The sequence below is a fragment of the Stenotrophomonas sp. YJH_SMC_80 genome, from assembly GCF_059372495.1.
The window spans coordinates 111231-202632 of record NZ_JCAFVP010000008.1 but is presented as its reverse complement, the minus strand read 5'-3'; the positions used below and the strand labels follow the sequence as shown (position 1 = coordinate 202632).

The 91402-nt window shown below is 66.6% G+C and carries 73 protein-coding genes (1 of these 73 running past the window's edge); 27 read left to right on the top strand and 46 right to left on the bottom strand.

Features of this window, described 5'->3' with window-relative positions; genetic code table 11:
* Positions 1 to 534: 534 nt before the first annotated feature.
* The 14 genes from gspD to purL form a co-directional block, all read right to left on the bottom strand.
* The gene (gene gspD / locus AC5P99_RS14650) at positions 535 to 2736 is read right to left on the bottom strand and encodes a type II secretion system secretin GspD (RefSeq protein WP_495213269.1); all 2202 of its coding nucleotides are present in this window, start codon (positions 2734 to 2736) and stop codon (positions 535 to 537) included.
* Positions 2737 to 2745: 9 nt separating this feature from the next.
* Positions 2746 to 3540 carry a type II secretion system protein, XpsN-like gene (locus AC5P99_RS14645; RefSeq protein ID WP_005408032.1) on the bottom strand — a complete coding sequence of 265 codons (795 nt, stop codon included), beginning with the start codon at positions 3538 to 3540 and terminating at the stop codon, positions 2746 to 2748.
* The gene (gene gspM, locus AC5P99_RS14640) at positions 3530 to 4243 is read right to left on the bottom strand and encodes a type II secretion system protein GspM (RefSeq protein WP_088436099.1); all 714 of its coding nucleotides are present in this window, start codon (positions 4241 to 4243) and stop codon (positions 3530 to 3532) included. Before gspM ends, AC5P99_RS14645 begins: the two co-directional genes overlap by 11 nt.
* Complete coding sequence (locus AC5P99_RS14635) at positions 4218 to 5363, bottom strand: PilN domain-containing protein (protein WP_012479115.1); 1146 nt, start codon at positions 5361 to 5363, stop codon at positions 4218 to 4220. Before AC5P99_RS14635 ends, gspM begins: the two co-directional genes overlap by 26 nt.
* Positions 5360 to 6223: a type II secretion system minor pseudopilin gene (locus AC5P99_RS14630; RefSeq protein WP_005408029.1), complete on the bottom strand. Its 864-nt coding sequence runs from the start codon at positions 6221 to 6223 to the stop codon at positions 5360 to 5362. The genes AC5P99_RS14635 and AC5P99_RS14630 overlap by 4 nt, the downstream gene beginning before the upstream one ends.
* Positions 6220 to 6852 (bottom strand): type II secretion system protein J, encoded by a 633-nt coding sequence (locus AC5P99_RS14625; RefSeq protein WP_005412204.1) that lies wholly within the window; start codon positions 6850 to 6852, stop codon positions 6220 to 6222. Before AC5P99_RS14625 ends, AC5P99_RS14630 begins: the two co-directional genes overlap by 4 nt.
* The gene (xpsI, locus tag AC5P99_RS14620) at positions 6849 to 7274 is read right to left on the bottom strand and encodes a type II secretion system protein XpsI (protein WP_049451369.1); all 426 of its coding nucleotides are present in this window, start codon (positions 7272 to 7274) and stop codon (positions 6849 to 6851) included. Before xpsI ends, AC5P99_RS14625 begins: the two co-directional genes overlap by 4 nt.
* Entirely contained in the window at positions 7271 to 7765 is a 495-nt protein-coding gene (gene xpsH, locus AC5P99_RS14615) for a type II secretion system protein XpsH (protein WP_005412202.1), read from the bottom strand. The genes xpsI and xpsH overlap by 4 nt, the downstream gene beginning before the upstream one ends.
* Before the next feature lie 6 nt (positions 7766 to 7771).
* The gene (gspG, locus tag AC5P99_RS14610) at positions 7772 to 8215 is read right to left on the bottom strand and encodes a type II secretion system major pseudopilin GspG (RefSeq protein ID WP_004142831.1); all 444 of its coding nucleotides are present in this window, start codon (positions 8213 to 8215) and stop codon (positions 7772 to 7774) included.
* 50 nt (positions 8216 to 8265) lie between these two features.
* Complete coding sequence (xpsF, locus tag AC5P99_RS14605) at positions 8266 to 9486, bottom strand: type II secretion system protein XpsF (RefSeq protein WP_049451368.1); 1221 nt, start codon at positions 9484 to 9486, stop codon at positions 8266 to 8268.
* A 24-nt stretch (positions 9487 to 9510) separates the two neighbouring features.
* On the bottom strand, positions 9511 to 11232 hold the full coding sequence (gene gspE, locus AC5P99_RS14600; RefSeq protein WP_005408024.1) for a type II secretion system ATPase GspE: 1722 nt from the start codon (positions 11230 to 11232) through the stop codon (positions 9511 to 9513).
* A gap of 137 nt (positions 11233 to 11369) precedes the next feature.
* A complete protein-coding gene (locus AC5P99_RS14595) occupies positions 11370 to 13262 on the bottom strand; it encodes a S8 family serine peptidase (protein WP_169448107.1) in 1893 nt (630 codons plus the stop codon).
* A 157-nt stretch (positions 13263 to 13419) separates the two neighbouring features.
* Positions 13420 to 20601, bottom strand: coding sequence for an ESPR-type extended signal peptide-containing protein (locus AC5P99_RS14590; RefSeq protein WP_285311649.1), 7182 nt, complete (start codon positions 20599 to 20601; stop codon positions 13420 to 13422).
* Between the two features lie 439 nt (positions 20602 to 21040).
* Positions 21041 to 24925 (bottom strand): phosphoribosylformylglycinamidine synthase, encoded by a 3885-nt coding sequence (gene purL, locus AC5P99_RS14585; RefSeq protein ID WP_495213268.1) that lies wholly within the window; start codon positions 24923 to 24925, stop codon positions 21041 to 21043.
* A gap of 828 nt (positions 24926 to 25753) precedes the next feature.
* On the opposite strand from purL, the gene AC5P99_RS14580 reads away from it, so the two are divergent.
* A complete protein-coding gene (locus AC5P99_RS14580; protein WP_495213267.1) occupies positions 25754 to 27853 on the top strand; it encodes a glycosyl hydrolase family 18 protein in 2100 nt (699 codons plus the stop codon).
* A gap of 58 nt (positions 27854 to 27911) precedes the next feature.
* Here the strand turns inward: AC5P99_RS14580 and AC5P99_RS14575 are convergent, their stop codons facing one another.
* Together AC5P99_RS14575 and xerD are read right to left on the bottom strand one after the other, a co-directional pair.
* Complete coding sequence (locus AC5P99_RS14575) at positions 27912 to 28694, bottom strand: DsbC family protein (protein ID WP_005408019.1); 783 nt, start codon at positions 28692 to 28694, stop codon at positions 27912 to 27914.
* Positions 28695 to 28794: 100 nt separating this feature from the next.
* Positions 28795 to 29772 (bottom strand): site-specific tyrosine recombinase XerD, encoded by a 978-nt coding sequence (xerD, locus tag AC5P99_RS14570; RefSeq protein WP_024958537.1) that lies wholly within the window; start codon positions 29770 to 29772, stop codon positions 28795 to 28797.
* Between the two features lie 56 nt (positions 29773 to 29828).
* Here xerD and AC5P99_RS14565 point away from each other — a divergent pair, with 56 nt between their 5' ends.
* Positions 29829 to 30320, top strand: a complete 492-nt coding sequence (locus AC5P99_RS14565; protein ID WP_033834373.1) for an RDD family protein — start codon at positions 29829 to 29831, stop codon at positions 30318 to 30320.
* Between the two features lie 189 nt (positions 30321 to 30509).
* Here the strand turns inward: AC5P99_RS14565 and lptG are convergent, their stop codons facing one another.
* Complete coding sequence (gene lptG, locus AC5P99_RS14560) at positions 30510 to 31616, bottom strand: LPS export ABC transporter permease LptG (RefSeq protein ID WP_329753918.1); 1107 nt, start codon at positions 31614 to 31616, stop codon at positions 30510 to 30512.
* A complete protein-coding gene (lptF, locus tag AC5P99_RS14555) occupies positions 31613 to 32695 on the bottom strand; it encodes an LPS export ABC transporter permease LptF (protein ID WP_005408014.1) in 1083 nt (360 codons plus the stop codon). Before lptF ends, lptG begins: the two co-directional genes overlap by 4 nt.
* A 104-nt stretch (positions 32696 to 32799) precedes the next feature.
* Here lptF and AC5P99_RS14550 point away from each other — a divergent pair, with 104 nt between their 5' ends.
* The 4 genes from AC5P99_RS14550 (at position 32800) to AC5P99_RS14535 (ending at position 38659) form a co-directional block, all read left to right on the top strand.
* The gene (locus AC5P99_RS14550) at positions 32800 to 34278 is read left to right on the top strand and encodes a leucyl aminopeptidase (protein WP_049450010.1); all 1479 of its coding nucleotides are present in this window, start codon (positions 32800 to 32802) and stop codon (positions 34276 to 34278) included.
* A gap of 82 nt (positions 34279 to 34360) precedes the next feature.
* Positions 34361 to 34786: a DNA polymerase III subunit chi gene (locus tag AC5P99_RS14545; protein WP_005408012.1), complete on the top strand. Its 426-nt coding sequence runs from the start codon at positions 34361 to 34363 to the stop codon at positions 34784 to 34786.
* A gap of 72 nt (positions 34787 to 34858) precedes the next feature.
* The gene (locus tag AC5P99_RS14540; protein ID WP_043033867.1) at positions 34859 to 37687 is read left to right on the top strand and encodes a valine--tRNA ligase; all 2829 of its coding nucleotides are present in this window, start codon (positions 34859 to 34861) and stop codon (positions 37685 to 37687) included.
* A 150-nt stretch (positions 37688 to 37837) separates the two neighbouring features.
* Entirely contained in the window at positions 37838 to 38659 is an 822-nt protein-coding gene (locus AC5P99_RS14535; protein WP_088437028.1) for an EamA family transporter, read from the top strand.
* A 104-nt stretch (positions 38660 to 38763) separates the two neighbouring features.
* Here AC5P99_RS14535 and rimI read toward each other — a convergent pair whose 3' ends face one another.
* From rimI to pssA, 3 genes are read right to left on the bottom strand one after another with little or no spacing between them, the layout of a single operon-like run.
* Positions 38764 to 39261 (bottom strand): ribosomal protein S18-alanine N-acetyltransferase, encoded by a 498-nt coding sequence (gene rimI / locus AC5P99_RS14530; RefSeq protein WP_032964690.1) that lies wholly within the window; start codon positions 39259 to 39261, stop codon positions 38764 to 38766.
* Positions 39258 to 39767, bottom strand: a complete 510-nt coding sequence (locus AC5P99_RS14525) for a hypothetical protein (RefSeq protein WP_088437029.1) — start codon at positions 39765 to 39767, stop codon at positions 39258 to 39260. Before AC5P99_RS14525 ends, rimI begins: the two co-directional genes overlap by 4 nt.
* A complete protein-coding gene (gene pssA, locus AC5P99_RS14520) occupies positions 39764 to 40540 on the bottom strand; it encodes a CDP-diacylglycerol--serine O-phosphatidyltransferase (RefSeq protein ID WP_005408007.1) in 777 nt (258 codons plus the stop codon). The genes AC5P99_RS14525 and pssA overlap by 4 nt, the downstream gene beginning before the upstream one ends.
* Positions 40541 to 40620: 80 nt before the next feature.
* On the opposite strand from pssA, the gene AC5P99_RS14515 reads away from it, so the two are divergent.
* From AC5P99_RS14515 to AC5P99_RS14505, 3 genes are all read left to right on the top strand, one after another.
* Positions 40621 to 40995, top strand: coding sequence for a DUF4124 domain-containing protein (locus AC5P99_RS14515; protein WP_005408006.1), 375 nt, complete (start codon positions 40621 to 40623; stop codon positions 40993 to 40995).
* Positions 40996 to 41568: 573 nt separating this feature from the next.
* Positions 41569 to 43272: a proline--tRNA ligase gene (locus AC5P99_RS14510; protein WP_088436266.1), complete on the top strand. Its 1704-nt coding sequence runs from the start codon at positions 41569 to 41571 to the stop codon at positions 43270 to 43272.
* A gap of 224 nt (positions 43273 to 43496) precedes the next feature.
* Positions 43497 to 43880: an H-NS histone family protein gene (locus AC5P99_RS14505; RefSeq protein ID WP_005408004.1), complete on the top strand. Its 384-nt coding sequence runs from the start codon at positions 43497 to 43499 to the stop codon at positions 43878 to 43880.
* 80 nt (positions 43881 to 43960) lie between these two features.
* On the opposite strand, the gene AC5P99_RS14500 is transcribed toward AC5P99_RS14505, so the two are convergent.
* On the bottom strand, positions 43961 to 45220 hold the full coding sequence (locus tag AC5P99_RS14500) for a threonine/serine exporter family protein (RefSeq protein WP_005408003.1): 1260 nt from the start codon (positions 45218 to 45220) through the stop codon (positions 43961 to 43963).
* Positions 45221 to 45313: 93 nt separating this feature from the next.
* Between AC5P99_RS14500 and AC5P99_RS14495 the strand changes: the two genes are divergently transcribed.
* Genes AC5P99_RS14495 through AC5P99_RS14480 form a run of 4 tightly spaced genes read left to right on the top strand, consistent with a single transcriptional unit; the run spans position 45314 to position 48832 of the window.
* On the top strand, positions 45314 to 46435 hold the full coding sequence (locus AC5P99_RS14495; RefSeq protein ID WP_005408002.1) for an ABC transporter permease: 1122 nt from the start codon (positions 45314 to 45316) through the stop codon (positions 46433 to 46435).
* A gap of 1 nt (position 46436) precedes the next feature.
* On the top strand, positions 46437 to 47264 hold the full coding sequence (locus AC5P99_RS14490; protein WP_005408001.1) for an ABC transporter ATP-binding protein: 828 nt from the start codon (positions 46437 to 46439) through the stop codon (positions 47262 to 47264).
* A gap of 3 nt (positions 47265 to 47267) precedes the next feature.
* Positions 47268 to 48194 (top strand): MlaD family protein, encoded by a 927-nt coding sequence (locus AC5P99_RS14485; RefSeq protein ID WP_005408000.1) that lies wholly within the window; start codon positions 47268 to 47270, stop codon positions 48192 to 48194.
* The gene (locus tag AC5P99_RS14480; protein ID WP_005407999.1) at positions 48191 to 48832 is read left to right on the top strand and encodes an ABC-type transport auxiliary lipoprotein family protein; all 642 of its coding nucleotides are present in this window, start codon (positions 48191 to 48193) and stop codon (positions 48830 to 48832) included. Before AC5P99_RS14485 ends, AC5P99_RS14480 begins: the two co-directional genes overlap by 4 nt.
* A 4-nt stretch (positions 48833 to 48836) precedes the next feature.
* Here the strand turns inward: AC5P99_RS14480 and AC5P99_RS14475 are convergent, their stop codons facing one another.
* The 3 genes from AC5P99_RS14475 to AC5P99_RS14465 are packed head-to-tail and all read right to left on the bottom strand — an operon-like array spanning position 48837 to position 50837.
* Positions 48837 to 49424: an alpha-ketoglutarate-dependent dioxygenase AlkB family protein gene (locus AC5P99_RS14475; protein ID WP_049450003.1), complete on the bottom strand. Its 588-nt coding sequence runs from the start codon at positions 49422 to 49424 to the stop codon at positions 48837 to 48839.
* A 47-nt stretch (positions 49425 to 49471) separates the two neighbouring features.
* Positions 49472 to 50104, bottom strand: a complete 633-nt coding sequence (locus AC5P99_RS14470; RefSeq protein WP_049402799.1) for a CoA transferase subunit B — start codon at positions 50102 to 50104, stop codon at positions 49472 to 49474.
* A gap of 1 nt (position 50105) precedes the next feature.
* Positions 50106 to 50837, bottom strand: a complete 732-nt coding sequence (locus tag AC5P99_RS14465) for a CoA transferase subunit A (protein ID WP_049402800.1) — start codon at positions 50835 to 50837, stop codon at positions 50106 to 50108.
* Between the two features lie 157 nt (positions 50838 to 50994).
* On the opposite strand from AC5P99_RS14465, the gene AC5P99_RS14460 reads away from it, so the two are divergent.
* Positions 50995 to 54321 carry a DEAD/DEAH box helicase gene (locus AC5P99_RS14460; RefSeq protein ID WP_495213270.1) on the top strand — a complete coding sequence of 1109 codons (3327 nt, stop codon included), beginning with the start codon at positions 50995 to 50997 and terminating at the stop codon, positions 54319 to 54321.
* Between the two features lie 168 nt (positions 54322 to 54489).
* Here AC5P99_RS14460 and rfbD read toward each other — a convergent pair whose 3' ends face one another.
* From rfbD to rfbB, 4 genes are read right to left on the bottom strand one after another with little or no spacing between them, the layout of a single operon-like run.
* Positions 54490 to 55395: a dTDP-4-dehydrorhamnose reductase gene (rfbD, locus tag AC5P99_RS14455; protein ID WP_049450001.1), complete on the bottom strand. Its 906-nt coding sequence runs from the start codon at positions 55393 to 55395 to the stop codon at positions 54490 to 54492.
* Entirely contained in the window at positions 55392 to 55949 is a 558-nt protein-coding gene (gene rfbC, locus AC5P99_RS14450) for a dTDP-4-dehydrorhamnose 3,5-epimerase (RefSeq protein WP_049450000.1), read from the bottom strand. Before rfbC ends, rfbD begins: the two co-directional genes overlap by 4 nt.
* Positions 55946 to 56833: a glucose-1-phosphate thymidylyltransferase RfbA gene (gene rfbA, locus AC5P99_RS14445; protein ID WP_049449999.1), complete on the bottom strand. Its 888-nt coding sequence runs from the start codon at positions 56831 to 56833 to the stop codon at positions 55946 to 55948. Before rfbA ends, rfbC begins: the two co-directional genes overlap by 4 nt.
* Before the next feature lie 14 nt (positions 56834 to 56847).
* Entirely contained in the window at positions 56848 to 57903 is a 1056-nt protein-coding gene (rfbB, locus tag AC5P99_RS14440) for a dTDP-glucose 4,6-dehydratase (protein ID WP_495213266.1), read from the bottom strand.
* Positions 57904 to 58167: 264 nt separating this feature from the next.
* On the opposite strand from rfbB, the gene AC5P99_RS14435 reads away from it, so the two are divergent.
* The 10 genes from AC5P99_RS14435 to AC5P99_RS14390 all read left to right on the top strand — a co-directional run bounded on the left by AC5P99_RS14435 (position 58168) and on the right by AC5P99_RS14390 (position 69184).
* On the top strand, positions 58168 to 58914 hold the full coding sequence (locus tag AC5P99_RS14435; RefSeq protein WP_049449997.1) for an electron transfer flavoprotein subunit beta/FixA family protein: 747 nt from the start codon (positions 58168 to 58170) through the stop codon (positions 58912 to 58914).
* Complete coding sequence (locus AC5P99_RS14430) at positions 58914 to 59855, top strand: electron transfer flavoprotein subunit alpha/FixB family protein (protein WP_049449995.1); 942 nt, start codon at positions 58914 to 58916, stop codon at positions 59853 to 59855. Before AC5P99_RS14435 ends, AC5P99_RS14430 begins: the two co-directional genes overlap by 1 nt.
* 141 nt (positions 59856 to 59996) lie before the next feature.
* Positions 59997 to 61355 carry a phosphohexomutase domain-containing protein gene (locus AC5P99_RS14425; protein ID WP_088436271.1) on the top strand — a complete coding sequence of 453 codons (1359 nt, stop codon included), beginning with the start codon at positions 59997 to 59999 and terminating at the stop codon, positions 61353 to 61355.
* 16 nt (positions 61356 to 61371) lie between these two features.
* On the top strand, positions 61372 to 62778 hold the full coding sequence (locus AC5P99_RS14420) for a mannose-1-phosphate guanylyltransferase/mannose-6-phosphate isomerase (protein ID WP_049449991.1): 1407 nt from the start codon (positions 61372 to 61374) through the stop codon (positions 62776 to 62778).
* A 42-nt stretch (positions 62779 to 62820) separates the two neighbouring features.
* Positions 62821 to 63924: a DegT/DnrJ/EryC1/StrS family aminotransferase gene (locus AC5P99_RS14415; RefSeq protein WP_049449989.1), complete on the top strand. Its 1104-nt coding sequence runs from the start codon at positions 62821 to 62823 to the stop codon at positions 63922 to 63924.
* A 5-nt stretch (positions 63925 to 63929) separates the two neighbouring features.
* Complete coding sequence (locus AC5P99_RS14410; protein ID WP_223017042.1) at positions 63930 to 64877, top strand: glycosyltransferase family 2 protein; 948 nt, start codon at positions 63930 to 63932, stop codon at positions 64875 to 64877.
* Positions 64874 to 65803, top strand: a complete 930-nt coding sequence (locus AC5P99_RS14405) for a WxcM-like domain-containing protein (RefSeq protein WP_049449986.1) — start codon at positions 64874 to 64876, stop codon at positions 65801 to 65803. Before AC5P99_RS14410 ends, AC5P99_RS14405 begins: the two co-directional genes overlap by 4 nt.
* Positions 65790 to 66221, top strand: coding sequence for a GtrA family protein (locus tag AC5P99_RS14400; protein WP_049449984.1), 432 nt, complete (start codon positions 65790 to 65792; stop codon positions 66219 to 66221). The genes AC5P99_RS14405 and AC5P99_RS14400 overlap by 14 nt, the downstream gene beginning before the upstream one ends.
* 51 nt (positions 66222 to 66272) lie before the next feature.
* Positions 66273 to 68468: a hypothetical protein gene (locus AC5P99_RS14395; protein ID WP_049449983.1), complete on the top strand. Its 2196-nt coding sequence runs from the start codon at positions 66273 to 66275 to the stop codon at positions 68466 to 68468.
* A 107-nt stretch (positions 68469 to 68575) separates the two neighbouring features.
* Positions 68576 to 69184: a hypothetical protein gene (locus AC5P99_RS14390; RefSeq protein WP_123958203.1), complete on the top strand. Its 609-nt coding sequence runs from the start codon at positions 68576 to 68578 to the stop codon at positions 69182 to 69184.
* 103 nt (positions 69185 to 69287) lie between these two features.
* Here AC5P99_RS14390 and AC5P99_RS14385 read toward each other — a convergent pair whose 3' ends face one another.
* The 16 genes from AC5P99_RS14385 to AC5P99_RS14310 form a co-directional block, all read right to left on the bottom strand.
* Complete coding sequence (locus AC5P99_RS14385) at positions 69288 to 70172, bottom strand: NAD-dependent epimerase/dehydratase family protein (protein WP_065427938.1); 885 nt, start codon at positions 70170 to 70172, stop codon at positions 69288 to 69290.
* Positions 70173 to 70278: 106 nt separating this feature from the next.
* Positions 70279 to 71313, bottom strand: a complete 1035-nt coding sequence (gene gmd, locus AC5P99_RS14380) for a GDP-mannose 4,6-dehydratase (RefSeq protein ID WP_049449977.1) — start codon at positions 71311 to 71313, stop codon at positions 70279 to 70281.
* A gap of 43 nt (positions 71314 to 71356) precedes the next feature.
* Entirely contained in the window at positions 71357 to 72652 is a 1296-nt protein-coding gene (locus AC5P99_RS14375; RefSeq protein ID WP_049449976.1) for a glycosyltransferase family 4 protein, read from the bottom strand.
* A complete protein-coding gene (locus AC5P99_RS14370) occupies positions 72649 to 73686 on the bottom strand; it encodes a glycosyltransferase family 4 protein (RefSeq protein ID WP_049449975.1) in 1038 nt (345 codons plus the stop codon). The genes AC5P99_RS14375 and AC5P99_RS14370 overlap by 4 nt, the downstream gene beginning before the upstream one ends.
* Complete coding sequence (locus AC5P99_RS14365; protein WP_049449973.1) at positions 73683 to 74720, bottom strand: glycosyltransferase family 4 protein; 1038 nt, start codon at positions 74718 to 74720, stop codon at positions 73683 to 73685. The genes AC5P99_RS14370 and AC5P99_RS14365 overlap by 4 nt, the downstream gene beginning before the upstream one ends.
* 2 nt (positions 74721 to 74722) lie before the next feature.
* Positions 74723 to 75847 (bottom strand): DegT/DnrJ/EryC1/StrS family aminotransferase, encoded by a 1125-nt coding sequence (locus tag AC5P99_RS14360; protein ID WP_049449972.1) that lies wholly within the window; start codon positions 75845 to 75847, stop codon positions 74723 to 74725.
* A 3-nt stretch (positions 75848 to 75850) separates the two neighbouring features.
* Positions 75851 to 76483 (bottom strand): NeuD/PglB/VioB family sugar acetyltransferase, encoded by a 633-nt coding sequence (locus AC5P99_RS14355; RefSeq protein ID WP_049449970.1) that lies wholly within the window; start codon positions 76481 to 76483, stop codon positions 75851 to 75853.
* Complete coding sequence (locus AC5P99_RS14350; RefSeq protein ID WP_495213265.1) at positions 76480 to 79014, bottom strand: FkbM family methyltransferase; 2535 nt, start codon at positions 79012 to 79014, stop codon at positions 76480 to 76482. The genes AC5P99_RS14355 and AC5P99_RS14350 overlap by 4 nt, the downstream gene beginning before the upstream one ends.
* On the bottom strand, positions 78995 to 79753 hold the full coding sequence (locus AC5P99_RS14345) for an ABC transporter ATP-binding protein (RefSeq protein ID WP_049449966.1): 759 nt from the start codon (positions 79751 to 79753) through the stop codon (positions 78995 to 78997). The genes AC5P99_RS14350 and AC5P99_RS14345 overlap by 20 nt, the downstream gene beginning before the upstream one ends.
* A 2-nt stretch (positions 79754 to 79755) precedes the next feature.
* Complete coding sequence (locus AC5P99_RS14340; RefSeq protein WP_049449964.1) at positions 79756 to 80544, bottom strand: ABC transporter permease; 789 nt, start codon at positions 80542 to 80544, stop codon at positions 79756 to 79758.
* Positions 80544 to 81953 (bottom strand): glycosyltransferase family 4 protein, encoded by a 1410-nt coding sequence (locus AC5P99_RS14335; protein WP_049449963.1) that lies wholly within the window; start codon positions 81951 to 81953, stop codon positions 80544 to 80546. The genes AC5P99_RS14340 and AC5P99_RS14335 overlap by 1 nt, the downstream gene beginning before the upstream one ends.
* A 1-nt stretch (position 81954) precedes the next feature.
* Positions 81955 to 83148: a cystathionine gamma-synthase gene (locus tag AC5P99_RS14330; RefSeq protein ID WP_495213264.1), complete on the bottom strand. Its 1194-nt coding sequence runs from the start codon at positions 83146 to 83148 to the stop codon at positions 81955 to 81957.
* 123 nt (positions 83149 to 83271) lie between these two features.
* Positions 83272 to 84642 carry a pyridoxal-phosphate dependent enzyme gene (locus AC5P99_RS14325; protein ID WP_005407965.1) on the bottom strand — a complete coding sequence of 457 codons (1371 nt, stop codon included), beginning with the start codon at positions 84640 to 84642 and terminating at the stop codon, positions 83272 to 83274.
* A 300-nt stretch (positions 84643 to 84942) separates the two neighbouring features.
* Positions 84943 to 85179 carry an HP1242/YdcH family protein gene (locus AC5P99_RS14320; protein WP_005407964.1) on the bottom strand — a complete coding sequence of 79 codons (237 nt, stop codon included), beginning with the start codon at positions 85177 to 85179 and terminating at the stop codon, positions 84943 to 84945.
* A gap of 324 nt (positions 85180 to 85503) precedes the next feature.
* Positions 85504 to 86388, bottom strand: a complete 885-nt coding sequence (locus AC5P99_RS14315) for an OmpA family protein (protein WP_005407962.1) — start codon at positions 86386 to 86388, stop codon at positions 85504 to 85506.
* Positions 86385 to 86750, bottom strand: a complete 366-nt coding sequence (locus AC5P99_RS14310; protein ID WP_005407961.1) for a DUF4398 domain-containing protein — start codon at positions 86748 to 86750, stop codon at positions 86385 to 86387. The genes AC5P99_RS14315 and AC5P99_RS14310 overlap by 4 nt, the downstream gene beginning before the upstream one ends.
* 121 nt (positions 86751 to 86871) lie before the next feature.
* Between AC5P99_RS14310 and AC5P99_RS14305 the strand changes: the two genes are divergently transcribed.
* From AC5P99_RS14305 to AC5P99_RS14295, 3 genes are all read left to right on the top strand, one after another.
* Positions 86872 to 87999: a PilT/PilU family type 4a pilus ATPase gene (locus tag AC5P99_RS14305; protein ID WP_004141526.1), complete on the top strand. Its 1128-nt coding sequence runs from the start codon at positions 86872 to 86874 to the stop codon at positions 87997 to 87999.
* Positions 88000 to 88129: 130 nt separating this feature from the next.
* A complete protein-coding gene (locus AC5P99_RS14300; protein ID WP_049449959.1) occupies positions 88130 to 89413 on the top strand; it encodes a putative DNA modification/repair radical SAM protein in 1284 nt (427 codons plus the stop codon).
* The gene (locus AC5P99_RS14295) at positions 89394 to 90854 is read left to right on the top strand and encodes a UdgX family uracil-DNA binding protein (protein WP_049449958.1); all 1461 of its coding nucleotides are present in this window, start codon (positions 89394 to 89396) and stop codon (positions 90852 to 90854) included. The genes AC5P99_RS14300 and AC5P99_RS14295 overlap by 20 nt, the downstream gene beginning before the upstream one ends.
* Positions 90855 to 90898: 44 nt before the next feature.
* On the opposite strand, the gene maiA is transcribed toward AC5P99_RS14295, so the two are convergent.
* Positions 90899 to 91402, bottom strand: partial view of a maleylacetoacetate isomerase gene (maiA, locus tag AC5P99_RS14290; RefSeq protein WP_005412156.1) — the 3' portion only. It continues 165 nt past the right edge of the window; only the last 504 of its 669 coding nucleotides appear in the window; the start codon falls outside the window, past its right edge — the gene reads right to left on this strand; its stop codon occupies positions 90899 to 90901.

The window sequence follows — 91402 nt, the reverse complement described above, 5'->3', positions numbered from 1 at the left end:
GTGGGTCCGGTTGCGGGGGACGCTGCAAGTCCCCCTTCCGGGGCCCGGCCCAGCCGCTGGCGGCTGTGCGTTCGGGCGCTTGCGAAGCAGTGCTTCGCAAGCAAAGCGCCCTCACCCATGTAAGCTCGGTCGCCGCATCCATGCGGCTCACGCCCCCACAACCGGACTCACCCCGCCTTCGACAGTTTTCCGCGACCTCTCGGCCTTAACTTCTGTAGAGCCGAGCCATGCTCGGCTCAGATCTCACAGATATCGAAATATTCGGGAGAGTCATCCACGCATGGCGTGGATCGTGTCGACCAAGGTCGACACCTGCCAACAGCAGCAGGAAACTGTCGAAGGCGGGGCATTGTGGGTTTTGCGGGGTGTGAGCCGCATGGATGCGGCGACCAAGCCTACATGGACGTATTTACGGCGTCCCCGCAAACCCACAGTGCCCCGCCACCCCTCAGTAAACCCGCTGTTGCCGTTGCTCTGGCTCTTGCTCCGGCTCTGGCCTCTGCGGGTGCCGGGCGCAGCCCGGCCGTAAACCCCTTACTTCTTTGCGCGCGGCTGGTTCAGCGGCTCCATCGCACGGAAGCGCTGGCTGTACTCGTCGGTCAGATTCCGCGCTTCCTGCCCGTTGCGCACGATGCTCGGGGTCAGCAGCACGATCACCTCCGAACGGCGGCTGGTGCGGCTCTTCTGCCCGAACAGCGCGCCGACCACCGGAATCCGGCTCAGGCCGGGAATGCCGCTGCTGCCATCGGTGGCCGAATCGGTGATCAGGCCGGCCAGCATGATGGTGTCGCCGCTCTGCACCGCCGCTTCGGTCGACAGCTTCTTGGTGGAAATCCGCGGGTTGCAGTTGCGCTCGGTCGGATTGCAGTTGTCGGGCACGTTCGAGGCGCTGCTCACTTCCTGCACGATATCGAGGAACACCGTGCCATCGCGGGTTACGCGCGGGCGCACCTTCAGGATCACGCCGGTGTCGATGTACTGCACCGAACTGTAGGTGCCGGTGCCGATACCGGTGTTGACCGTGGTGGTGTTGATCGGCACCTTGTCGCCCACGTTGAGCGTGGCCTCGGCGTTGTTGCGCACGAACACCGAGGGGGTCTGCAGCAGGCGTACATCGGTGACCTTGTCCAGCGCGCTCACCACCGCCGCACCATTGTGCCCGGTGAATGCCCAGCCCAGGCCTTCGCCACCGGTCGCGGCACCGGCGAAGCTGCTCCAGGAGCCACCCGCTGCTGCCGGCAGGGTCACGCCGCCCAATGCTCCCGTCAGTGCACGCCCGGCCACGGCATTGTCGAAGAACCAGTTCACGCCGTACTTCAGGTCACCATCCAGCGACACCTCGGCCACCTGGGCTTCGATGTGCACCTGCAGCGGCATCACGTCCAGCTTCTCGATCACCTCGCGGATCGAGCGCCAGGCCTGCGGGGTCGAACGCACCAGCAGGGTATTGGTCTCCTCCACCGCCGACACGCCCACGCGATCGCCTTCCACTTCCAGGCTGACGCTGACGTTGCCGGACTGGCGCTGCGGCAGGTTCATGCTGCCGTTGCCGGCACCGCTGGAACCACTGCCCGGGGTCGAACCGAAACTGCTGCTGTTGTTGCTGTCCATGCCGCGCTCGCCGTCGCTGCCCAGCTGCGATGGAAGCGCGCCGGGTGCCAGCGATGCCGGGCTGGAGCCGCCGCGGTTGCCGCTGCTGGCGAAGGCTTCACTGAGGCGTTCGGCCAGGTCGCGCGCCTTGATGTAGCGCAGCTCGTAGGAGAACAGGCGGGCGCTGCCACCGGCGGTATCGATACGGTCCAGCCACTGCTGGATCTGGTCCAGGTAACGTACCTGCGGGGTGATCACCAGCACGGCGTTGGCGTTTTCCAGCGGCAGGAAACGGAACATGCCGGCGCTGGGGGTCTTGCTCTCCTCGCCGAACACCTTCTCCAGGTCGGCAGCGACCTGCTCGGCCTTGCCCGACTGGATCGGGAACACGCCCACCGACATGCCCGACAGCCAGTCGACGTCGAAGATCTCGACGGTGCGCATGTAGTTTTCCAGCTCGGCGCGGGTACCGCCCAGGGTGATCACGTTGCGGCCGCTGTCGACGCTGACGATGGCATTGGGCCGCGCATAGGGCTCCAGCACCTTCTTCATCTCGGTGGCGGAGATGAACTGCAGCGGGATCACCCGTACCTCGAAGCCACGCGCACTGGCTGCAGGCGCCGTGCTCGGCGCAACCGTACCGGCCAGCGCCTGGTCGGCAGCGACGATGTTGTAGCGGCCACCGCTGTAGACCATGCGGGCATTATTCCAGCCCAGCACCATCTCCAGCAGGTTCAACGCCTGGGCCGGCGACACCGGCTTGGGCGTGGCCAGGGTGACCGTGCCCTGCACGCCCGGTGCGATCACGTAGTTCTGGCCCAGCATGTCACCGAGGATGGCCTTGACCACCGCGTGCACCGACTCGCCTTCGAAATTGAAGGTTGCTTCACCGGTGCTGGCGCCATGCAGCGCCGGTGCCGGTGCACGTGCTGCTTCGCGGTTGATCATGGTGCCGGTGCCACGGCGGATCACCGCCTGCGGAGCGCCCTGGGCGTCTCGGGCAGCATCTGCTGCGACATCAGCGGCCTGGCCGGCCTCGGCAGTGGGCGACAGATTGCCCTTGCGCTGCACATGCGGCGCGGACATGGTGCTGCAGCCGACCAGCAGCGCGAGGGCAAAGGACCAGGGAAGAAAACGCAGGCTCATGCATTCACTCTATCGGTTGGTGCCATCGCCCGGGGGCGGCGACGGTTGTTGCTGCTGTTGTTGCTGCAGCTGGCGGCGACGGGCCTGGATGCGTTCGCGGATGGCCTGCATCTGCGCTTCGCTGGGGCCATTGGTGTTGGCAGGAGGCGCCGCGGCGGCGGCTGATGGCACGCTGCTGGCGGGCTGCGGCTGCGCGGTTGCGGTTGCAGCAGCCGGAGGTGGGGATGGCATCGGCGGTGCGCCCGCCGGCGGCGGCACAACGACCGCACCCGCCGGCGGCGCGCCATTGGCACCCCGCAGTACGGTGGGCGGCTCGCCGCCCTGGCCATTGAACACGGCCAGTTCCAGCACCTGGCTGCCGCTTGGGCCGATCACCGTGGCCTGGCGCGGCGCGAGCCCCACAAGTTGCCAGCCGTCCACCGCTTCGCCGTTGAGGCGCAGCCGCAGCGAACGGTTCTGTTCGGTGGTGAAGGTGGCCATGCCGAAGTCACCGGTCAGCAGCACGCCGGTCAGGCGCAGCGCGGCGCTGGCGGCCGGCTCGCTGCCACCGAGCAGGTAGGGCTTCGGCCTGCGGTCCTCGGCGAACAGCGGTCGCTCACCGATCGCGCTGTAGCTGTCGGCGCTGGGCATGCGTTCTGCGGCCAACGGCGGCAGCACCGGCAGCGAAGGCACCGCATCGGCATCGCCATCCGCACCTGGCAGCTGGCTGCCCAGACCGAAGCCGGTGGCCAGCCAGACCGCCGCAGCCCAACCGGCCAGGGCCAGCAGGAAACCGGTGCGCAGGCTGATCTGCTCAAGTTTCATCAGCGACCTCCTGTCCCTCGACCGGCGCCGCCGGTGCGGGAGCGGGTGCCGCTGAAGGCGGCTGCGGCGCGGATACCGGTGCGACGGCAGGCGCCGGCGCACTGCCATCGGCAGCAGCCCCGGGCAGCAGGTAACCAGCCAGTTCGAATGACACATCCAGGCCGAGCCCGGATTCATTCGGCGACTGCTGGAAGCGCTGCGCGATCAGGTTGAGGTTGTCGACGAACAGGCGCGGGCTGCCGGTCTCCAGGCTGTGCAGCACCGTGGCCAGTTCGGCCACGCCACAGCGCAGGCGCACCTGCATGGCGACGCGCACGAACTCGGCGTCGCGGCGGTTGTCGGTGAGCGGCGTGCGGTTGCTGATGGTGCAGCTGCGGTTGCCCGGGCTGGCCATCGCCACCGCATCCTGCAGCTTCGCGCCGAGCGCAGCGGCTGCAGCCTCGGCGGTGGCCTCGCGCAGGAAGCCCGGCCGCTGCTGCAGTGCCTCGCGGGTGGCACGCAGGCGCTGTTCGATCTGCGGCTGCTGCTGCAGCTGCGCCTGCACGCGCTGCTCGCGCTCGCGCAGGGCGGCGACATCAGCATCGATTTCGCGCAGCGGCTGGGTGAACCAGGGGTGCACCAGCAGCAGGTAGGCCAGGCCCAGCACTGCCAGCAACAGTGCCAGTGCCAGCCAGCGGTCACGGCGTGCGCTTGGCATCGGCATCGGCCGCCTCCCGGTTCGGGGCTGCCGCCGGCAACGGCTGCAGTTCAGCGGTCATGGTGAAGCGGTCGCGGCCACTGGCGGCGCCATCGGCCTGCAGTACGCCGGTCAGGTTGACCTTGCGCCACTGCGGCGCATCCTGCAGCAGCTGCACCAGCTGCGAGGCCTCGCGGCTCAGGCCGATCAGCTGCAGGTTGTTGTTCTCGATGGCCAGTTTTTCCAGGTACGTTCCCTCCGGCAGGCGCCGGGTCAGTTCGTTCCAGATCTCCACCGTACCCGCGCGCTGGCCGCGCTGCTTTTCGAGGAACGCGGCACCGTCGATCAGCGCCTGCAGCTGGGCACGTTCGCTGGCCACGCCACGCGCACTGCGCGCGCTGCGCTCCACCTGGGCACGCAGTTCGTCGGCTGCCGCGCGGCGATTGTCCAGCACCTGCAGGCCAGACAGCACCAGCATCACCACCGCGGCCACGGCCAGCAGAAGGTTCCAGCGCCGCATCGGGTCGGCCTGCAGCTGACGCTGCGCGGGCGGCAGCAGGTTCACCTGCAGGATGTTGCCCTGCGCATCAATGGCATCGACGCCGGACAGTGCATCGGCCCATTGGCCCACGTTGCTGCGCCAAGCCTCGAGCTGCCGCAGCGGCCAGGCCACCAGTTCGACCTGCAGCTGGCCCTCGCCCGCCGCGCCACGTTCACGCACGTCATAGCTGACCTGGCTGGATTCAAAAGGCGTCTGCCGGTCGATCTCGAAACCGACCACCGCACGCAGGCGGTCAGCCGCCGCCGCCGGCAGGCGCAGCTGCCGGCGCAGCACATCGCTTGCCGGCAGCAGCCACACCCGCGGCAAGCTGCGCAGGCGGGCTTCCAGCACGCGATCCAGTTCGGCCGGGGACAGCGGCCACGGCAGCCGTACGACCGGTTCGCGGCGCTCCCCCGCCTCACGCCAGACCTGAAGGTGGTCGCCTTCGCGCTGCAGCAGCAGGCGCGCCTGTGCCCAGCCCAGTGCCCACTGCCAACGTGCCGGCACCCAGGCCAGCAGCGATTGCCGCCACCAGCGCAGGAAACGGCCGGCGCCAGGGCCGATCCGGCCCTGTACCTGCCGCACACTGTCCTGCCATGCCGTCATCTTGCTGTCATTCCCTGCTCCCAGCGAAGCACTGTGTAGGACCGCCCGGGAACCCCGCCCGAGCCATTGCGTACCACTGCCTGCAACACCGACCGGCGTCCACTGCCGTCGGTTGCACGAGACTCGATACTATAGGTGCCGCTGCTGCTGGCAAGCGTTGTCGCACCGCCAGCGGTATCTGCGTCACGCTCCTGCTGTGCGCGCTGCGCCAGCACGGTATCCGCATCCAGGCCCAGTGCGGTCAGCACCGGCGCGCTGGCAAACTGGGGATCCGGGCGCGCCTGGCGGCTGTACAGGGTCAGGTGCGGCAGCATGGCCTGGTACAGCGGGCCGCGCATGCCGAGTACCCGCTGCAGCTCGCCCAGCGTCTCGAAACGCTTGTTGCGGGGGCCATAGGGCAGGCCTGCTGCGGCATAGTCGGGCGCTTCGGCACCGCCGCCGGGCTGCAGCAGGCTGTCTTCGTCGCGCCAGTCGACGATCGCGCCGGCCAGCTGGCGGGCCTGCGCTTCGTCTTCACCCAGCGCCTTGAGGAAGGCGCTCAGCAGGGCCACGTCTGCCAGGTTCAGGTTGATCTTGCCGTTCTCGTCCAGCACCTTGATCTCGATGCTGGCGTCATCGAACTGCCAACGATAGACACGGCCATCGGCGCGCCAGGGCGCCCGCTGCGGATCGGCGGACAGGCGCGTCAGCGCGTACTCAAGTCCCGCCCGTGCACGCTCCTGGCCACGCGCATCATCATCCAGCACCCGCTGCTGCAGGTGCTCGACCCGCGCGCTCAACGCGAACGCGCCCACCAACGCCGTCATCAGGGCGATCAGCCACAGGACCAGTACCAGCGCCGCGCCGTGCGCCCGGCTCATCGCGCTCCTCCACTGCCGCCCGCGCGCGGAGCGACGACCAGTGCAGGCCAGGGAGCGCCCTTGGCGGGCACGATCTGGATCTCCACCAGCATCGGCAGGCGCCGGGTGTCATCCCAGCGCGGCGTCCAATCAGTCACCTGCCCGGTGCTGGCATCGATGCCGCGATAGCGTAGTTGCACCGACTTGAGGTTCTCCACCAGCACCTCCGGTGGGCGCGGCGGAGTTTCGGCGATGCGCTCGCCCTCCTGCAGCAGCACCAGGTCGAGCAGGAGGCGTTGCTGGCCGCTGCGGCCATCCACCTGCAGTGCGTGCAGGTAGGCACCGCCACGGCCCAGATAGCCCGGTAGATCGGCCGCGAACAGCATGCGTTGCTCTTCGCCCTGGAAGAAGATCGGTTCGCGGGTGGGATCGGGCACTTCCAGCGGCGTGCGCAGCGCACCGGCCAGCTGCCGCCGCAGCAGAGCCTCGACCGCACGCATGCGTTCGCTCTCGGCGGCAATCTGCTCGCCACGCTGGCTCACCGCCATCGCCGAGCGCACGCTGGCAAAGGCCAACGCCAGGCCACCGGCCAACAGCACCGTGGCCAACATCACTTCCACCAGGGTAAATCCTGCGGCGCGTCGCTTCATCGCGCGCTCTCCAGGTCCGGCGGCAGCAGGCGCAGGCTGCGCCAGCGCAGTTGTTCGCGTTCGCCTTCGCCCCAGCGTACCTGAAGCTGCAGCTCGGCCAGCCAGGGAACCCCCGGCGATTGCGCCTGTGCCTGTACCGCGTTGGCGGCACGCGGCTCGACCCATGGCTGTACCTGCAGCTCCCAATGGTATCGGCCCTGTTCCCAGTCGCCCTGCTGGCTGCCCACCTGCAAGGGCGCGGCGACACCGGCTTCGGCCAGCAGCGATTGCGCATGCAGCACCGCACGCGTGCGCAGCTCGGCCTCTCGGACCTGTTTCGCGCCACCTGACAGGCTGCCCAGAAGCAGCGTCAGCGCCAGGCCCAGCAAGGCGAAGGCGATGATCACTTCCAGCAACGTAAAACCACGCGCCTGCCGCTTCATGGCGCCTGCCACGGGCCGGAGCGGACCTCGCCGGTCAGCCAGCCGACATCGATGCGCCATTCGGCGCCCTCACGTTGCAGGCGGATGCGGCCACCACTGGAGCCACCATCGGGATGGAACTCGATCACGCCCTGCCCCGGCGCGGTGGCCAGCTGCGCGGCACCTTCGAACTGCACCTGCAGCTGCGTCGGCACATCGCCCTGCCTCTGGTTGGCCCCCTGCCAACGGCGACGCGCCGGTTCGATCACGAAGCGCTGCGGCTCACCGCGCGCGATGGCCTGGGCGCGCACCATGCGCAGCTGGTTGGCGATGTCCTTGCCGGCGCTGCGCAGCTGCATGCCGGCAAAGCCGCGCGACAGACCCGCGGCGGTGATCAGGCCGATCGCGGCGATCAGCGCGATCACCAGCAGCATTTCCAGCAGCGACAGGCCCGCTGCGCGCCTGCCGTGCAGGCGCGGGCGAGGCAGCCGGCGCGGCAGGAAATGCGTCATGCCCGGTTACGGCTGGTAGCGGATGTCAGCGTCGACGCTGCTGCCGCCGGCCTTGCCGTCCTTGCCCAGGCTGATCAGTTCATACGGCTGGCCTTCGCCCGGCGCGCGGTACTCCAGCGCGTGGCCCCACGGGTCATTCAGGTCGGCCGGCTTGGCGTACGGGCCCAGCCAGCCGCCGACACCTGCCGGTGCGGTCACCAGATCGTTGAGCGAGCCAGGCAGCTTGCCGGTATCGATCTGGTAGTTGTCGACCTTGGAGGCAACGGTCTGCACCTGGGCCTTGGCGATGTTCGCCTTGCCACGGTCGGCACCGCCCAGCACGCGGCTGGCGACCAGGGTCAGCACCGCGCCGATCAGCACGATGACGATGATGATTTCCAGCAGGCTCATGCCCGACTGGTTGCGCGCGGCAGTGAAGGAAAGGCGGATCGGTCGACGGGAAGCAATCATGGTCGGTCCTTTCAGTTGCGGAGTGTCGGGGGTTGCGTAGGGAGCCATCATCAGCCGATGGCATTGGTCAGGTCGTACAACGGCACCAGCACGGCGACGATCACCGCACCGACCACCGAGGCCAGCACCAGGGTGATCGCCGGCACCATCGCGGCCAACAGGCGGTCGATGCGACGGGCGCTGTCCTGTTCAAACGTGTCGGCAGCTTTCAGCAGCATGGTATCGAGGGCACCGGATTCCTCGCCGACCTGGATCATCTGCAGGGCCAGGCGTGGGAAACGCTTGCCGCGCGACAGTGCCAGCGACAGGCCGGCACCGTTCTTCACTTCGTCGGCGGCCGCTTCCACATCAGCGGCCAGCGCGCGGTTGCCCAGCACGTTGCGTGCGATGCCCAGCGCCCCGAGCAGCGGCACGCCATTGCGCAGCAGGGTGCCCAGCGTGCGCGCCAGCCGCGCGGTTTCCAGTTCGGCCAGCAGGCGGCCGATGCCGCGACGCTGCAGCAGCCATCCATCCAGCGCCAGCCGGAACGCCGGTTGCCGTACCTTGCGTTCGAAGAACAATGCCAGCAGTGCGGGCACTACCAGCAGCAGCACCCACCAGTCGCGCACGAACAGGCCCAGCTGCAGCACCGCATTGGTGAACCACGGCAGCGCCACGTCCAGGCTTTCGTACATCTGCGCGAACTGTGGCACCACGTAACCGAGCAGGAACAGCAGCGCACCGCCCACCACCACCAGCAGGATGGCCGGATAGACCAGTGCGTTGATCACCTTGCCCTGCAGCGCGCGGCTGCGTTCGAGGTAGTCGGCCAGCCGCTGCAGGGTCTCGTGCAGGCTGCCACCCGCCTCGCCGGCACGCACCATGTTCACGTACAGGCGCGAGAACAGGCCGTGCTGGCGCTCCAGCGCGGTCGACAGCGGCGCACCGCCGCGCACCACGTCGCGGATGTCGGTGATCGCACGCCGCGAGCGTTCGTCTTCCGGAAGCCCGAGCAGGATCGACAGTGCACGGTCCAGCGGCTGGCCCGCACCAAGCAGGGTCGCCAGCTGCTGGGTGAACTGCAGCAGCGCCGCGCCCTGCAACGGGCGCTGGCGCAGCAGCGTGCGCCAGCTGCTGCCGCCGACCACGCCGCCATCGGCCAGCTGGGTCTCCATCGGCAGATGGCCCTGATCCTGCAGGCGCGCGACCAGTTCGGCCTCGCTGGCGGCTTCCATCTGCCCGTCGAATATCTCGCCGTGCGAATTGAGCGCTTTGTAGCGGTAGTTCGGCATGTCAGCCCCGGCGTCCTGCGCGCATCAGCTTTCCTCGGTCACGCGCAGCACTTCCTCGATGGTGGTCTGGCCGCTGAGTGCTTTGGCCAGGCCATCCTCGTACATGGTGCGCATGCCGGCTTCACGGGCGATGCGTTCGATCTCGCCCATGCCATCGCGGCGCATCACCGCACGCCGCAGCGCGTCGTTCATCACCAGGAATTCCATGATGGTGGTGCGGCCCAGGTAACCAGTCGGCGCCAGTGCCGAAGGCTTCGGGCGGTACAGATGGATCGGCCCTTCCGGCTGCAGGCGGCGCAGCTCGAAACGCTCGATCTCCTCCGGCGAGGCTTCATAGCGCTCGGCGTGGGTCGGCTCCAGCCGACGCACCAGGCGCTGGGCCAGGATGCCGTTGATGGTGGACGTGAGTAGATAGTCCTCCACGCCCATGTCGAGCAGGCGGGTGATGCCGCCGGCCGCATTGTTGGTGTGCAGGGTGGACAGCACCAGGTGGCCGGTCAGCGCCGACTGGATCGCGATGCGCGCGGTTTCAAGGTCGCGCATTTCGCCGATCATGATGATGTCCGGGTCCTGGCGCACGATGCTGCGCAGTGCGTTGGCGAAGTCCAGGCCGATCTGCGGCTTGGCCTGGATCTGGTTGATGCCCTCGATCTGGTACTCGACCGGATCTTCCACCGTGATGATCTTGACGTCGGCGGTGTTGAGCTGGCTCAGCGCGGTGTACAGCGTGGTGGTCTTGCCCGAACCGGTCGGGCCTGTGACCAGCAGGATGCCGTGCGGTTGTTCCAGCACTTTGCGGAACTGCGGCAGGAACGCATCGGTAAAGCCGAGACGATGGAAATCGAACACCACCGTTTCGCGGTCGAGCAGGCGCATCACCACGCTCTCGCCGTGCGCGGTCGGCACCGTGCTCACGCGCAGGTCCAGCTCCTTGCCCTGCACGCGCAGCATGATGCGGCCATCCTGCGGCAGGCGGCGCTCGGCGATGTTGAGGCGGGCCATGATCTTGATGCGGCTGATCACCGCTGCGGTGAGGTTGGCCGGCGGGCTTTCGCCTTCCACCAGCACGCCGTCGACGCGGTAACGCACCTTCAGCCGGCTTTCGAACGGCTCGACGTGGATGTCCGAAGCGCGCAGTTCCACCGCACGCTGGATCACCAGGTTGACCAGGCGGATCACCGGCGCTTCCGAGGCCAGGTCGCGCAGGTGCTCGATATCGTCGACCGCGCCGCCCTCGCCGTCTGCGGTTTCAACAATCGCGCCCATCGCGCTGCGGCCCTGGCCGAACCAGCGCTCGACCAGATCATCGATCTCCGCACGCATGCCCAGCACCGGGGTCACCGGTACGCCAAGTGCCAGCTGCACAGCCTGCTGCGGATAGGGATCGTGGGCATCGGCCAGCCACAGCCGTACACCCTGTTCATCCAGCGCCAGCGGGCATACATGGAACTGTTTGAGGAAACGCAGGGACAGCGGCAGGCCCTCGGCCAGACCCTGGGGCGGTGAATCCGGCAGCTGCTTGCCATCCAGCAGCGGCAGGCCCAGCACCTCGGCGCTGGCCTGCGCCTGGTCACGTTCGGACACCAGCCCCAGCCGCACCAGCAGGCCAAGCAGGCTGCCGCCGGCCTCCGCGTGCAGCGGCCGTGCCCGTGCAAGATCGCTCTCCTTGAGGCGACCACGCGCCAACAACGCATCCAGGATGCGGCCTTCGGCGTCGTCGGCAGCGGTTGCAGCAAGGGCGTTCACGTGACTCTCCTGTCAATCGGCTCGACTTTAGCAGTTACGTCGTGATTTCCGTCGCCCCGCCGCCCGCTTTCGTAAAAAGACGAAGCCCGTCACATGCGGGTGACGGGCTTCGGCCATTCAACTACCGCACTGCGCGCTTACTGCGTGGCGAGAATGCTCACACCGCTGTAAGCCGCCTCGCCCACCACCTTGATGTAGTAGGTGCCGGCAGTCGGTGCCGTCACCCGCACCGTTTCCGAGGTGCCCGGACGGGTCGAGCGCGCATCGTTGTCGGTGGCACTCGGCTCGCGGCCCTTGGCCAGGTAGACCGAGACGTTGCCGGTGCCACCATAGGTGATGACGCTGAGCTGCTTGCCTGCCGCGGCTTCGAAGCTGTAAAGGACGCTGCTGCCGGCGGCACCACTCAACCCGCCGATGGCCACCTTGTTGGTCAGCGGCTTGGCCACCGGCCCGCAGTTCTCGGTGCACGGCTCTTCCAGGGCCTTGTCCAGCGCGGCCTTGGCATCGACGATGCCGGTACCGATCGGGGTGGCGGACGGAATGCTGACCGGGAACGGACGTGCCGTTTCCTTCAGCAGGGTACGCATGCCCGCCGGCGCGAGCGGGTCGCGGTTGGCGGCGATCAGCGCGCTCTGCACCAGCGCGGCGACGGCAGCCACATGCGGTGCCGCCATCGACGTGCCGGCCTTGCCGCCAAGGGTGTAACCCTCGGTGGAACCGGCTGCCGGCGGCGACGTCTTGCTGCTGGACACCGCCTGCCATACATAGCCGTTCGGATTGCCGTCGGTGACGCCACCGCCCGGGCCGGACAGATCGATGCGGGTACCGAAGTTGGAGTAGTAGGCCATGGCGCCGGTGATGCCGGTCGCGCCGACCGAGACCACGCCATCGCAGTTGGCCGGGCGGGCGTTGGCGACATTCATCGAGTCGTTGCCGGCTGCCACCACCACCAGGGTACCGCGGTTGGTGGCACCGGTGATGGCCGCCTGGTAGGCCGGATCGCAGCTGCCGGAGCCGCCCAGGCTCATGTTGATGATCTCGGCCGGATTCTGGTTGGCAGGGATGCCGGCCACGGTACCGCCCGAGGCCCAGGTGATGGCGTCGGTGATGTCCGACAGGGTGCCACCGCAGTAGCCGAGCACGCGCACCGGCAACACCTTGGCCTTGTAGGCCAGGCCGGCGGTATGCAGGCCGTTGTTGGTGGCCTCGGCGATGGTGCCGGTCACATGGGTACCGTGCCAGCTGCTGTCGCGTACCGGCGAACCGTCGTAGCAGGCATTGGCGGTGGGCATCCAGTCACCGTAGTCGAGTGCACCCGGCACGCGGCCATCGGCGGCACGACGCGAGCGGCTGGCCTGGCTGATGAAGTCGTAGCCCTCCAGCAGGGTGCCGGCGGCGAAATCCGGGTGCTCGGGCAGGATGCCGGTATCGAGCACGGCCACCACGATGCCCTCGCCCTGCGAGACGTCCCATGCGGCCGGTGCGTTCACGCCACCGACCGGGTTGTGGAAGTGCCAGTTGTGGCTCTGGTAGTACGGATCGTTGGGCACGAAGCTGGGCGACGCATCGGACTTCGCGACGGCATCCGCACGCGACGACGACGCGGCATCGATCGGATACATGATGGCGTCGGCCACCGCATATTCGACGGTCGGGTCAGCCTTCAGTTCGCCCAGCACCTTGTCCAGTTCGGCGCGCGCGATCCCTCCCTGCAGGCGGATCAGATCGGCACCGATGCCCAGCTTGCGGGCCACCTGCGGGCGCAGCGCGGCACTGCGCGCAGCCGCGTTGGTACCTGCCGGCACGGCGCGGGCGATGGCCGAGTTGACCACGGCCAGCTTGGCGTTCGCATCGGCAGCTGCGGCGCTGCCAGCGCGGTACTTCACGATGATGCCATCAACCTGCTGCGTCTTCGGGCCGGACAACGGCGCATTTGCTTTCAGGTCGGCGGCCTGTGCCAGGCCAACACCGGTCAGCGACAGCACGGCGGCTGCCAACACATTGATGCGAAGGTTCTGCTTCTTGATCACGTCGAATTCCTCTTCTGGGTCATGGATCGAACCAACACTGCGGCCATCATTCCTTGACGACTCCCGGCCGGCCCAGCCGGGATTGCCGTGACCTCCCCCCAGGCCCTCGTTGCAGGTGCTGCGCCGGCGTGGGTGGCCGCCGGCGCGATGGAGTGGCTTACCAGCCGAAGCCGGCACCGACGCCGACCGAGCTGTCGTCGCTGCTGAAGGCGCCGCCGAACGTCACCGTGGCGCGATCGCTGATCGCACGCTGGTAACCCAGCGACAGTGCCGATTCACCGCCCTGGAAGCCGATGCCGACGCCGACCCGGTTCTGGGTACGGATGCCGGCAGCACTGGTGGCCATGTTGAGCATCGCCGCGCTCATCGCGCCCTGGCGGTCGATGCGGCGATCCATGTGCCGCAGGCGCCCGTCGATCTCGCCCTTGAACACATCGAAGCTGTCGGCGACGGCCTGCACGCGGCTGTCGGTGTAGCTGTTGGCGGTGGCCATGCCACGATCGAGCTGGCCCTTGTTGACCGCATCGGTGGCGGTGGTACCGGCCGCAACGTTGGTGACCTGGCGTTCGTTGCCTTCGCTGCCCACCGAGACCGTGTTGGCACGATCAGCGACCGAGCCCTGGCCCAGCGCCACCGCGTTCGCAGCGGTTGCATTGGCACCCTGGCCGATGGCGGTGGACGAGGCGCCGCTGGCCACTGCGCCGTCGCCCATGGCAACCGCGTTGAGGCCCGATGCCGGGGTGCCCACCGGGATGCCCGCGCCCGCCGCCGCAGCGGTCGGCGTGCCCTGCACGCGTGCGCTGCTGGCCGGTGCTGCGTCGGCCGCCGCCGGTGCTTCGGCAACGCTGGCCAGTGCGCTTTCATCCAGGGAGGCACTCATTGCGCGCAGGCTGGCAGCACCTGCACGCGTGCCACCTGCAGTACGGCGATCAATCTCACTGACCTTGCGGTCCAGCGCACCCAATGCATCGCCGACGTTGCTGTAGGTGGCGCCCTGGATCACATAGTTCGGTGCCACGAATACGCCCTGCATGCCGACGCTGGCACCGCCGCCGAGGAAGCTGGCGGCATCGCTGAGCGACTGGAACAGCTGGCCGCCATTGATCGCCTGGCGGCTGCCGGCGGCGATGCTGCCGGCACCGACATTGTCGATGGTGGTGCCCTGGAAGCCGGACAGGGTCAGGCGGTCACGACTGGCGTCGTCGTAGCCGACCGCACTGGCCGCCGTGGTCTCCACCGTGGCGATGCGCGAATCAAAATCGCCCACGCGGGTTTCCACCGCGCCCACGCGCTGGTTGGTGACATTGAGCTGGGAACCGGTCACCGCGTCACTGCTGCCGGCAGCGATGCGGCCATCAGCCACGTTGACGATGCGGCGGGTGGCCGGGCCATCGGTGGGGTTGCCACTGCCCACCGACACAACATTGGCATCCAGCGCACGCGCTCCAGCACCGATTGCAACCGAGTTGACGCCGACCGCACCCGCACCGGCGCCAACGGCCAGTGCGCCGGAGGCAGACACCGTGGCATTGGCACCCAGCGCGATGCTGCGTGCGCCCGCCGCATTGGCCACCGAGCCCATCGCTACCGAATCGGTACCGATGGCGTTCGCGGTTCCCGTGCCATTGGCGCGGAAATATCGGTTGGTGGTGTTGGCGGTGAACGCAACGGCGTCCAGCTGCCCGCGATTCACTGCGTCATTGATTTCGGTACCGTTGGCGACATTGGTGACCTGCCGGTTGTTGACGGCATTGCCGACGGACACGGTATTGGCACGATCGGCCACCGAGCCTCCACCCAGTGCGACACTGCCGGCAGCCGAAGCGTTGGCACTGACACCCACCGCCGTGGCATTCAAACCGGTGGCCTTGCTGCCGTAACCGACCGCAGTACCCAGGCGGCCGCTGGCTTCGGCATAGCTGCCCAGCGCCGAAGCGCCATCGGCCGAGGCACTGGCGCGGAAACCATTGGCCTGCGACTGCGTGCCGGTAGCCGTGGCCTGCGCACCGTTGGCCGTGCTGTAGGGGCCCTTGGCCTGGGCCCCGGCGCCAGTGGCGCTGGCGCCGGTTTCACTGGCGCTGGCGCCGCTGCCCAGCGCAACGCTGTCGACTCCACTGGCCTGCGCAGCATTGCCCAGTGCGGCAGCGTTGTTGCCGGTGGCCAGTGCATCGAAGCCAACCGCCGTGGCGTTGGTGGCCATGGCGTTGGCGCCGCTGCCCAGCGCGGTCGCGCCGTTGCCGATCGCATTGGCCGCATTGCCGGCCGCCAGCGCATTTTCACCATCGACCAGTGCACCGGCCTCGCCATCGGCATTGCCGCTGGCCTGGAACTGCCGGCTGGTCTTGTCGGCGACACTGGCAACGGCGTCGAGCTGGCCCTTGTTCACCGCATCGGTGGCTTCGGTACCGGCTGCAACGTGGGTGACCTGGCGTTCGCTGCCGGCCTTGCCAACGGCCACCGTGTTGTCGCGGTCAGCCTTGGAACCGGCACCGAGCGCAACGCTGTTGCTGCCATTGGCGGTGGCATTGGCACCGAGCGCCGTGGCGTTGCTGCCTGCCGACCAGGCATTCCAGCCGATGGCGGTAGCGTAATCCTCGGTGGCCCATGCACCGGCACCGAATGCTGCCGCACCGGTGCCACTGGCGCGCGACGGAATCAGGCCGAAGAAGGTGCTGCCGCCGATCGCCACGCTTTCCGCACCGCTGGCTTCACTCGACTGACCCACCGCAACCGCGCCGGTGCCCGCCGCCGCGGCCCCGAAGCCCACCGCCGTGGTGTTGGCACCGCTGGCAGCCGAGCCGTAGCCGAGTGCGGTGCCAAGGCGACCGGTTGCTTCGGCATAGCCACCCACCGCTGTGGTGCCATCGGCGGAGGCCGCGCTGCGGAAGCCGCTGGCAAGGGACTGTGCGCCACTGGCGTTGGATTCGGTACCGTTGGCGGTGCTGTAGACACCGCTTGCCTGTGCACGCGCGCCCGCCGCGCTTGTCCCCACTTCGCTGGCGCTGGCACCGCTGCCCAGGGCCAGGCTGTCCTCGCCGGTGGCCTGTGCGGTGCTGCCCAGTGCCGCCGCGTTGGTGCCGGTCGCCAGCGCATCGATGCCGACGGCGGTGGCGTTGGCGGCCAGCGCATTGGCACCACTGCCGAGCGCAGTGGCACCGTTGCCGATCGCGTTGGCCGCATCACCGGCCGCCAGCGCATTGTCACCCTCCACCAGCGCGCCGGTTTCACCATCGGCATTGCCACTGGCCTGGAACTGCCTGCTGGTCTTCTCCGCAGCGGCGGCTACGGCATCGAGCTGGTTCTTGTTGACCGCATCGTTGCCCTGCGTGCCATCGGCCACGTTGGTGATCTGGCGGGTGTTGCCGCCGCCGCCCACCGATACGGTGTTGTCGCGGTCCGCAATCGAATCCGCACCGAGCGCCACGCTGTTGGCCGCGCGCGATTCCGCTGCATTGCCCAGCGCGGTGCTGTTGATGCCCCCCGACCAAGCGCCACCGCCCACCGCCGTGGAGTAGTTGCCCGAGGCTTCGGTAGCCAGCACGCCGAACAGCGAGCCGCCGACGGCGACGCTGTTGGTGCCGGTGGCCAGGCTGCCCTGGCCGGTGGCGGTGCTGTAGGCGCCGGACGCTTGCGAATCACCGCCCAGGGCCACGCTGTTGGAACCCGAGGCGTTGGCGAAGTTGCCGAAGGCGGTGGCATTGAAGGCCGAGGCCTGTGCGTAGCCGCCGATGGCGGTGCTGTAACCACCGGTGGCTTCGGCACCGATACCGAACGCTGCCGCAGCCGTGCCGCTGGCCACGCTCTCGCTGCCGACCGCGGTGGCACCACTGCCACTGGCGTTGCTGAAGTAGCCCACGGCTACGGCTTCTTCGCCGGAGGCTTCGGACAAGGCACCGCTGGCGGTGCTGCCTGCGCCGCTGGCGATGCTGGCCGCGCCGAACGCTGCACTCTGCTCACCGCTGGCTTCGCTTTCCGCACCCTGCGCGGTGGCGTATTCGCCGGTGGCCTGTGCATTGGCGCCTACGGCACTGGCATTGGCGGCGGTCGCCAGCGCGTTGAAGCCGATCGCCTGCGCGTTGCCGGCCAGCGCATTGGCACCGCTGCCAAGCGCGGTGGCACCATTGCCGATGGCGTTGGCTGCATCACCTGCGGCCACTGCGTTGTCGCCCTCCACCAGCGCACCCGCCACATCGTCGCCGTTGCCGCTGGCCTGGAAGAAGCGGCTGGTGGTTGCTGCGGTACTTGCCACCGCATCCAGCTGTGCCTTGTTCACCGCATCGGTGGCCTGGGTACCGGCGGCGACGTTGGTGACCTGACGCTCGTTGCCGCTGCTGCCCACCGACACCGTGCGTGCGCGGTTGGCGACCGAGCCCGCGCCGAGTGCGACGGCGTTGCTGGCACTGGCATTGCTGCCCGCACCCAGCGCGATCGCACTTTCGCCGCCGGCCACCGTGTTGGTGCCGATGGCGATGCTGTTGATGCTGTTGCCCAGTGCCTGGAAGCCCAGCGCCACGCTGTTGTCGCCGTAGCCGAAGGCACCACGGCCGACTGCGGTGGCGCTGGTTCCGTTGGCCCAGCTGTTGTAACCGATCGACGTGGCGCCAGCGCCGCTGGCCCACGCCGCGTTGCCGAACGCCGAGGCATTGGTGGCGGTCGCCCACGCACCGGAACCAAAGGCGCTGGCGCCGCTGGCGGTGGCCCAGCTGTAGCCGCCCACCGCGGTACTGTCATCGCTGCTGGCAAACGCACTGTCACCCACCGCCACCGCATACGCGCCGGTGGCGCGCGACTTGCCGCCGGCGGCGAAGCTGTTGTCACCACTGGCCTTGGCCGCATTGCCGAAGGCGCTGCTGGCTGCACCGCTGGCCTGCGCAGCGCTGCCGACCGCCGTGGCATCGGCCACGGCCGTGGTCCCCACCTGCTGCGCCTTGCCATCTGCACCGATGATGGGTTGGTTGAACTCGTCGTAGGCCTGGCCCAGGCCACCGATGGCGACACCGCCATTGCCGGTGGCCGTGCTGTTGCGGCCCACCGCCACGCTGTCATCGCCGATGGCCGACGCGGCCGCGCCATGTGCAACCGCGCCGGCACCGATCGCATTGCTCGACGAACCGGCCGCGATGGCACCCTCGCCTTCCGCCAGCGCACCGGCATCACTGCCAGCTTCAGGCTGGGCCTGGAAGAAGCGCGCGGTGCTGTCGGCGGTGCTGGCCACCGCATCCAGCTGCGCCTTGTTCACCGCATCGGTGGCTTCACTGCCGGCTGCAACGCTGGTGATCTGCCGCTCGTTGCCGGCACTGCCGACGGCCACGCTGTTGGCACGCACCGCTTCGGAGTTCGCGCCCAGCGCGACGCTGTTGGCGCCGCGTGCCGTAGCGTAGTAGCCCACTGCGGTGCTCTGCGCACCACTGGCCCAGGTCTGCGCGCCAAGCGCGCTGGCGTTCTCGCCCGGCGCATAGGCGAAGTAGCCCACCGCAGTGGCTTCGGCGCCGGAGGCTTCGCTGAGGCTGCCGTTGGCCACGGCACGGTCGCCGCTGGCGATGGCGCCGGCACCCACCGCGGTCGCGGCTTCACCACTGGCCTGTGTCTGTACGAAGAAGCCCAGGCCGGGAATCAGGTCGGCCGGGCCACCAATGGCGACGCTGCTGGTGCCCGTGGCATTGCTCTGCGTACCCAATGCCGTGGAGTAATCACCGATGGCATTGGAGACCGCACCGAACGCCGACGCCTGCGCGCCGGACGCATAGGCCCCCACGCCATAGGACGACGCGGCAAAACCGCTGGCATCGGCACTGGCGCCGACGGCCGTGCCACCCACACCGGCACTGGTGGCGCCGGTGACCACCGGCACGCCACCACTGGTGATCAGCGGGTTGCCGTTGGCATCCACCGCAGCGCCACCGACGGCCACGCTGCCCGGTCCGTTGGCCTGCGCGTTGTTGCCGAATGCTGCGCTGTTCTGGCCCGAGGCAAGCGCGTTGTTGCCCACCGCCGTCGCGTTCTGCGCAACGGCAGTGGCACCGGCACCGACCGCCGTGGTGCCAGGGCCGATGGCATTGGCGGCCTCGCCTGCGGCCAGCGCGTCGTCACCTTCAGCCAGCGCACCGGCATCGCTGTTGCTGCTGCCGGTGGCCTGGAAGCGCTTGGCGGTGGCATCGGCCACTGCGGCAACATCCTTCAACTGGCCAACGTTGACCGCATCGGTATCTTCGGTGCCGGCGGCAACGCTGGTGATCTGGCGGGTCAGGCCATATCCGGCGGCACCGACGGACACGGTATCGACACGATCAGCCAGCGAACCGGCGCCCAACGCCACGCTGCCGGTAGCGACCGCGGCCGAATTGGAGCCCAGCGCGGTGCTGTATTCACCGACGGCCGTGCTGAACGCACCGACTGCAATCGAGGCTTCGTTGGCAGCCGTGGCGCCGCGGCCCAATGCGGTACTGCCGGGGCCCATCGCTACGGCACCGCCACCGACGGCGGTCGCGCCATCGGCGGTGGCTTCGGACAGTGCACCCAGTGCCGTTGCTGCACCGTTCTCGCTGGCGGCGTACGCGCTGGCACCGACGGCGGTATCGCCAAGGCCGAAGGCTGCTGCGCTTTGCCCGACCACCACGCTGGCATCGCCGATCGCCAGCGCGCCCTGGCCGAATGCGCTGGCGCCGATGCCTGCAGCAATGGCCTGGGTACCGATGGCAGTGGTGGCGTTGGCCAGCGACTGCGCACCGGCACCGGCGGCCAGTGCGCCCTCGCCCTCGATCTTCGCCGCGTCGCTGTCATCGCCTGCGCCGTCGGCCTTGAAGTACCGGTTGCCATCGGCGGCCACGTCGGCCAGCGCGGCCTGCGTGGCGCGCGCCTGCGCGTCCAGCTGCGCCTTGTTCACTGCGTCGGTCGCCTGCGTGCCTGCGGCGACATTGGTGACCTGCCGTTCCTTGCCTGCATCGCCGACGGAGACGGTGTTGGCACGCGTGGCTTTGGAGCCGGCGCCCAGCGCCACGCTGTTGGCCGCACTGGCACTGCTGTTGCTGCCGATCGCCACCGCATTGCTGCCCTTGGCCGTGGCCGAGCCTTCGATCAGGCACTTTTCGAGCAGCTTGCCGCTGAACGCCACGCAGGTGGCGCTACCGCCGATCTGCACCGACTGTGCGGTGGCAGAGCCACTCATGCCCAATCCCAATACCAGGCCCAGTGCCACCGCCAGCAGTGCGGGCGTGGCCTGTGTCGCATCGCGGCGCTGGTCGACGACCCCACCGCTGCTGCTGTCGGAGGAAGCCAGTTCCGAGGCCACCACCAACTGACCCAATGCTTTGTTCCAGACCTTGCGATAAATCCGATTCATCGGTACGGCTCCTGATTGGACTGGTTTTGGGCAAAGCAACGCCACCGCTGGGCTTTCCGGCCCAACGTCCCCTGGGGGCGTTTATTCGCGTGATTTACTGCGGGGTATTGCCGAACGGCGCGCAGCGACAGAAAACCGAGCGCGTGCGCCAACCGGTTACTGCGAAATGAATGATTCTGAAACGGGGTTCAAGTGTTAACGGCAACTTTGCAGATCGTCAAGACTTTGACACGACAAATCCTATTGCCGTGAAGCAGTTCACTCTTTTCCCTGTTTATGAAAGGATTTTGTTAGCGGCGCGTGACGCAACCCTGTCGCCTGAAAATCCATGTAACTCGCGGGTGCATCAGGATTTTCACACGCGCAAAGAAAAAACCCGCCGATCAACGGCGGGTTTTTCCATACGCAACGGCATTGAAGCCTGCGCGGTGTGGTGCGATCAGCCGCACCACACCCGCGCGTTGCGGAACATGCGCATCCACGGCGAATCACCCTGCCACTCCGCCGGGGCCCAGCTCATGTTGAGCGCGCGCGGGGTGCGTTCCGGGTGCGGCATCATGATGGTCACGCGGCCGTCGCTGCTGGTCAGGCCGGTGATGCCGTCCGGCGAACCGTTCGGATTCAGCGGGTACTGGCTGGCGACGTTGCCGTGGCCATCGATGTAGCGCAGCGAAACACGGGCCGCGGCCTGGTCGACCGCGTTGTCGAACACCGCCTGGCCTTCGCCATGCGCCACTGCCACCTGCAGGCGCGAACCGGCCATGCCACGCAGCAGGATCGACGGAGATTCCACCACTTCCAGCAGCGCGGTACGGGCTTCGAACTGCTCGCTGGCATTGCGGCGGAACTGCGGCCAGTGTTCGGCACCGGGAATGATGTCCTTCAGCTGGCTCATCATCTGGCAGCCGTTGCACACGCCCAGGGCGAAGCTGTCCTCGCGCGCGAAGAACGCGGCGAAGGCATCACGCAGCGCGCTGCGCTCCAGGATCGAGGTGGCCCAGCCACGACCAGCGCCAAGCACGTCGCCGTAACTGAAGCCGCCGCAGGCGACCAGGCCGGTGAAGTCCTGCAGGGCGACGCGGCCTTCGATCAGGTCGCTCATGTGCACATCGAAGGGCCGGAAGCCGGCACGTTCGAAGATGTTCGCCATTTCGATCTGGCCGTTGACGCCCTGCTCGCGCAGCACGGCCACGCGCGGACGCGCACCGGTGCTGATGAACGGGGCGGCCATGTCTTCATTGATGTCGAAGCTGAGCTTGGGCTTCAGGCCCGGTGCGTTGAAGGCACGGGCGATCTCACGCTCGGCGTCGGCGTTGGCCGGGTTGTCGCGGCGCTTCTGCATCGCGTGGGTGACCGACCACCATGCGTCGAACAGCGACTCCCAGCGCCATTCAGCCAGGTTCTCGCCAGCCAGCGACACGCGCACCACCGGTGCGGTGGTCGGCTTGGCGATGCGCTGCGCGCACTCGGTCAGTGCATGGCGCTCGACCAGATCGGCGAACGCTGCGCGGTCTTCGCGTGCGATCTGCACCACCGCGCCCAGCTCTTCGTTGAACAGGCTGCGGAATGGATCGTCGCCCCAGGCATCGAGGGTGATGTCCAGCCCCAGGCGCGACGTGAAGGCCATTTCGCACAGCGCGGCGAAGGCACCGCCGTCGCTGCGGTCGTGGTAGGCCAGCAGCAGGCCGGCCTGGCGCGCATCGCGGATCAGCTCGAAGAAGCCACGCAGGCGCTGCGGGTCGTCCAGATCCGGGGCAGCGCCGGCGAACGCCGGCAGGTCACCGTGGTCGGCATGCACCTGGGCCAGGATGGAACCACCCAGGCGCTGTTTGCCGGCGCCAAGGCCGATCAGCCACAGCTCGCTTTCCACGTCGCGGTCGAGCAGCGGGGTCAGCTGCTGGCGCACATCGGCGACCGGTGCGAACGCAGAGATCACCAGCGACACCGGCGACACGCTCTTGTGCGCTTGGCCCTGGTCGTGCCACTGCGCCTGCATCGACAGCGAGTCCTTGCCCACCGGAATGCTGATGTCCAACTGCGGGCACAGTTCCATGCCCACGGCCTTCACCGCGTCGTACAGCAGCGCGTCTTCGCCCGGGTGGCCGGCCGCGGCCATCCAGTTCGCCGACAGTTTGATCTCATCCAGCGCATCGACCGGGGCCGCGCACAGGTTGGTCAACGCTTCGCCCACGGCCATGCGTGCCGAAGCCGCCGCATCGAGCAGGGCCAGCGGGGTGCGCTCGCCGATCGACATCGCCTCGCCGGCCACGCCGTCGAAGTCGGCCACGGTGATGGCCACATCGGCCACCGGCAGCTGCCACGGGCCAACCATTTGTTCGCGTGCGGTCAGGCCACCGACGCTGCGGTCACCGATGGTGACCAGGAAGTTCTTCGAGGCCACCGTCGGGTGCGCAAGCACGCGCAGGCCCGCTTCCTGCAGGTCCAGGCCCGCGGTCTTCAGCGCCGGCCAGCGCGGTGCCGGCGGGTGTGCGGTATCGCGGTGCATCTTCGGCGGCTTGCCGAACAGCACGTCCATCGGCAGGTCGATCGGCGCATCGGCCGGGGTGTGGCCCGGCACGGCGCCATAGGCCACCACCAGGTGTTCCTCGGCGGTGGCCACGCCGACCGCAGCGAACGGGCAGCGCTCGCGGGCGCACAGCGCGGCGAACTCGGCCAGGCGCTCCTGGGCGACGCCGAGCACGTAGCGTTCCTGCGATTCGTTGCACCACAGCTGCATCGGCGACAGCGACGGATCATCGGTGGGCACCTTGCCCAGATCGATCACGCCACCGACCTTGGAGTCGTGCAGCAACTCGGGGATGGCATTGGACAGGCCACCGGCACCGACGTCGTGGAAGAACTTGATCGGGTTGTTGCTGCCCATCGCCACGCAGCGGTCGATGACTTCCTGGCAGCGGCGCTCCATTTCCGGGTTGTCGCGCTGCACGCTGGCGAAATCCAGGTCCTCGGCGCTTTCGCCGGAGGCCACCGAACTGGCGGCACCGCCACCCAGGCCGATCAGCATCGCCGGGCCACCGAGCACGATGACCGCATCACCCGCCTGCAGCTGGATCTTGTCGACCTGGGTACGGTCGATGGCGCCGAGGCCGCCGGCCAGCATGATCGGCTTGTCGTAGGCGCGCACCAAGTCGGCGCCTTCAGGCAGCTCGAAGCTGCGGAAGTAGCCGAGCAGGTTCGGGCGGCCGAACTCGTTGTTGAACGCGGCGCCGCCGAGCGGACCATCGGTCATGATTTCCAGCGCGGGCGCCATGCGCGGGTTCAGCGCGCGCGGCGCTTCCCACGGCTGCGGCAGCTCGGGAATGCGCAGGTGCGAGACCGAGAAACCGGTCAGGCCGGCCTTCGGCTTGCCGCCGCGGCCGGTCGCGCCTTCGTCGCGGATTTCACCACCGGCGCCGGTCGAGGCGCCCGGGAACGGTGCGATGGCGGTCGGGTGGTTGTGGGTCTCCACCTTGATCTGGAACGCGCTGGGCACCTGCGGTTCACGACGGTACTCGCCGCTGGCCGGATCCGGGCGGTAGCGAGACGCCGGATGGCCTTCGATCACCGCGGCGTTGTCGCTGTACGCGCTGAGCGTGTGCTGCGGGGTCTGCTGGTGGGTGTTCTTGATCATCCGGAACAGCGAGCGGTCCTGCTCCTGGCCGTCGATGGTCCAGCTGGCGTTGAAGATCTTGTGGCGGCAGTGCTCGGAATTGGCCTGCGCGAACATCATCAGTTCGACGTCCGACGGCGAGCGGCCCAGCGCGGTGAAGCGTTCGCGCAGGTAATCGATCTCGTCCTGGGCCATGGCCAGGCCGAGGCGCTCGTTGGCAGCCTCCAGCTGGTCCACCGGCACGCGTTCCAGTTCGCCGCGGGCGGGCGCCGAGAACAGCGCCTGGCCCTGCTGCACGGTCTGCAGCACTGACTGCGTCATCGGGTCGTGCAGCGCCTTGACCAGGGCCTGTTGCACGTCGGCATCGGCCGGCCAGCCCTGCACGTCGATGCGCAGGCCCCGCTCGACCCGGCTCACCGGCTGGCCGGCACCGCGCACCAGTTCGGTGGCCTTGCTCGACCACGGCGACAGCGTACCCAGGCGCGGCACCACGATGCGGCTGACCGCGCCGTCGACCACGGCTTCTGCCTGCGGCGCAGCTTCGAGGATGCGGCACAGGGTGGCGAGGTCGGGAGCGGCGCTGCCTTCGGGCTGCACGAAGTAGACGTGCCAGGCACCGCTGATGCGCAGGGAGGGAGCGATGGACTGCAGGCGGGATTCAAGACGTTCGCGGCGGAACGGCGACAGGGCGGGCGCGCCCTCGAGGACCATCATGTCCGGGGAACCGTAGTTGGGAAACGGGCCCGACATTGTACCGGAAGCGGGGGAAGGGCTTTGGCCGGGCGGCGCCCGGCACCCGCCGAGGCCAGGGCAACAGCAACAGCAACAGCAACGGCCAAAGCAAAAGCGGGGTTCCCGTGGGATGGCGGGGGGGGTCCGGTGGCGGGGGACGCCGTAAACCCGTCCTTGGGGGCTTGGCCGCGGCATCCATGCCGCGGACACCCCCGCCACCGGACCCACCCCGCCTCCGACAGATTTCCGCGATCTACGGTAGATCCACGCCATGCGTGGATGCCCCCCGGTAGTGCCGGCCGCTGACCGGCAACCAGGGAACATCAGAAATCAGGCATTGGAGAGCGCAGCGACCGGCTTCTGCTTTTGATTTTTTGTTCTGCCTTTCGTGGCTGGCCGCGCAGGAACCTGTCCGTGGCCGGGCGGGTGGGCTGCGCAGGGGCGTGAGCCGCATGGATGCGGCGACCGAGCTTACATGGACGTACTTGCAGCGTCCCCTGCGCAGCCCACCCGCCCGGCCAACCCCCAGAAATCCGCTGTAAGCGACCCACCCCAGCCACGAGGGGGCTCCGCCGATGGCCGCCGACCGCGCGCAGCGCCGCTCTCCATCCGAATCCCGGAACCATGCGCTTGCTCACGGATTGACCACGCGATTGATGACAACGTTGTCCCAACCTGGTGCCGGACTCTCTCCCCGGCCTCCCAGGTACCTCCGTCCGGCCCCACCCGTCGCCTTCCCGGGCGACGCCCGGACCTGCGTCACGCGCGGCGCCATCGGGGCCCGCGCGCCCTTTGATCGGAGACTTACCCATGTACGACCCGATTGTGCGCAGTGCCGAACGTGCGACCCGAAGCTGTCGTCCCCGCCGCCTGGCCTGGCTGCTCGCCGTGGCCGCCGGTGCCGCTGCCCTGCCCGGCCTGGCGCAGGCCGCCAGCTGTGCCGGCGTGGCCCAGTGGGACCAGGCCAAGATCTACCGGGCCGGCGATACCCTGCAGAAAGGAGGCGTCCTCTATCGGGCGAACCAGGACATCTGGAACGCGCCGCCAGACCATCCGGCCGGTGCGCCCTACTACACCAACCTCGGTGCCTGCGATGGCAGCGGCGCCAACCAGCCGCCGGTGGTCAGCCTGACCTCGCCGGCCAACGGCGCCACCTTCAGCGCCGGCAGCACGGTCAACGTGACCGCCACCGCCAGTGATCCGGACGGCAGCGTCGCCAAGGTCGAGTTCTTCCGCGATGGCAGCACGCTGGGCGTGGCCACCAGTGCGCCGTATGCGGCCAGCTGGACCAATGCCAGCGCCGGCAGCCACACCCTGCGCGCGGTAGCCACCGACAACAACAACGCCACCAGCAGCACCGCGACCATCACCATCACCGTCAACGCCGCCGGTGGCGATACCACCGCACCGAGCGTGCCGGGCGGACTGGCGGTCGGCACGCGTACCGCCAACAGCATCGCGCTCAGCTGGAGCCCGTCCACCGACAACACCGGTGGCAGCGGCGTGGCCGGCTATGACGTGTACCGCAACGGCAGCCTGGTCGGTTCACCATCCAGTGCCAGCTACGTCGATGGCGGCCTGACTGCATCGACCACCTACCGCTACCGTGTGCGTGCCCGCGACAACGCCGGCAACGCGTCCGCCCAGGGCACCGAGATCAGCGCCACCACGCTGGCCGGCGACGGCGGCACTACCGGCAAGCGGGTCATCGGCTACTTCACCCAGTGGGGCATCTACGGCCGCAACTACCGGGTCAAGAACATCGACAGCAGCGGTTCGGCCGCGCGCCTGACCCACATCAACTACGCGTTCGGCAACGTGCGCAACAACCGCTGCGAAGTGGGCGTCACCCAGCCGTCGGATCCGAACAGCGGTGCCGGTGGTGATGCCTTCGCCGACTACACCAAGGCCTTCAGTGCCGCCGAGAGTGTCAGCGGCAGCGCCGATACCTGGGACCAGCCGCTGCGCGGCAACTGGAACCAGCTCAAGCAGCTCAAGGCCAAGTACCCCGGCATGAAGGTGCTGATCTCGCTGGGTGGCTGGACCTGGTCGCGCGGCTTCTCCAGCGCGGCGCGCCCGGAAAACCGCCAGGCCTTCGTCGCCTCGTGCATCGATGCCTACATCAAGGGCAACCTGCCGGTAACCGACGGTGCCGGTGGTGCCGGTGCCGCGCTGGGCGTGTTCGACGGCATCGACATCGACTGGGAATACCCGGTGGCGTGCGGCATCGAATGCGGCAAGCCGGAAGACAACGCCAACTTCACCGCGCTGATGGCCGAGTTCCGCCGCCAGCTCGATGCAGTGCGTCCGGGCCTGCTGCTGACGGTGGCGGTGGGTGCCGGCATCGACAAGATCCGCGTCACCGACCCGGCCGCGTACCACCCGTACCTGGACTACATCAACGTGATGACCTACGACTTCCACGGCGCGTGGGATGCGAAGACCAATCACCAGTCGGCGCTGTTTGATTCGCCGAGTGATCCGTCCACCGGCGACCAGAAGCTGTACAACAGCAACGACGCCATCGAGGCCCTCATCAGCCGTGGCGTGCCTGCCGCCAAGCTCAACCTGGGCATCGGCTACTACGGGCGTGGCTGGACCGGTGTGGCCAACGCCAACAACGGCCTGTACCAGACCGCGACCGGCGCTGCCCCGGGTACCTACGAGGCCGGCATCGAAGACTGGAAGGTGCTGAAGAACCTGGCGTGGCCGGGCTACACCGACAACACCGCAGGTGCCACCTGGATCTACAACGGCAGCACGCTGTGGAGCTTCGACACCCCGGCCAACATCACCCGCAAGATGGGTTACGTGAAGACCCAGGGCCTGGGCGGCGCGTTCGTCTGGGAGTTCAGTGGTGACGATGCACAGGGCACGCTGACCAAGGCGGTCAGTGATGGCCTGAAGTAAGAAAAAAGCCGGGGATGCGACACGCATCCCCGGCTCTACAGGAAAAGGTCGGCGACGATCAGCGCTTGGCCGACAGTTTTTCCAGCGCCGCGCGCAGCTGCGCCGGCGGCAGGTAGCCCCCCAGCTGGGTGCCGTCCGGCGCGAAGATCGCCGGCGTGCCGTTCACGCCCAGCTGCTGGCCCAGTGCGTACTGCATCGCCACCGGGTTGGTGCAGTTCTTTGCCGGCACGTTGCCACCGCGCTTGGCGTTGGTCAGTGCCTGGCGGCGATCGGCCGCACACCAGACCGAGATCATGTCGGTGTAGTCCTTGCTGCCGAGGCCCATGCGCGGGAATGCCAGATACTCGACGGAGATACCGTTGCGGTTGAGCTCGGCGATGTCCTGGTGCAGCTTGCGGCAATAGCCGCACTCGATGTCGGTGAACACGCTGATGGTGTACTTGGCATTCGGCGCAGCAAACACGATGCGGTCGCCGTGGTTGGCCTTGGCCAGCAGATCGCGACGATAGCCGAGCAGGCCTTCGCTGTTGGCCGGGCCCTTGGCACGGGTGTCGTAAGGCTGCGACTGGAACAGGTAGCGACCGTCGTCGGACACGTACAGCAGCTGGCCGGAAACGACCACCTCGCGGAAGCCGGGGAACGGCGCGGCACCGATGTAGTCCACCTTGAAACCGGGGTTCAGGGCAGTCAACGCGGCGCGCACGGCCTGGTCGGCAGGCGCGTTGGCGGCCGGGCCGGGCTTGGCAGCGGCGGCAGGCGCCTTGGCGGCTGGCGGGGCCGGCTGGGCGCAGGCAGTCAGGCTGAGCGCACCGAACACGGCGGCGATGGCAAATCGGAGCATGGAGCAGTCCGCGACAGAAGAAGACCCCGGATTCTGACACAGCCACCGGCACCGGGCCGCGACGCCGCGCACCGCCCGGGGCCGGGGTTCAGGACACGGCTCAGCCGCGCGGATGATGCCGGGCGTGCAGTTTCTGCAGGTGCTCGCGCGCCACCAGGGTGTAGATCTGGGTGGTCGACAACGAGCTGTGGCCAAGCAGCATCTGCAGCGCGCGCAGGTCGGCACCGCGGTTGAGCAGATGGGTGGCGAAGCTGTGGCGCAGGCCGTGCGGGCTGATCCGCGCCGGGTCGATGCCGGCCACCTGCGCGTGGCGTTTGACCAGGTGCCAGAACGCCTGCCGGGTCAGCGCATGCAGCGTCGGCTCGACAAACAATGGGGTCTGCCCATCGGCCAGCGCCTGCACCTTGCCCTTGCCGACCAGCAGCGGGCGCGATGCCTGTAGATAGCGCTCCAGCCAGTGCTGCGATTCCTCACCCAGCGGCACCAGCCGTTCCTTGCTGCCCTTGCCGGTGACCCTCAGCACGCCCTGGCGCAGGTTGACCGCGGTGGCCGGCAGCAGCACCAGCTCGCTCACGCGTAGGCCGGCGGCGTACATCAACTCCAGCATGGCGCGGTCGCGCAGGCCCAGCGGGCTGTCGATATCCGGCGCTGCCAACAGCGCGTCGATCTGGCTTTCGGCCAGCGCCTTGGGCAGCAATCGTGGCAGCTTGGGCGGATCCAGCAGCGCGCTGGGGTCCTCGCCGCGCTCGCCACGGCGCACGCCATCGGCGAAGAACGCCCGCAGCGCCGACAGCAACCGCGCATTGCTGCGCGGCGACCAGCCATGACGGGTGCGCCAGGCCAGGTAGTCGAACAACCCCGGGCGCTCGATGCCGGCCAGGCCACCATCGCGCCCATCCATCCAGCGCGCCAGCCCTTCCAGGTCGCGCCGGTAGCTGTCGAGGGTGGCGCGGGCCAGACCGTTCTCGGCCCAGATCGCATCGAGGAAGCGCTGGATGCGCATGCTGTCGTCGGCGCGCAGTTCGGGCAGTTGCTGGACCAGCTGGCGGCGTTCGGCGGGGGTGGAAACAAGGGCCATGCGTGCAGGATACGAGGGCCACTGCGGATGCGGCCAGCATTGCGTATGCTCGGCGCATGTCCCGCCCCGCCATTGATACGGCCCCTGCGGCCACTACCGAGCTGCCCCGCCCGCGTGCATTGCTGCTGTGGCGCGTGCTGGCGATGGTCTACGACGCGCTGCCGGTGCTGGCGCTGTGGATGTTGGCCGGCACCCTGTTCACCCTTGCCTACACCTTCAGCGGCCACGCCCAGCGCGAGAACATCGCACCGTTCAGCGCCTGGCAGTGGCTGCTGTGGGCGGTGTGCTGGCTGGTCACCGGGTGGTATGCCACGGCCAGCTGGCGCCGCGGCGGGCAGACGCTGGGCATGCGGCCGTGGCGCTTGAAGCTGGAATCAAGTGATGGCGCGCCCCTGCGACGCACGCAGCTTTGGCTGCGCTTCGTGGTGGGCACGCTGTCGCTGCTGCTGGGCGGCCTGGGATTCTGGTGGGCATGGGCTGACCGCCAGCGGCTGACCTGGCACGACCGCGCCAGCGGCACCCGCCTGCTGCGCATGCCGAAGCGGTAACGCATCACCTTTCAATCCGATCCTGCGCGGCGCTTGTGCAGAGTCGAGCCGATGCTCGGTTGGCGGGCGGTGCGCGCAAAGCAGCCGAGCGTGGGCTATGCCTGCCGTCCTGGCCGGCACCTTTCAGGCCGTCGCCAGCGACGTTGGCAGCGGCTCCTGCCGCTACCTTCGGCTCTACAACAACGAGGATCAGCCCGACTTGCGCCGGAACAGCAATCCCGATATCGCCAGCATCACGATCGGCGGCAACGCATAGGCAATGCGGTAATCGAACTTCAACGCGCCGGCCATGCGGCCGAAGAACAGTTGCAGCAGCCAGAAGCCCAGCGCGAACAGGATGCCGAGGAACAGGCGCTTGCCCATGCCACCACTGCGCAGCGAGCCGAACGCGAACGGCACCGCCGCCAGGCACAGCGCCAGCACGTTCACCGGGTAGAACCAGCGGCTCCAGTACACATCCTCGTAGTCGCGCGCGTCCAGACCGTTGCGCTCGCGGTATTCGATGCTGGTACGCAGCTCGGCCACACTGAGGTTGCGCGGCTTGGCGATGCCGGTGGCCAGCGCGCCGGCGTCCAGCTTGGAGTTCCATGGCTCGCGCGCCACTTCCTCGCGCGTGGCCGAACGTTCACCGAAGGTATCGCGGCGCACGCCGGTCAGCACCCAGCCGTCACGGTCATGCTCGGCCGTGTCCGCATGGGTCAGCGAGACGATCCGACCATCCTCGGCGATGCGATACAGGCGCACGTCACGCAGGATCAGCCGCGTGCCCTTGTCGCCCACCAGCTGCTCTTCGCCACCGGCGGCGCTGAGGAAGGTATCGCCCTCGCGCGCCCACAAACCGGAATAGCGGGTGGTGGAGATGTCCCGCCCCCATTTGGCACTGGACTTCAGCGCATCGGCACGGTCCTGGCCCCAGGGGCCTAGCGTCTCGGCGCTGAGCACCATCACTGCGGTAAGCAACGACAGGGCGATGGCCACCGATACGCTCAGGCGCTTGCGCGACAGGCCCAGCGCACGCAGCGCGGTCAGCTCGGAGGTCGCGGCCAGCTGGCCCAGGCCCATCAGCGCACCGATCACCGCAGCCGTGGGGAACATGGTGTAGGCACGGCGTGGCACCGTATACAGCACCCAGGCGGCCGCATGCCCCAGGGTGTAGCCGTTCTTGCCGATGTCCTTGAACTCGCCGGAAAACGCCATCACCACGTCCAGGCCCACCAGTACGGCCCAGGTCAGCAGCACCGTGGTGAACACCGACTGGCCGAGATACAGGTCGAAACGCATCGGGCGCAGTCTCATGCGCGGGCTCCCTTCGGGCGGCCCAGGCGGCCATCACGTGCATACATCCAGATCGCCAGCGCCAGCAGCGGCAGGGTCAGCCACCACAGGCCAAGCGCAGGCGGAATCTTGCCGTTGGCGATCCAGCCACTGCCGATGAACATCAGGTTGGTGCCGACCATGTAGGCCATCAGCGCCAGCATCATCCGCCCGTAGCGCTGCTGGCGCGGCGAGCTGCGGCCCAGCGGCACGGTCAGCAGCGCAAACGCCAGTGCGATCAACGGCGGGGCAAGGCGGCGATGCAGCTGTGCCTGCGCCTCGGGCCGGTCATCGCCGAACAGCTGCGTGGTCGGCATCAGTTCCGGATCATCGCCGGTACGGGTCTGCGCACCGTCGGGCAGGGCCACATCGTTGCGGGCGAAGGTGGCCAGGCGGTAATCCAGCCCCCCGGCCACCGGTCCTTCCACCTGGTGGCCATCATCCAGCTCCAGGAAGCGCTGGCGGGCGCCTTCGAAGAACATGCGCCCCCCTGCGGCGGACACCACTTCCAGGCGATCGTCCTTCTGCCGCTGCAGGAAGACCCGGCCCAGCTGGGTACCATCGGGCGAGATCGAGGACAGGTAAACCACGCCACCATTGGGCAGCTGGGTGAAGCGGCCCGGCTCCAGGCCCGCCATCAGCACGCTTCGATTGGCCTCGATGATCATCTGCTCGGCCACCCGGCCGGCCCACGGGCCCAGCCACAAGGAGCAGGCGCCGACCAGCGCCACTACCGGCACCACCAGCATCAGCAGCGGCCGCAGCAGGCGTTTGGGGCCCACGCCAATGGCAGTGATGACGGCCATTTCCGAGTCGCGGTAGAGACGGGCCACCGCCAGCAGCAGGCCCAGCATCAACGCCAGCGGCAGGATCAGTGGCAGGTAGGCGATGAACTGCAGGCCCAGCTGGGAGAACAGCAGCTTGGCCGGCAGGCGCCCGTCGGCGATGTTGCCGAGGATGTCCACCAGCACGCCGCCCACGCTGACCACCAGCAGGACGATCAGGGTAGCCAGGAAACTCTGGACGAAATCGCCCAGCAGGTATCGGTCGAGCTTCAGCATGGGGCGGTGGTTTAAACTCTGGGGTTCGTTCGCGGTGCCGCCCAGTCTACTGTCTGGGCGTAAACGGCCTGCGATTGTACGGACTCGCCAATGGAATCTGCTCAATGGCCCTCGAATTCACCCTGAACCACGTTGCTCCGGCCGCCGCCGCCGTTGATTGCCTGGTGGTCGGCGCGTATGCCGACCATACCCTGCCCCCCGCCGCACAGGCCCTGGACGCCGCCAGCGGCGGCCGCCTGGCCTCGCTGGCCCAGCGCGGCGACCTGTCCGGCAAGACCGGCGCCACCACCCTGCTGCACGACCTGCCGGGCGTGTCCGCCCCGCGCGTGCTGGTGGTCGGTCTCGGTGACGCCGCCCGCTTCGGTGTGCCGCAGTACCTGAAGGCCGTTGGCGACGCGGTGCGCGCGCTGAAGGCGGGCGCTACCCGCAGCGCACTGTTCACCCTGTCCGAAGTGGCCATCAAGGACCGCGACGCGGCCTGGGCGATCCGCCAGGCGGTGATCGCCGCCGATCACGCTGCCTACCGCTACACCGCCACTCTGGGCAAGAAGAAGGCCGACGACGCCGGCCTGGCCCAGCTGGCCATCGCCGGTGACGACGCCCAGGCCCTGGCCCAGGGCCAGGCCATCGCCGCCGGTGTCGAGTTCGCCCGCGAGCTGGGCAACCTGCCGCCGAACTACTGCACCCCGGCCTACCTGGCCGAGGTGGGCGTGAAGTTCGCCGGTGAGCATGACGGTGCCGAGGCCGAGATTCTCGATGAGCACCAGATGGAAGCGCTGGGCATGGGTTCGCTGCTGGCCGTGGCCCGTGGTTCGGCCAACCGCCCGCGCCTGGTGGTGCTGAAGTGGACCGGCGGCGGCGACGCCAAGCCGTACGTGCTGGTCGGCAAGGGCATCACCTTCGATACCGGTGGCGTCAACCTGAAGACCCAGGGCGGCATCGAAGAGATGAAGTACGACATGTGCGGTGGCGCCAACGTCATCGGCACCTTCGTCGCCGCGGTCAAGGCCAAGCTGCCGCTGAACCTGGTGGTGGTGGTGCCGGCGGTGGAAAACGCCATCGACGGCAACGCCTACCGCCCGTCCGACGTGATCACCTCGATGTCGGGCAAGACCATCGAAGTGGGCAACACCGACGCCGAAGGCCGCCTGATCCTGTGCGATGCGCTGACCTATGCGCAGCGCTTCGAACCGGCCGCGCTGGTCGACGTCGCCACCCTGACCGGTGCCTGCATGGTCGCCCTGGGCCACCAGACCGCCGGCCTGATGAGCAAGCACGACGACCTGGCCAATGAACTGCTGGCCGCCGGCGAGCATGTGTTCGACCGCGCCTGGCGCCTGCCGTTGTGGGACGAGTACCAGCCGATGCTGGATTCGACCTTCGCCGACGTCTACAACATCGGCGGCCGCTGGGCCGGCGCGATCACCGCGGGCTGCTTCCTGTCGCGCTTCACCGAAGGCCAGCGCTGGGCCCATCTGGACATCGCCGGCGTGGCCAGCGATGAAGGCAAGCGTGGCATGGCCACCGGCCGCCCGGTCGGCCTGCTGAGCCAGTGGCTGCTGGACCAGGCCGCCCGCGCCTGATGCCGTACCCGACCCTGGCCGGCCCCCGCTGGCCAGGGCCTCGCCCGGCACCGCCGGGCCCCTGCCTGACCCGGATCCTGCCATGCCCCGCGCCGACTTCTACCTGATCGCCAAGCCCCGCTTCCTGACCGAGCCGCTGCGCCTGGTCTGCGAACTGGCGCGCAAGGCCAACGACGCCGGGTTGTTCACCCTGGTGCTGGCCCGCGACCAGGCCCAGGCCGAGGAGCTGGACGAGCTGCTGTGGGCGTTCGACAACGATGCCTACATCCCGCACCAGATCGCCGGCGAAGACATGGACGAGGAAGAGGCCCTGGTGCTGATCGCCGTACCCGGCACCGACGCGCCGGCACGCCCGCTGGTGATCAACCTGCGCGATGAACCCTGGCTGGGCCAGTGCGAACGCGTGCTGGAAGTGGTCCCGGCCGATCCGGAAGCGCGCGAACCGCTGCGCGAACGCTGGCGCCAGTACAAGGCCGCCGGTTACGAGCTGAACAAGCACGACATGTAAGCACGCCCCGGCCCCCTTGATGGGCCGCCGCCGCGCCCTGATCCTTCAACGATTACCTCCTGGTTCCCCCGCATGACCCAACTCGCCTCCAGCTACGACCCGAAGTCCTTCGAGACCGACCTCTACGAGGCCTGGGAGAAGGCCGGCCACTTCAAGCCGTCCGGCAAGGGCGAGCCGTACACCATCCTGCTGCCGCCGCCGAATGTGACCGGCACGCTGCACATGGGCCATGCGTTCCAGCAGACCCTGATGGACGCGCTGGTGCGCTACCACCGCATGCGCGGCTACGACACGCTGTGGCAGGTCGGTACCGACCACGCCGGCATCGCCACCGAAATGGTGGTCAGCCGCAACCTGGCGCTGGAAGGCAAGGGTGAGACCCGTGATTCGCTGGGCCGCGAAGGCTTCATCGGCAAGGTCTGGGAGTGGAAGCAGCAGTCCGGCGATACCATCGAGCGCCAGATGCGCCGCCTCGGCACCTCCGCCGACTGGTCGCGCAGCACCTTCACCATGGACCCGCAGCCGTCGGCGGCGGTCAACGAAGCCTTCGTGCGCTGGTACGAGCAGGGCCTGATCTACCGCGGCCAGCGCCTGGTCAACTGGGACCCGGTGCTGAAGACCGCCATTTCCGACCTGGAAGTGGAGAGCGCCGAGGAAGACGGCTTCCTGTGGTCGATCGCCTACACGCTGGATGAGGGCCTGAGCTACGAACACGTCGAGCGCGATGCCGACGGCGTGGAAACCCTGCGCGAAACCCGCGACTACCTGGTGGTCGCCACCACCCGCCCGGAAACCCTGCTGGGCGATACGGCGGTGATGGTGCACCCGGAAGACGAGCGCTACGCGCACCTGATCGGCAAGAGCGTGGTGCTGCCGCTGACCGGCCGCCGCGTGCCGGTGATCGCCGACGACTACGTGGACCGCGCGTTCGGCACCGGCGTGGTCAAGGTCACCCCAGCGCATGATTTCAACGACTACGAAGTGGGCGTGCGCCACAGCCTGCCGATGATCAACCTGTTTACCCCGGTGGCAGCGCTGAACGAAAACGCGCCGGAGCGTTTCCAGGGTCTGGACCGCTACGCCGCGCGCAAGGCCGTGCTGGCCGAACTGGAAGACCTGGGCATCCTGGTCGAGACCAAGGCGCACAAGCTGCAGGTGCCGCGCGGTGACCGCACCGGCCAGGTGATCGAGCCGTACCTGACCGACCAGTGGTTCGTGAAGATGGACGACCTGGCCAAGCGCGGCCTGGAACTGGTCGAGGACGGAAGCATTTCCTTCGTGCCGCCGAACTGGATCAACACCTACCGCCACTGGATGAACAACATCCAGGACTGGTGCATCAGCCGCCAGCTGTGGTGGGGCCACCGCATTCCGGCGTGGTTCGACGAAGCCACCGGCAGCTGCTACGTCGGTCGCAGCGAAGAGGAAGTGCGGGCGAAGCACAACCTGGGCAGCGAGGTGGTGCTGAACCAGGAAAGCGACGTGCTGGAGACCTGGTTCTCCTCGCAGCTGTGGCCGTTCTCCACCCTGGGCTGGCCCAACGAGCAGGTCATGGCCGAGCGCGGCTTCGACCGCTACCTGCCGTCGTCGGTGCTGATCACCGGCTTCGACATCATCTTCTTCTGGGTGGCGCGCATGATCATGGCCACCGACAACCTGGTCGGGAAGATCCCGTTCAAGGACGTCTACTTCACCGGCCTGATCCGTGACGGGCAGGGCCAGAAGATGTCCAAGAGCAAGGGCAACGTGCTCGACCCGCTGGACATCATCGACGGCATCACCATCGACGACCTGGTCGCCAAGCGCACCGGCGGCCTGATGCAGCCGAAGATGGTGGAGAAGATCGAGAAGGCCACCCGCAAGGAATTCCCGGACGGCATCGCCGCCCACGGTGCCGATGCGCTGCGCTTCACCATCGCGGCACTGGCCACCCACGGCCGCGACATCAAGTTCGACATGAACCGCGCCGAGGGCTACAAGAACTTCTGCAACAAGCTGTGGAATGCCAGCCGCTTCGCGCTGATGAACACCGAGGGCGCGGCGTTCACCGGCGTTCCCAGGCCGCGTACCGATGCCGAGCGCTGGATCCTCGCGCGCCTGGCCGCCACCACCGCCGAAGCGCAGGGCCATTTCGCCGCCTACCGCTTCGACCTGCTGGCGCAGTGCCTGTACGAGTTCGCCTGGAACGCGTTCTGCGACTGGTTCCTGGAACTGAGCAAGCCGGCACTGAACGGTGCAGACGCCGCCGACGCCGAAAGCACCCGCCACACCCTGCTGTACGTGCTGGAAGCGCTGCTGCGCCTGCTGCACCCGCTCACGCCGTTCATCACCGAACAGCTGTGGCAGCAGCTGGCCCCGCGCCTGGGCCTGGCCGAAACCACGCTGTCGCTGCGCCCGTACCCGACCGCCGCCGAGTTTGAAGGCGATTTCGCCCAGGCCGAGGCCGACGTGGAATGGCTGAAGGCGGTGATCAGTGCCGTGCGCCGCGTGCGCAGTGAGCTGAACGTCGCGCCGTCCAAGCTGGTGCCGCTGCGCCTGCAGGCCGGGCTGGAGCAGGACCGCGTGCGCATCGAACGCTTCAGCGCCTCGCTGTCGTTCCTGCTGAAGCTGGACAGCATCCAGTGGCTGGCCGAAGGCGAAAGCGCACCGCCGGCCGCCGCCGCGATCGTGGGCGAGCTGAAGCTGCTGGTGCCGCTGGAAGGCCTGGTCGATCTCGATGCAGAGCGCGTGCGACTGGACAAGGAAATCGCCCGCGTCGAAGCGGAGAAGGAAAAGAGCGAGACCAAGCTGGCCAAGTTCACCGACAAGGTGCCGCCGGCCGTGGTCGAGCAGGAGCGCGTGCGACTGGCCGACTGGAACACCCAGCTGGCCGGCCTGCGCGAGCAGCGCGCGAAGCTGTAAGCGCCGCGCTCTGGTGCGTGCCAACCAGGGTTGGCACCTGCCCTGCCCCGGTCTGGTGGGTGCGGACCTTGGTCCGCACTGAGCGATGTGCCAACCAAGGTTGGCACCCACCAAACCCGGAACATTTCCCCGGCATGGCATCATCGCCCGATGCCTCTTTCCATCTTCCTGCTGGTCCTCGCGGCTGCGGCCCTGCATGCCAGCTGGAATGCGATCGTCAAACGCGGGCCGGACAAGTTCCTCGGCACCGTGCTGGTCACCGGCAGCGCCGCGCTGCTGTCGGCGGCCGCCCTGCCCTTCCTGCCGTTCCCGGCCGCGCACAGCTGGCCCTGGCTGGCTGCATCCGTGCTGCTGCAGGTGACCTACTACGGACTGGTGGCACGCTGCTACCAGCAGGTCGACATGAGCCTGGCCTATCCGCTGATGCGTGGCAGCGCGCCGATCCTGGTTGCGCTGGCCGGCACCCTGCTGGGCGAGCAACTGCCCCCGGCGGCGTGGCTGGGCGTGGTGCTGGTGAGCAGCGGCATCCTGTGCATGGCACTGGGCACACGTGGCGGCCAGCTGCGGCTGCCGCTGCTGACCGCGGCGATGATCGCTACCTACACCCTGGTCGATGCGCAGGGCGCGCGCCAGTCCGGTAGTGCGCTCAGCTATACGCTGTGGCTGTTCCTGCTGTCAGGCATCCCACTACCCCTGTGGGCGTTGTACACCCGCGGCGGCGCAGTGCTGGACTATGCGCGCCAGCACTTGCCGCTGGGACTGGCCGGTGGCGTCGGCACCACGGCGTCCTACGCGATGGCGTTGTGGGCCATGACCCAGGCGCCGGTGGCGATGGTCTCGGCGCTGCGTGAATCGTCGATCCTTTTCGCGTTGCTGATCTCGGTGTTCGTGCTGCGCGAGCGGATTCCGCGTGCGCGCTGGCTGGCGGCGGCGCTGATCGTCGGCGGTGTGTTGGCACTGCGGCTGGCGTGAGAAAAGCGTGCCAACCAAGGTTGGCACCTACCACGGCAGGTGATGTGTCGATGACAGCGGAGATCCACCGGTAGTGCCGGCCGCTGGCCGGCAACCCTTCTCCACTACAGCGGCGGCATCGTCTGCAGGTCGCCGTCGACCAGTTCGATCGCCATCACCACCGCGTCTTCGCGTCCCTGTGCGGCCGGATAGTAGCGCGGACGACGGCCGATCTCGTTGAAGCCTTCGCTGTGGTACAGCGCCAGCGCCGGCGTGTTGGACGGACGCACTTCCAGGAACACACGCTGCGCACCGCGGTTGCCTGCCAGCTGCACCAGTGCGCGCAGCAGTTGGCGACCCAGCCCACGCGACTGCGCCAGCGGATCGATGCAGATGTTCAATACATGTGCCTCATCGGCGGCAATACTGAGCACGCCGTAGCCGATCAGCTGGCCATCGCGCTCCATCGCCAGGCCGGGATAACCGGCACGCAGGCAATCAACGAAGATGCCGCGGGTCCATGGGAACGGATACCCACGCACTTCAATCGCCATCACCGCATTGAGGTCGCTCTCGCGCAATGCGCGCAGGCTGACCGGGCCGGGCTGGCTGACCGCACTCATGGTGCGCCCCGCTTGCGCAGGGCGCGCAGCTGCGGCCACAACGCGCGCTTGGCGGCCGGGTCCTGACGCAGCTGGTCCAGCGGCCAGCTGTCCATCAGCGCCTGCGTGGCAGGGTCGTTGGGATTACAGCCGGAGGCACGCAGCAATGCGATCTGCAGGCGATCCGGGAGCCGCACCACCGGCTGCCGCGCATTGCCACCCGGCAGCGGGCGGGCAGCGGCGGGCGCGGTGTCCGGTGCGGTGACGGGGGTCTCGCGACGCGTAGGTGCCGGGCGTTCCTGGCGGGAACCCGGTGTGGCTTCAACCGGAGGCTCGCGCGCGGGTGCGATTGGTGCCCGCACCTGCTCCACCGCTGGCGCGGCAGCCGCATCGGCTTCGGCCACGCTCAACTGCAGCGCGGCATCCAGCTCCGCGGCCAACTGACCGTCGTGATAGACGGTGTAGCCCATGGCCTGCAGCCAGGCCTGCTGGGCCGGTGACCACAGCACGGGCAGTTCCTGGCTCACGCGGCCTCGGGCTTCTTGCGCAGGCGCTGCACGGCCCACATCACCGGGCCGGACAAGGCGTACAGGATGCCGACCGCGAACAGCACGCGCGGCAGATCAATGACCGCGATGGCGATGGCGACCGGCACCAGGGCCAGCACCAGGAACGGCACGCGGTCGGAACGGGTGCCCTTGGCGCCGCCACCCTTGAAGCTCCAGAAGCGGATACGGCTGACCATCAACAGCGCCGCGACGATCGTCACCGCCAGCGCCACGTAGCGCAGCTGGTTGCCGTCCCAGCCCAGGTTGCCATCGGCGAAGGCCCAGACGAAGGACATCATCAGCCCGGCCGCGGCCGGGCTGGCCAGGCCGACGAACCAGCGCTTGTCGACCACCGCGACCTGGGTGTTGAAGCGGGCCAGGCGCAGCGCCGCGCAGGCGGCATACAGGAAGGCCACGGCCCAGCCGACGCGGCCGAGCAGCGGGTCATCGAACTTCAGCCACGACAGGGACCAGTGGTACATCACCAGCGCCGGGGCCATGCCGAAGCTGACCAGGTCGGCCAGCGAGTCGTACTGGACGCCGAACTCGCTGCTGGTACCGGTCAGGCGCGCCACGCGCCCGTCCAGGCCATCCATCACCGCCGCCACGAACACGGCGATGCTGGCATTGACGAAATCCCCGTTGGCCGCGGCGATGATCGCGTAGAAGCCGGCGAACAGGCCGGCGGTGGTGAACAGGTTGGGCAGCAGGTAAATCGTGCGCGAACGCGGCGGCGGTGTGATCGGGTCCATGGAATCCAGTTTAATCGACTTGCCAGTGCTCGGCGCCAATGCTGCAATCGGCGTTCTACGCCCATTCTGCGGAGTTTGCCATGCGTGCCCTGTCCTGCCTTGGATGCCTGCTGCTGTTGGCCAGTGCCAACGCCGTGGCCGGCCCGGTCTATAAATGGAAGGACGCCCATGGCGTGACCCAGTATTCGGAGACCCCGCCGGCGGGCAAGAAGTTCGAGACCCGCGAACAGGCCCGCACCCCGCAGGCCGCGGCCAGCGCCGAGACCCCGGCCGCGCCGGTGCCGGAGCAGTGCAGCACCGCCCGTGCCAACCTGGCCCTGCTGGAAGGCTCCGGCCAGGTGATGCAGGACACCAATGGCGACGGGAAGGCCGATACCGCGTTGACCGCGGAACAGCGCAGCGCGCAGAAGGGATTGGCTGAAGCGGCCATCAAGGCGTACTGCCCGGCGGAGTGAGGGTATCGGCAGGGCTGCGCCCTGCACCCGCAGAGGCAACAGCAAGGGCAACAGCCGGCTCTGGGCTTTCTGTGTGTTTGGCGGGGCGGTGTCGGATTGCGGGGACGCCGTAAACCCGTCCATGGGGGCTTGGCCGCGGCATCCATGCCGCGGACACCCCGCAATCCGACACCGCCCCGCCTTCGACAGTTTCCCGGTGCCGGTGGTAGATCCACGCCATGCGTGGATGAAATCTGTCAGATCCCGAATTGAATCCGGGGTCAGATCCGTTTTCCTGCGGAAAACGGATCTGACCCCATCCGCATGTCCAACAGATCGCGGGGCCTGTCAATGGCGGGGTGGGTCCGGTTGCGGGAGTGTCCGCGGCATGGATGCCGCGGCCAAGCCCCCAGGGATGGGTTTACGGCGTCTCCCGCAACCGGACCCACCCCGCCATCCCACGGGAAGCGCGCTGTTGCTGTTGCTGTTGCAGCTGACGTTGCTTGAGGCGGGTGCAGGGCGCAGCCCTGCCGATACCCCTCTCCCCGGCCGGGCTGGCAGAATAGGCGTCTCTGCCGTTATCCGAAGCCGACGATGCGCCTCTCCCAGTTCCACCTGCACACCACCAAGGAAACCCCCAGCGACGCCGAGCTCACCAGCCACCGGCTGATGCTGCGCGCGGGCATGATCCGCAAGCTGGCATCGGGCCTGTACACCTGGTCGCCGCTGGGCCTGCGCGTGCTGCGCAAGGTTGAACGCATCGTGCGCGAGGAAATGGACCGCGCCGGTGCCGTGGAATTCCAGATCCCGACCATCCAGCCGAAGGAACTGTGGGAGCAGACCGGCCGCTGGCAGAAGTTCGGCCCGCAGCTGCTGAAGATCAAGGACCGCAAGGACCAGGTGTTCTGCTACAGCCCGACCGCCGAAGAAGCCGCCTGCGACTTCGCGCGCAGCGAGCTGTCCAGCTACAAGCAGCTGCCGGTGAATTTCTACCAGGTACAGACCAAGTTCCGCGACGAGATCCGCCCGCGCTTCGGCGTGATGCGTTCGCGCGAATTCCTGATGAAGGATGCCTATTCGTTCCACCTGCACGATGAGTGCCTGGTGCGCGAATACGAGAACATGAAGTCGGCCTACAGCCGCATCTTCACCCGCCTCGGCCTGGACTTCCGCATGGTGCAGGCCGACTCCGGTGCGATCGGTGGCGATGCCTCGCAGGAATTCCACGTCATCGCCGATTCCGGCGAGGACGCGCTGGTGTTCTCCACCGGTTCGGACTACGCCGCGAACATGGAAGCGGCGATCGCCGCCGATCCGGCACCGCGCGCGGCTGCCAGTGAAGCCATGCGCAAGGTCGACACCCCTACCCAGAAAACCTGCGAGGACGTCGCGGCGCTGCTCGGCATCGCGCTGCAGCGCACGGTGAAGTCGGTGGCGCTGATCGCCGGTGAAGGCGAAGCACAGCAGTTCGTGCTGGTGCTGGTGCGCGGCGACCATGAGGTCAACGAAATCAAGCTGGCCAAGGTTGCCGGCCTGGACGAACAGCGCTTTGCCAGCGAGGCTGAAATCGCCGAGTACCTGGGCAGCGTGCCGGGCTTCCTCGGCCCGGTCGCCCCGGCCAAGGCCATCCGCGTGGTCGCCGACCGCGAAGTGGCCGCGATGTCCGACTTCGTCGTCGGCGCCAACGAAGTCGGTTTCCACCTGGCCGGGGTCAACTGGGGCCGCGACCTTCCGGAACCGGAAGTGGCCGACATCCGCAACGTGCGTGCCGGTGACCGCGCGCTGGACGGTGGCGAACTGAAGATCGCCCGTGGCATCGAAGTCGGCCATGTGTTCCAGCTCGGCCGCAAATATGCCGAAGCGCTGGATGCCACCGTGCTGGACGAGAACGGCAAGGCGGCGGTGATGGCGATGGGCTGCTACGGCATCGGTATCTCGCGCGTGGTGGCTGCCGCGATCGAACAGAACCATGACGATGCCGGCATCATCTGGCCGGACGCGATGGCGCCATGGCAGGTGGTGGTGTGCGTGATCAACCCGAAGGGCGACGCCGCCGTGGCCGATGCTGCTGCCAGCCTGCTGCAGGAACTCCGCGACGCCGGCCTCGATGCCGCGCTGGACGACCGTGGCCTGCGCCCGGGTGCGATGTTCGCCGACATGGAACTGATCGGCATCCCGCACCGCGTGGTGGTGAGCGAGCGCGGCCTGGCCGCCGGTACCTACGAGTACCGCTCGCGCCGCGCCAGCGAAGCGGAAAGCCTGGACAAGGCCACCCTGCTGCAGCGACTGCAGGGCTGATCAGGAGAAGACCGGGGCACGCCCCGGTCTTTTTTTTTGCCTGTCGCCCAGTTGAGCAATATTGCAGCGGACATAATCCGGTCAAAATCGACGCAATGCAGCCGGGATGCTGCCAGGCCATGACCCGCCTGCATTTGTGCTGTGATTAATTCATCTTTATTCTGTCCCGCGACGCCATGGACTGGCTCGTCCCGTCCACATTTTAGTTTCCGGAGTAACCGTAAATGAGCATTGACCTGACCGGCCTGTCGGCACGCGAGCTGGGCGCCCTGATCCGTACCGCCAAGAAGCAGCAGACCATCGTCGCCAAGCGCCGGCCAATCACCAAGGTCCGGGCCCAGCTGACCAAGCTGGCCAAGACCGAGGGTTACACCATCGAAGAACTGTTCGGCGGCGCCCCGGCACCGCGCGCGCGCAAAGCCGCCCCGGCAGCCAAGGCACCGTCCAAGACCGCCGGCCGCAAGCTGGGCAAGGTTGCCCCGAAGTACCGCAACCCGGCCAACCCCAAGGAAACCTGGACCGGTCGTGGCAAGCAGCCGCGTTGGATGGCCGAGCTGACCGCCAAGGGCAACAAGAAGCCGGAAGATTTCCTGATCAAGAAGGCCTGAGGCCGGATCGGGATGCAATGAAAAACGCCGGCGGAAGCCGGCGTTTTTCATTCTTCGGTGTGCGGGCCAACGGTCCACACCTACAGGGTTTTGCGCGCCGGCATCAGCAGGTTGCCGAACAGCAGGCCGGCCACCAGCGCCATCACCACGTTGAGCACGGTGAGGAACACGCTTTGGCCCGCGCCAACGTCCTGCTGCTGGACCAGGGTCAGCACGCCGCGCAGGCTGGTGCTGCCGGGCACCATCATGATGATGCCGGGCAGGCGGATGATCGCTCCTGGGCGGCCAACGAGGCGGCCGAACAGATTGCCACCGGCGGTCAGCAGCATCGCTGACAGGAAGATGCCGGCCGGCGCGCCCCAGGCATGGCCGCCGAACTTGGAGATCGCGTAACCCGCCACCGAGGCTGCGATCACCCACGGGTAATCGCGCCGGTTGGCCTTGAACAGCATCGCGAAGGCGAATGCCGCGGTCAGCAGCGAACCCCACTCCACCCACGGCCCCTGCGGCCGCGTGGCGCGGATCACCGGGTCCAGGCCGAGTACATCGGCCAGGGTCACCGCGATCATCGCGCCCACGCTGAGCTTCATGATGGTGGTCAACGCGCCGGCAAAGCGCGCAGTACCGGAGACCCAATGCTGGCTGGCGAGTTCATTGACCGCATTGGTAAGCGACATGCCGGGCAGCAACACCACCAGCGAGGCGATGATCACCGTGTTGAGGTTGAGTGCGCCGACGAAGGACGCAACCAGGGTTGCGACCATGCCGGCCAGCAGCGCCGCCAGCGCCTCGGCCGCTTCGCGGGTGGCCGGGCGACGGTCGGTGACCATGCCGAGCAGGCCGATCATCAGCCCGATGACACCGGCGGTGGCGATGTCCAGCCACGGCAGCTTCCACATGCCAGCCACGCCGGCCGCGCCGAGGGTGAATGAAAGAATGGTGCGCAGCTTGCCGCGCCGGCCCGGATCCTTGTCCAGCTGGCGCAGCGCGGTGTGGCCCTGGGCAATGCTCATCCGCCCGTTGGCCACTTCCTCGGCGATATGGTCGGCGACGCTGAGCTTGTGCAGGTCGTTCTCGCCGGGTGCCAGGCGGATCACGCGGGTGATGTCGCTGGAGCCGATCGCCTGTGCCGGGTCGCTGAAACTGAGGATGATACCGGTGGGATTCGACCACGGTTCACAATCCAGATCGAGCTGGCGGGCCAGTGCCACCACCGCCGTTTCCAGGCGCTGGGCCGTGGTGCCGTAGCTGTGCAGGCGTCCGGCGATCTCGGAAACAAAGGCCACGCGCTGCGCGTAGGTGGCCTGGGGCGTGGGGATCGTGTGAGCGTCTGCGGACATGCGCCGTAGTATTACCTACTGCCGGGCCGCACTGGATAAATTCATCCGGGTTCGACGCGATGCCCCAGACAGAACGGTTATGCTGCGACCCGAATGGCCCAAGTGACCCCGAACCACGCCCCCCAGCTCGAACAGGATGCCCATGACCCGGGCCTGATCCGCCTGTCCGGCACCTGGACCTTGAAGACCGCGCTGGCCGCGGCCGAAGTCCTGCGCGGCGTTCCCGACACGCTGACCGGCATCGACGCCACCGGCATCGAGAAGATGGATTCGGCCGGCGTGCTGCAGGTACTGCGCGTAGCGCATCGCGCCGACCTTGGCGAGGACGCGTTGCAGTTCCGGCCGGACCACCAGGCGCTGGTCTGCACCATCGAGGAAGTGGCCGACGACCGGCCCCGGCCCAAGCGCGATTTCGGCGTGCTGGCGGCGCTGGAACGGCTCGGTGTCAGCGTCCATGCCACTGGCCACAACATCAAGGCGCTGTGCAGTTTCCTCGGCGAGAACCTGGTCAAGGCAGCACGCCTGGTCAAGGAGCCCCGCCGTTTCCGCCTGACCGCCACCGTCCACCAGATGGAGCAGGTCGGGCTGGACGCAGTACCGCTGGTAGCGCTGCTGTCGTACCTGGTCGGCGCGGTGATCGCCTTCCTCGGCTCGACCATCCTGCGCGACTTCGGCGCCGAGATCTACGTGGTCGAGCTGGTCAACATCGCCTTCCTGCGCGAGTTCGCGGTACTGCTGACCGCGATCGTGCTGGCCGGCCGCACCGCCAGTGCGTTCACCGCGCAGATCGGCGCGATGAAGGCGCGCGAGGAAATCGACGCGATGCGCACGCTGGGTCTGGATCCGATCGACCTGCTGGTGCTGCCACGCCTGCTGGCGCTGCTGGTCACCCTGCCCCTGCTGACCTTCATCGCGATGATCGCGGGCCTGGCCGGCGGCATCACTGTCGGCGCGTTCGACCTCGACATCCCGCCGCAGATGTACATCGCGCGCATGCACGAGACGATGGAAGTGCGGCACATGCTGGTCGGCCTGTCGAAGGCGCCGGTGTTTGCGCTGGTGATCGGCCTGATCGGCTGCCTGGAAGGGCTGAAGGTGGAAGGCACGGCGCAGTCGGTCGGTGAACGCACCACCTCCAGCGTGGTGCAGACGATCTCGCTGGTGATCATCATCGACGCCTTCGCGGCGTTGTGGTTCATGCACATGGACTGGTGACATGAGCACGCATCCGACTCCCGAAGAAATACCCATGCAGGACGGCGACGGCCACGACCTGGCCATCCGCGTGCGTGGGCTGGTCAACCGCTTCGGCAGCCAGACCGTGCATGAAGACCTGGACCTGGACGTGCGCCGCGGCGAGATCCTGGGCGTCGTGGGTGGCTCGGGCACCGGCAAGTCGGTGCTGATGCGCTCGATCCTGGGCCTGCGCACGCCCGACGCCGGCCAGATCGAGGTGCTGGGCCGCGATGCGCGTGCCGACGACGCCGAGAGCCGCCTGCACATCGAACGCAATACCGGCGTGCTGTTCCAGGACGGCGCCCTCTTCTCTTCACTGACCGTGGGCGAGAACGTGCAGGTGCCTTTGAAGGAACACCACCGCGAATTGCCCGAGCGCTGGCACTACGAGCTGGCGCTGCTGAAGGTGAAGCTGGCCGGCCTTCCCGCCGATGCGATCAACAAGCTGCCATCGCAGTTGTCCGGCGGCATGCGCAAGCGCGCCGGCCTGGCCCGCGCGCTGGCGCTGGACCCGCCGCTGCTGTTCCTGGATGAACCGACCGCAGGCCTCGACCCGATCGGTGCGGCCGCGTTCGACCGCCTGATCAAGACCCTGCAGGAGGCGCTTGGGCTGACCGTGTTCCTGATCACCCACGACCTGGACACGCTGTACGCCATCTGCGACCGGGTGGCGGTGATCGCCGACCGCAAAGTGGTGGCCAACGCGCCACTGCCGGACATCGAGAAACTGGATCATCCGTGGATCCAGGAATACTTCCACGGACCGCGTGCGCGTGCCGCGCGCGGCGAACAGATCGAGAGTGCCTGAGCCATGGAAACCAAAGCCAACTACGTGCTGATCGGCGCGTTCACCCTGATCACCGGCCTGGCCCTGCTGGCCTTCGGCCTGTGGGCGGCCAAGTACTCCTCCGACCGCACCTGGCAGGAATACCGCGTGGTGTTCCGCGAGGCGGTGACCGGCCTGTCGGTGGGCAGCCCGGTGCAGTACAACGGCATCGCGGTCGGTTCGATCATCGAACTGAACCTGGTGCCGGACGACCCGCGCCAGGTGGTCGCACGCATCCGCCTGAACTCGACCACCCCGGTCAAGACCGATACCCGTGCCAAGCTGGCGATCACCAGCCTGACCGGCCCGTCGATCATCCAGCTCAGCGGCGGCACGCCGCAGTCGCCGGCGCTGACCACGGTCAACAAGGACCCGGCCCCGATCATCCCGACCACGCCGTCGGCGCTGCAGAACATCACCGACGTCGCCAATCGCATTGTCGAGCGCATGGACCAGATCCTCAGCGATCGCAACGTGGCTTCGATCAACGCGACGCTGGCCAACCTGGAGACGATCAGCGGCGGCTTGGCCGACCGTGACCAGGGCACGCAGGCGCTGCTGCTCAGCGCGCGCGATGCCGCCCGCAGCCTGGACACCACGCTGAAGACCACCAACGGCACCATCGAGCGCCTGGACAGGAACCTGGTGCAGCAGCTGCCGGGCATCATCGACAAGCTCGACGGCACCCTGGCCAAGCTCGACTCGGCCGCCGGCAACGCCGATTCGATCCTTGGCGAGAACCGCGCCGCGATCAACAGCTTCGCCAATGATGGCCTCGGCCAGCTGGGCCCGACGCTGACCGAACTGCGTGGCCTGATCCGCGATCTGCGCCGGGTCAGCGACCGCCTCGAGAACAACCCCGCGCGCTACCTGCTGGGCCGCGACGCACCGAAGGAGTTCGAACCCAAATGAGCCCGATGCCCCTTCCGCGCCTGCTGCTGGCCGCTTCGCTGGTCACCCTGCTGGGCGGCTGCTCCATCCTTGGCAGCAGCGAGAAAACTGCAGTGACGCTGTACTCGCCCGCCGTGCAGGTGAAGGCCGATCCGGCGTGGCCGCAGGCCAGCTGGCAGCTGGTACTGGCCAAGCCCAGCGCCGCACGCATGGTCGACAGCCCGCGCATCAACGTGCGGCCGACCCCGTCGCAGCTGGAGATCTACAAGGGCGCCAGCTGGGCCCAGCCGGCCACCGACATGATCGAGGACACCCTGCTGCGCGGCTTTGAGGATTCCGGACGCATCCACGGCGTCGCCCGCAGCACCGCCGGCATCCGCGCCGACTACAAGCTTTCCACCGACGTGCGCCGCTTCGAGTCGGACTACCAAGGCCAGGCCACGCCGACGGTGGTGATTGAGGTCAACGCCAAACTGATCCACGTCGCCGACCAGCGCGTGGTCGCCGACCGTACCTTCCGCCAGGCACAGCCGGTCGGCAGTACCGACGTGCCGGCCGTCACCGCCGCCTTCGAACGTGGCCTGCAGCAGCTGGCGCAGGACGTGGTGGGCTGGACGCTGGTGAGCGGGCAGGCCGACCAGCCGACCGTCACGCGCTGATCGATCAGCGCGGCGCAATCCAGCGGAACGTCAGGTTGATCCGCTCGCCCTGCACGCGCGCCATCTTCGGCAACGCGTGCTGGTAATAACGCTGGGTCTGCCCGGCCATTACCAGCAGGTCGCCATGGCCGAGCAGGTACTCGGTCTTCTGCGCCGGATCATCACGCCGGCGTAGCAGGAAACGCCGTGCCGCGCCCAAGCTCAGCGAGGCGATCACCGGGGCCGGGCCCAGTTCGGGTTCGTCATCGCTGTGCCAGCCCATATAGTCGCCGCCGCTGCGATAGCGGTTCAGCAGCACGCTGTTGAAGCGGCCGAAGCCATCGTCCTGCAGGCGCTCGCGCATGCCCTGCAGGGACGGCGGCCACGGGTGCGGCACGAATTCTGCCCCCGAGTAGAGATAGCGCGCCTGCGGATCACCTATCCAGCAGCTCAACCGTGGCGAATCCACCCAGCTGCCGAACATGCGGATGCGATGCACCTCCCACGGCACGCCGGCTTGCAGATCGCGCTGCAAGGCATCGGCCTCGGCGGGAGACAGCCAGGCCGGGAGGTGGCGGACGTCGGCATCGGGAAGGTCGTGGGGGAACAGCATGGGCGCCCCAAGGGAAAGGGGGGGCGACCGAAGGCCGCCCCGGAACGTCAGCTGCGCGCAAACGCCACGCCGGTCTTCTCCTTCAGCTCATCGTCGCCCACACCCGGCGCCGCTTCCACCAGCACCAGACCAGCATCGGTGACGTCGAACACGGCCAGGTCGGTGATGATGCGGTCGACCACGCCGACGCCGGTCAGCGGCAGCGTGCATTCGGCCAGGATCTTGTGCTCGCCGTTCTTGGCGGTGTGCTCCATCAGCACCACCACGCGCTGCACCCCGGCCACCAGGTCCATCGCGCCGCCCATGCCCTTGACCATCTTGCCGGGCACCATCCAGTTGGCCAGGTCGCCCTTGTCGGTGACCTGCATGGCACCGAGGATGGCCAGGTTGACGTGGCCGCCGCGGATCATCGCGAAGCTGTCGTGGCTGCCGAAATAGCTGGCACCGGCGCGTGCGGTCACGGTCTGCTTGCCGGCATTGATCAGGTCGGCGTCCACTTCCGCGTCGGTCGGGAACGGGCCGATACCGAGCAGACCGTTCTCCGACTGCAGCCACACGTCCACGCCTTCAGGGATGTGGTTGGCGACCAGTGTCGGCAGGCCGATGCCCAGGTTCACGTACGCACCATCGGTCAGTTCGCGGGCGGCGCGTGCCGCCATCTCGTCACGGGTCCACGCCATGTCAGTTGCCCTCCGCGCGGATGGTGCGCTGTTCGATGCGTTTTTCAGGATGCGCGTTGTGCACGATGCGGTGCACGTAGATGCCCGGCAGGTGCACCTGGTCCGGATCGATGGCGCCAACCGGCACGATCTCCTCGACCTCGGCGATGCAGACCTTGCCGGCCATCGCACAGGCCGGGTTGAAATTCCGAGCGGTCTTGCGGAACACCAGGTTGCCGGCCTCGTCGGCCTTCCACGCCTTGACCAGCGCCACGTCGGCCCGCAGCGCGGTTTCCATCACGTAGTGCTTGCCGTCGAACTCGCGGGTTTCCTTGCCCTCGGCCACCACGGTGCCGTAGCCGGTGGCGGTGAAGAACGCCGGGATGCCCGCACCGCCGGCACGCAGGCGCTCGGCCAGGGTGCCTTGCGGGTTGAATTCCAGCTCGAGCTCGCCGGCCAGGAACTGCCGCTCGAACTCCTTGTTCTCACCCACGTAGGACGAAATCATCTTCTTGATCTGCCGGGTTTCCAGCAGTTGGCCGAGGCCGAAACCATCAACGCCGGCATTGTTGGAGATCACGGTCAGGCCCTTGGCACCACTGTCGCGCAGCGCGGCGATCAATGCCTCGGGAATGCCACACAGGCCGAAGCCGCCCACGGCCAGCGTCTGGCCATCGGCGACCACCCCTTGCAGGGCCTCCGCCGCACTGGCGAAGCGCTTGCTGCGCTTGCCGGTGGAAGTCGATTGCTGCATTGCTGTACTACCCTGCACGTTGAGGATGACCGCATTCTAGCTGGAGGGCGGCGAAGGGCCTGGATGCGCCGCAGCAATGCACGGGCATCGCACTGGGTTCCGTAGAATGCCCGGTTCCCCTGCCATGGCCGGCCCCATGCCCGGCCCACCCTCGTTGATGGCCCAGACCTACACCGAAGAAGACCTGCTCCGCTGGATGGACGCGTGGACACTGGAAAAGAGCGAACGTTGCCTGTCCGGTGTCCGCAACATGCATCTGACCAGTGGAATGCTCATCGCCGAAGTGAAAGGCTCAGCCAGATATCCCTACCGGGTGGAAATCGATCTGGAAGCCAGCCTGCGCCATCCTCGCAGCCGCCTGCAAAGTGAATGCTCGTGCCCTGTCGGCCATCACTGCAAGCACGTGGCAGCCGTGCTGGTCGCCCACATGCTGGACGCAGCAGACCTGGGCGAGGACGATCCAGCGTCGGAGCACGAACCGGTCCAGTCGCCACGCCGCGAACTGCTGGAACAGCTGTCACGCTGGCAGTCCGTCAGAGCCCAGCCTCCCCGGTCACGTAGAAACGGCATCATCTTCGAGCTGTCCACGTTCAATCACCGGCCTTCCATCCTGCTCCGCCGCGTCAAATACGCCCTCGACGATACGATCGAGTTCGACAAGTGGCAGGACATCACCCCTCAGCTGTTGCTGGAACCGCCCGCCTACCTGACGCAGGCCGACCTGGCCGCGGTGGCGCAGCTGTGGGCCCTGCATCAGTCGGTAAAACCGCCGGAGTGGTTCGACGTCGGCACGATCCTGCAGTCGATCGTGTCCAGCGGGCATGGCTGGGTGTCATGTGGCATGCATGATCGCGTGCCGGCCAGGCCCGGCGCACCACGTCGCGGTACGTTGGGGTGGAGCGCAGAGACGACTCACGGCAGGTTGCTGCTGGCGCCGGCACTGAGCGTGGAAGGCGATGCGGACGGCCTCGTACTGGGATCTAGTGCCGGTTACCTGGATCCGGTCTCCGGTGAAGTCGGCCTTCTCCTGCTGGACGTCAAGCCGGAGGACGCGGACGCGTTCCTCGCCCTTCCCCACCTGCTCCCCGATGAGGAACCGATCGTGGCGCAACTGCTGCAACAGATCGACCCCGCGCTGCCGCGCCCCGGTGCAGGCGACACACTGCCTACGCTGCAGATCAGCGCCATGACCCCCGTGCTGCGCCTGCATACGATCAAATTCCGGCCGCCGTGGCTCGGCCCCCGCGACCCTTCGCAATGGGCCGATATCGCAACCGTGGCCTTCGAGTACGACGAGCACGTGCGGTTCCTGGATGATCCGAGCCTGTTCGCCCACGATCCGGAGGGCCAACTCGCACTGCTGCCCCGCGACCTGGGTGAGGAATCACGGCGCGAGGCCGAGCTGGGCACGGTGGGCTTGCATCGCGACACGGCTCCGCGGGCGCCACTGGAAGGCGCCGGCCCGCAGTTCCAGCTGCGTACCCATGACTGGACACGGTTCCTGCTGGACGACGTGCCGCGCCTGGAAGCCTTGGGCTGGAAGGTGGAGGCGGACGAGGATTTCCGCCATCGCATCACCCGGGTGGAGGAGATCGACCTGGACATCCAGGCGGACCCGGAAGACGCGGGCTGGTTCAACCTGGGCCTGGACATCCAGGTGGAAGGCCGCGATGTGTCGATGGTTCCGCTGCTGCAGCAGGTGCTGCAGGCCGACCCTCGCTGGATGCGTGGCCAGCTGGATGACATCGGCGACGACGAGAACATCCTGTTGACGACGGGCGACAACACGCGCCTGGCACTGCGGGCCGCACGACTCAAGCCGATCATGGCCCTGTTGGCGGACCTGTTTGCCCAGCGTGGCGCGCCGCTGCGCCTGTCTGCGCTTGACCGTGGCCGCCTGCAGGCGCTGCAGGACACTGCGCGCCTGCAGTTCCGTGGCCGCAAGGATACCCAGGCGCTCGTGCAGCGGCTGATGCAGGTACCCGCACCGAGCGAAGTACCGCCGCCGGCAGGGCTGGAGACAACGCTCCGCCCCTATCAGCTCGAGGGCCTGTCGTGGCTGCAGTACCTGCGCCAGCAGGGCTTGGGCGGCGTACTGGCCGATGACATGGGGCTGGGCAAGACTCTGCAGACCCTGGCGCATCTGCTGGTCGAGAAGGAAAGTGGCCGCCTGGACCAGCCGGCGCTGCTGGTGGTGCCGACCTCGCTGCTGCACAACTGGCAGAGCGAAGCGGCACGCTTCACCCCTGCCCTGCGTGTGCTGACCCTGCATGGACCGGCACGTGAAGCGCTGTTCGAGGCCATCCCCGAACACGATCTTGTACTGACCACGTACCCCCTGCTGTGGCGCGACGAGCAGGCGCTGCAGGCCTATGCCTACTATCTGCTGATTCTGGATGAAGCCCAGCAGGTGAAGAATCCGAAATCACGCGCTGCCGTCACCCTGCGCACGTTGCAGGCCCGCCATCGCCTGTGTCTGACCGGCACGCCGCTGGAAAACCACCTGGGCGAACTGTGGACGCAGTTCGATTTCCTGCTGCCCGGCCTGCTCGGCACCGAGAAGCAGTTCAACCAGCATTGGCGCCACCCCATCGAACGCGGCAGCGACCATCGCCGTGGCCAGCTGCTGGCGCAGCGGTTGCGCCCGTTCATCCTGCGCCGACGCAAGGACCAGGTCGCGTCGGAGCTTCCGCCCAAGACCCTCATTACCCGTACGGTCGAAATGGAGGGCGGCCAGCGTGATCTCTATGAAACCGTGCGTGCGGCAATGGAAAAGCAGGTGCGCGAGGCCATCAGCGGCAGCGGGCTGGCGCGCAGCCATATCGTGGTGCTGGATGCATTGCTGAAACTGCGCCAGGTCTGCTGCGATCCGCGCCTGCTGCCGGGCAACGCACCGGCACGGGCTGCAGGCTCGGCCAAACTGGATCTGTTGCGCGAGATGCTGCCGCCGATGGTCGAGGAAGGTCGTCGCATCCTGGTGTTCTCGCAGTTCACCGGCATGCTGTCGCTGATCGCGCAGGCGCTGGACGATCTGGGACTGGCCTATGTGACCCTGACCGGTGATACCCAGGACCGGGCCACGCCGGTGCAGCGTTTCATGCAGGGTGAAATCCCGGTGTTCCTGATCAGCCTCAAGGCAGGTGGCGTGGGGTTGAACCTGACCGCGGCCGACACCGTCATCCATTTCGATCCCTGGTGGAATCCCGCCGCCGAAAACCAGGCCAGTGACCGCGCTCACCGGATCGGCCAGCAGCAGCCGGTGTTCGTCTACCGGTTGATCGCTGCAGGCAGCATCGAAGAGCGGATTGCCGAGCTGCAGGAGCGCAAGGCCCTGCTGGCCGAATCGATTCTCGAAGGCGGTGGCAGCGCCGGGCCGCGCTTCAGCGAAGAAGACGTGCAGGCACTGCTGGCGCCACTGCCGGGCCTGCCGGCCAGACGTACCCGCAGGCCGGGCCGGCCGTCCAACACCCGCAGAGGAACGTAGAATCAGACCTGTTCGGCTGGAGCAAAAAAGCCGCAGTCTGAATGGCTCCAGCTGTTTTTGCTGGCTTGGTGAGGAGCGTCCGATCGACGGGGACAGCGGCCCTGACCTGCCCGGCCAAGCGCGAATTTTGCCTTCCAACATCTCCGAACCTGCATGCACAGCACGGGCTCAGCCGTTGGCCGGAATCAACTCCGACATTACCCTCTTCAACCCGTCCTGCCAGGATGGCAGCACGATGCCGAAATCCTGCTGCAACCGACGGTTGTCCAGCACCGACCAGGCCGGACGCTTGGCCGGCGTCGGATACTCGGAGCTGGGAATCGCCTCGACGGCGGGCACCTTCGGCAATACGCCCGTCGCCAGCGCCTCGGCAAAAATCGCCTCGGCAAAGCCATGCCAGCTGGTCTGGCCACTGGCGGTCAGGTGCCAGGTGCCCGACAACTGCCCCGGGTGCTGCAGTGCCTGCGCGGTGACATCGGCGATCAGCGCCGCCGGCGTCGGCGTACCCACCTGGTCAGCCACCACGCGCAGCTGCTCTCGCTCGGCGCCTAGACGCAGCATGGTGCGCAGGAAATTCGCACCATGCGAGGCATACACCCATGCCGTGCGGAAGATCAGGTGACGTCCTGCCGCTGCCCGTACGGCGTCCTCACCATCACGCTTGCTGGTGCCGTAGACACCCAGCGGCGCGGTCGGTTCGTCCTCACGGTACGGGGCAGTACCCTGTCCATCGAACACATAATCGGTGGAGTAATGCACGAACGGCACGCCATGCGCCGCACACCAGCATGCGATCACGCCCGGCGCCTGCGCGTTGGCCGCAAACGCAGCTTCCACGTCCTGCTCGGCACGATCAACGGCGGTATAGGCCGCAGCATTCACCACCACCGACGGCTGAAGACGGTCCAGCAGCGCCGGCAGACTGACGGGCTGGCCGAAATCAGCGGTTTCGCAGGCGCTGCCATCGGGCAGGACACCGCTGCGGGTGGTCGCGATCACCTTGCCGAGCGGTGCCAGCGCGCGCAGCAGCTCCTGGCCAACTTGGCCGTTGGCGCCGAACAGCAGAATGGTCACGGACTGTAGACCGGCAGGCGGTCTTCATCGATGTCCTTCAGGAAAGGCGCGTTCTCGTCCTTGGCAGACAGGGTCGGTGCACTGACCGGCCAGTCCACGGCGATGTCAGCGTCGTTCCAACGCACCGCGGCGTCGGCTTCCTTCACGTAGACATCGGTGCACAGGTAATGGAACAGCGCGGTCTCGGAGAGCACCGCGAAACCATGTGCGAAGCCCTCCGGAATCCAGAACTGCCTGCGGTTCTCCGCGCTCAGCACCAGCGCTTCCCACTGGCCGAACGTGGGCGAACCGCGGCGAATGTCCACGGCCACGTCGTAAACCTCACCCTCCAGTACGGTCACCAGCTTTCCCTGCGAACGCGGCCATTGGTAGTGCAGCCCGCGCAGCACGCCCCTGGAGGAGGAAGATATGTTGCTCTGCACGAATGCAGCCGGCAGGCCATGCTCGGCAAATCGGCCCGCATTCCAGGATTCAAAGAAGTACCCGCGCGCGTCGCCAAACACCGCCGGCTCGAGGATCTTGCAACCTTGCAGCCTTGTCTCAACCACCTTCACGGCACGAGGCCCCGCTGCAGCAGCTTCTTCAGGTATTGCCCGTAGGCGTTCTTGGCCAATGGCGCAGCCAGCGCTTCAAGCTGCGCGGCGCTGATCCAGCCCTTGCCGAAGGCGATCTCCTCCGGGCAGCAGACCTGCAGGCCCTGGCGGGTCTGGATGGTCTCGATGAAATTCGACGCTTCCAGAAGCGATTGGTGTGTACCGGTGTCCAGCCACGCATAGCCTCGCCCCAGCGCCTCCAAATGCAGGCTGTGCTCATCAAGGTAACGCTTGTTGAGATCGGTGATCTCCAACTCGCCCCGCGGCGACGGCGTCAGCTCGGCAGCGTAATCGCTGGCATTGCCGTCGTAGAAGTACAGGCCCGTCACTGCATAGTTCGAACGCGGATTCGCCGGCTTTTCGACCAAGTCGATGACCTTGCCGCTACTGTCGAACTCGGCCACGCCATAACGTTCCGGATCATTGACCCAGTAGCCGAATACGGTCGCCCCCTGATCGCGCTCATCGGCGCGACGGAGCATGTCACTCAAACCGTGTCCATGGAAGATGTTGTCACCCAGCACCAGGCAACTCGGCTTGCCGGCCACGAAATCGCGGCCGATCAGATAGGCCTGGGCCAGGCCATCGGGGCTCGGCTGCACCGCATACTGGATGTCCATGCCCCACTGCGAGCCGTCGCCCAGCAACTGCTGGAACAGCGCCTGTTCGTGCGGGGTGTTGACGATCAGCACCTCGCGGATCCCCGCCAGCATCAACACGCTGAGCGGGTAATAGATCATCGGCTTGTCGTACACCGGCAGCAGCTGCTTGCTGACGCCCTTGGTGATCGGATACAGCCGGGTTCCGGAGCCGCCGGCGAGGATGATGCCTTTACGCTGTGTCATTTCGTCTCCAGGGTTCAGGCCGCAGTGCCGATGCGCTGCAGACGGTAGCTGCCGTCCAGCACGCCGTTGACCCATTCCTGGTTGTCCAGGTACCAGTCGACGGTGAAGGCGATGCCCTGCTCGAAGGTATAGGCCGGCTCCCAGCCCAGGTCGTTCTTCAGTTTGGAGGCATCGATCGCGTAACGGCGGTCGTGGCCCGGCCGATCGGCGACGTAGGTGATCTGGCTGCTGCGCGGCTGGCCATCGGCGCGCGGGCGGCGCGCATCGAGCAGCGCGCAGATGGCCTGCACCACCTCGATGTTCTGCTTTTCCGAGTTGCCGCCCACGTTGTAGGTCTCACCCACCTGGCCCTTGGCCAGCACGGTGCGGATCGCTTCGCAGTGGTCGGTCACGAACAGCCAGTCGCGCACCTGCTTGCCGTCGCCGTAGACCGGCAGCGGCTCGCCGGCCAGCGCCTTGGCGATCACCAGCGGAATGAGCTTCTCGGGGAAGTGGTACGGGCCGTAGTTGTTGGAGCAGTTGGTGGTCAGCACCGGCAGCCCGTAGGTGTGGTGGAACGCCCGTACCAGATGGTCCGACGCGGCCTTGGACGCCGAATACGGCGAATTGGGCGCATACGGGGTGGTTTCACTGAACTTGCCGGTCTCGCCGAGGGTGCCGTACACCTCGTCGGTGGACACGTGCAGGAAGCGGAACGCCACGCCCTGCCCGGCCGGCAGGCCCTTCCAGTAATCGCGGACGGCTTCGAGCAAGCCCAGGGTGCCGACCACGTTGGTCTGGATGAACGCCCCCGGGCCATCGATCGAGCGATCCACATGGCTTTCGGCAGCGAAATTCAGCACCGCCTCAGGCTGGTGCTCAGCCAGCAGCCGCGTCACCAGCGCGCGGTCGCCGATGTCGCCCTGCACGAACACGTGGTCGGGATTGCCGTCCAGGCTGGCCAGGGTGGTCAGGTTGCCGGCATAGGTCAACGCGTCGAGGTTGACCACCTTGATACCGCGGGCAACCGCTTCGAGAACGAAGTTACCGCCAATGAACCCGGCGCCGCCGGTGACAAGCCATGTGGGCACTACCTGTTCTCCTGATCGTGAAGTCTTCGGTGAAGCGCCCGCAGGCGCCTCGACACAGCGGCACAGCATACAGTGCGGCCGCCTTCACGACGCCCTTTGGCAGGTGAACGAAACCCGGCCGCGGGCGCATTTCTGTCGCATCGCAACATAACCATACGCATTCGCATGGCCGATCAAGGCCAGTTAGAATCGGGGTCCCACCCCCGAACCGGTTGCTGTTGCAGGACCGGACGTTCTCCCTGTTACTGAAGGACCCCGTACCAGATGAAAATCCTCGTCGCGTACAAGCGCGTGGTGGACTACAACGTCCGCATTCAGGTCAAGCCGGACGGTTCCGGCGTGGTCACCGACGGCGTCAAGCTGTCCCCCAATCCGTTCGATGAAATCGCCCTGGAAGAAGCCCTGCGCCTGCGCGACAAGGGCATCGCCAGCGAAGTGGTGGTTGCCACGATCGCCCCGGCCGACGCCCAGGCCCACCTGCGCAACGGCCTGGCCATGGGCGCCAACCGCGCCATCCATGTGGTCACCGACCAGGCCATCCAGCCGCTGACCGCCGCCCGCGCCCTGCTCAAGCTGATCGAGAAGGAACAGCCGGAGCTGGTCATCCTCGGCAAGCAGGCCATTGACGACGACGCCAACCAGACCGGCCAGATGCTGGCCACGATCTGGGGCCGCCCGCAGGCCACCTTCGCCAGCAAGCTGGACATCGCCGATGGCAAGGCCACCGTGGTGCGCGAAGTCGACGCCGGCCTGGAAACGCTGGAAGTGGACCTGCCGGCCTTGGTCACCACCGACCTGCGCCTGAACGAGCCGCGCTTCATCAAGCTGCCGGACATCATGAAGGCCAAGGCCAAGCCGCTGGAAACCCTGCAGCTGGCCGAGCTGGGCGTTGAAGCCGCCGATACCCTGAAGACCACCCACTACGCCGCGCCGTCCAAGCGCAGCAAGGGCGTGATGGTCAAGGACGCCGCCGAACTGGTGGCCGCACTCAAGCAGAAGGGGTTGCTGTAATGAGCAAGGTTCTCGTCATCGCAGAACACCACGACGGCAAGCTCAACGCCGCCACCGCCAAGACGGTCAGTGCGGCCGCTGCGATCAGCGGCGCGCAGATCGACGTGCTGGTGCTGGCCGCCGACCCGGCCGCCGCCGCGGCCGAAGCGGCGAAGATCACGGGTGTGGCCAAGGTGCTGACCGTAGCCAATGCCGCCAACGCACACCCGGTGGCGCAGGTGCTGGCCCCGCAGATCGCCAAGGCCGCCGCCGGCTACAGCCATGTGTTCGGCCCGTCCACCACCTTCGGCAAGGACCTGATGCCGTGCGTGGCCGCCCTGCTGGGCGTGGCGCAGGTCTCGGACCTGATGGCCGTGGAAGGCAGCCATACCTTCAAGCGCCCGATCTACGCCGGCAACGCCATCATCACCGTCGAAGCACCGGCCGACCAGACCGTGGTCGCCACCGTGCGCACCGCCTCCTGGCCGGAAGCCGCCCAGGGCGGCAGCGCCAGCGTTGAAGCACTGAGCGTGGATGCGGCCCTGCCGGCCCACACCCGTTTCGTCGGCCTGGCCGCGGCCAGCAGCGACCGCCCGGACCTGCAGAGCGCCAAGCGCGTGGTCTCCGGCGGCCGTGGCGTCGGCTCGGAAGAGAACTTCAAGGTGATCTACCAACTGGCCGACAAGCTCGGTGCCGCCGTGGGTGCCTCGCGCGCCGCCGTGGACGCCGGCTACGTGCCCAATGAGCTGCAGGTCGGCCAGACCGGCAAGATCATCGCACCGGAGCTGTACGTCGCCGTGGGTATCAGCGGTGCCATCCAGCACCTGACCGGCATCAAGGACGCCGGCACGATTGTCGCCATCAACAAGGACGGCGATGCGCCGATCTTCGAGATCGCCGATATCGGCCTGGTGGGGGACCTGTTCACGATTCTGCCGCAGCTGGAACAGGCGCTGGGCTGATCACCGCGCAAAGGAATCGCATAATCAAGAGGTTATGCGACCCCCCCCTTTTTCTCGACCGGCAAGGATGCTGGACAGGATCACCCGCCTTTGCGGAGCCTGTCGCTATAATCGGCGGTCACCCCCGTAAGGACCGCATTGATGACGCTTCCGAGTTTCAAGGCCTATGACATCCGTGGCCGTGTGCCGGATGAACTCGACGCCTCGCTGGCCCGACGCATCGGAGCGGGTACCGCAACCTTGCTCGGTCCCGGTCCCGTCATCGTCGGGCACGACATCCGGCTGAGCAGCCCCGAGCTCATGCAGGCGGCCATCGAAGGCATCAAGGCCAGCGGTCGCGATGTCATCGATATCGGCCTGTGCGGCACCGAGGAAGTGTATTTCCAGACCTTCCACCGCAAGGCGGCCGGCGGCATCATGGTCACGGCCAGCCACAATCCGATGGATTACAACGGCATGAAGCTGGTCCGCGAAGGCGCCAAGCCGATCAGCGGTGACACCGGCCTGTTCGATATCCGCGATTTCGCTGCCTCCGACGCCCCGCTGGGCAACGGCACCGGCACGGTGACGGAGGATGCCGACAAATCGGCGTATATCCAGCACCTGCTCGGCTACATCGACGTGGCCGACCTGAAGCCGCTGAAGATCGTCACCAACCCGGGCAATGGCGGCGCGGGACTGGTCATCGACCAGCTGGCTCCACACCTGCCGTTCGAATTCATCCGCATCCAGCATGAAGCCGACGGCAGTTTCCCGAACGGCATCCCCAACCCGCTGCTACCGGAAAACCGCGCGGCCACGCGCGATGCCGTGCGCGCGCATGGCGCGGACTTCGGCATCGCCTGGGACGGCGATTTCGATCGTTGCTTCTTCTTCGATGCCGACGGCAACTTCATCGAGGGCTACTACCTGGTCGGCCTGCTGGCCACCGCCCTGCTCGCCCGCCAGCCCGGCGGCAAGGTCATCCACGACCCGCGCCTGACCTGGAACACCGTGGAAATGGTCGAGCAGGCCGGCGGCGTACCGATCATGAGCAAGACCGGGCACGCCTTCATCAAGGAGCGCATGCGCGCCGAAGACGCGATCTACGGCGGCGAAATGAGTGCGCACCACTATTTCCGCGAGTTCGCCTACTGCGACTCCGGCATGATCCCCTGGCTGCTGATCGCCCAGCTGGTCTCCAGCACCGGCAAGTCGTTGGGCGAACTCGTGGCCGACCGCATGCAGGCGTTCCCGTGCAGCGGCGAGATCAACTTCCGCGTGGACGATGCCAAGGCCACGATCGCGCGTGTTCTCGCCCATTTCCAGAAGGACACCCCGGCCCTGGATCACACCGATGGCGTCAGCGCCGAGTTCCCGCAGTGGCGCTTCAACCTGCGCAGCTCCAACACCGAGCCGCTGCTTCGCCTGAACATCGAAACCCGGGGTGACGCCACACTTCTGGCGCAACGCACTGAAGAACTGACCGCCCTGATCGGCGGCAGCGCACCCCAACATTAAGTAAGGAAGGATCCCCATGCTCCCCATCGTTCCCGTCATCCTCTCCGGCGGCTCCGGCACGCGCCTGTGGCCGCTGTCGCGCGAGGCCTATCCGAAGCAGTTCCTGCCGCTGGTCGGCGAGGACACCATGCTGCAGGCCACCTGGAAGCGCGTGGCGTCGATTGCCGGCGCCGCACCGATCGTGGTGGCCAACCAGGAGCACCGCTTCATGGCGGCCGAGCAGCTGCGTGAGTGCAAGGTCGTGCCGCAGGCACTGATTCTGGAACCGATTGGCCGCAACACTGCCCCGGCCATCGCCATCGCCGCCCTGCAGGCGCTGGCCAACGGCGATGATGCGCTGCTACTGGTGCTGCCGTCCGACCATGTGGTGCGCAAGGAAGCGGCGTTCCATGCCGCCGTGAAGCAGGCCGCCGTGGCCGCCGAGGCCGGCAAGCTGGTGACCTTCGGTATCGTGCCGACCGCCCCGGAAACCGGCTACGGCTACATCAAGGCCAGCGCCGGCGACGGCGTGCACGCGGTCGATCGTTTTGTCGAGAAGCCCGACCTGGCCACCGCCGAGACGTACGTCGCCTCCGGCGAGTACTACTGGAACAGCGGCATGTTCCTGTTCAAGGCCTCGCGCTACCTGAAGGAGCTCGAAGCGCTGCAGCCGGCCATCCTGGCCGCCTGCCGCACCGCGCTGGACAAGGCCGCGCGCGACAACGACTTCATCCGTCTGGATGCCGAGGCCTTCGCCGCCAGCCCAAACGATTCCATCGACTATGCCGTGATGGAAAAGACCGCCGATGCCGCCGTGGTGCCGCTCGATGCCGAATGGAACGACGTGGGCTCGTGGTCGGCGCTGTGGGAAGTGTCGGACAAGGATGCCGATGGCAACGCCTGCCATGGCGATGTGATCGCGCTGGACTGCAAGGACAGCTACGCCTACGGCACCCGCCTGATCACGATGGTTGGCCTGCAGGACGTGGTCGTGGTGGAAACCGATGATGCCGTGTTCGTGGGCCACAAGGACCGCGTGCAGGACGTCAAGGAGATCGTCGGCCAGATCAAGCGTGATGGCCGCAGCGAAGCGGCCGCCCACCGCAAGGTCTACCGCCCCTGGGGCGCCTACGATTCGATCGACAATGGCGCCCGCTTCCAGGTCAAGCGCATCACGGTCAAGCCCGGCGCCACCCTCAGCCTGCAGATGCACCATCACCGCGCAGAGCACTGGATCGTGGTCAGCGGCACCGCCGAGGTGACCCGCGGCGAGGAGGTGATCCTGCTGACCGAGAACCAGAGCACGTACATTCCCCTGGGCGTCACCCACCGCCTCAAGAATCCGGGGAAGCTGCCGCTGGAGCTGATCGAAGTGCAGTCCGGCAGCTACCTGGGCGAGGACGACATCGTACGTTTTGAAGACCAGTACGGCCGTGCGCAGTAAGTGCCCGCCCTTCCTTCCCCTGCTTGCCTGCCTGCGGACTCCATGGACGCCCTGATTCCCGTCAACTCCCTTTCCCGTCACATTGCACCGTTGCAGGACGCGCTGTCGTCACTTGCCGGCACCGTCATCGCCAGCGGCTACTACGTGCTGGGCCCGAACGTGAAGGCGTTCGAGCAGGAATTCGCCCGTTACTGCGGTGCGGCGCACTGCATCAGCGTTGCCAATGGCACCGACGCGCTCGAGCTCTCGCTCAAGGCCCTGGAGGTGGGCACCGGCGATCGTGTGGCAGTGGTCGCCAACGCGGCGATGTATGGCACCAGTGCGGTCCTTGCCTGCGATGCCACCCCGGTATTCGTCGATACGAATGCCGATGATGGGCTGATGTCCGTTGCCGCGCTGAAGGCGGTGCTGGACAGCGCGCCGCTGCCCAAGGTGGTCATCGTGACCCACCTGTACGGCAAGTTGGCCCAGATCGAGGAGATCGTCGCCCTGTGCCACGACCGCGGCATCAAGGTGCTGGAAGACTGCGCGCAGGCCCATGGTGCCGAGCGCGGCGGGCACCGGGCCGGCAGTTTCGGTGACATCGCCTCGTTCAGCTTCTATCCGACCAAGAACCTGGGCGCACTGGGCGACGGTGGCGCCATCGTGACCTCCGACGAGGCGCTGGCGCTGCGCGCCACCCAGTTGCGCCAGTACGGCTGGACGGCCAAGTACACCAACAGCCTGGCGGGCGGGCGCAACAGCCGCCTGGACGAACTGCAGGCCGCCCTGCTGCGCCACATGCTGCCGCTGCTCGATGGCTGGAACCAGCGCCGGCGCGACATCGCCAACCGCTATGCCGCCGGCCTGCGTTCTGATCGGGTGCGCCACATCGGCACCGTCGGCAACGAGCACGTCGCACATCTGTACGTGGTCCGCTGCGACAACCGTAATGCGCTGCGGGCCCACCTGCAGGCGGCCGGCGTGCAGACCGAGGTGCACTACCCGCTGTGCGATCACCGCCAGCCCTGCCACCAGGGCCGCTTCGACGCCGTCTCGCTGCCGCATACCGAAGCCGATGCGGCGCAGGTGCTGACCCTGCCCTGCTTCCCGGAGCTGACCGACGCGGAAGTCGACACGGTCATCGCCGCGTGCAACCGGTACTGACGGCCATGGCGCCTTCGCTCGCGCTGGTCGTCCCCATCTACGGCAACGAGGGATCGATCGACGACCTGCTGCATGCCGTGGAGTACATCGCAAGCTCGGTCGAAGGCAGCTTCGAGGCCATCTTCGTCGTCGACGGCAGCCCCGACCGCAGCTACGCACTGCTGCGCGAAAAGCTGCCCGGCTGTACGTTCCGCGCGCAGCTGGCGAGCCTGACCCGCAATTTCGGTGCGTTCCCCGCGATCCGCGCCGGGCTGGAGCTCAGCCGCAGCGACCTGACCGCCGTGATGGCGGCGGATCTGCAGGAGCCGCCGGAGCTGGTGATCAATTTCTGGAAGCAGTACGTGCAGGACACCTACGACGTCGCCTTCGGCGTGCGTGAGGCCCGCAACGACCCGATGGGTTCCAAGCTGGCGTCCACCCTGTTCTGGGAGGTCTATCGCCGTCTGGTGATCAAGGACATTCCCAAGGGGGGCGTGGACATCTTCGCGGTCAGCCGTGACTTCCGCGAACGCCTGCTGAGGCTCAACGAAGCCCATTCCAGCCTGCTGGCGCAGCTGTTCTGGCTGGGCGGCAAGCGCGCGTTCGTCAGCTACCAGCGGCGCGAGCGGCAGCACGGCAAGAGCGGCTGGACGCTGCGCAAGAAACTGCGCTACCTGTCCGACAGCGTCTTCGCCTTCACCGACCTGCCCGTGCGCATGCTGACCGCGCTAGGGCTGGTGGCGCTTGTGTTCACGGCCCTGCTCGGTGTGCTGGTACTGGCAGCCAAACTGTCCGGGCTAGTCGCGGTGCCCGGTTACGCCGGCACCATGCTGACCATCCTCTTCTTCGGCGCGCTCAACTCCCTCGGGCTGGGCATCGTCGGCACCTACGCCTGGCATGCCTTCGAGAACACCAAGGCTCGCCCGCTTTCCATCCTGCAATCCGTCGACCTTTTCGAGAAGGAGCTCCCGTGAGCCACTATGTCCATCCCAATGCCCTCTGCGAGAGCGATCAGATCGGTGAGGGCAGCCGCATCTGGGCATTCGCACACGTGCTGCCGGGTGCGCGTATCGGACGCGAGTGCAACATCTGCGATGGTGTCTTCATCGAAGGCGACGTGGTGGTCGGTGACCGGGTCACGGTGAAGTGCGGCGTGCAACTGTGGGATGGCGTGCGACTGGATGATGACGTGTTCATCGGCCCCAATGCCACCTTCACCAACGACCTGTTCCCGCGCAGCAAGGTCTATCCGGAAAAGTTCCTCGGGACCGTGGTGGAATCGGGCGCCTCCATCGGTGCCAATGCCACCATTCTGGCCGGCACCACCATCGGCAGCGGCGCGATGATCGGCGCGGGCGCCGTGGTGACCCGTTCGGTGCCACCGAACGCGATAGTGGTCGGCAACCCCGCGCGCATCGTGGGTTACGTGTCGGACAAGGAAGGGACGGCAGCGGCCACCGATGCGGGCAAGCAGGGTGTTTCCGACACCGTGGTGCCGGGCGTGAAGCTCTACCGCATGCCCAGCTTCGTGGACATGCGCGGCTCGCTGTCGGTAGGCGACTTCGACAGCTTCCTGCCGTTCCATGCCAAGCGCTATTTCCTCGTGTACGGCGTTCCCACCCAGGAAACCCGTGGTGAGCACGCCCACAAGCGCTGCCACCAGTTCCTGGTCTGTGTCTCGGGCTCGGTCCGGGTGCTGGCCGATGACGGCAGCCGTCGCATCGATGTGGAGCTGAACTCGCCTGACCAGGGCATCCATCTGCCACCGATGATCTGGGGTACGCAGTACAAGTATTCCAAAGACGCGGTGCTGCTTGTGTTCGCTTCCGAGCCCTACGATTCGGACGAATACATCCGCGACTACACCGAGTTCAAGTCTCTGGCCAATGCCGCAGGTTGATTCCCGCGGTACACGCCCCCCCACGCCACCGGAACCGGCGCGCCCTGCATTTCATGTGCTGGTCCTGCGGTTCCTGGTGGGCGGTGCACTGAACACGGGGGCAACGTTGGTCCTTTACTGGGTGCTGCTGCGCTTCATCCATTACCAAGCGGCCTATCTTGTCAGCTACTGCGCCGGCATCGTGTTGAGCTATGCCCTGAACACCCGCTATGTGTTCAGGGCAAGGCACAGCTGGCTCAAGTTCGCGGTATTTCCGCTGATCTATGTCGTGGTCTATGCACTGGGGGCGTTGACCCTGAAAGTGGCCGTGGGCCATCTGCAGGTGCCACCCGCGCTTGGCCCACTGATCTCCATCATCGTTACGCTTCCTGTCTCATTCCTGCTGACACGGGCGCTGCTGCAGCGTCCCGGTCGCTAACCGCATCCCAGGCGAGATGCCTGCCCCACCTGCCCGGCAACGAGCCTTTACATGAACCTCCGCACTCATTTCACTCAACCCGCCACCTTCCTGCAGCGCTGGGGGTTCCTGGCAATTCCCTGCGCGATCATGATCGTCCTGCTGTGGTTGCCGTTCGGGTTCAGCATCACCGGCCTGATCGAGGAGTGGGACGTGCTCGCCCTGTTCACCCTGCACGAGCCCTTCGTGTGGGTGGGCCCGGAAAGTCCACTGGCCGCGCATCGGCTTCGCCCGTTGACCATCGCGCCACACGCGATCGGCTACATGCTGGATCGGAACTCCTTCGCGTACTGGCATCTGCTGCTGATGGGGTCGCTGCTGCTCAAGGGCATCGGTGCCAGCCTGGCAGGCTGGTGGCTTACCCACTCGCGACGCTGGGCCGTCGTGTTCGGCCTGCTGGTGGTGCTCTACCCGGCGGACACCATGCAGTTGTCGTTCCGCTCGTTCCACATCAACTGGTCCATCGCGTTGTCGCTGCTTGGCGTGGCGGCATGCGCATATGGCTACACCCTGCGCAAGTCCCGGCAGCAGACCCTGGCAATGCTGCTGGCCGTACCCTGCGCGGTGCTTGCAACCTTTGCCTATGAGGCGGCGCTCACATTCGTGGTGGTCCCGCTGTTGTTGCTGTATGCGCGCTTCGGTCTCCGTGGCGCGTTGGGCCTGGTCAAACGCCACCGCTGGGTGACCGCGTGGTGGATCCTCGGCGTTGCGATCAACATCGGCTACGTTCTGTATGTCAAGGGCAGTGGCGCCACCTACCAGGACACCCTGGTCGGTCCGACTATCGATCTGATGGACCGCCTGCAACGGGTGATCGGTGTCGGCTTCGGGCGCACCGTGCTGGGTGGTTGGCTGGATGCGATTGCCATCTGCTGGTACGAGTACCGCACCCGCCTGTACCTGCTGCTTTCAGCGGTGCTGATTGGCTACGCCGTCTGGCGCAGCAGCCGTCCCCTGCCGCAGGAAGATGGCGTGGCTGAGATCGCCGCGACTTCGGCCTCGGTGGTGAGAATGGCGATCATCGCACTGGTGATGATCGGTCTGGGCTACCTGCCCTTCGCCGCCTCGCTACCGCACCTGCTGATCTCACAACGCACGTTCCTCGGCGCTTCCCCCGGTGGTGCGCTGCTCTGCGTGGCCGTGCTGATCGCGATGACCCGCCGCAGTTGGGGCATCGGCGTGGTGCTGACCACTGTCGCCCTGGTGGTGGCGTTTGGCGCACAAATGTTCCAGTTCGAGCATTACCGTCGTCTGTCGAATGCCCAACAGGTCCTGCTCGGCGATATCGTCGAGAACGCGCCGCCCTTCCGTCCCGACCAGACCCTGGTCATCATCGACAAGCGCGATCAGCTGAACGATGTGTGGATGGTCCGGGAGGGCATGGTGATGGCCCTCACCTACCTGTATGACCGTCAGATCGAGCGGCCGGTGATCTGCAGCCCTGCGGGGGGCATCTGGCAGCTCCCCAATGCGGAGGGTCGCGTGGGAACCTGCGAGGAATCCGCAGAGGGCTGGACGCTGACCGAAGCACCGATGACGGGCACGCCCGGCGAAGCACCGCCGAGCCGCCTGCTGCGCCGCGACCAGGCTGTCGTGGTGACGCTGGAGGCCGATGGAACGACAACCTCCAGCGTCCCCGCGGATGAACGGGTTCAGTACAAGCGCATGCTGGAAACCGGACATTCGAGCCTGGCCGAGCGCTATCGTCACATCCTGCGCCGCCAGCCTTGGCCTCTGGCATTCGATCAGTTCCGGAGCCACCGCGGCGGCAACAGCTTCCGCTGGGACTTCGGTCGCTGGTGGAGCATGGAAGAACCGACCCGCGGTTCCGGCTGGACCGGCAGCGGCTGGGTCATCGACCATCGCCTGCTGCCGATCTGGCGTTCAGTTGCGTGGAAGACCCTGCCGGAAGCCACGCTGCAGTTCGATCTGCTTCCTGCGCCCCGTCCCTACACCCTGACCGCGCGGGTCCTCCAGATCTTCCCTCCGGCAACCCCGGAGTCGATCAAGGTGCGTGTGAACGACCAGTGGCTCGCCGTCCACTGGCATGACGCCACGACCTTGAGCGTGGATGTGCCGGCCGCTGCGCTGCGGATTGGCACCAACGTGATCGCCTTCGACAGCCCGGTGACAGCGGACCCGACCCCGTTGAGCATCCAGGTCGACTGGGTCGATCTGGCCCCGGCCCCCCCCACTCCCACGAAGTGAGTCCGCGCTGTATCATTCGCCTCGTTGCATGTCCACCATTCCACGTCCTGGAAGGATTGCCGTCGATGGATCCGACCACTTCAATCCAACAGCTCATCGAGCATTTCATGAATACTAAGTACCGTAGACTTGCACTCCCGCTGATTCTGGCTTCCACCTTTACCCTGGCAGCCTGTTCTTCCGGCGACAGCGAAACCCCGGCTTCAGCGCAGCAGGCAGCGGCACCGGCAGACGCACCGGCGGCCAGCGCCGCACAGAACAAGCCGCTGACCCAGGAAGAAGTGTCCATCGCGATCGAGCAGGTCGGGCAGGCCACCTACAACGCCGCCGATGACACCCTGACCGTCGCCTTCAAGGTCACCAACAATGGCAAAGCCACCCTGCCCGCCACCGGCGGCCAGAACGTGTCGGCCGGTGTGCTGCAGCTGGTACCGGACCCGGGCAATGCCGACGGCAAGCGTGGCCAGGACATCGGCCGGGCCGTGTTCAACGGTGACCTGCAGGTCGGCCAGTCGCAGGAACTGAAGGCCTCCGTTCCGGCTGCCCTGCTGGTCGGCAACAAGCTCCAGGTTGAGCTGGTGCAGGAAGGCGTGGCGTGGTTTGGCTTCAACTTCAAGCAGCCGGTGCTGATCCTCGGCCCGTTTGCGCGCTGCGCCGACGGCAAGGGCCTGTGCGACGACAAGGGTGCGCCGATCGCGGCGGCCACCTCGCCGTAATCGCCCTGAAAGCCTGAAAAAAACGCCCCGGCAGCTTCCGCTCCGGGGCGTTTTTATTGGGATCCACCCCGGGCGCCGGGGCGGGTCACCGTATCTGGATGACTCAGGCGTGCAGCATCCACTGCAAGGTTTCACGCAGGGGCCGGAAGGTAATCCCCCCCGTCAGCGTGGTGAATCGGGCATTCGAGCCGGCAAGGCGATCGACATCATGGCTGCGGATCAACTCGGCATCGCTTTCAATCGCAAACTCCAGTCCGGAGATCTCGCTGACAGTTTCGATGACGCTGCGCAGCGAGGTCGGAATGCCGCTGCAGATATTAACCACATCGCCACGGCACCCCTGCTCGATCAGCATGCCGTAGCAGCGGACGAGATCACGCACATCAGTGAAGTCACGCTCGACATCAAGATTGCCCAGGCGCAAATCGGTACTGCCACGGCGCGCGTGGTCGATGACTTTGGCAACGAAGAACGAAGGCGACTGCCCGACTCCAGTGTAATTGAACGGACGGGTCAGCATGATGGGCAACCGGTCCATGTACAACGTGCCGACATGCTCACTCGCCACCTTGCTGATGGCGTAGTCGTTGAATGGCGCCATCGGCGAAGTCTCATCCAGCAGGCAACTGGAAGAGGCCCCGTAGACGTGGGCACTGCTGGGCAGCAGCACGCTTTTCGGCGCCGTACCCAGCTCTGTCAGCGCTTCCAGCAGGTTGCGCGTGCCCATGATGTTGGCTTGGTAGATCGCGGAGACATCACGATGGGTTACGTGTGAAACCCCCGCCAGATGGACAACCACCTGCGGCTGCAGCCGCTTCATCACCGCGCCGATCGCATCGGGGTCGAGAATGTCCGCGACTTCATTGTCGCGCCCTGGAACAGGGTTGCGACTGATCCCCTTCACCTGGTAACCAAGCCGCTCCAGTTCCGCGGCCATATAGGGGCCGGTGAATCCTTCGATTCCCGTTATCGCTGCAATGGGCTTCATGCAAGTTTTCCGGACCATCAACTGCTGTGGAGGGAGCGCGGCAAGCCAGGCGCGTAGCGCCTGCCTGCCGCGATCGAACGATAAGGCCAGCAGAATGTGCCGCGAATCAGAACGAAGCGCCGGCCTCATTGCGGCGCAGGTCGGCCTTGACCATCATCTCGCACAGCTCCTCGAGCGTGGTCGACGGCTCCCAGCCCAGTTCACGCTTGGCCTTTTCCGGATTGCCGATCAACAGATCAACTTCCGCCGGGCGGTGGAACTTGGGATTGATCTTCACCAGGACCTTGCCACTGGCCGTGCAGGTGCCGACCTCGTCCAGACCCGTGCCATTCCAGGCCAGTTCGACACCGATCGCCTTGAACGCCATGGTGACGAAATCGCGCACGGTCTCGGTACGGTTGGTGGCCAGCACGTAGGTATCCGGCACCTCGACCTGCAGCATGCGCCACATACCTTCAACGTATTCCTTGGCAAAGCCCCAGTCGCGCTTGGCGTCAAGGTTACCCAGCTCCAGCACATCCAGCTTGCCCAGCTTGATCTTGGCAACCGAGTCGGTGATCTTGCGGGTCACGAACTCACGGCCACGCAGCGGCGATTCATGGTTGAACAGGATGCCGCTGGCACCAAAGATGCCGTAGGACTCACGGTAGTTCACAGTGATCCAGTGAGCGTACAGCTTGGCCACACCGTAAGGGCTACGCGGGTAGAACTGGGTCTGCTCGGTCTGCGGCACCTGCTGCACCAGGCCGAACATCTCCGAGGTCGACGCCTGGTAGAAGCGGATCTTCGGGTTGACCGCGCGGATCGCCTCGAGCAGGTTCAGCGCACCCAGCGCAGTGATCTGCGCGGTCAGCACCGGCTGGTCGAAGGACACGCCCACAAAACTCTGCGCTGCCAGGTTGTAGACCTCGGTCGCACCGCTGTCCTGCAGCAGGCGGATCGAGGAGCCGATGTCCTGCAGATCGTGCTCGACCAGGTGCAGATTCGGGTGCTTGTCGATGCCCAGCTCTTCGATACGCCAGAAGTTGACCGAGCTGGTACGACGATAAGTGCCGTAGACCTTGTAGCCCTTCTCAAGCAGCAGCTGCGCCAAGTAAGCGCCGTCCTGGCCAGAGATACCGGTGATGACTGCAGATTTCATGCTGTTTTCCTGAATGATTGGGAATTCGTAGGGGAGGACCGCATCAGAGACTGAACATGCCGTCGAGCATGCCAGCCAGCCTGCCTGCCGAGGGGCTGTTGCCAGGCACCCCCAGCCGCCCCAGCTCGCGGCCAAGCGCCCTGGCAGTGGCAATGTAGGGTTCGCTTTCTATGAACTCCGGCATCAGTGCATCAAGCCCCATGGCATAGCGCACGGCGGAGAATTCGTCACGAGCCCAGGCGCGTGCACGCGCGCCCATCTCACGAGCGGCGCCGCGTTCGCGGTCAACGAAGTGCAATTGCGCCAGAAGCTCTTCCGTGCAATCGCCCTGCGGGATTTTCAGCACATACTCATCGGGAAGGTCCGCGTAGAAACCAGCATTGGACACCACCACTGGCACCCCCGACTGCATGCCCTCGATCGCGGAGGCCGAGGCCCCTTCCAGCGCTGGATCGCGCAGGCAGCAGATGGCGTCGGCCTCTGCCATGCCTTCCACAAGGCGTTCATCGCTGACCCGGCCTTCGAGCACCAGGCCCCGGAAACCAACTTCCGCGCAGACCGATTCCAGGCGCCTGCGCTCCTGGTCACTGATACCTCCAAGCACGTGGTATTCGGTGCGGGCGGCCAGCGCGGGATCCAGCATCAACGCACGTACGACTGTGTCGACACACTTGTTCGGATTCACTACGCCCAGCGTGCACAGGCGCAGGCGACTGTGATCGTCCACCGCTGAACGCAGGTCCTGCCGTACGTCAGGCGCCGGATAGGCCAGCGAGAGCTTATGCACCGGCCCAGGGCAACGGGCCTGCACTTTCGACCGGTAGAACTCGGAGTGGATGATGCAACCCAGCAGATCCGACACGGCCCATTGGGTCATGGGGAAATGCGCTGCGGCCACCGGCATGATGGTCTCGGAGGTCGCCGCAGCACACAGCTCACCGGCCTCCTGGCCATACAGCCCCTGGATGATCCGTGGCGCATCGTGAGGACGGCCCTCGGCCTTCAATCGGTCCCAGAACAGGTTCAGAACGAACCAGTCGTGCATGATGCCGATGAACGGACGCTTGCGCGCCAGATCGAAGATGCCACCGTGGAAACCGTAGTGATCACCGATGTTGGCGAACACCAGATCCGCGGTACGCAGCCACTCTTCTTCCATCGCGCTGCCCGAACGCAGGACGACCGGATCAGGCAAGGCCGGATAGGCAGCGGCCTCGCCGGTTTCAGTACGATAGATGGCGACATCGTGGCCCAGCCCACGCAGGGCGTTAACGACGTGGACACTGAAGCGAGCGATCGCCGATGGTCCACAGTAGGGGCCGGCCCAGACAATCTTCATCGCGTCAGTTTCTCCACTGTCGATGCCCAGTTGATGTCCAGGCGGGTCCATGAGTCGTATGCGTTGCTGCCGCGCTCACGGGTCTGCGCCCGTGCGGCGAATGCTTCGGTCATGGCAGCAGCGATCTCACTGGTATCGTCGGCGCACACCCAGCCGTTGAGCCCCTGCTTGATCAGCTCGGTCAAATCGCCGGAATCGTCCACGGTGATGACCGCCTTGCGCGACTGGCAGGCTTCCATGGTCACGTAGCCGAAGGAATCTTCCGCCATCGGCAGATAGGCACATGCCAATGCACCATTCACGTAGTCGGCGATGACCTGACGTGGGTGGAATCCAATATCCAGTTTTACACGGCTCTGCAGGCCATGGCTCTCCACCAGCGCACGCAGGCGCTGCTCGTCCGCCGGGGTATCGGCCGGCCCGGCGATGATCAGCTTGACCGGCGACCGGGTCTGCGCAAGCGCCTCGATCAGCCGGTGCTGACGCTTGCCGGCATTGATGCGGCCGCCAGCGAAGATGTAATCACCATACTCGCCGCCGGTAAACAGCTCGGCATCGTTCAAGGGGGCGCGCAGCAGTTCGGACGGGATGCCGTTGTAGTGCATCAACCGCTCCTGCACAGTGCGGCCTACGGCATAGATGCTCTGCGCCAACGAGAATGCATCATTGTCCGCTTCGGTGATCGCGGCACGGATCTGCCGGCCCTCCGGAGTATCGGGAATGTTGCTGTGGCCGGCATCCCACATGTCATAGGCCTGGCGGTACTGATGCGCAAGCCAGAAGACCTTCTCGTCGAAGGGCAGCAGGTACGCCGGGAACTTCATGGCGATGACCCGGTCGACATTGAGCAGGCGCATGCTGCGGCACATCAGCATCTCATCGATGATCCGTTCCGGCGGCTGCCACGAGAACGGGATGCGCAGCAGCTCGGACTGGTGCCCTGCCTGGCGCAGGTGAACGACGAGCTGGTCCGCGAGTTCTTCCGCGCCACCCCGCAGTCCCGGCACCATGTTGTTGACAACAAGGACCTTCATGACAGCAAACGCTCCAGGACGTGGTCCCAGTTGATCTTCAATTCCTGCACGCGCGCTTTGGCAGCTTCGCCCATGCGGCGGGTGTGCTCGCGGTCCATCCACAATGCGTCGATGGCCTCGGCAAGTGCCCGCGGGTCCGGCTCGGCGATCATGCCGTTGTGGCCATGCTGGACAAACTCGAGCACGCCGCCGGAATCGGTGGTGGTGATGATCGGCTTCGCCGATTGTGCCGCCTCCAGCGACGGATAGCCGTAGGAATCCTCATCCTCGGGCAGGTACGCCGCAGCCAGCGCAGTGGACAGCCACTGAGCCTTCTCTTCCTCGGTGATCCAACGGTCAACGCAGGCAACCCGATCCTGAAGGCCTTCGGCAACGATGAAGGCGCGCAGACCATTGGTGTAGCCGGGCCCACTGCTGGTACCGCACAGGCGCAGCTTGACCGGGGTGGTCACGTACTTGAACGCTTCCAGCAACAGGTGCTGGCGCTTGTGCTGCTCCATGCGGCAGACGTACACGATCTCGTCGCCCTGGCCTGCATCCCGGAAATGGGACACATCGAACAGGGGGGGATACAGCACCTCGGCATCCAGGCCGTTGTAGCGCTTGACACGATCGGCAACCACCTGTGAATTGGTGAAAAGCCGGTGCGACTCTGCCAGCGCCGTGGTATCAGCCCTCGCCAGCGCGCCGCGCAGGGCGCGGTGGCGGGCATCATCAGGGAAGCCGCGATAAGGCGTATCCCACATGTCGTAGTACATGCGGAAATGATGGATGAACCACGCCACCTTCTTCGGATGCTGGATCAGGTGGGCCGGCGGCCGGGTGGTGATCACCCGGTCAACCGAATCGGACAGATTCATTATCCGATAGGCCGCCATCTGCTGCAGCAGTTCAGTCGGCGTCTCGACCATCGGCAGGTAGATGATCTCCACCTGGTGGCCATGCTCGCGCAGACGGCTTCCAAGCCAGTCAACGATGAAGCGTGCTCCACCATTGACGAACGGTACAAAGGACGAACAGATGGCAATACGCAAGGTCAGGCGCTCACGCGGCCGATGGCCGAAACCAGGGCTTCCACGACGCGCTCGACGTCCTCGACAGTGAGGCCGGCGTGCGTCGGCAGATTGATGCCACGCGCAGCCTGGTCGTTGGCGACCGGGTAGGCGGCCCCGTCTTCGAGGTAAGGCGGCAGCACATGCATCGGGTAGAACACCGGGCGCGTTTCGATCCCATCGGCATCCATCAGGCGCATCACTTCATCGCGCTGCTGCTCGCTCAGGCCAGTCAACAGCACGGTGTACATCCAGTAGACATGGTGGGCGTACTCGGCCACAGCCGGACGCTCGACCAGATCCGCATGCTGCGCAAAGGCCGCCTCATACCAGCCGGCAACGCGCTGGCGCACCTGCAGGGCTTCGTCGATACGCTCCATCTGGGCCACGCCGATCGCTGCAGCAACATTGGTCATGCGGTAGTTGAAACCCACCACCGGGAACCAGTAGCGGCGCTTCGGGTCCATGCCCTGGCCGCGGTACAGGCGCAGGCGGGAGGCCAGCTCATCATCATTGGTGGTCACCATGCCACCTTCGCCGGTAGTGATGATCTTGTTGCCGAAGAAGCTGAAGGTGGCGCAATCACCGATGCCACCCACGCGGGTGCCCTGATACTCGGCACCATGCGCCTCAGCGGCGTCTTCCACGACCTTGAGGTTGTGGCGGCGCGCGATCTCCATGACCGGCCCCATGTTGGTCGGATGGCCATACAGGTGCACCACGATGATCGCCTTGGTGCGGGGCGTGATCAGGGCTTCCAGCTTGGCCGGATCCATGTTCATGGTGCCCGGCTCGGAGTCGACCAGGACCGGCTTGGCGTTGCAGTAGGCAACCGCATTCGCCGTGGCGATGTAAGTCAAGGTCGGGATCAGCACTTCGTCGCCTTCGCCGACCCCCAACGCCACCAGCGCCAGGTGAATGGCGGTCGTGCCGTTATTGATCGCCACCGCATGGCGAACACCGCAGAAGTCCGCGAAGCTCTGCTCGAAACGACCAATGAACTCACCCGCCGAAGAGATCCACGTTGAATCCAGGCACTGGCCCACGTACTTCTTTTCATTTCCGGAGAGGCTGGGCACTGCTACCGGAATCCGCTTTGACGCCAACATTGATTAGTCCTTTATCTTGATTTGCCGTGCCGGCACGCCGACCCACGTCCCGGCTGAGCCGACATCCCTGACAACGACGCCACCAGCGCCAACAACGGCGCCGTCCGCGATCTTGATGCCCGGAATCACTCTCGTACCTGCACCGAGAAAGACGCTGCTCCCCACCTCCACACCACCGGCAAGCGTACTGCCCGGGGCGATGTGAGCGAAGGCGCCAACCACGCAGTCGTGGTCGACGGACACATTTGTGTTAATTATAGCAAAATCGTGAACTACGGCGTCCGCATTCAGTATGGCGCCTTCCATGATGGCGCAGCCCCGACCGATGCGGGCACTGGGAGCAATCACCGCGGAGCGTCCCACTGCCGGGATCATCTCAAGGCCGGCTGCAGCGATTGCCGCCACCACCTTTTGACGCAGCCGATTGTCCCCCAGGGCGACGAAGACCGCATCCACGCCCTGCTCCTTGAGCCGGGGCAGTTCCACGCGTTCGTCGCCGAGAACCGGAACCCCGTTGACGATCTGGCCTACGCGCCCCGCATCCAGGCAGGCAACCACGTCATGGCCCCCGCCACGCAGCAGATCGATGATCACCTTGGCGTGCCCTCCGGCGCCGATGACAGCAACCTTGCTCATTGGGCACCACCCGCCACAACGGCAGCCGGTAGCAGGCTGGCCGGTGGGCACAGCAGAATGTTCGAGCTGGCGTATCCACGCAGGTCCGCGAAACCCTCCAGGCGCAGGCAGGCGCCCGTCAGATCATCGATCCGGTACAGATCGAAGCCGTGCCCGCTGCGGAAGGCGTCCCATTCAGCTTCACTTGTCCCCGACCGCCCGAGGTGCGATACCGCGTACTCGGCAATGATTCCCATGGCTGGATTGGCGGCAAGCAGTTGACGCATGCCCGCCAGCACCTCCAGCTCGGCGCCCTCTACGTCGATCTTGGCCAGCGCGACCGACTGCTCGCCCAACAGGCCATCGACGGTCCTGACATCCACACGAACGACCTCCAGCTCACCGTCAAGGGGATACAGCGAACTGTGGCCGGCAACGGCACCGATGTGGAATTCCCGGCCATCCTCGTTGTGGGCTCCCAGCGCGACCGGCAGGACCTGTACACGGTCCTCCACCCCGCTCAGGCGCAGCGATGCACGCAGGTGCTCCTGGGTGCGCGGCATCGCCTCGGCAGCGAAAATCCTGCCGGACGGGCCAACCACATTCGCTGCGGCCACGGTATGCAGGCCGATGTTGGCTCCTGCATCAAGGAAGACATCGCCCGGCTTCAGCGCATGCTCGAGGAACAACCGCAGGCCAAGCTCGACGTCGCCACTTTCAAGCAGGCACATTGCCAGCAGGTCGTCACTTTCGGCACAGGAGAATGTGCCGAACCCAACCGCGATCAGCCAGCCGTCATGCCGCCGCAGCACGCGGCGCTGAGACGGGGAGGCGAGGCGCCCTGTGGCACTGGACAGCACCAGCTGCTGGGTTTCGACCCGCTCCTTGATGCCCACCAGCAGCTCTAGAATCTGGCCGGTCTCGATTTCGCTGTTGTCCAGCTTCTGGTGCAACTGGGCAACCAGCTGGAGGGTCTGTTCCGAGGCGGCCGCATCGCCCATCGTGTAAACCGCTGCACCGGTACCTGGTGCAATGACCGGCAGCCGGTCAAGCCGTTCGTGCAGTCGAAGGACGTGATGGCGTAGCACTTCGGCGTCCACGCTGCTGCGCACATCCAGCACCCGCGCACCCTCGGTCAATACGTCCTGCACCTGGCGCTTGAGTTCCTCGCGCTCGTGCTGGTGGCGGTTTTCCAGCTGCTGCAGTGTAGAATGCATGTGCTGGCGAAGCTCGTCGGACTCCGACCACTGGCGCTCGATCATCCCCTGCAAGCTCGACTCGATGCCGGCCTGGGCCGCCTCCGAACGGACCTGCTGCTGCTGCAGTGACAGGTGCAGTTGTTCGCGCAGTTCGCGTATACCGGAAATCGCATGGCGTGCATGATCCTCGCCCTGCTTCTGCACCAACTTCAGCGCCCGGTCCATGCCCGCCAGCTTGTTGTCCACGCCCTCGAACTCACGCAACATCCGCATCGACTCGGACAGGGTCGTGTTGAGAGTGTCCAGTACAGCGGCCACATCACGGCCAAGACCGTCGGTCGTGGCGATGATGCTCTCCAGACTGTCTGCATGCTCATCGCGATGCTGCTCATGCATGCGACCTGCCTGGTGCGCGGACTCTTCGATGGCAAGCAGGCGAGCATGATTCAGCTCCAGCCGCTCGATGATCGCATCAACGCTGGAACCGGCACGCCGACGCTCGCGCTCCTGCACACGGGCATCGATCTCGATGTTGTCCACGCGTTCGCCAAGCTCACGCGTCTGCCGCGCGGAATCGATGCGGATCAGGTCAAGCTGGCGACGCATCTCCTCCATGTTGCGGCTGACCCGTCGCATCCAACGCACCAGGCGAACGACAGGATTCTTGTCCAGCAACAGCATGCGCAGAATCGGGCCGCGCTTGGCAAGCGCGCGAATGGTCTCCGTCGGCGACTGGGTAAAGATCCCGACGGCGCCCGCATCGGCGGCCTCTGGCATCTCTGCCTCTGCCACGGTCTGCACGGGCACGGGCGTTGCCGCCACCGCCGTGCTGGCCGGCCCCAGATCGAGCAACTGCAACGAGCGAACCTTGAATCCCAGGAGGCGATTGTCATCACCGAGACCCAGCGCGTTGGGCGACATTGGATTGGCGACCTGGAACTCGATACGGACCATCGGAATCTTCCCGACGACCTGTATCTCCCAATCCGCGACGATCGAGGACCAGCCCGATCCGCCGGCCAACACCTGATGGGCAGGCCCACCGTTAACCCGGATCGAAACCAACGCCCGATGGCTGCCCCCTTCAAACGCAATCGCGCCAATCACCACCCGGTAACGACGGCTGGCATCGACTTCGCGCAGGCGCACATCGATCGTACTGACCGCAGCGCTGGACCAGACCCCGTCCGTTTCAGGCAAGGCGAATCCCCGCATGGTGACAGGATCCATGCAGGCATACGGGGAACTGCTCAGTACCAGCTCCTCCCCCGGAGCTAGGAAACCGTCGCTTGAGCGCGACTGCGCGGCCTTATCGGCAGCACTACTTACAGCATTACCCAGCTTGATTTTCAACGCCATATCCTTCCGACCTGAGCTGGTCCATTGAGATTTCCCGCAGAGTACCGTGGCTGAGCACGAAGACACGGTTGCAGTATTCGGCAATCGTATCCATCGAGTGCGACGCCAGGCAGAAGATCTGCGAGGACTTGATGAAATTGTGCATGCGCTGGGCGGCGCGTTCCTTGAAGGCCTCATCGCCGACATCGAACACTTCGTCCACAAGCAGGATGTCCGGTGTGGTGCAGGTGGCCACGGCAAACATCAGGCGCATGGCCATGCCCGCCGAATAGGTGCGCACGGCCAAGTGCAGGAAGTCGCCCAGATCGGTGAATTCCTCGATCTCGGGAATGCGCGAGTCGATCTCCTTCAGCGACAACCCGAGCATCAGGCCCATCCGGCGGATGTTCTCATAGCCGGAGAGCTCCGGGTCCATGCCCGCGCCGACCTCCAGCATGGTCGCCACCCGGCCCACCCGCTCGATCCGACCCTGCAGGGGCGTATAGATGCCGGCCATGGTGCGCAGCAGGGTGCTCTTGCCCGCGCCGTTATGGCCGACGATGCCCACCGCATCCCCCTGCTTGAGGCTGAAGGACACCCCGTCCAGCGCGGTGACCTGGGTAATCTGGCCGCTGCCGGCAAGCAGGCGGCCACCGGTGGCGATACCCACCAGATTGCGGCGCAGCGACAGGCTGTGCGAGTTGTAGATCGGGTAACGGAGGGTGACGTTCTCGAAGTTCAGCTTGGCAGTCATGTTCAAATCCAGAAGGGCAGTCGCAGCTTGGCCTTGTGCAGGAACCAGAACGCCAGCGACCAGCCGACTATGGCCATGCCCACCAGCACCAGGTAGATCTGCAGCGACGGGGCGTGGCCCAGCATCGGCGCGCGGATGACTTCGATCAGGTAGGTAAAGGGATTGAATTCGAGGATCTTCGAGGAGAACGGCAGATATTCCAGGCGGTACATCACCGGGCTGACCAGGAACAGCATCGGCATCACCGACGCCACACCGTACTCCAGATCACGGTAACGGGCGCCCATCACGCCAAACACGAACGCCAGCCAGAGCATGTTCACCACCACCAGCGCCAGACCAGGAATGAACAGCAGCGTGTTCCAGTTCACTTCGATGCGCATGAACACCGCCACGATCACGAACACCAGCAGGCTGTGGGCGAAGTTGACGATGTAGCGGGTTACCACACTCATCGGGTGCACCGACAGCGGCATGACCACGTTGCGGATGATCGAGGCCTGCCGGACGAACAGGCCGCAGCTTTCGATCAGGATGCCCGACAGCATCTGCCAGATGATCAGGCCCGCCGTCAGGGTGGGAATGAACTTCTCGCGCTCGATGTTGAGCAGCTGGCTCCAGAGCAGGCCCAGGCCGACCACGCCCACCGCGGTGGCCAGCGACTGCCAGAACGGCCCCAGGATGCTGCGGCGGTACCGCGCCTTGATGTCACCCTTGGCGATATGGAAGGACACTTTGGCGCCGCGGATCCCTTCGCGCAGGTCCTTGAGGGTAGAGGAATAGCTGTGCATCAGTACTGTCCCTCCTGCTGGGACACGGTGGACGCGCCTGCCCCGGAGATGAAGCCGCGCTGTTGATGGATCTGTTCGATACGTTCAATCAGCGCGGCCGCCGCCCGCTCGGGCGAAAGCGTGTGCAGCACCGAGGTACGGGCCCGCTCGCCCATGGCACGGGCAAGCTCCGGCTCATCGGCGAATCGGCGCATCCAGCGCGCCGCATCGTCCACGTCGGCCGCCGCCCAGCGCTGGCCTTCATGGTGGGCATATTCGCCCTCGGCCACCGGGACCAGCGTGTAGTTGACCAGCGCGCTGTTGTCGGCATCCATGAATTCCATGTTGCCCGACCAGGCCGTGCCCATCACAGGCTTGCCCTGGGCCATGCACTCGGCCAGCCCCATGCCGAAGCCTTCCGCATGATGCAGAGACACATAGACATCCGAGCAACGCTGAAGTGCCTGCACGTCGGGGCGGTCCAGCACCTGGTCACGGACCACGATGCGCGGATCATCCTTCACCGCGTCCAGCAGCAGCTGCAGGCGATCGGGCCGGCGGTAGCCATTGCTGGTCTTGATCAGCAGCTGTACGTCCTGGCGCTCGCGCGGGAACGCCTGCTGGAACGCGTGAATGGCCGCGAAGGGATTCTTGCGGTGCACGTACGAATTGAAATCGAAGGACGTCAGGAACACGAAGGCATCATCGGGGATGCCGAAGTCCTGGCGCTGCAGGCCGCTGTCACCCACCTCGCTCAGCGGCAGCGGCACGCACAGGATCGGCTTGTCGGTGACGCGCGCGAAGGCTTCGCCGACGTAGCGCGAGGCCACCAGGATCTCGTCCACCTTGTCCAGGGCGGACAGCCACGTCTTGGGAATGTTCTCCAGTTCCCAGAACCAGCAGGCGATGATGTAGCCGCCCTGCAGGCGCGCCTTGCCGATCTGTTCCAGCGCGGCTTCCAGAAAGTCCGGATTGATGAACACCAGATGCACGCGATGCGGCGCGTCATCGCCGATGTACTGGTCCAGGCTGCGGTCATCCCAACCATGCGGCAGGTTGATGTCCACATCCACCAGGGCCGCCGGGTAATGCGTGCCCAGCAGCGCACGTGCGTACATGCGCGCGCACTCGGCCAGGCCGAACTGGCCACGCAGGTAGGCGAACACGTTGACGCCGTGCCCCTGCCAGGACGGATCGGGCTGGCCGAAGAAGTGCACCGGCGCGTCGGTCACAGGCAGCCTGCGCTCGGCCCATTGCGCTTCGTTCTCGAAACGGCAGTAGATCGGCCCCGGCAGCGCAACCAGACGCCCTGTCAGCCGATTGCGCAGGCGCGCCGGCAGAAGGTGGTAGATCGACTTCAACCAGGCCAGGCTGGCCAACCAACGCAGCACGCGGTAGCGCAACGACACGCTTACAGTGGTCTGCGTCATTTCAGCGGACGTCCCCGCCGCTGGCAGCCAACGCCCTCTCTAGATCCACCTGCAGATCCCCCAGATCCTCCACACCCACGCTCAGCCGCACCAGCGCATCACTGATCCCCAGCTGTTCCCGCCGCGCGACCGGAATCGAGGCATGCGTCATCACCGCCGGATGGTTCACCAGGCTCTCCACACCGCCCAGCGATTCGGCCAAGGTGAACAGCTCGGTCTTCTCGCAGAAGCGCTTGGCCGCCTCGAAACCGCCCTTGAGCACGATCGAGACGATGCCGCCGTAGCCGGCCATCTGCCTGCCCGCCAGCTCATGCTGCGGGTGCGACGGCAGGCCCGGGTAGATCACCTTCTCCACCGCCGGGTGCTTGTCCAGCCACTGGGCCAGGGCCAGCGCGTTGGCGCAATGCGCCTTCATGCGCAGCGGCAGGGTCTTCAGGCCGCGCAGAGCCAGGAAGCTGTCGAACGGGCCCTGCACACCACCCACCGAGTTCTGCAGGAAAGCCATCTGCTCGGCCAGCTCGGCGTTGTCGCCCACCACCACCATGCCGCCGACCATGTCCGAGTGGCCGTTGAGGTACTTGGTGGCCGAGTGCAGGACCAAGTCCGCGCCCAGTTCCAGCGGGCGCTGCAGCATCGGCGAGGCGAAGGTGCTGTCGACCACCACGATCAGGCCATGGCGCTTGGCGATGGCGGCCACCGCGGCGATGTCGACGATCTTCAGCATCGGGTTGGTCGGGGTCTCGATCCAGACCATCTTCGTCTTCGACGTGATGGCTGCCTCGAACGCAGCCAGGTCGGTCAGGTCGACGAAGCTGAACTCCAGCCCGGCGGTGCGGCGACGCACGCGCTCGAACAGGCGGAAGCTGCCGCCATAGATATCGTCCATCGCCACCACGTGGCTGCCGGCGTCCAATAGTTCGATCACGGTCGAGCTGGCCGCCATGCCCGAGGCGAAGGCGAAGCCGCGGGTGCCACCTTCCAGCGACGCTACGCAGCGCTCGTAGGCGAAGCGGGTCGGGTTGTGGGTACGCGAGTACTCGAAGCCCTGGTGCTCGCCCGGGCTGGACTGCGCATAGGTCGAGGTGGCGTAGATCGGCGGCATCACCGCGCCGGTGCTGGGGTCGGGCGATTGGCCGCCGTGGATGGCCAGCGTGGCCAAGGCCAGGGCGCGATCCTGGGAAGTAGCGTTGGACATGTTCTTTCCTGAGGGGCGCCGACACGCGGCGCCATCGAAGGTGCGGAAGTCTACCAGCGCGGCCTTAACGACCTTTGACGCGGATAAACCGGGATTCAGCAGCGAACGTCGGCGATCAACGGCTTACTGCACGCGACGGCGCAGATAGTTCAGCAGGTCGATACGGGTGATCAGGCCCAGGAAGGCGTTGCCGTCCATCACGATCGCCACCTGGCCGCGGTCGAACACCGGCAGCAGCGCCTCGATCGGCGACTTCACGTCCAGCCGGTCCAGCTTGCTGACCATCGCCGTGGCGACGGTGTCGCGGAAACGCGCTTCGTCACCATAGACGTGCAGCAGCACGTCGCTTTCGTCGACGATGCCGACCAGCTGGTCACCGTCCATCACCGGCAGCTGCGACACGTCGTACAGCTTCATGCGCTGGTAGGCGGTGGTCAGCAGGTCGTTCGGGCCGATCACCACGGTGTCGCGCTGGCCGTACGGGCGCAGGATCAGGTCGCGCAGGTCACCGTGCTGCGGGCGCTCCAGGAAGCCGTTGTCCAGCATCCAGTAGTCGTTGTACATCTTCGACAGGTACTTGTTGCCGGTATCGCAGACCAGCACCAGCACCTTCTTCGGCGTGGTCTGCTCCTTGCAGTACTTCAGCGCAGCGGCCAGCAGGGTGCCGGTGGACGAGCCGCCGAGGATACCTTCCTTGCCCAGCAGTTCACGCGCGGTGTGGAAGCTCTCGGCGTCGCTGATGGCATAGGCCTTCTTGACGCGGCTGAAGTCGGAGATCGACGGCAGGAAGTCCTCGCCGATGCCCTCCACCAGCCAGCTGCCCGACTTGTCGTTGAGCACGCCGTCATTGATGTATTCGGCCAGGATCGAGCCGACCGGATCGGCCAGCACCAGCTCGGTCTTCGGCGACAGCTTGGCGAAGGCACGCGACAGGCCGGTCATGGTGCCGGAGCTGCCGCAGCCGAACACGATGGCGTCGAGGTCGCCGCCCATCTGCTCCAAGATCTCCGGGCCGGTACCGAATTCATGCGCGGCCGGGTTGTCCGGGTTGCCGAACTGGTTGATGAAGTAGGCGCCCGGGGTCTGCTCGGCGATGGTCTTGGCCAGGTCCTGGTAGTACTCCGGATGGCCCTTGGCCACGTCCGAGCGGGTCAGGCGGACTTCGGCGCCCATCGCCTTCAGGTTGAAGATCTTCTCGCGGCTCATCTTGTCGGGAACGACCAGGATCAGCTTGTAACCCTTCTGCTGCGCGACCAGGGCCAGGCCCAGCCCGGTGTTGCCGGCGGTACCCTCGACCAGGGTCGCACCCGGCTTCAGGTCGCCGCGCTGCTCCGCCGCCTCGATCATCGACAGGCCGATGCGATCCTTGATCGATCCACCCGGGTTGGCGCTTTCGAGCTTCAGGTAGAGCTCGCAGACGCCGGTGTCCAGGCGCTGGGCCTTGACGATCGGGGTCTGGCCGATGAGTTCGAGGACGGAAGAATGAATGGGCATTCGGAGGACTTTCGGTTCGCGCCGCAGGGGGCCGGACCGATGATTATCCGTCGGATGGCGATGAATGTCAGGTCGGCGCGGAGACGGGCCGCAAGCCCGCAGAAAGAGATGCGGACGGCCCCGGATCGACGAGGAGACCGGTACCGCCCGCATCGGTGAGTTGTGCCTGCAGGCCAAGGCACCACCGCCTGTGGTGCCTTGGCGCGGCCGCCTCATCGGCGGTGCCGCGATGCCGGGGCAGGAGCGCCCGGCGGGGCCATCGATGGCCGGGTCACGCCGTTCCAGGCGTGACGGGGTGCGTCAAAGCGTGGGGGACGTCGTTGGGAGCGGTGTTTCGTACATTCGCAGAAGTCGTTGCTTGGCCAGCAGCTTCTCGCGCTTCATGCGACCCAGGGTGACATCATCGATCGGGAGTACACCCAACTCCGCGTCCATGCACTTCTTGTTCAACTTGCGGTGCTGGTCATGGAGTGCCCTGAACTCCGGATCACGCGCGCGACGTGCGTCGATCTCGCTCTGGGGCTGATCTTCAAACATGATGGACCTCCTTCGACAGATACACGAACGCCCCGGCCGCAAGGCACGGGGCGTTGTTCATGGAGGAGCGCCGGTCGATGGCCACCTGGACGCCTGCAACGACCTGCAGCACTGGCCTGCGCACGTCGATCTGCTGCGGTTCGCGCCCTGCTTGCATCGGCCCGGCCCTCCCATCGTCCGGTCCGCGGCATTGCGTCCCGGACGATTGACCCTACGCCTGCTAAAGGCGGGGTACAAGACCCCTGCGTCAAAAAGACCGAACCCCGCCGAGGCGGGGTTCAGGCTGAATGCTCATCACAACGAAAAACAAACAATATCAAGCAATTACGGGGCGATGATGACCTCGGCCGAACGTGCCTGGGTGGAGGCCGCCTTCTTGCCGGCAAGCTGGATCCGGTTGCTCGCGACACCCGCCGCAACCAGGGCATCGCGCAGGGCCTCGGCACGCTTCTGGCCTACGCCGTTGGCACTGTCGTAAGCCTCGATGCGCAGGCGGCCCTTCTTGCCGATGTTCAGGTATTCGGCCAACGCCTTGGCCTGGTTGCGGGCGCCGCCGGACAGGCTGGAGGCGCCGGCGGCAAACGCATCGCCACGGAAGGTGAAGACCTCGCCGCGGCCATCGAACTTCGAGCCCGGCAGCTTCTGACCGGACACCAGCTCGGCTTCCTCGCGGGCGAGCTTGGCGGCGTTCTGCTGGGCGGCGCTGAGGCGCTGCTGCTGCTTGCCGGCGACGCTGGTCAGGGCGTTCTCGGCGTCCTGGCGGGCCAGGGTCTCGGCCTCGGCGGCCTGGCGCAGGCGTTCAGCCTCCTCGGCCTGCATCTGCGCCTGCATGCGCAGCTGTTCGGCTTCCTGCCGGGCACGCGCGGCATCGCGGCGGCTGGCCTCGATCAGCAGGTCGCTGCGGGTCCGCTCCAGGCGGTCGACCTCGCGGGCGGCCAGCGCGGTACGCACCGCCGTCTCGGCGATCTCCACCCGGCGCTCGGCCAGGTAGGTGGCCAGCTCCTGGTCGCGGCGCTTGGCCTTGTCCAGGGTGGCGATGGCCTGCTGGGCCTGCATGCGCTCGAAGGCGCCCAGCTCAGCGGTATCCGGGTTGGCCTGGATGGCCATCAGGCGCTGGCTCAGCTGCGCCACCATCGGGTTGTCGGCGGCCACGGCCAGGGTCGGCAGCGCCAGCAGCGCGGCCAGGGTTGCGGCAGTCATCGGCTTCACCGGCGATCCTCCCCGGTCGACAGCTGGCGTTGCAGCTGGTTGACCTCGTTGCGGCGCAGCTGCAGCTGGGCGGTCACGGTGGCTTCCTCGCTGCGCACGCGGGCCAGGTCGGCATCGGCGGCGGCACGCAGGGCCATGGCCGGGGCATTCTTGCGCTCGCGGCGGTCGCCGGCGGCGCGCTGGGCCTGCTCCAGCCCCTGCCGGGCCAGCCCGATCAGGTCCGGGGCGTACTGGTCGGCATCGGCCTGGGTGGCCTTGTCGACCGCCTGCCGGGCCTGGGCCAGTTCCATCGCGCCATCCTGCGCCCAGGCGGGGGCAGACAGTGCGAATGCAAACGCCATCACATACAGGCTGTGGCGCATTCGTGCGAAGCTAAGTCGTTTCATTGGGGAGGCCGTACCGGTTGTCGGTTCACGGCCATTGTCGTCAAGCCGACACCGTGCTGGCAACGGGCGTCGGCCGTTTCGTTGGGGAAAATTCGCAATGGATATCGGCTACTTCCTGAAGCTGATGACCGAAAAGAACGCTTCGGACATGTTTCTGACCACCGGGGCACCGGTCTACATCAAGATCGAGGGGAAGCTCTATCCGCTGGGCAACACCGGCCTGCCGCCGGGCATGGTCAAGAAGATCGCCTACTCGCTGATGGACGAAGGCCAGGTGCCGCAGTTCGAGCGCGAGCTGGAACTCAACATGGCCATCGCCCTGCCCGATGCCGGTCGCTTCCGCGTCAATGTGTTCAAGCAGCGCGGCGAAGTGGGCATGGTCATCCGTGCCATCCGCAGCCGGATTCCGAGCATCGAGGAGCTGAACCTGCCGCAGGTGCTGAAGGACGTCATCATGACCCCGCGCGGGCTGGTACTGGTGGTGGGGTCCACCGGTTCCGGCAAGTCCACCTCGCTGGCGTCGATGATCGACCACCGCAACAGCACCACCACCGGTCACATCCTCACCATCGAAGACCCGATCGAGTATCTGCACAAGCACAAGATGTCGATCGTCAACCAGCGCGAGGTCGGGCTGGATACCCATGCCTTCCACAACGCGCTGAAGAACGCGATGCGTGAGGCGCCGGACGTGATCCTGATCGGCGAGATCCTGGACGCAGAGACGATGGAAGCGGCGATCGCCTTCGCCGAAACCGGCCACCTGTGCCTGGCCACCCTGCACTCCAACAACGCCGACCAGACCATCGAGCGCATCCTGAACTTCTTCCCGGAAAGCGCGCACAAGAACGTGCTGATGAACCTGGCGCTGAACCTGCGTGCGGTGATCAGCCAGCGCCTGGTGAAGAACAAGGAAGGCCGTCGCCTGCCGGCCACCGAAGTGCTGCTCAACACGCCGATGATCCGCGACCTGCTGCGTCGCGGCCAGGTGCACGAAATCAAGGCGGCGATGGAAGCATCGCTGGAAGAGGGCATGGAGAGTTTCGACCAGTGCCTGTTCCGGCTGGCCAAGGCCGGCACCATCGAGCAGGAGGAAGCGCTGCGCGCGGCCGACTCGCGCGATGGCCTGGCACTGAAGTTCCGCCTGTCCGAAGGCAGCAGCGGCGAGCATGACCCATACGCGGATTTCTCGGCCGGCGCACCCAGCATCACCCACGGTTTCTGACCGCACGAAAAAGGGGACGGAGGGGATTAAGTCGTATATGCACTTACGACTCAATCCCCTCCGTCCCCTTTTCCTGAAGAATTCAGGGGCCGTCTCATCCAATGAGACCCCTCATCCGTAGGTTTCCTCAATGGAAACCATCCGCAAGCTGGCCATTCTGGCCGATGCCGCCAAATACGACGCCTCCTGCGCCTCCAGCGGCTCGGGCAAGCGCGATTCGCGCGCCAGCGGCGGTATCGGCAGCACCGAGGGCATGGGCATCTGCCACAGCTATACGCCCGATGGCCGCTGCGTATCGCTGCTGAAGATCCTGCTGACCAACTTCTGCGTCTACGACTGCGCCTATTGCGTCAATCGCGTGTCCAGCAATGTGCCACGCGCGCGCTTCAGCGTGGACGAGGTGGTCACGCTCACCCTGGACTTCTACAAGCGCAACTACATCGAGGGCCTGTTCCTCTCCAGCGGCATCATCCGCAATGCGGACTACACCATGGAGCAGATGGTGGAGGTGGCCCGGCAACTGCGCGAAGAACACCGCTACGCCGGCTACATCCACCTCAAGACCATTCCCGAGGCCTCGCCGGAACTGCTGGCCAGCGCCGGGCGTTACGCCGACCGCCTGTCGATCAACGTCGAACTGCCGACCGAAGCCGGGCTGAGCGCCTTGGCGCCGGAGAAGACGGTGCATTCGATACGCGGCGCGATGGGCGAACTGCGTTGGCGCATCGAGGAAGCCAAGGAGGCGCGCAAGGCCCCCGCAGCGGTGGCGCCGACGGCCAGCCGCAGCGCACGCCCGCGCCCTCCCCGTTTCGCCCCGGCCGGGCAGAGCACGCAGATGATCGTCGGCGCGGACGGGGCCAACGACCAGCAGATCCTGGCCAGCGCCGACAGCCTGTACGGCAGTTACCGGATGCGCCGGGTCTACTACTCTGCGTTCAGCCCGATTCCCGATGCCAGCCGGCAGCTGCCGCTGCAGCCCCCACCCCTGCAACGCGAGCACCGGCTGTACCAGGCCGACTGGCTGTTGCGTTTCTATGGCTACGGCGTGGACGAGATCACCGACACCACCCAGGGCGGAATGCTCGATCTGGACATCGATCCGAAGATGGCCTGGGCGATCCGCCATCCCGAACGCTTCCCGGTCGATCTGAACCGTGCACCGAAGGAAATGCTGCTGCGGGTGCCCGGCCTGGGCGTGCGCAATGCAGAGCGCTTGCTGATGGCGCGCCGGCACGGGCGCCTGCGCGTGGCGGATATCGCCCGCCTGAAGGCGCCGATGAGCAAACTGCTACCGTTCGTGCTGTTGGCCGACCATCACCCGCGCAAGGCACTGGATGACCCGGCCGCGCTGCGAGCACAACTGGCCCCGCCGCCGCGCCAGGGATCACTGTTCGATGCACCGCCGGCAGCCTGACGCGCCGCGCTGGTCGCAGCGGGTGGATCCGCCGTGGTCGCTGCAGGCCTGGCGCGACGGCGCGCGTGATGCGCTGCTGCGGGGCGTGCGGCCCGAGCAATTGGACTGGCTCGAAGGCGGCGAGGCATCGCTGCTGGATGCGCCGCCGGTGCAGCAGGCACCGGTGGCGGCACAGGCAAGCGTTCCCGGCGTCCCGCGCGAATTCCTGGAGTTGGCCGCCACCTGCCTGTGCCATGGCGAACCGCAGCGCCTGTCACTGCTGTACCGGCTGCTGTGGCGGATCACCCATGGCGAACGCACGGTGCTGACCAATCCCGCCGATGCCGATGTGCTGCGTGCGATGACATTGGCCCAGGCCGTCCGCCGTGACACGCACAAGATGAAGGCATTCGTGCGCTTCCGCGAGCTGCCCGGCCAACCTGATGCGTTCATCGCCTGGTTCGAGCCACAGCACCACATCGTCGACCGGGTCGCGCCGTTCTTCGCACGCCGCTTCACCGGCATGCGCTGGGCGATCCTCACTCCTTCGCGCAGCGTCGCCTGGGATGGACAGGCGCTGGCCTTCGGCCCCGGCGCACGCCGCGAGGACGCTCCGGCCGAGGATGCGCGCGAGGCCCTGTGGCAAACCTATTACGCCAGCATCTTCAATCCGGCCCGGCTCAACACCCGGATGATGATGCAGGAGATGCCGGCCAGATACTGGCGCCACCTGCCCGAGGCGCAGCTGCTGCCGCGCCTGGTGCGCGATGCGGGCGATCGCGTGCAGGAAATGCATGACCGGCCCGCGCAGGCACCCCAGCGCAGAATTCCCATGCGAGGGGACGCTGCGACAGCGCGCCCAGATACCGCCAGCCTGCAGACGCTGCGACAGCAGGCCAGCGCCTGCCGCCAGTGCCCGCTGTGGGAGACCGCCACGCAGACGGTGTTCGGCCAGGGGCCGGCCGATGCGCGGGTGATGGTGATCGGCGAGCAGCCTGGCGATACCGAGGATCTGCGCGGCCAGCCGTTCGCCGGCCCTGCCGGCCAGTTGCTGGACCGCGCATTGGCCGAGCTGGGAATCGATCGCGCCACGCTGTACCTGACCAACGCGGTGAAGCACTTTCACCATGAGCGGCGTGGCAAGGTGCGGCTGCACAAGCGGCCGGAAAGCCGCCACATCCAGGCCTGCCGGCCGTGGCTGATGGGCGAGATCGCGCGCGTGCGGCCGCAGCTCATCGTCTGCCTGGGCGCAACCGCGGCAGCCTCGGTATTTGGCCGTGATTTCAATCTGTCGCGCGACCGTGGACGCTGGCACACGCTGGAGGAAGGCACCCGCGGCTACGCCACCGTGCACCCGGCGTGGGTGCTGCGGCAAGGCGATGGCGCGCGCCGCGAACGGGCCTATGCACTGTTCCGCGATGATCTCGCGCAACTGCTGCAAAAAGGGGACGGAGGGGATTAAGTCGTGAATGCACTTGCGACTTGATCCCCTCCGTCCCTCTACTTTCAGGCTGCGTCGGGCTGGTTTTCCGGGCGCGCGCGGTCGAAAGCGTCCAGCGCCTGACAGGCGGCCTCGATGCGGCGAAGGGTCGGGTACGGCGCAAGGTCGAGGCCGAAACGATGGGCGTTGTACAGCTGCGGCAGCAGGCAGAGGTCGGCCAGCCCGGGGCGGTCACCGTGGCAGAAGGTGCCGGTGTCACGGCTGTTGGCCAACAGCGCTTCCATCGCCGCAAAGCCCTCGGCAATCCAGTGCAGCGTCCACTGCGTGCGTGCATCGGCCGGCAGCTGCAGACTGCGCTCCAGGTACTGCATCACCCGCAGGTTGTTGATCGGGTGGATGTCGCAGGCCACCAGCTGGGCCAGTGCCCGCACCCGCGCACGGCCGGCGGCATCGGCCGGCAGCAGCGGCACCTGCGGGAAGCGCTCGTCCAGGTACTCGACGATCGCCAGCGACTGCGTCAGCGCATGCCCTTCGTGCAGCAGCGTCGGCACCAGCTGCTGCGGATTGAG

What these genes read in the sequence shown, in the direction of transcription:
- AC5P99_RS14355 (WP_049449970.1), bottom strand. Translation starts at nt 76,483, where the DNA reads ATGAGCAAGGTTGCTGTCATCGGCGCCGGAGGGCACGCCAAGGTGATC.
- AC5P99_RS14505 (WP_005408004.1), top strand. Translation starts at nt 43,497, where the DNA reads ATGAGCATTGACCTGACCGGCCTGTCGGCACGCGAGCTGGGCGCCCTG.
- AC5P99_RS14545 (WP_005408012.1), top strand. Translation starts at nt 34,361, where the DNA reads ATGCCCCGCGCCGACTTCTACCTGATCGCCAAGCCCCGCTTCCTGACC.
- AC5P99_RS14540 (WP_043033867.1), top strand. Translation starts at nt 34,859, where the DNA reads ATGACCCAACTCGCCTCCAGCTACGACCCGAAGTCCTTCGAGACCGAC.
- AC5P99_RS14645 (WP_005408032.1), bottom strand. Translation starts at nt 3,540, where the DNA reads ATGAAACTTGAGCAGATCAGCCTGCGCACCGGTTTCCTGCTGGCCCTG.
- rfbA (WP_049449999.1), bottom strand. Translation starts at nt 56,833, where the DNA reads ATGACACAGCGTAAAGGCATCATCCTCGCCGGCGGCTCCGGAACCCGG.
- AC5P99_RS14475 (WP_049450003.1), bottom strand. Translation starts at nt 49,424, where the DNA reads ATGCTGTTCCCCCACGACCTTCCCGATGCCGACGTCCGCCACCTCCCG.
- AC5P99_RS14515 (WP_005408006.1), top strand. Translation starts at nt 40,621, where the DNA reads ATGCGTGCCCTGTCCTGCCTTGGATGCCTGCTGCTGTTGGCCAGTGCC.
- AC5P99_RS14430 (WP_049449995.1), top strand. Translation starts at nt 58,914, where the DNA reads ATGAGCAAGGTTCTCGTCATCGCAGAACACCACGACGGCAAGCTCAAC.
- AC5P99_RS14425 (WP_088436271.1), top strand. Translation starts at nt 59,997, where the DNA reads ATGACGCTTCCGAGTTTCAAGGCCTATGACATCCGTGGCCGTGTGCCG.
- AC5P99_RS14295 (WP_049449958.1), top strand. Translation starts at nt 89,394, where the DNA reads ATGCACCGCCGGCAGCCTGACGCGCCGCGCTGGTCGCAGCGGGTGGAT.
- AC5P99_RS14370 (WP_049449975.1), bottom strand. Translation starts at nt 73,686, where the DNA reads ATGAAGGTCCTTGTTGTCAACAACATGGTGCCGGGACTGCGGGGTGGC.
- AC5P99_RS14550 (WP_049450010.1), top strand. Translation starts at nt 32,800, where the DNA reads ATGGCCCTCGAATTCACCCTGAACCACGTTGCTCCGGCCGCCGCCGCC.
- AC5P99_RS14590 (WP_285311649.1), bottom strand. Translation starts at nt 20,601, where the DNA reads ATGAATCGGATTTATCGCAAGGTCTGGAACAAAGCATTGGGTCAGTTG.
- rimI (WP_032964690.1), bottom strand. Translation starts at nt 39,261, where the DNA reads ATGAGTGCGGTCAGCCAGCCCGGCCCGGTCAGCCTGCGCGCATTGCGC.
- AC5P99_RS14625 (WP_005412204.1), bottom strand. Translation starts at nt 6,852, where the DNA reads ATGAAGCGACGCGCCGCAGGATTTACCCTGGTGGAAGTGATGTTGGCC.
- AC5P99_RS14340 (WP_049449964.1), bottom strand. Translation starts at nt 80,544, where the DNA reads ATGCACAGCTATTCCTCTACCCTCAAGGACCTGCGCGAAGGGATCCGC.
- AC5P99_RS14470 (WP_049402799.1), bottom strand. Translation starts at nt 50,104, where the DNA reads ATGGCGTGGACCCGTGACGAGATGGCGGCACGCGCCGCCCGCGAACTG.
- xerD (WP_024958537.1), bottom strand. Translation starts at nt 29,772, where the DNA reads ATGGCCCTTGTTTCCACCCCCGCCGAACGCCGCCAGCTGGTCCAGCAA.
- purL (WP_495213268.1), bottom strand. Translation starts at nt 24,925, where the DNA reads ATGATGGTCCTCGAGGGCGCGCCCGCCCTGTCGCCGTTCCGCCGCGAA.
- AC5P99_RS14630 (WP_005408029.1), bottom strand. Translation starts at nt 6,223, where the DNA reads ATGAGCCGGGCGCACGGCGCGGCGCTGGTACTGGTCCTGTGGCTGATC.
- AC5P99_RS14385 (WP_065427938.1), bottom strand. Translation starts at nt 70,172, where the DNA reads ATGAAGCCCATTGCAGCGATAACGGGAATCGAAGGATTCACCGGCCCC.
- AC5P99_RS14495 (WP_005408002.1), top strand. Translation starts at nt 45,314, where the DNA reads ATGGCCCAAGTGACCCCGAACCACGCCCCCCAGCTCGAACAGGATGCC.
- AC5P99_RS14320 (WP_005407964.1), bottom strand. Translation starts at nt 85,179, where the DNA reads ATGTTTGAAGATCAGCCCCAGAGCGAGATCGACGCACGTCGCGCGCGT.
- AC5P99_RS14390 (WP_123958203.1), top strand. Translation starts at nt 68,576, where the DNA reads ATGAATACTAAGTACCGTAGACTTGCACTCCCGCTGATTCTGGCTTCC.
- AC5P99_RS14345 (WP_049449966.1), bottom strand. Translation starts at nt 79,753, where the DNA reads ATGACTGCCAAGCTGAACTTCGAGAACGTCACCCTCCGTTACCCGATC.
- AC5P99_RS14490 (WP_005408001.1), top strand. Translation starts at nt 46,437, where the DNA reads ATGAGCACGCATCCGACTCCCGAAGAAATACCCATGCAGGACGGCGAC.
- AC5P99_RS14480 (WP_005407999.1), top strand. Translation starts at nt 48,191, where the DNA reads ATGAGCCCGATGCCCCTTCCGCGCCTGCTGCTGGCCGCTTCGCTGGTC.
- AC5P99_RS14500 (WP_005408003.1), bottom strand. Translation starts at nt 45,220, where the DNA reads ATGTCCGCAGACGCTCACACGATCCCCACGCCCCAGGCCACCTACGCG.
- AC5P99_RS14465 (WP_049402800.1), bottom strand. Translation starts at nt 50,837, where the DNA reads ATGCAGCAATCGACTTCCACCGGCAAGCGCAGCAAGCGCTTCGCCAGT.
- lptG (WP_329753918.1), bottom strand. Translation starts at nt 31,616, where the DNA reads ATGAGACTGCGCCCGATGCGTTTCGACCTGTATCTCGGCCAGTCGGTG.
- xpsH (WP_005412202.1), bottom strand. Translation starts at nt 7,765, where the DNA reads ATGACGCATTTCCTGCCGCGCCGGCTGCCTCGCCCGCGCCTGCACGGC.
- AC5P99_RS14325 (WP_005407965.1), bottom strand. Translation starts at nt 84,642, where the DNA reads ATGCCCATTCATTCTTCCGTCCTCGAACTCATCGGCCAGACCCCGATC.
- gspM (WP_088436099.1), bottom strand. Translation starts at nt 4,243, where the DNA reads ATGCCGATGCCAAGCGCACGCCGTGACCGCTGGCTGGCACTGGCACTG.
- xpsI (WP_049451369.1), bottom strand. Translation starts at nt 7,274, where the DNA reads ATGAAGCGGCAGGCGCGTGGTTTTACGTTGCTGGAAGTGATCATCGCC.
- AC5P99_RS14510 (WP_088436266.1), top strand. Translation starts at nt 41,569, where the DNA reads ATGCGCCTCTCCCAGTTCCACCTGCACACCACCAAGGAAACCCCCAGC.
- AC5P99_RS14400 (WP_049449984.1), top strand. Translation starts at nt 65,790, where the DNA reads ATGCCGCAGGTTGATTCCCGCGGTACACGCCCCCCCACGCCACCGGAA.
- AC5P99_RS14460 (WP_495213270.1), top strand. Translation starts at nt 50,995, where the DNA reads ATGGCCCAGACCTACACCGAAGAAGACCTGCTCCGCTGGATGGACGCG.
- AC5P99_RS14330 (WP_495213264.1), bottom strand. Translation starts at nt 83,148, where the DNA reads ATGTCCAACGCTACTTCCCAGGATCGCGCCCTGGCCTTGGCCACGCTG.
- AC5P99_RS14635 (WP_012479115.1), bottom strand. Translation starts at nt 5,363, where the DNA reads ATGACGGCATGGCAGGACAGTGTGCGGCAGGTACAGGGCCGGATCGGC.
- AC5P99_RS14360 (WP_049449972.1), bottom strand. Translation starts at nt 75,847, where the DNA reads ATGTTGGCGTCAAAGCGGATTCCGGTAGCAGTGCCCAGCCTCTCCGGA.
- AC5P99_RS14535 (WP_088437028.1), top strand. Translation starts at nt 37,838, where the DNA reads ATGCCTCTTTCCATCTTCCTGCTGGTCCTCGCGGCTGCGGCCCTGCAT.
- pssA (WP_005408007.1), bottom strand. Translation starts at nt 40,540, where the DNA reads ATGGACCCGATCACACCGCCGCCGCGTTCGCGCACGATTTACCTGCTG.
- lptF (WP_005408014.1), bottom strand. Translation starts at nt 32,695, where the DNA reads ATGCTGAAGCTCGACCGATACCTGCTGGGCGATTTCGTCCAGAGTTTC.
- AC5P99_RS14415 (WP_049449989.1), top strand. Translation starts at nt 62,821, where the DNA reads ATGGACGCCCTGATTCCCGTCAACTCCCTTTCCCGTCACATTGCACCG.
- AC5P99_RS14565 (WP_033834373.1), top strand. Translation starts at nt 29,829, where the DNA reads ATGTCCCGCCCCGCCATTGATACGGCCCCTGCGGCCACTACCGAGCTG.
- gmd (WP_049449977.1), bottom strand. Translation starts at nt 71,313, where the DNA reads ATGAAATCTGCAGTCATCACCGGTATCTCTGGCCAGGACGGCGCTTAC.
- AC5P99_RS14300 (WP_049449959.1), top strand. Translation starts at nt 88,130, where the DNA reads ATGGAAACCATCCGCAAGCTGGCCATTCTGGCCGATGCCGCCAAATAC.
- AC5P99_RS14420 (WP_049449991.1), top strand. Translation starts at nt 61,372, where the DNA reads ATGCTCCCCATCGTTCCCGTCATCCTCTCCGGCGGCTCCGGCACGCGC.
- gspD (WP_495213269.1), bottom strand. Translation starts at nt 2,736, where the DNA reads ATGAGCCTGCGTTTTCTTCCCTGGTCCTTTGCCCTCGCGCTGCTGGTC.
- AC5P99_RS14575 (WP_005408019.1), bottom strand. Translation starts at nt 28,694, where the DNA reads ATGCTCCGATTTGCCATCGCCGCCGTGTTCGGTGCGCTCAGCCTGACT.
- AC5P99_RS14305 (WP_004141526.1), top strand. Translation starts at nt 86,872, where the DNA reads ATGGATATCGGCTACTTCCTGAAGCTGATGACCGAAAAGAACGCTTCG.
- gspG (WP_004142831.1), bottom strand. Translation starts at nt 8,215, where the DNA reads ATGATTGCTTCCCGTCGACCGATCCGCCTTTCCTTCACTGCCGCGCGC.
- xpsF (WP_049451368.1), bottom strand. Translation starts at nt 9,486, where the DNA reads ATGCCGAACTACCGCTACAAAGCGCTCAATTCGCACGGCGAGATATTC.
- AC5P99_RS14395 (WP_049449983.1), top strand. Translation starts at nt 66,273, where the DNA reads ATGAACCTCCGCACTCATTTCACTCAACCCGCCACCTTCCTGCAGCGC.
- AC5P99_RS14485 (WP_005408000.1), top strand. Translation starts at nt 47,268, where the DNA reads ATGGAAACCAAAGCCAACTACGTGCTGATCGGCGCGTTCACCCTGATC.
- AC5P99_RS14310 (WP_005407961.1), bottom strand. Translation starts at nt 86,750, where the DNA reads ATGCGCCACAGCCTGTATGTGATGGCGTTTGCATTCGCACTGTCTGCC.
- AC5P99_RS14580 (WP_495213267.1), top strand. Translation starts at nt 25,754, where the DNA reads ATGTACGACCCGATTGTGCGCAGTGCCGAACGTGCGACCCGAAGCTGT.
- AC5P99_RS14435 (WP_049449997.1), top strand. Translation starts at nt 58,168, where the DNA reads ATGAAAATCCTCGTCGCGTACAAGCGCGTGGTGGACTACAACGTCCGC.
- AC5P99_RS14410 (WP_223017042.1), top strand. Translation starts at nt 63,930, where the DNA reads ATGGCGCCTTCGCTCGCGCTGGTCGTCCCCATCTACGGCAACGAGGGA.
- AC5P99_RS14335 (WP_049449963.1), bottom strand. Translation starts at nt 81,953, where the DNA reads ATGACGCAGACCACTGTAAGCGTGTCGTTGCGCTACCGCGTGCTGCGT.
- AC5P99_RS14375 (WP_049449976.1), bottom strand. Translation starts at nt 72,652, where the DNA reads ATGAAGATTGTCTGGGCCGGCCCCTACTGTGGACCATCGGCGATCGCT.